Origin of the sequence: Gemmiger sp. An194 (assembly GCF_002160145.1) — a bacterium.
Classification (GTDB): domain Bacteria; phylum Bacillota; class Clostridia; order Oscillospirales; family Ruminococcaceae; genus Allofournierella.
In genome coordinates, this window is the sequence record NZ_NFKA01000004.1 from 1 (window position 1) to 113,486 (window position 113,486).

Genomic DNA, 113,486 nt, shown 5'->3' on the forward strand with positions numbered 1-113,486 from the left:
TTCGGCGACGGTGAGATCTCGGCCCGGGGCGAGATGCAGATCTCTGTCGGGCAGACGATCACCCTGACCATCCCGGATGCGGGCGACATCTACTGGCGGGACATGAAATGCGGCGGCATGGTGATTCTGTATCTGCCCTGAGCCGCGCAACAGGAAGGGAGAAACGAAATGGCATTGAAGTATGAAACCAAAGACCCGATTTTGGGCATCGACGTGAGCAAGTATCAGGGCCGGGTGGACTGGCTCCGGGTGAAGGCGGCGGGCTATGCCTTCGCCTTCGTGCGGCTGGGCTACGCCAACGGTGACGGCAGCATTGTGACCGACCCTTATTTTGAGCAGAACCTGAGCGGCGCGGCAGCTGCCGGGCTGGATGTGGGCGTGTATCTGTACAGCTACATCGACAGCGAGGACCACGCCCGCATCGCCGCCGCCCGGGCGCTGGAGCTGCTGGCGGGCCGGGCGCTGAGCCTGCCTCTGGTGCTGGACTACGAGCACGCGGCCAAGTACGCCGCCTTCAGCCGGGCGAAGAATACCGCCATCTGCAACGCCTTTATGGAGGTGGTGGCCGCGGCGGGCTATCTGCCCATGTTCTACAGCTACACCAGCTTTGTGAACAGCTACATGGACATGGCGGCCCTCGATCCGTACGAGGGGTTGTGGATCGCCAACTACACCGGCAAGATCGGGGTGGACAACGCCGCCGTCTGGCAGCACTCCAGCAGCGGGTCGGTGCCCGGCGTTGCGGGCCGGTGCGATCTGAACCGGATGTACTGTGACCTGCCCCGGATCATCCGGGAATACTACACCCCGGGCAAGGTGGAGTTCCAGCCGCTGACCGGCAAGCAGCTGGAGGTGTTCGATGCCAGCCGCTGCGAATACTTCACCGCGCCGGACATCAACGCGGTGGTGATGAACCCGGACGGAAAAACGGACAAGCTGCCGGAGGGTACTTATCCGGTTCTTACTCTGGCGGATGGTCTGGTGGACGGCTACCCCATGGTGCAGCTTGCGTACAAGGGCGAAACCGTGTACGCCGCCCTTCTGGACGACCGATGCCGCATCATCGACGCGCCGGAGGAAGGCCTGGAGCTGCGCCTGTGCCCGGTGCCCAACGAGGGCGACCGGCACAGCATTGAGAACTACTGCAAGGGGCTGGGCTTTTCAGCGGAGTTTATCTGGTGAGGAGGATGAATATGAATGAATGGAATGTGGTCGGGGTGCTGGTGGTGGTGGCCGGGTTGTTTTTGTCGGTGGGGGCGCCGGTGATCCGGCTGAACAGCACCATTACCAAGCTCTCCACGCTGGTAGAGGGACTGCGGGACCGGCAGGTCCAGCAGGAGCAAAATAATAGCGACAGCCACCGGCGTATCTGGAAACACAACGAAGAACAGGACGCGGTTCTTAACGACCATGAGACCCGCATCACGATTTTGGAAAGGAAGTAATGAGAAGATGAAGAACATCAACTGGAAAGTGCGCTTGACGAATAAGACCTTCTGGCTGAGCCTGATTCCGGCGGTGCTGCTGCTGATTCAGGTGGTGGCGGCGGTGTTCGGTTACGCTCTGGACCTGGGCGAGCTGGGCAACCGGCTGCTGGCGGTAGTGAACGCCCTTTTCGCCGTGCTTGCGATCCTGGGCGTGGTGAACGACCCCACCACCCAGGGTGTGGCTGATAGCAAGCAGGCGCTTACTTATGTGACCCCCAAAGCGAAAGAGTAAGGGAAAGCCCCCGAACCGTCCGGAAATTCCGGATAGTTCGGGGGCCTTTTTGCGTTGTAGGTACACACATAAGGTACACACTTTTATTTTTCTATCTGCATAATTGTTTGCATATTGCAAAGTTTATTCAATTTTAAGCAAGTATTTTCTCTATAAAAGCATATTATTTCGCATAAAAAAATAAGCGCGGTGGTTCGAATCCCTCTCTTTCCGCCAAAGAAGAGAACCGATCGAGCAATTGCTCTTTCGGTTCTTTCTTTTTGCAGTAGAGTAGAGAAGGGATTCGAACCCGAAAGGGTGATTGCCGTGAAGAAAACCTGCCGGCGGCAGGTTTTCAGGCGATCTGCGCGCCGGGGCGATGCCCCAAGCGCGGGAAGCTTTGCGGAGCAAAGATTTCCAAATCCCTCTTTTTCCGCAAAAAAATCCGCAAGCTGAAGGGCTTGCGGATTTTTTCATTTTGCAAAGATCTAAACGGGGAATAAACCCCGAAACAGTATAAAAAATCCCCCGGCTGCAAAACCGGGGGATTTTTAAACGGCAGAGATTACTTCTCAGCGATGGCTTCGATCTCGCACAGGGCGCCCTTGGGCAGGTCCTTTACAGCCACGCAGCTGCGGGCGGGCTTGGAGGTGAAGTACTTGGCGTACACCTCGTTGAAGGCAGCGAAGTCGCTCATGTTAGCCAGGAAGCAGGTGGTCTTCACAACCTTGTCCAGGCTGGAGCCGGCAGCATCCAGAATAGCGCCAACGTTTTTGCAGCTCCACTCAGCCTGAGCGGCGATGCCTTCGGGCATGGTGCCGGTCGCGGGGTCAACGGGCAGCTGGCCGGAGGTGAATACCAGATCACCCACTACGAAGCCCTGAGAGTAGGGACCGATGGCGCCGGGAGCGTTTTTGGTATCGATGATAGTCATGATAGAAGTCCTCCTTGGATCGAATCTTGACGCAGTTCACTGTGTGCGTGTGCACAATAATGAAGCTGCTTAACTACGTCTATAACTATAGCAATTTTGCATGGAAAATGCAATGGGGATTTTCTCTGCTGTTTCAGGCAGCATTGCCCTTCGCCTTTACGGCATTTACCAGCCAATCCTTGCCCTCGACCATACGAGCCACCATCATGGAAGCGATGGTGTCGCCGGAGGCGTTCAGGCAGGTAGCGGCAGGGTCAAACAGGAAGCCCAAAGTAGCAATCAGGGGGAAGGCCTCAGCGGGGAAGCCGAACATGCTTACGATGAGCATTTCACCCACCAGGCCGCCGCCGGGCGCGCCGGACAGAACAAAAGCGGACAAAATAGCAACCACAATGGCCATGGCATAGGTGCTCGCGCCGGTAAAGGGCATATTGAACACGCCGAAGAGGAAGGCGATCTTGGTGATGGAGCTCAGCACCGAGCCGTCCATGTGCATGGTGCAGCCCATGGGCAGAACCAGGTCACTCACATCCTTGGGAACGCCGATTTTATCGCAGGTTTCCTTGTTGACGGGCAGGGTGGCGGCGGAGCTCTGGGTGGCAAAGGCGGTCACAGCGGGGGTGAAGATATACTTCAGCATCCGTTTCACACCCAGTGCACCACCGGCGAACAGTGCATACAAGGGGAAGAAAACAACCACATACAGCAGGCACAGGGGGTAATATACTGCCATGGATCGGCCGTAGTCGCCAATGATTTCAGGACCGTATTCGGCTACCAGATTGGCAAAGTAAGCACCCAGACCAATGGGGGCAATGTTCATAATAAGACCAACGAATTTCATGATGATGTCGTTCAGGTTGGCCAGCAGCTTGCCCACAGGGCTCTCATCACCGCCGCAGGCGGAAACGCAGAAGCCGAACAGAATGGCAAAAATGATCAGCGGCAGCATGTTGCTCTTGCTCAGCAGGCCGGAGAAATCATCCACGGTAAGAGAGCCGACGATCATGTCGCTCACACTCTGCATTTCGCCCATTTCACTGGTGCCTATCTGGATATTGGTTCCGGCAGAGGGGCTGAACAGATTGACCCATACCAGCACGCAGACGCCTGCAATGATGCCGGTGGCAAGAAAGCTGAAAATGGTGCTGCCCAGAATCTTGCCCAGGCGTTTCATATTGGCCATGCTGCCCACAGCGGAAGCGATGGACACAAACACCAGAGGCACAACGATGGTGAACATCAGGTTCAGGAAGATCTGCCCCACGGGCTTGAGGGTCTGCCCAAGGCTGGGGGAGACCACACCGATGATGGAGCCGATAGCAATGCCGCCCAGCAGCAGGATGGGAAGCTTGTACTGCTGCCACAAGGACGATTTCTTGGTGGTAGTGTTAGACATGATGACTCTCCTTTTCCTTTATCGCTCCGTCCGCACGAGACGGTATTCCTGTTTATAATGCTTTCACAGCCTCTTCCAGCTGTTTCATGGCCTGTTCCAGAACCTTGCGGGAGCAGGCGGCGTTCAGACGCATGAATCCGTTCAGGCTGCGCCCGAAGCTCCATCCCTCGTTCAGGCCAAGCCCGGCCTTTTCGATCATGAAACGGCGCAGCTCCTCATTGCTCAAGCCCAGCTCCCGGCAGTCCAGCCAGACCAGATAGGTGGCATCCGGCAGGTTGGGCTTGATTTGGGGAATATGAGCGGCGCAGTAATCCCGGATGAAGTTGAAGTTGCCGTCGATGTATTCCAGCAGCTGATCCAGCCACTCCTCACCCTCGTTGAAGGCGGCTTCCATAGCGGTCAGGCTGAAGGCGTTGTTGCGGTGGATATCCATGTTCATCCAGGCTTTGTCATACAGTTCCTTCATCCGCATATTGGGGAAGACGGTGGTGGAAGCCTGCAGGCCTGCCAGATTGAAGGTTTTGGTACCGGAAATGCAGCTGATTACTTCGCCGGCAACCTGCTCAGACAGGCTGGCGGTGGGGATATGGGTTTTGCCGTGGAACACCAGATCCGAGTGGATCTCGTCCGAAACCATCAGCACACCGTATTTTCGGCACAGGTCAGTCATGCGGGTCAGCTCCTCGCGCGTCCACACGATGCCCAGAGGATTGTGAGGGCTGCACAGCAGGAACATGCTCACCTGGGGCAGCTTGGCTTCAAAGTCCTCCCAGTCCACGGTCCACTTGCCATCCTTTTCCACCAGTTGGTTCTCAACCACAGTGCGGTTCCAGGCTTCGGTCACGTCGTAGAACTCGCCGTAAACCGGGGTCTGGATCAACACCTTGCTGCCTTCCGGAGTGAACAGCTTCACCAGCATGCTCAGCGCGGGCACAACGCCCAGGCTCCAGCTCACCAGGCTGCGGTCGATGGTCCAGCCGTTGCGGCGCTTCTGCCAGTTGCAGATGGCCTCAAAGTAGCTGGCCGGGCGGCTGGTGTAGCCCCAGATGCCCTCCTGTGCCCGGGCAGTCAGCGCATCGATCACCGGCTGGGGGGCTTTGAAGTCCATGTCCGCGATCCACAGAGGAATCACCTTGTCAGTGCCGAACTTCTTAATCCGCTCGTCGTACTTGGCGGCATTGTTTTTGCTGCGGTCCACAACGGTGTCAAAATCGTATTTCATAAAATCGGTTCCTGCCTTTCTGTTTGGGCGCTTGCCCACGTTTCTCTGCCCAGATTATAGCAAAGAGTGTGCCAAAAGCGAAGAGGTGGGTGACGTTACCATCCATTTCGGCGTTTTAACGGTTTTGATTGTTTGCGTTGCAGCAGATTGACGGTAAAATCTGGATGTAGTCAATTGCATGGAAAAAGAAAAACAGGCCGGTCCGCAGAAGAAAGCACGCGGTACCGGCCTGTTCCTTATATATAAGGAAATCGACGATCAAAAACGGTTAACCAATAAATGAAAATGGTTGATTTCGGATGAACTACAGGTTAAATTGGTCATAACTGGTTGTCTGTGGTATGGGCGGTCAACAGCTGAAGTCCCTCTTCGGTCAGGTGACTGCCACCGCGCCCCCGCTCAATGCGCAGATAACCCAGTTGAGCCAGCTCACTCATCAGGCGGCGGACTTGCTGCTGGGAAAGCGGACGGTGTATCTGTCGAGCGGCAGAAAGCAAACTGTCCCGCCCGGCGGAGCGGCCCTGGCGCGCGGCCTGATAAATTAATTGCAGAACCATCCACTGTTCTTCGTTCAGCTGAGGCGGGGAAGAGGACGAGTCCGGTAAAGATGTCAGAGCCGCAGCCGCTACGCTCACCGGCGGGGTGAGTCTGCCGCCAGTGCTTTCTGCAGGCAGATAGTGGAAGGTAGGCGGCAGATCCTCTGGTGTAATGACCTGGCTGCCGGTGTAGCTGAAATATTCCACCACATTGCGCAGCTCCCGGATGTTTCCCCGCCACTGATGGGCCAGAAGCATCTGCTCCAGCTCCGGAGAAAGGGTGAATTCTACGCCACTTTTCTTTCGGAAATACTCGATGAGCAGCAGCAGGTCACCCTCACGCTGGCGCAGAGGTGGGATGAGGGCGGGCAGGGTGTTCAACCGGTAGTACAGGTCCCGACGGAAGCTGCCCTGCTCCACAAGCTCCTCCAGATCCTCATTGGTGGCGGCTACGATGCGCACATCTACCCGAATGATCCGGTTGCCGCCCACCGGCATGATCTCGTGCTCCTGCAGCACCCGCAGCAGCTTGCACTGCAGTGCCGGACTCATACCCTCAACCTCGTCCAGAAACAGGGTGCCCTGATGGGCAAATTCAAACAGACCGGGCTTGCCGCCCCGCCGTGCTCCGGTGAAGGCGCCGTCCTCATAACCGAAAAGTTCGCTTTCGAGCAGGTTTTCTGGCATGGCTGCACAGTTAATGGCCACAAAGGTGCCCTGGGCCCGGGGCGATGCGTTGTGTACCGCATGGGCAAACAGCTCCTTGCCGGTGCCTGTTTCGCCGATCAGCAGAACCGGCAAGGAGGTGGCCGCCATCTTTTTCAGAATCTCGATGGTGCGCCGGATCGCAGGGGACTCGCCGATTACATTTTCAAAGGTGTATTTGGCCCGGTATCCCTTGGGACTCAACTGGCTGCGCAGTTCATTCTGGCGCTGCTCTGCGTCGCTGAAGCGCTGGACTGTGGCAAAAGCGCCCAGGCAGACCCCGCCTCGCAGCACCGGGGCGACGGTTACGGTCAGGTTGGTACCGCCTGCCCGTACTACCTTGGCGGGGATTGCCTCCTTGCTCTTCAAGCATTGCTTGAAGGGGATATAGGGATACACATCACTGGCCCGGCGATGCAGCGCCAGGGCATTGCTTACCAGGGTAATTTGCTCCAGCTTTTTGTTGCAGGCAAATACCTCGCCCTTCTCGTTCACACCTACCAATCCTTCATCCAAAATGTCCATCAGAATATCGAACTGGCTTTCCAGACGGCGGCTGCGGTTGAACAGCCGGTCAAAGCTGTAGGTGTTGGTGGCCACGATCTCCTGATAATGGTGGAACCGGGGCGTTTCCAGCAGATCCTCCAGACCCAGCTTCAAAGCGGCTTCGGTCATGGTGGCGCTGGTGCAGACGCGCTGGCCGATGTCAATAATCTCCTTCGCGCCTTCCGGCACATAACGCTGCTCGCTGGGAGTGATCACATAATCATAAAGCGACATGTCCGGTTCCGGGCAGCCTGGATGATACAGATCAAACTGCAGCTGATTTACGCCCAGCTGGTTCAGCCGGCTCACCGCTTCGCGGCTCATCTTATCGCTCAGGTTTACGAACAGTACCCGGCTTCCGGCGGGAAGCTTCTGCAGGCGGCGCACCACATCCCACAAAAAGGTCAACTCGATCTCGGTGATTTCCGCATCCAGGGGCAGGTACTGCCGCAGATCGCTGCCCGATTCAAAGGCATCGGTGGAGGTCATATACAAATCATAGCGTCGCCTGGGCAGCTGATTCACCGATCCATCCCGCACACTGTAGACCTGAACGGTTACCTGGTCGGCAAACAGGTCCTTTACCTGCTTGCCGTAAAACCGCCCTGCCAGCGGGTCCCAGGAAATTACAGCAATATTTTTCATAAACAATTCTCCTGCAACCAGTTTTGATAACCAATAACCCAATTATAATCTCAGTTTTAACCGTTTTTGTTTCTCTTGTCAAGGAAAAAAAGCCCCATAAAAATATTTCTCGGCGTACTGGTGATGTTGGCACAGTTCTTGCTGCAATGGAGGCAGAAGAAACAATGCCGCGCATTGCGGCAGAGCATAACAGGAAAAAGGAGAGCGAATAACATGCTTACAAAACAGGAAATGCTGGATCTTCTTCATCAGGAAGTGGTGCCCGCTCTGGGCTGCACCGAGCCGGTGTGCGTGGCGCTGGCCGCCGCGGATGCCTATCATGCCATCGGCGGGCAGATCGTATCGGTAAAGATGCAGGTAAACCCCGGTGTATATAAAAACGGTATGTCGGTGGGTATCCCCGGGTTTGACCGGGTCGGCCTGAAATATGCCGCTGCACTGGGCGCCTGTCTGGGCAATCCGGAAAAGGGTCTGCAGCTGTTGGAGGAGATCACCCCCATTGTGAGCAAGGAAGCTACCCGCCTGGTGGAGGAAAAGCAGGTGAGCGTGACCATCGCGGAAGAGGAGACCCAGCTGTATGCCCACGCCGAGATCATCACCACCCGGGGCATCGGTATCAGTACCATCCGTAACACCCATTCCAACATTGTTTACACCAGCGCCAACAATCAGGTGCTGTTTGAAAAGGAATACACCGTAGGCGGTGAGGATGAGCTGCACGAGAAGCTGAAGACCATGACCGTGGCCCAGATTCGTGAGCTGGTGGACAGTGCCGCTGAGGAGGAGCTGGCCTTCATGATGGACGGTGCCAAGATGAACGAGACCCTGGCGGACTACGGCCTGGAAAACCGGCTGGGCATCGGCATTGCCGACACTCTGAAGACCCAGCTGAATGGCGCCATGGGTGACAATCTGTTCAGCAACACTATGGTCCGTGTGGCCTCCAGCGCGGAGGGACGCATGTCCGGCTGCCCTTACGCAGTCATGAGCAGCGCCGGCAGCGGCAACCATGGCATTACCGCCATCATTCCGGTCATGGAGATGGCCAAGCACCTGAACGCCAGCCAGGAAGCGACTGTAAAGGCACTGGCCTTTTCACATATGCTGAACGTTTACATCAAGCTGTTCACCGGCAAGCTCAGCGCCACCTGTGGCTGCGGCGTGTCGGCTGCGGCTGCTTCCGCCGCCGCTATGGTCTGGCTGATGGGCGGCAACGATGCCCAGATGGGCGCTGCCATCATCAACATGAGCGGCAACCTGACCGGTATGATCTGTGACGGCGGTAAGATCGGCTGCGCGCTGAAGCTGGCTACCGCATCCAACGCGGCCCTCATGAGCGCCTATCTGGCCATGGGCGGCGTTGTGGTCAGCGCCAGCGACGGCATTTGCGACACCACCCCGGAAAAGGCCATCCGCAACATGGGCCGTATCAGCAACCCCGGCATGACCGCTACCGACAAAACCATCCTGGACATCATGATGGAAAAGGACCGGAGTTAAATCCTTCTTTTTGATTATTTCTTTTTCCTTTCTCTCTTCTCATAAGAAAAACTGCCGCATCGACCAAAACAGATGCGGCAGTTTTTCGTTTCATCAATAGAGCGTTTTTCAGCGATAGAATCAGCCTTCCTGCTCCAGCAAAGCCAGCAGCTCACCAGCGTTCTCATCCGGCTTGACCTTTTCCTTGGCCCAGCGGATCACGCCCTCCTCGTCGATCAGGTAGGTGGTGCGTACCACGCCCATGCTCACCTTGCCGTAGAGCTTTTTCTCCTTCCACACATCATAAGCCTGAATGGCCTGCAGCTCCGGGTCGGAAAGCAGCACAAAGGGCAGGTCGTATTTCTGGGCGAATTTCAGGTGAGAGGTGGCGCTGTCCTTGCTGACGCCGATTACCACAGTGTTCTTGGCGGAAAAATCCGCATGACGGGCCGCGAAGACGCAGGCCTGACGGGTGCAGCCAGGAGTATTGTCCCGGGGATAGAAATACAGCACCACCTTTTTGCCTTGGAAGTCCGCAAGGCTTACGGTGTTGCCGTCCTTGTCGGTCAGGGTGAAGGCAGGGGCTTGGGTTCCGATTTGCAGCATAAACAATCGCTCCTTTTTTATTTGGAAAATTAAATGGTTAGAATTGGTCAGTTGGACTTCCAATTGGGGTCCTGTACAAAGACCAAATGGTCAGGGGAGGAGTGCTCAAGGGAATAGGCGAAGCCGAACCGGCAGAAGGAACGCAGCTCCTCCGGAGTTTTGCAGTTCTGTTCCGCCGCATGGCGTACCATCGCGCCCCGGGCCATCTTGGCAAAGGTGGCCTTTTCCTTCAGCTTGCCGCCGGTTTCCTGAGCGAAGGTCACCTGCACCCGCCGCACGGAATCGGGCAGCTTGCCCAGCACACATTTGCTGTACTCCTTGGAGGCCAAGTCCACCAGGCAGTCAGTCTCTTCGGCCAGAGTGTCCGCCAGCAGGGTGCCCCAGAATTCATACAGGGTTTTGCAGCGAAAGTCCACCGGTTTTGCCTGCATCTCCAGCCGGTAGGGGGTCACGCCATCCATGGGGCGCAGCAGACCGTATAAACCGGATAAGATCCGCAGATTCTCCTGCACATAGGCAAGTTCCTCCCGGGTGAACACACCGGGGGCCATGTACTGGTACTGAATGCCCTCGTAGGCGAAAAGGGCTGGGGTCAGCGCCCGGCGCAGGTCCATCCTCTGCAGGCGTTCAAAGTTCGGCTCTGCCAGTGCGTCGCTGCAATTCCAAAGAGCCTTACAGGCAGCATAGTCCAGACTTTGCAGATAGTCCTTCAGTTCCTCGGCCTGCTCCAGAAAGCGGGGCAAGTCCTGGGGAGCGAAGGAATCGGTATCCACATTCATGGTTTTTGCGGGAGAGATGATGAACTTCATGGCAGAGCCTCCTTTTCGTTCCTATTGTAGCAGAGGTGCGCAAGGTAAAATGTTGCCGCGGCAAAATCAGAAGCGCAGCCGCATATCATACCAGACCGCGCCCCCGTGCTGGGAGGCGGAAACGCCCTCGTTTTCAAAGCCAAACCGACGGTAAAAATCCAGCAGCTCCTGCTTGCAGGTAAGCACCACGCCCTGACGGCCCTGGGCCTTGGCGTCGGCGATCATCCGGTGCATCAGTGCGCTGGCGTAGCCCTTGCCCTGGGCGGCGGGATGCGTCTCCACGCCAAAAAGCATCTGCCAGGCTCCCTGTTCGTTGTGCAGGCCTGCATCTTTGAACATTTCATCCTGCAAAAGGGGCGAATCGCTCACGCAGCCGTTCACACAGGCCAGAATCAGCCCATCCTCCTCCGCCAGCCAGAAGTGCTCCGGGAATGCAGCCAGCCGCTGAACAAAGGCTGCACGGGTGGCCGCCTCCTCCGGCGGAAAGCACTGCTGCTCCAGGGCATCCAGAGCATCTAGATCGGTGGGGCGGGCGTGTCGAATGGTCATAACAGGTCAATCCTTTCGGTTAATATCGATACCAGTATACTACAAAACGGCGGCCAGGGGCAGGCCCTGCTGCCGCTTTTTCATGGGCTGTGGTATAATATTGGCTGTGAACAAACAAAAATAGGGAGAGTAAACCATGAACATCCAGATTTTCGGAACGAACAAAAGCTTCGATACCAAAAAGGCCCAGCGCTGGTTCAAGGAGCGGGGCATCAAATTCCAGATGATCGACCTGAAGGAAAAGGGAATGAGCCGGGGTGAGTTCGACAACGTGTGCCGTGCGCTGGGCGGCTGGCAAAGCCTGGTGGATGAAAACGCAAAGGACAAGGACACTCTGACTCTGCTGCGTTTTCTCTCCCCGGAGCAGCAGGCGGACAAGCTGTTCGAAAACCAGCAGCTGATCCGCCAGCCCATCGTGCGTAATGGCCGGCAGGCCACCGTGGGCTGCTGCCCGGAGGTCTGGCAGACCTGGGAATGAACCATCAGATGCCCAAAGCTTTTTGGTGTTTCGCACAAGGAAGTGGGGGCTTTCTTGGTGGTTTCGCCGTTCCCTTTTCGGTCCGATTTTTGGTATCATGAAAGAAAAGAGCCCGCGACGGACATAGAACGCACGGGCTTTCGGGAAGAGGGGAAATACTCATGTCCAGAACACCGCATTCCGGTTCGCTGCTGCCCGGGCGGCTGCATGCCACCGGCGAGGTGAACGGTTTTCAGATTCGCCCGGGCCTGTTTTTGTCCAATGGGGCCACGCTGGTGCCGGGCGGCGTCAGTTTTACCATTCATTCCTTCAACGGTACCGACTGCGAGCTGTGCCTGTTTCATCAGGCCGATCAGGAGCCCTTCGCGGTGCTGCCCTTCCCGGAGGAGTGCCGCATGGGCGGAACCTATTCCATGATCGTGTTTGATCTGGACATTCAGGACATCGAATACGCCTACCGGATGGATGGTCCCTGCGACCCTGCCCGGGGACTGATTTTTGACCGGACCAAATTCCTGCTGGACCCCTATGCCCGGGCGGTCACGGTGCAGAGCATCTGGGCGGGCGGCGAGCGGCTGGGCCGCACCTACCATGCCCGGGTGGTGGAGGATACCTTCGACTGGGGGCCGGTCCGCAATCCGCGCATCCCGTTCTCGGACATGATCATCTATGAGATGCACGTGCGCGGCTTCACAAAGCACGCCAGCTCCCAGGTGAAATTCCCTGGTACCTTTGCGGGGCTTGAGGAAAAAATCCCCTATTTGCTGGAGCTGGGGGTGAACGCGGTGGAGCTGATGCCCATTTTCGAGTTCGACGAAAAGGCCGAGGAGCGGGTGGTAAACGGCCAGAAGCTGCGCAACTACTGGGGCTACAACCCCATCTGCTTTTTTGCGCCCAACATGGACTACACCGCCGAGCCGGAGCTGAATCGGGAGAGCATGGAGCTCAAACGACTGATCCGAAGCCTGAACGAAAACGGCATCGAAGTCATACTGGATGTGGTGTTCAACCACACCGCCGAGGGCGACGAGACCGGTCCGTTCTTTTCCTTCAAGGGCCTGGACAACAACATCTACTACATGCTCACGCCGGACGGCCGGTACTACAATTTCTCCGGGGTGGGCAATACCCTGAACTGCAATCACCCCCAGGTGCGTCAGTTCATTCTGGACTGTCTGCGCTACTGGACGGTGGAATACCGGGTGGATGGCTTCCGCTTTGATCTGGCCTCCATTCTGGGCCGGGATGAGACCGGCAGCCCGTTGTCCAAGCCGCCGCTGCTGGAAAGTTTGGCCTTTGACCCGGTGCTCAGCCACGTGAAGCTCATCGCTGAGGCATGGGACGCGGGCGGATTGTATCAGGTGGGCAGCTTTCCCTCCTGGAACCGGTGGAGCGAGTGGAACGGCAAATACCGGGACGACCTGCGTAAATTCTTAAAGGGCGACGCAGGTCTGGCCGAAGCAGCGGTGCAGCGCATTTGCGGCTCGCCGGACCTCTATCCGCCGGACAAGCGCCCCAACGCCACAGTGAACTTCATCACCTGCCATGACGGCTTCACGCTGTATGATCTGTACGCCTACAATGCAAAACACAACGAGGCCAACGGCTGGAACAACACCGACGGCTTTGACGACAACAACAGCTGGAACTGCGGGGAGGAAGGACCCAGCCAAAACCCGGAGGTGAACGCCCTGCGGGACCGGCTGCGCATGAATGCGCTCACGGTGCTGCTGTGCAGCCGGGGCGCAGCAATGTTCCTGGCAGGAGACGAATTCGGCAACAGCCAGAGCGGCAACAACAACGCCTATTGCCAGGACAATGAAATCTCCTGGCTGAACTGGGAACAGCTGGAGCAAAACCGGCCCTTCTTTGACTTTGTGCGGCAGCTGATCGCGCTGCGCAAGGCGCACCCGGTGCTGCGGGCGGCCACTGCACCCAGCCGCTGTGGCTGGAAGGATCTTTCGCTGCACAACAACGGCAAAGCCTGGAATAGCGAATTTCTGTCCGAGACCCGCCAGATCGGCGTGCTGTTTGCAGGGCGGGACGCAGCGGACGAAAACGACGACATCCTGCTGCTGGCGCTGAACATGCACTGGGAGCCTCATCCTCAGCATCTGCCCGCGCCGCCCAAGGGGCTTTGCTGGCAGCTGGTGCTGTACACCGCTGCGGCAGACCCCTTCGCAGCCGGTCCCTTGAACGGCCTTTCGCTGGAAATGGGGCCCCGCAGCGCGGCGGTGTTCCGTCTGGTTCCTACGGGCGGCGGAATTTGATGCCGGCGGGGAAATGGTGTATACTATACCATTGAGGTGAAAATTAAATGGCAACTTATCTGGTTGATACCGAAAACGTGGGTACCGCCTGGCTGGCCGTGGCGGAACAGATGCGCCCCGAGGATAAAATGTGCGTGTTCGCCTTTTCCGGCGACGCAAAGCTGAGCATCAATTTTTCCATGCTGGAGACCTGCATGCGGGCCGCAGGGCAGATCGAGATCGTCTGGTGCGGCGAGAAGGTCCGCACCAAAAACGCAATGGATTTTGCCATCGCGTCCTATGTGGGCCTGTGCGCCGCCGGAGGCGAGGGCGAAATCTGCATCGTCTCCAACGACAGCGACTACGAGGTGCTGTCCGGCTTCTGGGCCCAGCGGGGTGTGACAGTGGAGAAGCTGGCGGTGGGCCAGGGCTATGCTTACGCCAAGGAGATGACCTCCCGTCAGGCCCAGCCGGTGCGTGAGCCGGAGCTGAACCCCCGCAAAAAGCGCATCCGGGTGCTGCTGAACGGCGACAGCGAGGCCGCCGAGCTGGTTTACCGGGTGTGCGAAACGATCCCGGAAAACGCCAAGAAGAAGGGAAAGCGCTTTTTGGAGGCGCTGGAAAAGGAACCCCGCTTTAAAAAGATGGCCGAGAAGAAGAAAAAGAGCATCGTGGAAAAGGCCAACGGTGTCACCGGCATCTACTTCGACCGGCAGGAAAAGCTGCGGGAGCCCTGAGCAGGCCTTCCCGCCCTATACAACAGAAAAGGACCGGCAGTATAATCGCTGTCGGTCCTTTTTCTGTATGGATCAGAATCCCAGGCAGTCCGGGCATTCGGCCCACAGGCGGGGCAGAATGGCGGCCAGATTGGAGAATTCCTTGATGTTATGGGCAAACAGGCCCTGGGGCACAATCTCGGGCAGACGCACGCCCTCCGGCAGAATCTTTTTGTAAACGCCGTCGATCAGCGCGTAGCCGATCCAGAACCGGGAGCAGAACATTACGCCATCCTTGTAGGGGTACCACTTGTGGGTCATGGCGGCGGCGCAGTTGCCCTCGCCGATGGCGCACACCAGCGACTGGCACTGTTCGCTGCCCACCAGAGCCGAATCATAGCCGAAGTCCGCCGGGCTCTTGAAGCACAGCTTCAGAAATTCCGGGCCGGGGCCCACATCCTCCAGGATGTAGTGGTCACGTTCAGGTAGGGCGCTGCCACCGCCCAGATGGGCGGCAGCAGCGCGATGCAGAATGCAAGGGTCAGAGTTTGTGCTTTGTTATGCATGCCGGCCCTCTCCGGTTACTGGCAGTCGGCAATGTACTGAGCAGCACTTTCGCCCGCCATACGGCCGGTGTTCACCGCGAAGCCCATGGAGTTGCCGGGCAGGGTGAAGTTGTAGCTGTCGCCGTAGATGGTGTTGGCATCGGAACCGGCGCTGTACAGGCCCTCGATGGGCATATGGTTCTTATCCAGAACCTCGCAGTACCGGTTGATGCGCACGCCGCCCACGGTGCCGTAGGCGCCCAGGTAGTATTTACCCACCAGGTACTTACCCTTTCCGGTGATGGGGTGCAGGTACTTTTGGGACTTGTGGAACTTGCTGTCCATGCCGCAGCGGCACATGGCGTTGTACTCGTCGATGGTGTTCTGCAGCACGTCCGGGTCAATGCCCAGCTTCTCGGCCAGCTCGGGCACAGTGGAAGCCTCGAAGTAAGCCTCGTAGCCCTGCTCCACAGCCTGTGCGGCCTGACCCTCGAAGGCCAGGAAGGCCTCGGCGGGATGCACGATGTCCACAATGTCAGGACCGTTCTTCTTGTACTCCTTCAAAATGCCCTCATCCATGATGCAGTAGCCGTAGTTGCCGGGCTGCAGGGCCAGGGCATTGCCCGCATAGGTGGTGTTGCCCAGATCACCCTCGTTCATGAAGCGCTCGCCCAGCTGGTTCACCATCAGGTTGGGCTGACGCAGCACGGCGTCCAGAAGGAACCAGTTCAGGTTATCGGGCAGCTGATAGATGGCTTCGATGTTGGCGCCGAACTTCTCTGCGCCCACTTCCCACATCATCTTCAGGCCGTCGCCGGTGATGCCGGGAATGCGGAAGGGGAAGTAGTCCTGGCCGATGTGCAGGCCGAATTCCTTCTCGATCATCTCGGGGTTGTTGCCGAAGCCGCCGGTGGCCACGATCACAGCCTTGCCGCGCACCTCCAGGCCGTTGCCGTCCTTGTCCACAGCTACCGCGCCGCAGACCTTTCCCTTTTCGGTAATCAGAGAGGTGGCAGCGGTCTCCAGCAGGATCTCACAGCCCAGCTCCTTGGCGCGCTGGGTCATGGCCCTTACCATGGCGCTGGCGGCACGGGGACCGATCACGCCGTTTTCCGGCTTGACGATGTGCCAGGTTGCTTCGGATTCCTTGAAGTAGCGGAAGGCGCCGGTGAATTCCACGCCCATCTCCTCCAGCCATTCAATGGTGTCGGCGCTCTTGTGGAAGTAAGCCTGCACCAGATCCTCGTCCACCCGGTAGTGGGTGTATTCCATGTGCATCTGGATGGCCTTGTCCGCGCCCAGGTTGTTGAAGGCTGCCTTCTGGATCTTGGTGTCGATGCCCAGGGGGCCCATGCCCATGTTGGCAGCGCCGCCGGTGGCGCTGGATTTCTCCAGGATTACAGTCTTCATGCCCTGCTCGCCTGCAGCGATGGCAGCGGCCAGACCGGCGGGGCCGCCGGCCACGATGACGATATCGGTTTCGATGGTTTTCATGATATTCACCTCAACATGTTTGGGTTGGTTGACGGGAGCTGCCGGAGTCTCCACCGGGGCGGGCTGGAGCTTGGCGGGGCGGGCGAATACCCGCTTGCGCTTGGCGGCAGGCAGAGGAGCGGCTTCGCTTTCCGCCTGTGCGGCGGGAGTTGCTCCCTTCACGGGAACAGGGGAGGAGGGCAGCTTGGGCAGGCGGCCGCTGGTGCGCTTGATGGCCTGCTGTTCGCAGACGGTCAAGCATTCGCCGCAGCGGCTGCAGTCGAAGCTGTCGATCACGGCTACCAGTCCCTCGCCGCCCTCGATGCACTGCTTGGGGCAGGCGGGCAGGCACTTGTCGCAGCCATTGCACAGCTGCGAGTCTACGTAGAACTGGGTCAGCGCCAGGCAGGCATTGGCGGCGCATTCCTTGCGGCGTACATGAGCCTGGGTTTCGGCGGCAAAAGCATCTATTGCGCTGAGGGCAGGCAGAGCGGCCTCTTCACCCAGTGTGCAGTTGCAGGAAACGGTCATTGCCCGGCCGATCTCCTCTGCCAGATCCAGATCACCGGCCTTTGCGCGGCCCAGCGAAATGCGCTCGAAAATTTCATTCAGCTGATACAGGCCCTCCCGGCAGAAGGTGCACTTGCCGCAGCTCTGGCGGCGCAGGGTGAGCATCTCCTTTTTGGCCAGGTCCACCGGGCAGTCCCGGTCGGTCATGGGACGCAGCACACCGCTGCGGCTGGAAAGGCTGGACAGCGTCATGCCCTCCAGCTGCTGGGCGGAATAGAACCGGTGATCGGCCAGCAGACCCTTGCCGGCGGGAATGATTTCAGTCAACAGGGTATCGGCGGGAAATTCAGCGGGGGTGGCATCACCCACCGCCGCGAGAAGGCCGGGCTGTGCGCCGGTCAGCCGGTCGGCCATGGCGGCCAGCCGCTCCAGATCCAAAAGCAGGTCGGTCTTGTGTAGTGCCTTGTTCACCAGTGCCGCCTGGGTGATTTCCAGCGGCAGATCCACCGTGCCCGCGTTGGCCAGCAGGGTCTGGCGGTCCACCTCACATCGAACCACCAGCTCAGCGCCGGAGGCTCCGGTGAGCAGGGCGGCGATCTTCAAACCGGCCACCACACCGGCGGGATTGGTGTGCAGCAGCATGTTCTTCATGCCTTCGGTGTCCGCATTGTACAGTGCGCCAACCACCCGGCCGGATACCGGGGCCATGGTGCCGAACAGCTCCTCCAGCCGGGCGCGGTCGCAGCCGCGCAGTTGAACCAGAGCGTCGGTGTTGTTCATCAGCAGGCTCATTGCTGTGCCTCCTTTCCGTTCTGATCGTAATCGCTCCAGATGCGGAGCGGGGTAATGGTGAACCGCAGGTCACACTGCAGGCAGCGGCCCGCCTCCTGGCGCACGCTGTCATCGGCCAGACCAAAGCTCACTGCGTCGAAATTGTTCTCGCGCAGCGCCGCCTCACGCACAACCTCGGGCTGGCGGGTCTGATGGCCGAAGCCCTCGATCCGGCCCAGGAAGGCATCGGGCATCTCCACCGCAGCAAGCACCTCGGAGATATCGCCGCTGCCACCCAGCGCCTTGTCGATCTCGCTGGCGGCATCACGGCCGGCGGCAACCGCCTGAATCACGGTGCGGGTGCCGTATACCGCGTCGCCGCAGGCGTAGATGCCGGGCACGCTGGTGCGCAGGCTGCCGGGCTGCACGGCGATGGAATTGCCGCGGCCCAGCTCCAGGCCTGCCTCGGGGCTGATCTGGGTGCGCTGGCCCACCGCGAAGATCACGGTGTCGGCCTCGATCACATGCTCGGAATTTTCTTCCTTTTCAATCACCGCACGGCGGTTTTCATCAAAGGTAAAGGATTTTACATTGCAGAACCGAACGCCGGAAACCCGATCCGGGCCCAGAATGGCCTCGAAGGTGTGGGCGGGATGAATCCGGATGCCCTCCTCCTGGGCCTGTTCGATCTCTTCCTCGTCGGCGGTCATCTTCTCACGGGCTTCCAGGCAGGCCAGGTGAATTTCCTCGGCGCCCAGGCGGCGGGCGGTGCGGGCGCAGTCGAAGGCAACGTTGCCGCCGCCCAGCACGATGACCCGCTTGCCCATGCCGGTCTCCACGCCCATGGAGGCGTCCCGCAGGAAATCGCTGTTCAGCAGTACGCCCGGCAACTCACTGCCCTCCATGGGCAGGCGAACCCCCTGATGGGTGCCCAGCGCCAGCAGTACGGCGTCATATTCCGCGGCCAGTGCCTTGAAATCGCTCACGCGGCAGCCGGTCTCCACCGAAACGCCCACGTCGTTCAAATAGGCAGCTTCCTTCGCCACTACCTCGCGGGGCAGACGATAGGAGGGAATGCCATAGGCCATCTGGCCACCCAGGGTGGGGTAGGCCTCCTTCAGGGTCACGCTATGGTTCTGCTTCGCCAGGTAATAGGCAGCGGTCATACCGGCAGGACCACCGCCCACCACGCAGACCCGCTTGCCGGTGGCGGGCAGATGCTTGCTGTTCTTCTTCCAGAGCTCGCCGCCCGCATGTTCGGCAGCGTAGCGCTTGATGTTCCGGATGGAAACCGGCTCGTTCACCTCACCGCGGCGGCAGTTGCTCTCACAGGGATGAGCGCATACGCGGCCCAGGCACTCGGGGAAGGGCAGCCGCTCGTGCACCACGGCCAGTGCCTCTTCCCAGCGGCCCTCCTTGGCCAGACGCACATAGCGGGGTACATCGATATGAGCCGGGCAGGTGGCCTGACAGGGGATCAGGGTGTCCTTTTTCTCCACAGGGGTGAACTCCACCAGATCCCGGATGGTACCGGTGGGGCAGACCTCGGCGCAGGCACCGCAGAAGCGGCAGTCCGCGTCGGTGAGCAGCTTGTCGTGCAGGGTGCCCACATAGGTCTCCAGCTCATTTTTGTTGTACTGCAGCACACCCACGCCCCGCAGATCACCGCAGGCGCGTACACAGCGGCCGCACAGCACGCAGCGGTTCATATCGTGGATCAGCAACGGGTTTTTGCCGTTCTGGGCAAAGCCCTTGATGCGGGTGCTCATGCGGGTGGCGGAAACGCCCATGTACTGAATTAGGGTCTGCAGCTCGCACCGGCCGTATTTGGGGCAGGTGGAGCAGTCCTCCGGATGAGCGGCCAGCAGCAGCTCCATGGCCAGCTTGCGCAGGTCGTGGATACGGGGGCTGTCGGTAGTGAGCTTCATACCCTCGGTTGCCTTCAGCTTGCAGGAGGGCTGCACGCCCTCCATGCCCTCCATGCCCTCCACCTCAACAATGCACAACCGGCAGGAGACCCGGTCCGGCAGGTCGGGGTGATGGCACAGATGGGGAATATAGATCCCGTTCTGCAGAGCGGCCTCCAGCAGATTCATGCCCTCGGGCACGGTCAGCTGTTTGCCGTCGATCTCGATCGTAACGCTCATGTTCGGCGCTCCTTTCCAGGGCTCAGTCGATGCCCTTGAATTTCTTTTCCACGTACTTCTGCTTGCGCTGCTGTACCAGCTGGATCTTGGCAGGATCAGAGAAGAAGCCACCCTGGGTCTGTGCGATCTCCTCCAGATGTTTGGCTCGTCCGGCTACGGTGGTGCGGTCCTTCAGCAGGCCGTCCTTCTGGATCACAAACTTCCACTTGCCGTCCTCGGTCTGCTCCAGGGTGCCGCCCGCGCCGCACACCTGGCACTCGATGGGATAGTGCAGGCCGTCCCACTGCTTTTCGCCCAGAACCAGGGCGTTGCAGTGGCAGTTGGGGCACCAGCCCATGTCTTCCTCGCCCAGCCACTTGCGCTCCTCAGCGGGAGTGGCGGCAGCCTGCATGATGTGCTCACCCAGCAGGCGGGCGCGGGCCATCAGCTCATCGTCCAGCAGGCACTGGGCGGGAGCGGGAACGCGGGTGGCCAGAACCATGTCCACAACCTTCATGTCGGTGGTGAACATGGTGGCCTGCAGGCCCTCCAGCGCCATGGACTGCCAGGCGCGGGTGGAACCGCCCACCGAGATCAGACCGGCCACACGGTCGCGGTGCTCAATGGCGCCGATGGTCTCCAGGAAGGAGGTTTCGTAGCTCAGGCTGCGGTGAGCAAAGGTCAGGTAGGCGGAAGCGGGCATCAGGTCATAGGTGGGCACCGAAAAGATCACCGCGTCCTGGGCGAGCATCACGTCCATGATCTTCTTCTTGTCGTCCTTGGCGCCCAGGGTGCAGCCTACGTATTTGCCCTGAGACATGGCCTTGGTGCAGGCGGTGCAGCCGGTGCAGTCCAGGATATTGAAATCACGCAGGTTGATCATGGTCACCTCAGCGCCGGCCTCCTCGCAGGCGGTGAGGGCTTCCTTCAGCAGAATTTCGCTGTTGCCGTTTTTGCGGCCGGCGGTGATTCCCATTACTTTGATACTCATTGGTGGTGGTTCTCCTTTCTCTTTCCTCAAACACAGGACGGCAAAAAAACGAAAATATGCTATACTGAATACAGTTGCACAGCATCTTTGCGATTATTTTAACAGCATTTTTTCGCTTGAATACCATTAAAATCTGAGGCTTTGCTGCTTATCCAACAAATGCCTGCCGGATGTTGTTTATCTCGAAAAAAGCCCGAAGAAAGAGGTCGGATCGCTCATGAACAAAACGGATTTGCGCTTGGTCAAAACACTGGCACAGATCGATCAGGCGCTGCTGGAATGCCTGGAGCAAACACCTCTGCAAAAGCTCACGGTGGACCAGCTGTGCCAGCAGGCACTGATCAACCGGTCCACCTTTTACAAGTATTATCAGGATAAATACGACCTGATGGATCAGTATCTGGCCCGCACCCTGCAGGAGTTCCGCCGCCAGATGGATGTGGCCTTTGTGGAGGCCTCGTCCCAGAACATTCACAGTCTGGTGTACCAGAAGAATTTTGAGCGGGCGCTGCAATATCTGCACAAAAACAAGGCCCGCTATACGCTTTTGTGGCGCGGGGCCATCAACCGGCCTGTTCTTACGGAAATGGTACGGGTCATCCACGACAATATTCTGGAAAAGCTGTGCTCCTGCGGGCTTGAGGGTGCACAGGAACGGTATGTGGACCTGTATGCCCAGATGTTCGCCTCCAATACCATGACGCTGGTGCGCTGGTGGTTCCAATATGAGAGTGAGATCAGCATGGAGGAAGTGCAGCAGATCATGGTGAACAACATGAAGGAGGGAATTTTCGGCGCGTTCCGCCAAACGCTGGACAATGCGCAGAAAAAGCCGAAGAAGTAAACAAAAACCAGAGCCGCACTGCGATATTCGCAATGCGGCTCTGGTTTTTTATCTGAGTTATATCTGAGTTAGAAATAAAAATAAGATTGTCAAGCCAGCGGCAGCGTGAGCCGGAACTGGGTGCTGCGCCCGGGCGGGGGCGGCTGCACCAGCTGGATGGTACCTCCGTGTGCACTCACAATCTTGTGGCTGATGGCAAGGCCAAGGCCGGAACCCTGGCGGGTATTGCGCGATTCGTCTCCCACAACAAAGGGATCGAAGATCTGCCCGGCAATTTCCGACGGGATTCCTACGCCATTATCCGCCAGCGTTAACACAGCGTGGCCGTCCTGTCTCTGAAGCTCAAAAAACAGGGCAGTGCCGGCAGGATTGTGTTTTACAGCATTAGACACAATATTTTCCAGTACCCGCAGGAAGGTCGTTTTGTCCAGCATACACCAGATGGATTCATCCGGAATTTCGATTTCCGGTACAAAGCCGCCAAGCTCCAGTTCATTGTACTTGGAGGCAAGATATTCCCGCAGTACCTTGCACAGATCCAGCCGTTTGGTTTGCAGCGTAAACTGAGGATGCTCCAGCTTACTGTATTCATGGAAGGTGTCGATCAGACCGGTAAGCCGGTTGGATTTCTGGTAGATGGTGTCCAGATATTCCGGTACCTTTTCCGGAGGAATTAGCCCGTCGCAGATGGCCTTTGCATAGCCCTGGATTACAGTAATGGGGGTCTTCAGGTCGTGGGAAATATCTGCCAGCAGCTTCTGCCGGTTGTCCTCCAGGGCCTTGCGCTGGCGCTCACTTTCGGCCAGCTGGGCGGAGAGCTGGTTGAAGGCACTGCAGATCTGTTCAAATTCCCGTGGCCCCCGGCAATGAATGGGCTCGGGGTCATTCTGCTGGGCCAGCTCGGTGAAGCCTCGCTCCAGTCGCTTCAGTGGGCCGCACACCTTTCGGCTGAGCCAGAGTGCCATTGCCAGCAGCACCAGAATATACAGGCCCAGAAACAGAAGAAGGGTACGGCTCCAGATCATACTCAAATGAGCATATTCCTCGTTGCGCAGGATCTGCTCGTACAAGATTAACCAGCGGGACTGACCGTCCGCGCTTTGAAATGGATGTTTCCAAATATAGTAACCATAGGGCAGCGTTTGGGTCAGATATCCGTAGGCCTCATCACTTAGGGTGTCAGTGTTCACACCGGGAATAGAACCGTAAAGAATGTTATGTTCCGAATCAAGGACCACAGGTGTCTGATACAATATGCCGGAATAACCATCGCTTGCCACCAGCGTCATCTGGCGACCCTGTTTATCATACCAATGGGTGACTGTGGGGTAAACATACTGTCCTTGCAGCGGAATACAGGCCAATGCTTCCGGAGAAATATCTTTGTGGGCTTTTCCATACAAAACCCGACCAGCATCGTCCACCACTACAATGCTTCCGGTCCGCCCCAGTAAGGTGTGTACCGGGAACTGATCGTATCGCTCCGCCTGCAGCAGCTCGTCATATTCGTTCAGATCCCGCTCGGAAAGGCTGATCACCGTGGTACTGCTTTCCATTAGCGCCCAAAAAAGCAAGGCGATCGCTGCGATTACAAGGAATAAGGTATATACCCCAAAGCATCGCAGCAGGACTGAAAAATAACTGGATTTAGTGCGTTTCCACCGCTTCAATTTTATACCCCAATCCTCTCACAGTTTTGATGAAGCACGGATGCCGCGGGTCATCTTCGACCTTGTCCCGCAGCTTGGAGATGTGCACCATCATTGTGTTTTCGTCGCTTTCAAAATAGGCTCCGCTCACTGCCTCGTAAAGCTGGACCTTGGTGAAGATTCGCCCCGGCGAGCGCATCAGGCAGCAGAGAATTTTGTACTCGGTGGGAGTCAGGGCGATGGGCAGGCCGTTTTTTGTCAGGGTCATGGCGTCCAGGTCCAGCCGCAGCGGTCCCAGCGCAAGTACATTGCTGCCGGAAAGGGCAGGGGAGACAGGATTCAGCTGATAAAACCGTCGCAAATTTGCTTTGACCCGGGCGATGATCTCCAGCGGATTGAAGGGCTTGGTCAGGTAGTCGTCCGCCCCCAGCTCAAGGCCCAGAATCTTGTCGTTATCGGTGTTTTTGGCCGAAAGGATCAGAATCGGCATATTACTGATAGCCCGCAGTTCGCGGGTGAGCTCGTAGCCGTTCATGCGGGGCATCATGATATCCAGCACCGCCATATCGATGGATTCGGTGCGGGCCAACTCCAGAGCGGTAGCACCGTCCGGGGCACAAAGTACCCGATAACCGCTGCTTTCCAGATACAGCTTGACCAGGTTGGTGATGTCCTGATCGTCTTCCGCAATCAAAATGGTGTGCGGCATAAATCTTGACCTCCGTTTAAAAATCGGGCCGGAGCCATTGCTCCGGCCCGTTGTCTTTATTGTACATCAGACAGGCGCCTATGAAAAGAAAAACTTATTCGTAGCGCAGCGCTTCGATGGGGTCCAGCCGAGCTGCACGCTTAGCGGGGTAATAGCCAAAGAACACGCCGATGGCCATGGAGAACAGTACAGCTACCAAAGCGGCAGTGAGCGAGGGTTTGACCGGATAGTGCATCATCATAGCGCCGGCACTGCCAAGTCCCACCCCCAGAATTACACCAATCATTCCTCCGATTAAACAGATAATGATTGCTTCCACGATGAACTGGAACAGGATTACCCGGCTTTTTGCACCCAATGCCATGCGAATGCCAATTTCCCGGGTGCGCTCGGTCACCGAGACCATCATGATGTTCATCACACCGATGCCGCCCACCAGAAGGCTGATGGCCGCAATGGCACTGATACCAAGCTTCACGCTCTGCGTCATCTTATTCATGGATTTTACGATATCATCCAGGCTGGAAACCGAGACACTGAAGTTGGAATTATGGCTGTAGAAGCTATTGAAGAACTCTCGGGTGCGATCCATAAAAATTTGGTTGTTCACATCCTCCCGGGATTGCAAGGTCACGGTTTGATAACCACTGTCTCGCTGCAGCAGCTGAAAACCACTGCCCACCGGGATATAGATGTTAGTATCGAGATTTCGAGTTACGGTCTGGCCTGCCGGTGGTTTGTACTCATAGACTCCTATAATATAAAGGCGAAGGGGAATACCGGAAGCATCGGTTTTAAAGCTTTTTCCCAACGCATTCTCAGGAGTGGTCTTGTTGCCGAAATACTGAGCAACAAACCGGTCACTTACCACGGCAACTGCTCGATGATTGGTACTGTCTGCATCGGTAACAAAGCGACCGGCCAACAATGTAATTTTGTCCAGGGTTTGTTGCCCGGGGGAAACGCCCATCAGCTGCCCGGACGCTTTGTGGCGACCAGAAACGACACTGATGTTGCCAAAGCTCTCGCTTACAGCCAACGCTTGCAGCTGGTCAGAAAATTTCTTCTGATACTCCTGCAGCATGGCGTCACTGATGCGGTCACTGGCAGAAGGCTCCTTATATTCAAATGATTCCAACGCCTTGTCCAGTTCTTCACTGTCTTCCAATGTGTTAAAAGAGCCAAACGCAAAGGGATCATCTTTCTGAACGACAGACAGAGTCACGTTCCGTGCACCGAAACCAGACATTTCTTCAGCCAGCGAACCGGAAAGAGAATCACCCACCGTGATGATAGCAATTACGGCACTAATGCCGATAATGATTCCCAGCATAGTGAGCAAAGCGCGCAGCTTGTTGGCACGTAGACTGGTAAGGGCCAGTCGCACATTTTCAAGGATCGACATGGCTGTTTGCCTCCTTTCTCCGGTCGGAAATAATGTTGCCATCTTTCAGGGTGATCACCCGAGGACACTCTGCGGCAAGTTCCTGACTGTGAGTGATCAGAACGATGGTCTTGCCCTGCTGGCGGTGCAGGGTGTGGAAAATATCCATCACATGACGGCTGGTCTCGGAATCCAGCGCACCGGTGGGCTCGTCTGCCAACAGGATCGCCGGATCATTTACCAGACTGCGAGCAATGGCCACCCGCTGTTTCTGACCGCCGGAAAGCTCATTGGGTTGGTGAAAACGCCGCTGCTCCATGCCTACCATGGCAAGAAGTTCCCGGGCCCGCTGTTCCCGCTGCCGGGCACCAACTCCGGCATACAGCATGGGAAGCTCCACGTTCCGTTGGGCGGTGGTGCGGCCGATCAGATTGAAGTTCTGAAACACAAAGCCGATCTTTTTATTTCGCACCTCACTCATCTCATCCCTACCGGCCCGCTGAACGTCCACACCATCCAGCCGGTAGCTGCCCGCGGTAGGCTGATCCAGCACCCCGATGATGTTCATCAGGGTGGACTTGCCGCTGCCGGATTCACCGACAATGGCAACAAATTCACCGGGATAAACGGTCAGATCGATGCCATGCAGAATCTCCAGCTCATTTTCCTTGCCCACGTTATAGGTTTTTACAATGCCCTGCATCTCGATCAGCGGGGCCTGGAAGGACTGGTTCATTCCGCCACCTCCCCGGTGGAAGTACTTTCGGTACCGGCGCTGGCCGCATCACCCATGGGGATGGAAGTACCATTATCCGGCATCTGGGAGGCATCCGCCAGAATTTCCATACCGTCCTGCAAAGAAGCGCCGTCGACCTCTACCGCGTAGTCGTTTTTCATGCCAGTGGTCACAGTCACAGGGGTGAAGGCCCCCTCACCCTGGCGCACATAAATCACATCCTGGCCATCATCACCGGGAGCCACTGCATCCAGCGGAACAGAATACACGTTGCTCTTGGAAGCAAGAATGATTTCGGCTTTGGCCTTGCTGCCGATGAAGATATTTTCCGGGGTCTGGATGGCGATGTCCGCTGCAAATCCGGCAGAGGAGCCGCTGCTTTCTCCGTCACCGCTTCCGGCAGTGGGGGAAATGCGGGATACCGTGCCCCGGATCTCTCCGCTGGCGGCGTCACTGGTGATGGAAGCGGTCATACCGACCTGTACTTTGTTGATGGCATATTCCGGAATGCTAACCGAAAGAACCAGCTGATCCGTAGACTGAATGGTGGCCACATCACCCTTGCAGATGCTGCCCACATTCACCTTCAGATCGGTGATTTTGCCACTGGTCTCAGCCTTTAAAACCGTGTCTTCCAGACTTTTCTTCAGGTCATCCAGCGCTTTGCTTTCCACGCCTTTTTTCAGCTGCTTGTCTGCCTCCTGCAAAGCGGTGAGAGCCGTATTGATCGTGGTGTCACAGGCATCCAGTGCCTGGTAACGAGCTGCGTCCGCCTGTTTATAGGCGCTTTCTGCAGTATCGCGTTCCGCCGCCGCCGCGTCATAAGCCTGTTTGGCGGTGTTGTAGGCTTGGGTATAGCTGTCGTAGCTATACAGGGTACGGGCACTTTCCAGCGCAGAATTCTTCTCGTTAAGTACTGCATCGGCATTCTGATAGGCAAGGTAGGCATCGCCTTCGGTGGTGCCGCCCGCAGCAATCCAGGCATCGTAGGCTTTCTGACGGGCATCTGCCGCTGCATCTACGGCACTCTGTGCGCTGGATACGGCCTGCTCCATTACCTGATAGTTTGCCTTGGCCGTTTCATAAGCAGGGGTCACAGCACTCAATGCGCTGGCAGCCTTATCACGGGCGGCACGAGCCGCCTCTACCAGTGTATCCTGGTTTTTCTTTTCGTTATCCTTGGCGCGGCGGGCCTCTTCCACCTGAGCAGATGCTTTGTTATACGCGTCCTGCAGGCGCTGCTTCTCTTCGCCCATCTCTTTTTCTTTGTCCTGAATAGCGCGGCGGATATCGGTATCATCCAGAGTACAGATCACATCGCCCTTGTTTACATGGTCACCAACCTTCACATTCAGTGCGGTGACCTTATTGCTCAGGCTGGTGGTTACCGAGGAAACCTTGGCGCTTTGTACGATTCCGGAAACATTCACCGACTCGTTCAGATCCTCTTTTTTCAGAAATACCGTGCGCGCATACGCCAGGTTTTCTTCAGCGGTATTTTTGGAAGAGGCAGACATCCGGCTCTTCAGTGCGACCGCACCGCCAGCCGCAAGAATAGCCACCACCAGAATAGCGGCTGCTGCACGCTTGTGTTTTAAAACAGGGGAAAATATCTTGATCGCCATATCGCTTCGACTCCTTTTTGTGTGGTGTTGTCTACAGCAAAAAGGATAGCGCAGCAATCTTTAGTGTGCCTTTAAAGAAAGCTTAAGATTCATAAAGATTTCGTTTTTGCCGGTCTTCCTGTGTGAATGCAATAAAATTCTGCACCGCTGCACCAATATAGTGCCCCTGAAGAGTCACAGCGCAAATCTCGCTGTAAAGCTCCTTTGCCTGCAGCGGATGCGTCTGTGCGCCAGGCCAAAGATCCCGCGCAGCGGAAAGCGGTGCGCATGCAACCCCAAGCCCCTCCTGTGCCAGCCGAAGAGCTGTGCGGGAGTCCTCGCTGCAGCAAAATACAGCAGGTTCAAACCCAAGCTCAGCGAAATAACGCAGCAACACCGGCTCCCAGCGGCGGTAGAGAATCAGCGGCAGATCACTCAGAACCGTTGGGTCGATCGGACCGCATAGCCCCTCGAAAAAGTGCGCTTGCCCCACAGCGCACATGGGTTCACTGCAGATGGGATGGATCTCCAATCCCTGGCCGGAAAAAGGGCGGCGAACCAGAGCCAGGTCGATACGCTGACTGCGAATCGGCTCTAACAGCTGATAGGAATCCCGCTCGGTCAGTTCCAGCCGTACATGGGGGTATCGAGTATGAAAACGGGCCACCCAATGGGGCAGAAGACTTGTACTCAGGGATGAGACCGACCCAATACGCAGCAGCCCCCGACCACCGGCCTGAAGATCCGCCATCTCTCGCTTCAGATCGGCATACTGCTGCAGAATACCCTGTGCCCGTTCATAAAAAAGCTCTCCGGCCTGTGTCATATGCAGGTGACGGGTATCCCGCTCAAACAACGGGCAGCCCAGCTCATCCTCCAGCTTTTGCAGCTGCAAACTGAGTGGCGGCTGCGACATGTGCAGCTTTTGCGCAGCGGCAGTGATGGTTCCCGACTGGGCAATGGCAACAAAATAAGTGAGCTGACGCAGTTCCATAAAGCACCTCTCTATTTATATGGATAACATATAAAAATCACACAAACAAAATGTTTTCAATATCGTTTGAGATGTGCTATTATGATACCGTAAAAAAGAACAAGGGAGGCTTCTTTTCGATGAGGAACATGAAGATCCTGGGCGATCTGTTTCTGACCTTTATGCAGGTGGGCGGCCTGACCTTTGGCGGCGGTTATGCCATGCTGCCGATCCTGCAGCGTGAGGTGGTGGAAAAACGGAACTGGGCCACCGACGAGGAACTCACTGACTATTTTGCGGTAGGGCAGTGTACTCCTGGCATCATTGCGGTGAATACTGCCACCTTTGTGGGGCAGAAGCAGGCAGGTGTGCTGGGTGGTATTGTAGCGACTCTTGGAATCGTGGCTCCTTCGCTGGTGATCATCTCTATTCTGGCCGGTTTCATCAACACCTTTGCAGAGCTGGCTGTGATCAAAAATGCTTTCGCAGGTATTCGGGTTTGCGTTTGTGTGCTGATTTTCAACGCGGTGTGCAAGCTGTGGAAGAGCTCGGTGAAAAACAAGCTGGCACTGGCGATTTTTGCAGTGGTCACACTGGGCTCGCTGTTTTTTGACCTTTCTCCGGTATTCTTTGTCGTAGTAGCCGCCGTGCTGGGCATTGCGCTGGAACAGTTTGCTCCGGCAGCTCGCAAAGACAAGAAGGAGGGAGAAGTATGATCCTGCTGCTTCGTCTTTATTGGGAGTTTTTCAAGACCGGTCTCTTTGCGGTGGGCGGAGGACTTGCCACGCTGCCGTTCCTTTCCCGGATGGCGGATAAAACGGGCTGGTTCACTCAAAGCCAGCTGATGGATATGGTGGCAGTGTCGGAGTCCACTCCTGGTCCCATCGGCATCAACACGGCCACCTATGTGGGATTTACCACCAGCGGTGTTCCCGGTGCATTGACAGCTACGCTGGGGCTCGTCACACCATCCATTCTGATCATTCTGGTCATTGCCTCTTTCCTGAAAGCATTTCGTTCCAACCGCTATGTGGATGCTGTGTTCCGCTGCCTGCGTCCGGCTTCCACCGGGTTGATTGCAGCGTCCGGCCTTTCGGTGGCAGCCATCACCTTTTATGCGGCTGTTCCGGCGGGAATTCCGGCAGGGATTCAGTGGAAGGCTGTGGCCCTGGCGGCTTTGCTGGTGCTGGCTACAAGAGCGATTCCTCAGACCAAAAAACTTCATCCTGTAGTTTGGATTGTTTTGTCTGCATTGGCGGGGATCGTGTTCTCCTTTGCGGGAGTATAATACGAAATAAAAAAATGCGCAGCTTTTTAGAAAGCTGCGCATTTTTTCTCGGCCCGGATCAGGCCTCAAACTCATAAAAGCGGTCCGGCTGCAGGGTAGTGAAGATCACCTGCACCAGCGTGTACCCCAATTCAAAAGCGGTATCCCGCAGAATCGCGGCCACCTCTTCCCGAACCTCATCGGTCCGGTCAAACCAGGAGACCTCAATGATAGGGAATCCGGCAGTCTGCTGGCCACCCGCATAGAAGGTAGTGGGAACAAGTTCAAAAATCAGCCAGTCCTCCGGGCAGCCAATGGCGGCGGAAAGCTTTTGGCCCAAAGCGGGGGTAACGTTTTTCATCTGCTGGTCAGTGAATCCTTTTACAGTAATCTGCGGCATAACAGATCGCTCCTTTGTGCTTTTTTCCTATTTTATCACACAGTTGCTTCCTTCGTACAGCATGAGGTTCCTTTTGCATGGAAAAAACGCCGCGTTTCCCGGAACACCTGGGGTGACAGCCAGAGTACGGCCAGCAGGTTTGGCAGTACCATCAGCCCGTTAAAGGTATCGCTAATCTGCCAGACCAGATCCAGCCGGGTCACACAGCCAATTACAATACAGCTCAGATACAGCAATTTATAGGGAACAAGTGCACCCGGCCCGAACAGATATTCCACCGCACGCTCGCCGTAATAACTCCAGCCCAGCAGGGTAGAGAAGGCGAACAGCATCAGGCTGACCGCGATCAGTGCCCCGCCGCCCGGGCCGAAAACCGAGCGAAACGCATCAGCAGTAAGTGCAGCTCCGTTGGGCAGAGCAGAAAAAGCATTTGTTCCAAGGGCGGCGGCGTAGCGGGCGGGATCGTATACGCCGGAGCAGAGGATTGCAAGGGCGGTGAGGGTGCACATAAGCAACGTGTCCACCGCCACCTCAAAAACGCCCCACATGCCCTGAACCACCGGCGGGCTTCCGGCGGCAGAGTTGGCCATGACCGAGGAGCCCAGCCCGGCCTCGTTGCTGCTGACCCCACGGGCAACGCCTACCTGCAGGGCCTGCTTCATGCCGTAACCTGCCAGCCCGCCGAGCCCCGCCTGAAGGTTGAAGGCCTGCTGCAGGATGCTGTTCAGAACCATGGGCACCTGACGCCAGTTTGCAAGAATTACACACACCGCCGCCGCGGTGTACCCAATGGCCATGAAGGGAACCAGACGCTCAGTGATCTGTCCCATACGCTGAATGCCGCCCAGCATGGCAAAACCCACTGCGCCCGCAACGGCCAGACCGGTGAGCAGCGGAGGAACACCAAAGGCATCCTGCAGACCGGTGGCAATAGAATTTGCCTGGGCCATATCTCCCATACCCAGAGAGCCTAAAATGCAGAAGAACGAGAACAGCAGAGCCAGCCAGCGACAGCCCAGGCCCTGCTCGATGTAAAACATCGCCCCGCCAATGGGTTCACCCTTGGCATTTTTACCTCGATAAAGCCCGGCCAGCAGATTTTCCGCGTAGCCGGTCATGGTGCCGAAAAAGGCCGAGATCCACATCCAGAACACCGCACCCGGCCCTCCGGCAGCGATGGCCGTGGCCACGCCTGCAATGTTGCCGGTGCCCAGTGTGGCGGCCAGCGCGGTACAGGCAGACTGAAACCCGGTGATGCCGCCTGTTTTCTGTGACTTGCCACGGAACGCGGACCCAAATGTGCTGCGCCACCACAGACGTATATGGCGCAGCTGAAAAAAGCCGGTTCCGAAGCTGAACAAAAACCCGGATAATGCCAGCAAAAACAAGGTGACCGGCCCCCAGGCAAATCGGCTCAGCAGATCGTTGCACCAGCTCAGCCACCCGGAAAAATATCCCATGATAAGATTCCCCATACAGCGCTCCTCTTTTGCGGATTCTGCTAGAATATATGCACAGTTTTGCCCAAAGCAGAACCCAAAACCGGCAAAAAGGCGGCTGGTGGATTGTAGCGGCGGCATTTTGGTGGTATAATAGATAAAATTGTGTTTAAGGATGGTGCAATCGTGGCACGATATGACGCAGTATTATTCGATGTGGATGGAACTTTGATTCATTCCAGCCCGGGCATTCTGGCAACAATGGAATATACGTTCCGGCAGATGGGCATCGACCCGGCCGGTGTTGATCTGACCCGTTATCTTGGCCCGCCACTGCGGCGCAGCTTCGGTGAGCATTTTTCCGATGAGGCCATGGTGGAAAAGATGGTGGACATCTACCGTGCCCGCTATGCAGAGGACGGCTGTCACCGCTGCCAGGTGTTTGAAGGTGTGCGCCCCATGCTGGAGCGGCTGAAGGCTGCCGGTATCCGGCTGTATACCGCCACCTCCAAGCCTACAGTGGTTGTCACGCCGATTCTGGAGGAGCAAGGCCTGGCCGAATACTTCGATTTCATCGGCGGCGCCAGCGAAGATAAAAGCGTGGACACTAAAACTGCTGTGATGCGTCTGGTGCTTGCCCGGCCGGAACTGCAGGGGGCCCGTGTGCTGATGGTGGGCGACCGGAGCGATGATATGAAGGGCGCTGCAGACTGCGGCGTTCCCGTAGCAGCAGTGATGTACGGCTACGGCAGTGAACAGGAGCTTGCTCCCTTCGCGCCGACGCTGATGGCGAAGGATTGCCAGCAGCTGGCCGATTACATATTAAATGACTGATAAAAGACCTTGTAACCAAAAAGGAGGCAGACCCATGGCTAAGAAAAGAAGAAAGTCTTCTAATCTCAGCTTAACCCCCAAGCAGAAGCAGGCAGCCCTTGTGCTGGCCATCTGCGCGTTGGTGCTGATCGTAACAATCGTGGCAGTGGTGATTATCGTAAACACCTCTCACAAAACGAAAGATCCTTCCAGCAGTTCCGGCAGCACTTCCCAGGCGGTGCTGGATTCCGGCTTTGACGCAAGCGCTTACGGCGATACTGTTTTGGGCGAAACCGATGATGCTGGCCAGTCTTACATCGATGAGACCATCTTTGTGGGCGATTCCAACACCTACCGTTACTACCAGAACGGCCTGCTGTCGCTGGATCAGGTGATGGCGGTGGAAGGCCTTGGCATCCAGCAGCTCACTACCGATAAGTCCATCTACTTCAAGAACGACAGTACCGCTTATTCCATTCCCGAAGCTCTGGCGAAGATGAAACCCCGCCGGATCATCGTGATGATGGGTACCAACAATGCGGACGGCAGCATGAGCGCCGACAGCTTCGCCAGCAGCTATGAATCGGCTCTGAACGAGATTGTAACCGCGTATCCCTACTGCGATGTAATCGTAGCCGCAGTTCCTCCCATTCCGGAGGACCACAGCAATTATCCCAACATGAGTCAGGAAACCATCAATGAGTTCAATCTGGCTCTGGTAGAGATGTGCAAAAAGAACGGCTATAAGTTCCTGAACATCTCCGAGCTGCTGATGGGCGAGAACGGCTATGGTCAGGACCGCTACTTCCAGCAGGGTGATATTCATTTGAAGAAGGATGCCCTCAACGGCATCATGGACTATGCCCGCACCCATGCCTGGACCGGCACCGAGGATCGCCGTCCCGATACAAGCAATATTCCCACCCGGGTACGCAACGGCAATACCTCCGGCAACTCCAGCCAGGCAACTGCAACTCCGGACCCGAATGAAACCTTCACCGCTCAGTACAACGTGGACAAAAATGTTGGCGGTACTCTCACCAGTGGGGATATCTCCGGCAAAACCACTTTGAAGTTTGAAGATCTGACCAAGAACGACAGCGTTACCGTAAAGGCGGTCGCCGCCGACGGTTATGAGTTTGTGAAGTGGAGCGACGGCAATACCAGCCCCACCCGAACCGACAAGAACTTCAAGCAGAACGTGAACGTGACCGCCATGTTCAGTGCCAAGCTGAGCATTTCCTTCAAGGAAGGCAGCTCCGCCACCATCAAGGAAGGTGAGAGCTACACCCTTCACATCAATGCGGTTGGCGGTGATGTGACCGACGATAACGTACAGTGGACCCTGAATGGTGAGAAGGTCAAGACCGGCTACAGCTACGGCCAGAGCAGCTGGAAGGCGGGCACCTACGATATTACCGCCTCCATTAATGTGAACGGTAAGCTTTCTTCCGCAAGCTTCAAGCTGGTGGTAGAGGCAGCACCCACACCGGTTCCCACAGAAGCGCCTACTCCGGTACCCACGGCGGCACCTACTCCGGCACCTACGGCGGCACCTACTCCAGCCCCCACAGCGGTTCCCACTCCGGACCCCACCGCTGCGCCGACTGAGGCACCTACTGCCACCCCGACTGATGTTCCGCCTGCTTCTTCCGAAGTCACCGGCTGAACATAAAATAAATACCGGTAAGAGCACCGTTCTTGCCATGGAAAATCAAAGGACCCGCTCTGCCCGGCAGGGCGGGCCTTTTCCTATGAAAATTCAAAACGAAAGGACGCTCTGTTATGAAACTGACTGTATTGGGCTGCGGCCGCTGGGGCACATTCCTGGCCTGCTATCACAGCGCACGCAATGAAGTGATGCTCTGGGGCCGCCCCGGCTCCCGGGCAATGGCACAGCTGAAGGCCGAGCGCAAAAACTCCTATATCGAGCTGCCGGAGCAGCTGCAGCTCACAGAAGACCTGACCGGTGCGCTGGAATTTGCCGAGGCGGTGATCATCTCCATCAGCGCTCAGCAGCTGCGGGATCTGGCCAAAAAGATTCAGGCCCTGCCGGTGGCGGGCAAAACCTTCATTCTCTGCATGAAGGGCATCGAGGTGGAAAGCGGCAAACGCCTGACCCAGGTGTTCCGGGAAGAGGTGACCCAGCCGGTTCGTCTGGCCGTTTGGGTTGGCCCCGGCCATGTGCAGGATTTCTCTGCCGGTATTCCCAACTGTATGGTGGTGGACTCGGATGAACCGGAGACTACCGACTATGTGGTGGAGAATCTGAGCAGCGATTTGATTCGCCTGTACAAAGGGCGGGACCTGATCGGCACCGAGGTGGGTGCCGCGGCCAAAAACGTGATTGGCATCGCCGCCGGCATGCTGGACGGTATCGGCTATTCCAGCCTGAAGGGTGCGCTGATGGCCCGCGGTGCCCGGGAGATCGCCCGGCTGATTCGCGCCATGGGCGGCAATGAGCTGTCGGCCTATGGCCTGTGCCATCTGGGCGACTACGAAGCCACCCTGTTTTCGACCCACAGCCACAACCGCCAGTTTGGCGAAAGCTTTGTGAAGGGCGAGCATTTCGATTGTCTGGCCGAGGGTGCTCCCACGGTCAAAGCATTGGTAAAACTGGGCGAAGAATACGGGGTCGACCTGCCCATCTGCCAGACCATCCATAGCATGCTGTATGAGGGCTGCAGTGCCAAGGACGCGCTGCCCCGCCTGTTCCAGCGCACCGTAAAGGGCGAGTTCGATTATTGAGTTTGCCGCTCCATGCACAGGGCCAGCCTCCGCCGCATACAATGGCGAAAAAGGGGAGGTGCTTTGTAGCATGACCAGTTGTTTTGATATCAGCATCATCGATGCCTGGAACACCGGCGACGAAGACGTGACCAACGGCAGTGTGGATAATTACGACTTCGATTGGGGCGGCAGTACACCGCCCTGTGGTTGCCGCAGAACCTGCTGCACCCAGCCGCCGGTCGATGAGGACACATGTACAGCAGAGGAAGAATATGCCGAAGGCGAAGAGGACTATCCGGTAGTTCAGCTGTAACAGAACGAACCAAAAGGGCAGAGCCTGGCTCTGCCCTTTTGGTGTGTATTGCTTGACGAAGCGGTTAGAATAAGGGATAATAAAAGGAACGATACATCGGCAGCCCGCCAAACAAACGGCAGGGCTCAAGGCCGAACTTTATAAAGGGAGAAAACGACCCATGGCACATTATTATTGTTTGTTATTGGATATGGATGGCACGCTGCTGGATTTTGAAGCAGCGGAGCATAAGGCAATCCAGGAGACGCTGGAGCATTTCGAACTGCCCAGCGATCACGAGACCGAGATGCTCTATGTGGAGATCAACAAGGAGCTCTGGGCGGCGCTGGAAAAGGGCCAGATCAAGCGGGACAAGCTGGTGGTGGAGCGATTTGCACGCCTTTTGAAAAAGCTGGAGCGAAAAGGCTCTGCTGCCGAAATGAGCGCCTATTATCTGGATCGCCTGGGCAGTCATCCGGATCTGATTCCGGGCGCCCTGGAAGCTGTGCGTGAGCTTTCTGAAGTGGCAACCCTGGCCATTGCTTCCAACGGCGTGGCCAAAGTACAGGCCAGCCGCCTGCGGGATTCCGGCCTGGAGTCCTATATGGACGAGGTGTTCGTCTCCGAGAAGATGGGCGTGGAAAAGCCCAATCGCCGTTTCTTTGAGCAGGCCATTCGTGCTTTGGGCATCGAGCATCGGGACCGGGTCCTGGTGGTGGGCGACAGCCTGAGCGCGGACATCAAGGGAGGCCAGAATGCCGGGCTGGCCACCTGCTGGTGCAACTTCCACCAGCAGCCGGAACCGGAAGAGGGCAATAAGCCTACTTATACCATCCATAATTGGCAGGAGCTGTATTCCATTGTAATGGAGGAGGATGAGCTGCAAAATGTCGGACTTAAAAACCGAAAGCATCAGTTTTAAATCCAGCAACGGCAAAGACACCATCGCCGGATACTTCTACACTATGCCGGATATCGCCCCCAAGGCAATCCTGCAAATCAGCCACGGCATGTGCGAGCACATCGAGCGCTACCGGGAATTTGCCGAATTTATGGCACAGCATGGCTTTGTGGTATGCGGCAACGACCACTTGGGTCACGGAAAAACCAGCGGGGAAGAGGGCATTGACGGATATTTTGGCGAGAAGGATGGGCGCTTTTATGTGCTGCGTGACCTGCACACCATGAACCTGCTCGCCCGCAAAAAGTACCCGGATCTTCCGTTGATCCTTCTGGGGCACAGCATGGGCAGTTTCTTCGCCCGATGGTTCGCCGCAGAGTATCCGGACGCAATGGACGCACTGATCATCAGCGGAACCGGAGGACCAAACCCGCTGGTGAATGCAGGAATCGGCATCAGCGGCTGGATTTCTTCCGTAAAGGGATCTTCCTTTACATCAAAGCTGGTGAACAAATTGGCCTTCGGTACCTATCTAAAAAAGGTGCCGAAACCCCGTACCCCCTACGATTGGATCAGTCGGGATGAACAGATCGTGGACCGCTACAGCGCAGACCCTAAATGCACCTTCGTGTTTACGGTAAGCGCCTTTCATGAGCTGTTTTCCACTCTGAAGCAGGTGAGCAACCTGCAATGGGCACAAAAAATTCGCCGGGATCTGCCCATCTGGCTCTTCTCCGGCGACATGGACCCGGTGGGCGATTACGGCAAAGGCGTGAAAAAGGTGGCAGAAATGCTGCGGCAATCCGGTGTAAAGGATGTTCGCCTTACACTGTATCCGGGCGGCCGTCACGAGATGCTGAACGAAACAAATCGCCAACAGGTCTATCAGGATCTGTTGGCCTGGGCAGAAAAGAGCCTGGAACGGAAGGAATAAACAAGAGTAGTTAAGAGTAATAAGGAATCATATGCTCATATCGTTACAAAATTTAGGAAAAAGCTTTGGCGACGCCGTTGTCCTGCACGCCATCAACGCCACAGTGGAAAAGGGTGAGCGCATTGGCATCGTAGGCGAAAACGGTGCCGGTAAAACTACCCTGCTCAAGGTGCTTTGCGGCGAGTACCAGCCCGACGAAGGCGAGTACCAGATCAGCCGCGGGGTAACTCTGGGCTACCTGGAACAGAACAGCAAGCTGGACCCAACCCTGGATGTATATGGTGAGATGCGCAGCGCATTTGCGCCGGTGCTCAGCGCCATGGAACAGATGCAGGTGCTGGAAAACAAGCTGGAAAAGAACCCTGGCGACGAACAGCTGCTTGCAAAGCATGCGGAGCTTTCGGCAGTGATCGACGCGGCGGATGGCTATCATATGGATATCCAGATCAAGAAGGTTCTCAGTGGTATGGCCTTTGGCCCCGAAACCTACACCAAAGGCGTGGCGGTGCTCTCCGGCGGTGAGCACACCCGCCTGCGACTGGCAAAGCTTCTGCTGCAGCGGCCGGATCTTCTGATTCTGGACGAGCCTACCAACCATCTGGACTTTGCCACCATGGAATGGCTGGAGGAATACCTGAAGGCCTATTCCGGTGCAGTGCTGGTGGTCAGCCACGACCGTTACTTCCTGGACTCGGTATGTACCCGGATCTGGGAAGTAGAGGACCATCAGCTCACCAGCTATAAGGGCAATTACTCCGCCTACCTGCCCCAGAAGGAGGCAGCAGTAGCATTGCAGCAGAAGCAGCACGATGCCGATGTGGCCAAGGCGCAAAAGCTGGAGGACTACATTGCCCGGAATCTTGTGCGTGCTTCCACCACAAAGATGGCTCAGAGTCGCCGCAAGCAGCTGGAAAAGATGGAGATCACCGAAAAGCCCCGCAGCGGGCCCCAGCAGCTGAACTTCAATTTTGAATTCGATGTTACTCCCTACAAAGAGCTGCTTACCATCAAGAATCTGAGCGTAAAGATCGGTGAGCGGGTACTGCTGCATCCCTTCGATCTGCAGGTGCTGCGTGGCGAGCGGCTGGTAATCGCTGGTCCCAACGGCGCGGGCAAATCTACCCTGATGCAGGTGCTGGACGGCAAGCGCAAGCCCTCCGGCGGCATGGTACGGCTGGGCGCGGGCGCAAAGGCCAGCGTTTTTGAGCAGCAGCAGATGCGCCGGGGTGGCCGTGTGATCGATGCCATCTGGGATAAATGGCCCCGTTATACCGAGCTGGAGGTGCGCAATCATCTGGCCCGCTTCGGATTCCGGGGCGAAGAGGTGTTCAAAAGCTGCAGCGCCCTGTCCGGCGGCGAGTTGGCCCGGTTGCGCTTTTCCGAGATCGTGCTGGAGCGGCCCAACCTGCTGTTCCTGGACGAGCCCACCAACCATCTGGACATCTACACCCGTGAGAGCCTGACCCAAGCATTGATGGCTTACGAGGGTACATTGCTGCTTATCACCCATGACAGGTATCTGATGAACAGCCTGGAATGCCCCATCCTGTATGTGGAGGATGGAAACGCCACCCTTTATCCCAGCTACGAGCGGATGATGCACCGGGAAGACCCGGCAGCCGCCGCTCCCAGGGAGGAGAAAGAGAAGGCGCCCGCAGGCAAAGCGGCTTATGGCAAAGAGCAGCGCCGCCGCAAAGCGGAGCTGCGTACCCGTATCAAAGCAGTGGAGGACGAGATCGAAACTCTGGGCGCACACATTGTGGAACTGGAAAACGAGATCGCCAGCCCCGAGGTATTGCGCGACCATGTTCTGCTGCGGGATAAATGCGACGAGCTGGAAGACAGCCGCTTTCATCAGCAGGAACTGTTCGACGAGTGGGAAAAGCTGCTGGAAGAACAGGAGCAGTATGAACAGGCCGAGTAAGCCATTCCGCTTCTAGAAAACCATAAGATGAAAAAGGCTCACGGCAGATATGCCGTGAGCCTTTTTACGTTTGTTTTCAAGTCTGGCTATGGATTTCCCGTCCGGGAGGGAAGATCAGGCGGATGCAGGTACCTTTGCCCGGAGCACTTTCCAGTTCGATGCGGGCGTTGTGATAGGCCGCACTGTGCTTTACGATGGAAAGTCCCAAACCGGTGCCGCCAATGGCCTTGGAATGGCTCTTGTCCACACGGTAGAACCGTTCAAATACGCGCTCGTGGTCTTCTGCGGGGATGCCAATGCCATCATCCTTTACCGCAATGGCGGGACCATCCGGTGTGTGCTTTACGCTCACCCATACATGACCGCCTGGCTTGTTGTATTTGATGGCGTTGTCGCACAGGTTGAACAGCATCTCATCCAGCACCGGAAGCACGCCCTCAATCACCACCGGTTCGCCCTCCACCTGCAGCGTTACCTGCTGTTTTGCAGCGGGATTTTCCAGCTGGATGCGGGTGTTCTGCGCCAGCTCCAGAAGATCCACCGGAGCGGCAGTATAGGGAATGGAGTTTTCGTCCAGCTGCGACAGCTTGATGATATCACCCACCAGATGAATCAGCCGCTGGGATTCGTCGTAAATCTTCCCAGCAAAGTGGGGCACATCGTTGGGATCAATCAGGCCGCTTTTCATGATTTCTGCAATGCCGGAGATGGAGGTCAGCGGTGTTTTCAGCTCGTGGGAAACATTAGCACTGAACTCCCGGCGAAGCGTCTCACGTTCCTGCTTTTCGGTCACATCCAGCAGTACGATCACCGTACCGGTAAGCTGGTCCTGCTGGTAGACCGGGTTGGCAAACAGCTGACACATCCGGCCGAACAGAGGAATCAGTGTTTCAGTGTGCTGACCCTCCAGAGCATCCCGAATGGCGCTGTTCAGCTCTTCAATGGGGCTATGGGTCATATCCCGGCCCATCAGAGGTGCTTCTGCATGAAGCAGCTGCCCAGCGCTGGTGTTATGGGAAAGCACCGTACCGGTGCGGTCCAGCACCAGAAAACCCTCTTTCATATTTTCAGTAATGGAGGCGAAGCGCTCCTGCTGTTCGCCCAGCTCCATCAGCTGTGCCTTGATCTGCCGGTTCTGATGGTTTAACCGGCGCAGAAGAGGAGTGAGTTCCTCGTAGTCCTCCGGCACCTGAGGGTGCTCCAGATCAATTTCGTTCAACGGGCGGGTCAGCCGGTGAGATACCTTGTAGGAGATCACTGCCGAAAGCACCGCGCCGAAGGTCAGAATCAAAAGGATGGGCTGAATCAGCAGCAGGAAAATGCCCATGCTGGAATAATGGGTACAGGCAATGCGCAGCACATCACCGCTGGGCAGCAACAATGCCCGATAGAGTGTCTTTTCCTGCAGAGTGGTGGAATAACGCACGCTTTCGCCGCTGCCGGTCGCAAGCGCCTGCTTTACCTCTTCCCGGTCTGCGTGATTTTCCAGCGTGGAAGCGTCCAGGGAACTGTCATACAAAACCGTACCGTCGGCGTCGATCAAGGTGATCCGACTGCTTCCCGGGTCGATGGTGGAAAGGAAATCTTCCCCATATTGGGATACCCCGCGGGAAAGATATCCCAGTTCAGTGGTAAGCTCAGTGGCCAACTGCTGCTCAAAATAGGGCATCAGAATGGCGATCAGGATGATCATGCCCACCAGAAGGGTGGAGAGGGTAACAGTAAGGATGGCGCTGAAAAGCCGTTTTGTCATACGCCATTCTCCCGAATCCGATATCCGGTCCCGCGCACGGTCTCAATATAGCTGCCGCATTCGCCCAGCTTCTGGCGCAGAGTCCGGATATGTACGTCCACTGTGCGGCTTTCCGCCTCGAAGGTGTAGCCCCAGATCTGATTGAGCAGCTTTTCCCGGGTAAAGACGATGCCCGGCTGCTGGATCAGAACACTGAGCAGTTCAAATTCCTTGTGCGTCAGCGAGATTTCTTCTTTGTTCACAAGCACCTGATGGCGGGCAGGGAAGAGCTGAATTTCACCCACTTGATACTCGTCCGGAGCGGTCTGAGGCTTGGCACGGCGCAGCAGAGCGTTCACCCGGGCCACCAGCTCCATCATGCCGAAAGGCTTCGGAATATAGTCGTCGGCACCGCTGTCCAGGCCGGTCACCCGGTCGTACTCACTGCCCTTGGCCGTGAGCATAATCACCGGCAGTTGGCTTGTGGTGGAGTTGGCTCGCAGACGCTTCAGAATATGAATGCCATCCTCTTCCGGCAGCATGATATCCAGCAACAGCAGATCCGGCATCTGTTTTTCCATCTCGGCCCAGAACAGCGAGGGCAGGTCAAAGCCCTTCGCTTCGTAGCCGGAACGATTCAGGGTATAGGTAACCAGCTCTCGGATGCTGTTGTCGTCTTCCAGAATATAAATCATAGGTTTCAAGGCCTCCTCAAAATCGTTGCTCATTTTAAGTATAAAACATCTGAAAGCGCTTTTCACTAGTTCAATGTAAAAACTACGTAAAAACGGAGGGGCGTTTTGCCCCTCCGCTCATAAGATGATACAGCTTTGTCAGTTGGTAATGTTCAGGCAGCTCAGGAAGGTGCTTTCCTTGAAGGACTGGAAGTTGAACAGCAGCAGTACCTCATCGTAGCCTTCCTGCTGGGCAAAGTCCGCCACACTCAGGCCAAAACCACGGGGATCAATTACGCCGATGCGGGCATAATTTGCAGTCAGATAGGGAATGAAACTGTTGGCGTAGCTGTCCTTCACCACCAGAATGCTGCCTTCACCGTCGCCTTCAATGGTGGAGTAGCCGTTGTTGCCATACAGGAACATGGCATACTTGTCGTCTGTCTCCAGCTTGGACTTATCATACATGGTGGCGGTGAAATTTTCGGTCAGCTCAAAGGTGGGAGAAACATTCCATACAGTCATGGCGTTGGGCAGGTCCCGATACGCGATGGTATCCGGTTTGCTCTTCCAGTACAGCGCCTTGGAATAGGTGGTGCCATAGAAGCCGGGCACGGTGGTGTAGTCGCTCTCGCTTACCTCCATGGGGGTAAGACTACGCATCTGACAGAACTGCTGATAGGCAAGATAGGCGCCGTAGCTGGTCCAGTGATGGTCGGTGTCGTAATACAGCTGCACATCGTCCTTGGCCGCGGTAAAAGGCTCCCGCAGATCCAGACTGTTGGCCTCGCCCACGGTGGAGAAGATTGTATCCAAGCGGGCGTTTTCGTCCAGCATGGGGGTGTTGGCAGGCAGCTCCTCAGCGTTGATTACACTGGAGGAAGGAGCCAGCAGGAACGTGACCTGACCGGGGAATTTTTCAATAAACTGCTGCACCAGAGTGGTGTTCTTCTGCAGCAGCTTTTCTTCGGTGGGGGTCAGAGCGAACATCTTGGTAAACAGCGCGTCGTTTTTGCCGATCATCGCGCCGCCAATCTCTTCCTTCTGGAACAGCAGGCTTTCGCACAGGCTCTGAGCCTTCAGCCAGCTGTCGCGCACGATCACCTGATCCTTGGTGTACTCACCGTATTTGGCGGTCCATTCATTTTTCACCAGGCTGGAGAAGCTGAAGTCAGGGAATTGAGCAAGCGGCCGACGCTCCAGCTCGGATTCCGCACGCTTGGGCCAGAGCCCGTCAGCAATCATAAAGCAGAAAATAAACAGGAAAAACAGCACCAGCAGGGGATACTGCTTCAACTCTTTCAATTTTTCTTTCATGCGATCCCCTCCCTTAGAAACGGAAATACAGGAACGGGCTGTTGGTGGATGCCACAATATAGGCGATACACATCAGCAGCAGGGCGAATACTACAACGATCTTGAGTACAGTATGCTTTTTCAGCCAGTCGTAGATGCGCAGGGGCACCGGAGTGCAGCAAATGATCGCCACCACCAGCAGCACGCCGTAGTTGCGCAGGAAATACAGGCAGGAAACACCGCCGGAGGGAATGAACAGCTTCTGCATCAGCAGAGCCAGGCCCACGCCGTCCTCGTTACCCACGAACAGCGCCCAGCCCACAGCCACCAGCAGCAAGGTATAAATGTGAGGCCAGATACGCCCGGTCTGGAGCTTTTTCAAAAGGAAGATTTTCTCGATGGCCAGCAGAATGAAATAATAAATGCCCCAGAAAATAAAGTTCCAGTCCGCACCATGCCAAATGCCGGTCAGGGTCCAGACCACGAACATGTTGAAGATCTGGCGCTTCAGGCCCCGGCGGTTGCCGCCCAGGGGGATGTACACATATTCCCGGAACCAGCCGGACAGCGTCATATGCCAGCGCCGCCAGAAATCGGTGATGCTGCGGGCGATGTAGGGCATGTTAAAGTTCATGGGGAAATCGAAGCCCAGCATCTTGCCCATACCGATGCCCATCAGCGAGTAGCCGGAGAAGTCAAAATACAGCTGCAGGGAATAGGCCAGCAGACCCAGCCAGACCAGCGGGGTGCTCGCATTCGCCAAACCCACACCAGCCGAGGTAAGAACATGCTGATCGTTGTAGGTGCCGATGATATCATACCACAGCTTGCTTACGGTATCCGCAATCAGGACCTTTTTCGCCAGGCCGAATACAAACAGGCAGATGCCCTCTTCGATCTGCTTGAGGCGGTAGCGGTCCTTGTACACGTGAAGCTGCGCGGCCACATCCCGGTATTTCACGATGGGACCGGCAATCAGCTGGGGGAACATAACCACATATGCACCGAAATCAATGATGTTGTGCTCAGCCTGCACATCCCGACGGTATACGTCGATGGAGTAGCTCATGGTCTGGAAGGTATAGAAGCTGATGCCCAGGGGCAGCACGGTGGCTGCTTCCACCATGCCGATGGAAAGCCCGGTAACCGCATTGATGGTGCTGATGATGAAGTTGGTGTATTTGAAAAACACCAGCATGGACAGGCTGCCCACAATGGAAATAATCAGAAAGACCCGGCGCATCTTGTCTGAATGATCGAATCGTTCAATTGCAAGGCCGGAGAAGTAGTTGATGAGGATCAGCACGACCATCACCGGGAAGAAGCGTACCTCGCCCCAGGAATAGAACACCAGGCTGCAAACAAACAGAGCCAGGTTTTTCAGCTTGTAGGGGGCAATGTAGTACAGCGCCAGTGTGATCGGCAGAAAGCGGAATAAAAACAGAATGGTACTGAACAGCAAGCTTGCGACACTCCTTTACAAAAAAGGCCGGTACCGCCGTCTGGTGGTACCGGCCAAAAGCATTGTCTTGGTGGGGGATTATTTCAGTGCTTCATCCAGAGCGGTGTCGATGGCACTGTAATCTGCACCGTTGGTGTTGGCAACCACCATCACAACGTAGTCGCCCTGCTGAACGATACGGGCATCCTTGGCAGCGGCTTCCTTATCGGCAAACTCTGCATACAGGCCGCCGGTGGAGATGCTGGTCTTGTAGGCTTCCATATCGCTCTTGACCGCGTCGCCCTTGCCTTCCACAGCCTTCACGGCAACAATCAGAGCGCTGTCGGCCTGATCGTTGGAAACCTTGCCGGCGTATTCTTCGATGTCATTCTTGTCAAGCATCATGTCCAGAGTAATGAAGTTGTCGTCCACATCGCGGGGATTGGCAACGGGGTTTGCGCTCTCCACGGCGGTAACGATGTCGTTCAGGTTATATGCTTTGCTGCTGCTTTCCTGGCCGCCACAGCCGACCAGCCCAAGAGCGAAAACAGCGGCAGACAGAGCAATCGCGATGAGTTTTTTCATAGATTCTTCTTCCTTTCCTGGAAAGTTATGTAATTGATTTTATACTATATCAAATGGAAATGCAAGCTGTACCGGTAGCATTGACAGAAAATTTACACTTTATTCACCGGAGCCATAAGCGGATGCGCTTGACAGAACCGCCCGGGCATTTTACAATCAAACTGGATTGTTATCGCCTCAAACAGGCACTATATTATAAGGAGAGTTTGAATTCATGCGTTTTTCGCAAAACAAAACAAGACAGATTGCGCTGTCCGGCCTTCTGTTCGCTTTGGCGATGGCGCTTTCCTTTGCGGAATCCGCCATTGCACCCATGCTGGGCCTTATGCCCGGTGTAAAGATCGGTCTGGCCAACATCGTGGTTATGTATGCGCTGTTTTTCATGGGGGCAAAGCAGGCACTGAGCCTGGCGCTGCTGAAGTCCTTCTTTGTCATGCTTACCCGCGGCGTGGTGGCCGGGTTTTTGTCACTGTGCGGGGGATTGCTGTCTCTGCTGGTCATGTGGGTGCTGTTCCGTTTGTTCGGCAAGCACATCACCTATTTTATTCTTTCGGTCTGCGGAGCTCTGGCCCACAACATCGGGCAGCTCATCGGTGCCAGCATTGTGCTCAGCAGCACATTGGCCCTGACCTACGCCCCGGTGCTCATCGTTTCCGGCCTTGCCATGGGGCTTGTGACCAGCTCCAGTCTGTCCGCTTTGCTGCCTGCACTGGGCCGGATGGGCTTTAATATTAAGAAATTGTAATTTTTTCAAAATAATCTGAAAATAGTGCTTGACGAAACTATACTTTGATGCTATACTTTAGCTATAACAAAGAACGGTTCCTATTTACGAGCCGCTTCTGAGTCAATGAGCTGAAATTTAAAATATTGGAGGATGAATACTATGTCCAAGTTTGTTTGCACCGTATGTGGTTACATCGCCGAGGGCGCTGCTCCCGATTTCTGCCCCGTTTGCAAGGCTCCCAAGGATAAGTTCGTTGAGAAGACCGAGAACACCTACGTGACCGAGCACGTGGTTGGCATCGCCAAGGAGGGCGTTCCCGAGGAGATCATCGAGGGCCTGCGCATGAACTTCAACGGTGAGTGCAGCGAGGTTGGCATGTACCTGGCTATGAGCCGCGTTGCTGATCGTGAGGGCTACCCCGAGATCGCTGAGGCCTGGAAGCGCTACGCTTTCGAAGAGGCTGAGCATGCTGCCAAGTTCGCCGAGCTGCTGGGCGAGGTTCTGACCGACAGCACCCAGAAGAACCTGCAGATGCGTGTTGACGCCGAGTGCGGCGCTTGCTCCGGCAAGATGGACCTGGCCAAGAAGGCTAAGGAGCTGGGCCTGGATGCTATCCACGACACCGTTCACGAGATGGCTAAGGACGAGGCTCGTCACGGCCGCGGCATGCAGGGCCTGCTGAACCGTTACTTCAAGTAATTGGTTCCCGGTTACTGACCGAATACACAAAGGAGCGTGCAGCTTGTGCTGTACGCTCCTTTTTCATTCAAACCAATCCCGTTCCGGGCGGCACTGTCTGGGATAGAGCGTCAGTTGCCCCTGCGGGCCGTACATGGCCAGAAATATTTCTTTCGAGCTTTTGTAGCCGCGGGCCGTCAGCTGCTCCTGCAGCCAGGCGGAATTGTGCCCGATGGCTTCCAGGTTATCCATAAGAGGAGAACCGTCCAGAACCAGCGCGCACCAAAGCCCTTCCGGCTGCGGAGAAAGCTGAAGATCCGACGGCGTGGCTGGACGAAATTGTGAGGAGGGAAGGAAGCTGATCTGCCCGTTGGTTTCCAGAACGGCGGATTCCAGCTGGTTCAGGTCAAAATAACCGGCCACTCGGCATTGGCTCAAAAACTCGTTCAGATCCAGTCGGGCACGCAGCAGGTTTTTGGGATAAAGCCTCCCGTTTTGATAAAGCACCACCGGACGTCCATTGAAAAAGCGACGCAGGGCGATGGATTTGCAGGTGAACCAATCAATGCACAGAGCAGCAATTCCGTAAACCACCGTGGCGGTTAGCGGCTGCCACCAGGCCTCCAGATCGGTGGCCAGCTCCGCGGCAATGGACCCGATGGTGATGCTGGTTACGTAATCAAACAGACTCATCTGGCCAATCTGACGCTGCCCCACCAGCTTGCACAGGCCAAACAAGACTACGATGGAAACCAGGCTTGTGATGGCGATTTTTCCAACTTCGCTATAAATCTGCATAATATCCGGCCTTTCTTGCGGCAAGGCGGCCGCGGTATCCTGTTGTAAGGATGAACAAATCCTCCGTGATTTATTCATGAAAAGCAAGGCTTGGCGAATCTGGCTGAATTATGTATAATGGGTCCATCATATCAAAGTGCGCGGCAGCGCGCTGACAGGAGGGCATAGCCGTTGCGGCATGTTTTTATTGTAAATCCCGTTTCCGGCAAAGCGGACGCCAGCGGAGTGCTGGTTCCCAAGATCATTCAGGCGGCAGCCCGGCAAGGAGTGGCGTACGAGATCCTTCTGACTGAGCGGCCTGGTCATGGAGTGGAGCTGGCACGGCAGCAGGCAGAATCAGGGGAGTCTGTTCGTCTGTATGCTTGCGGAGGCGATGGGACTCTAAATGAGGTACTGCGGGGTGCTTACGGTTATAAAAATGCCCTGGTGGCTTGCGTTCCCTGCGGCAGCGGCAACGACTTTGTGCGCAATTTCGGGGGCAGCGCGCCGTTTCTGGATCTGGAAAACCTGATTCAGGGCGAAGCGGTCACCATGGATCTGATCGAGACTGATCAGGGTCTGGCAGCCGCCATCTGCTCTGCCGGTCTGGACGCCCAGGTTGCCTACGGAATCCCGAAGTTCCGACGGATTCCTCTGTGCGGTGGCTCCATGGCTTATAAACTCTCCATATTGCAGGCGGTCAGCGGGCATCTGGGTCACCGGCTGCGGATCTGCGCGGATGACGAAACCATTACCGGCGACTTCTTGATGCTGGCTCTCTGCAACGGCTCCACCTATGGAGGCGGCTTTTGGGCTGCGCCGCAGGCCTGCATGAACGATGGCCTGCTGGACCTGGTTCTGGTGCGAAAGATCGGTCGGCTGCAGATTGCCCGCCTGATCGGCGACTACCAGAAAGGCCTGCACATGCAGGGTGACCAGGTCGCTCCAGCCTACCGCGATATTATACTGGCAAGAAAAGTGCACCGCTTGCAGTTGGACACCCTGGATGGCAATCCCATCGTCGTGACAAGAGACGGGGAATGTGCCCCGTATACCAGCCTGCAGGCCCATGTGCTGCCTGCCGCGGTGCAAATCGTGTTGCCGCGTTCCGTACTGAATGCGGAGCTGCCCGCGCTGCGCAGAGATGCTGCCCATAATTAAATGAAAAAGGCAGTGGGAAGGAATCAGAGGATTTCGGCCCGCTGCCTTTTCTTTGTGCGGAACAAAAAGCAAAACCAATCAGCAAAGCAGATGTCGATATTGCTAACAAAGAAAAGGAAGTGTGCCGAAAAAGCTTGCAGAACGCAGAACAAAGAGATCAAGTAGGTAAAATCATGGTTTGTTCACAAAAATTTTTTTATTTATCCACTTGATTTTTCCGGGAAGAGCGACTAAAATATACATTAGCACTCAGGGAGAATGAGTGCTAAACAAATTTTTGTTATCATTAAATTTATTTTTGAATAGGAGGATATCTTCCATGAAAATCAAGCCTCTTGCAGATCGCGTTGTGATCAAGACCGTTGAAGCCGAAGAAACCACCAAGAGCGGCATCATCCTGGCCGGTTCCGCCAAGGAAAAGCCCCAGGTGGCCGAGGTGCTGGCAGTTGGCCCCGGCGGCATGGTAGACGGCAAGGAAGTGGAGATGATCGTCAAAGTAGGCGATAAGGTCCTCACCAGCAAGTACTCCGGCACCGAGGTGAAGGTGGACGGCGAGGAATGCACCATCGTGCGCCAGAGCGACATCCTGGCCATCGTGGAGGAGTAATTTCCATCATCCGTTTTCAAAACTGACTGATCGAATGCGCGCTGCGCATCCCGCAATAAACTGATCGAATGCGCGCTGCGCATCCCGCAATAAAAGGAGAGATTCATTATGGCAAAACAAATTCTGCATGGCGAGGCTGCCCGCAAGGCCCTTTCCGCTGGTATTGATACCCTGGCCGACACCGTTCGCATCACCATGGGTCCCAAGGGCCGCAACGTGGTGCTGGGCAAGAAGTTCGGCAGCCCCGTGATCACCAATGACGGTGTAACCATCGCCAAGGAGATCGAGCTGAAGGACGTGTTTGAGAACATGGGTGCTCAGCTGGTTCGTGAAGTTGCCACCAAGACCAACGACATCGCTGGCGACGGCACCACCACCGCCACCGTTCTGGCCCAGGCTCTGGTGCACGAGGGCATGAAGAACGTTGCTGCCGGCGCCAACCCCATGGATGTAAAGCGCGGCATGCAGAAGGCTGTGAAGGCTGCTGTTTCCGCTTTTGCTGCCAACAGCCAGAAGGTAAACGGCTCCAAGGACATCGCCCGTGTTGCCACCGTTTCCGCTGATGACGCCACCGTTGGCGAGCTGATCGCCGAGGCTATGGAGAAGGTAACTGCTGATGGCGTGATCACCATCGAAGAGAGCAAGACCGCCGAGACCTACTCCGAGGTCGTGGAAGGCATGCAGTTCGACCGTGGCTACATCACCCCCTACATGGTGACCGACACCGAGAAGATGGAGGCCGTGATCGATGACGCCTACATCCTGATCACCGACAAGAAGATCAGCGTGATCCAGGACCTGCTGCCCCTGCTGGAGCAGATCGTACAGAGCGGCAAAAAGCTGGTCATCATCGCTGAGGATATTGAGGGCGAGGCTCTGTCCACCCTGATCGTGAACCGTCTGCGCGGCACCTTCACCTGCGTGGCCGTTAAGGCTCCTGGCTTCGGCGATCGCCGCAAGGAGATGCTGCAGGATATCGCCATCCTGACCGGCGGCCAGGTCATCAGCGAAGAGCTGGGCTACGACCTGAAGGAGACCACCGTTGACATGCTGGGCCGTGCCCGTCAGGTCAAGGTGACCAAGGAGAACACCACCATCGTGGATGGCGCCGGTGCCAAGGAGCTGATCAAGGAGCGCGTGAACCAGATCCGTGCCCAGATGGAAAGCTCCACCAGCGATTTCGACCGCGAGAAACTGCAGGAGCGTCTGGCCAAGCTGGCCGGCGGTGTTGCCGTGATCCGCGTGGGCGCTGCCACCGAAGTGGAAATGAAGGACAAGAAGCTGCGCATTGAGGACGCTCTGAACGCCACCAAGGCTGCTGTGGAAGAGGGCATCGTGGCCGGCGGCGGCACTGCTGCCATCAACGCCATCCCCGCTGTTCAGAAGGTATGCGACGAGCTGGAAGGCGACGAGCGCACCGGTGCCCGCATCGTTCTGAAGGCCCTGGAAGCTCCTCTGCGCCAGATCGCTCAGAACGCCGGTCTGGAGGGCAGCGTCATCATCGACAAGATCCTGAGCTCCGGCAAGTCCAACTACGGCTTCGACGCTCAGAAGGAACAGTACTGCGACATGATCGAGGCCGGCATCGTTGATCCCACCAAGGTGACTCGTTCCGCTCTGGAGAACGCTGCCAGCGTTGCTTCCATGGTTCTGACCACCGAGAGCCTGGTTGCCGACGAGCCCGAACAGCCCGCTGCTGCTCCCGCTCCCGACATGGGCGGTATGGGCGGCATGTACTAAGCCATACCATAACCCCATAACCCAAACAGCAAAGGCCTGCATGCAATGCGCATGCAGGCCTTTTTGCGTAAAGCAGCTTTCTGCCGAGCGGGCCCGGTTCGGTGTTTTCCGGTGCTCCACGGAATGAACTCCGATTCATCTGCCCAAACTGAAAGCGGAGGTGGAGAGAATGACGCAGAAACGTCTTGCTGCACTGTTTGGTGCAATGCTCTTGGCATTTTCCGTAGTAATGGGCAGGCTATATCTGCTGGCGCAAAACCGGGAGTACGCCCGGACGGCACAGGCGCAAACAGTGACCACGCTCACGCTGGAAAACAGCCGGGGCAACTTATATGACTGCAACGGAACGCCTTTGACCGGGTACGGGCAGCAGTATTATGCATTGTCCATCCCGGGAGAGAGCAGCTACGCGGAACTGTTTCAATACGTCCCCTACAGCGAACAGGCCTATCTCTATGAAAAACGAAATGCACTGGCTCCTTTTCTGGTTCAGGTGGACCGGGATCTTACCGATCAGGGAATCTATACCTATTCCGTACCCAACCGCTATTGCCCGCTGCCTCTAGCGGAGCACCTGATCGGTTATTTAAATGGGGATGGCAGCGGCGTGGCTGGTCTGGAGCAGGCGTTTGACGAGTTGCTCACCAGTGGCCGGTCCGCCCGCGAGGTGCAGTGTGTGACCACAGCACAGGGTTCATTGCTTGCAGGCAGCGAACCCCAACTGCTGGAGCAACAGGAGGAAGGGCAGGGGGTGATGCTTACCCTGGATACCGCCACCCAACGGGTGTGCGAGGCCATTGCTCAAACATCCATGAGTACCGGCTGTATATTGGTCCTGGATGTGGCCACCGCAAAGGTCCGTGCCAGTGTAAGCATGCCGGAATTCGACCCGGAGAACATTCAGGCCAGTCTGCAAAACGAGAACTCGCCGTTTTTGAATCGGGTACTATGCCAATACAATGTGGGGTCTGTGTTCAAGCCGGTCCTGGCTGCCGCTGCACTGGAGCGGGGCATCGGCTGGTACAGCATGGAGTGCGAGGGTGTGATTACCATCAGCGATCACGACTACCACTGTGCCCTGGACCGAGCCCACGGGCTGATGAACATCCGCGGAGCACTGGAAAAAAGCTGCAACTGCTTTTTCATCGATCTGGGTATGCAGCTGGGCGGCAGCCGCGTGGCAGAACTGGCCCGGCAATTCGGCTTCGGGCAGACCATCTATCTGGCGGGCGGGCTGAAAAGCGCCGAGGGAGTGGTGCCGGAGGAGGAAACGCTGGAAGATCTGGGCCAGCTGGCAAACTTCAGCTTCGGCCAGGGCCAGCTGATGGCCGCGCCGGTCCAACTGGCCGCTGCCTACAATGCTCTTGCGGCCGACGGAGTCTACCGCAGCCCCAGCTTTCTGGAAGCGGTGATCGATGAGACCACCGGCGAGATGGTCCGCCAGCTGTATCAGCCGGATACCCGTCAGGTGGTGAGCACATCCACCGCCGAAACACTGTGCGACATGCTGGCCGGAGTGGTGAATGAGGGCATCGGTGCACAGGCTGCCCCGCAAAACGGTACAGCCGCTGGCAAAACCGGAACCGCCCAAACTGCCGTGTTCGATGAAGAGGGCAGGGAAGAGATGAACTATTGGTTTGCGGGTTTTTATCCGGCAGAGGACCCACTGTATACCATCGTGGTACTGCAGGACGGCACGCCGGAACCGGAAACAAGCTCTGCTGCCATTTTTGCCCAGGTATGCGATGGATTGTTCTGGCTGCAAAGCGAGGAGACCCGTGCACAGATCTTTGAACAGCAGGAGCAGCTGAAAGAAGAACAGGCAAAATCCACCGCCGACAGTTGACAAGCGGTACGGCACGCGCTATACTTGTAAAGTAAACGATTATGATAATGGCTGTGATAGGGCCAATGGCGGGCAGATAGCCACAGAGAGGAGATCATTCGGTGCAAGATCTCTGCTTATACTCCCGCCCCATGCCACCCTTGAGCCCCCGGTGATGAATCGGGCGTAACGCGGCGTTAACGCGCGAAAAGCGGTGGTTTCGAAGCATCGAAGCCACAATCTGGGTGGTACCACGGAGAGTTTTTTAGCCTTCGTCCCTGTTTGGGGGCGAGGGCTATTCTTTTTTCTCCGGCGATTGAGCAATTATCTGATCAGACGTTTTGTACACAACACATGTAGAGGAGTTATGAACGATGCAATGGACCGGTTTGAATGAACTGCGTGAAAAGTATCTTTCGTTTTTCGAGAGCAAGGGCCACCTGCGGCTGGACAGCTTCCCCCTGGTACCGAAGAACGACAACAGCCTGCTGCTGATCAACAGCGGCATGGCCCCCATGAAGAAGTGGTTCCTGGGTCAGGAGGAGCCTCCCCGTCATCGGGTGACCACCTGCCAGAAGTGCATCCGTACCCCGGATATCGAGCGCGTGGGCATCACTGCCCGTCACGGCACCTACTTCGAGATGTTGGGCAACTTCAGCTTCCAGGATTACTTCAAGAAGGAAGCCACTGCCTGGGCCTGGGAGTTCCTGACCAAGGTTCTGGAGATCCCCGCCGAACTGCTGTACATCTCGGTTTACGAGGACGACGACGAGGCCTGGGACATCTGGACCAAGGACATCGGCATTGCTGAGGACCACATGGTTCGCTTCGGCAAGGAAGACAACTTCTGGGAGCACGGCTCCGGCCCCTGCGGCCCCTGCAGTGAGATCTACTTTGACCGCGGCCCCGAGCACGGCTGCGGCAAGCCCGACTGCAATGTTGGCTGCGACTGCGACCGCTACATGGAGGTCTGGAACCTGGTGTTCAGCCAGTTCGACTCCGACGGCAAGGGCAACTACACCCGCCTGGAGCGCCCCAACATCGATACCGGCATGGGTCTGGAGCGTCTGGCCTGCGTGATGCAGGGCGTGGGCAACCTGTTCGAGGTTGACACCGTTCGCGCTATCCTGAACCATGTGGAGAAGATCAGCGGCAAGACCTACGGTGAGGATGCCAAGACCGACATCTCCATCCGCGTGATCACCGACCACATCCGCTCCACCACCTTCATGGTGAGCGACGGCATCATGCCCTCCAATGAGGGCCGCGGCTACGTGCTGCGCCGCCTGCTGCGCCGCGCCGCCCGTCACGGCCGGATGCTGGGCATCACCCGCCCCTTCCTGACCGAGCTGGTGGATACTGTTATCCATGAGAACAAGGCCGGCTACCCCGAGCTGGAGGAGCATGCCGACTACATCAAGAAGGTCATCGGTACCGAGGAAGAGCGCTTCTACAAAACCATCGACCAGGGCATGGCGATCCTGAACAACCTGATCGACAACATCACCAAGGCCGCCGTGGCCGGCAAGGAGAAGATCCTCTCCGGTATCGACGCCTTCAAGCTGAACGACACCTTCGGCTTCCCCCTGGATCTGACCCGCGAGATCGCTGCCGAGGCCGGCATCATCGTGGATGAGGAGAACTTCCACTCCGAGATGAAGAAGCAGAAGGAGAAAGCCCGTAAGGACCGTCTGTCCCGCGGCATCTCCGGCTGGGACTCCGACCTGTTCAGCGAGCTGACCGTGCCCGCCACTGTGTTCACCGGCTACGAGAAGCTGGAGGACAAGGGCCAAGTGATGGCTCTGTCTGATGGTGAGGAGCTGGAGGATGCCATCTCCACCGATGAGGGCGCCAAGGAAGGCGTTCTGGTGGTTCTGGATCAGACTCCCTTCTACGCTGAGAGCGGCGGACAGGTGGCCGACACCGGCTCCATCGTGACTGCCGACGGCGCCCGCCTGGAAGTGAAGGACGTGAAGAAGACCGGCAAGGGCTACTTCGTGCACACCTGCACCCTGGTGGAGGGCACCGTGAAGGTGGGTGACAGTGTGACCGCCGCTGTGTCCAAGGGCCGCCGGATGTCCATTGCCCGCAACCACACCAGCGCCCACCTGCTGCAGAAGGCTCTGCGCGAGGTGCTGGGCAGCCACGTGCATCAAGCCGGTTCCTACGAGGACGACGAGCGCGTGCGCTTCGACTTCACCCATTTCAGTGCTGTGACTCCCGAGGAGCTGGCTCTGGTGGAGCATATCGTAAACCAGAAGATCTTCGAGGCTTTGGATGTGAACATCCAGAACCTGCCCATTGCAGAGGCCAAGAAGATGGGTGCCATGGCTCTGTTTGGCGAGAAGTACGGCGACGTGGTCCGTGTTGTAGACGTAAATGGCTGGTCCACCGAGTTCTGCGGCGGTACTCATGTGAAGAATACCGCTCAGCTGGGCTGCTTCAAGATCCTGAGCGAATCCAGCGTAGCTGCCGGCATCCGCCGTATTGAAGGCACCACCGGCTACGGCGTGCTGAACCTGCTGGACGAGCGCACCGAGATGCTGCACAAGGTAGCAGACGCGCTGAAGGTCAATAACATGAAGGATCTGCCCCTGCGCGCTGTGGCTGTGGCCAGCGAAGTGAAGGCTCTGAGCAAGGAGCTGGATGCCGCCAAGGCTGCCGCCGCTGCCAGCAAGATCGACGGCCTGTTTGAGGCTGCCGAGGATGTGAACGGCATCAAGATCCTGACTGCTTACTTCTCCGGCACTGCTCCCGAGGCGCTGCGCAGCATGGCGGAAAAGGTGCGCGACAAGGCTTCCAACACCGTGGCTGCTCTGGTGGGCTCCACCGATGGCAAGATCACTCTGGCTGTTTCCTGCGGCAAGGGCGCTCTGGATGCAGGCCTGAAGGCCGGCGTTCTGGTCAAGCAGATCGCGGTCATTGCCGGCGGCAACGGCGGCGGTAAGCCCGACTTCGCCATGGCTGGTCTGAAGGACGAGAACAAGATCGACGAGGCTCTGAACGCTGTCGCCGGTATTGTGAAGGGCATCCTGGAGGGCTGATCCCATTTGTTTTTCACTGCGAACACCGGGAGAAGGCATCCCGGTGTTCGCAGCCTGTTTTGACGCATTGTTGGATTCTGGAAAGGAGATGTTTCAATGGATTGCTTGTTCTGCAAAATCGCCCAGGGCCAGATCCCCTCGAATAAGCTGTTCGAGGACGACAAGATCCTTGCGTTTTACGACATTGATCCGCAGGCACCGGTTCACTTCCTGGTGATTCCCAAGCAACATGTGGATTCTGCTGCCGCGCTCACCGAGCAGGATGGTGAGCTGCTGGCGCATATCTTTGCCACCATTGCTCGCCTGTGCAAGGAGCTGGGCTGCGATAACGGTTACCGTGTGGTGACCAACGTGGGCGAGGACGGCGGCCAGAGTGTAAAGCATTTGCACTTTCATGTGCTGGCAAAGCGCAGCCTTGCCTGGCCTCCGGGCTGATGCGCGGGCTGTTCTGCGCTGTGTGAGAGAAAAGGAGATATCTGATTATGAGTGAAACCTATACCCTGCATGTGGCAGGCGTGACCCGGGAACTGCCCATCTGCGCCATCAACGAGCATCTTTCCATTGCTGCCTTCATTATGTTCAGCGATGTGGAGCTGACCGTTGCCTGCGCCAAAGCACTGCTTGAGAAGTGCCCGGAGTTTGATGTGATCGTCACTGCCGAGGCAAAAGGCATTCCTCTGGCCTACGAGATGAGCCGCCAGAGCGGAAAGCTGTATATCCCTGCCCGTAAAGGCGAAAAGCTTTACATGCAGAATCCGGTGGTTGTAGAGGATCAATCCATCACCACCAGCGCCCGCCAGAAGCTGGTGATTGACCAGAAGGATCTGGAGGCCATGAACGGCAAGCGGATTCTGATTGTGGACGACGTGATCAGCACCGGCGGCTCCCTGCATGCGCTGGAGACTCTGGTGGAAAAGAGCACCGGTACGGTGGTAGGCCGTGCAGCTGCGCTGGCAGAAGGCGACGCAGCCGACCGCACCGATATCATTTTCCTGGAAAAACTGCCTCTGTTCACCCACTGATCCCCGCACGCGAATGAGACGGGTACTGGCAGCTTGCTGTTTTGTTTGGTTTGCCGCCAAACTCATCGCTGTGTATCTGCCGCCTGTGGCCCTTGGGCTGCTCGCGGCAGTTTTTGTATGCATATTCTGGTGTGCGTTGGCCCTGGGAAAGCGAAACTATAGTTTTCTGTTTCCACTGGTAGGGCTGGCTGCTATTTTCCTTCACTCGCTGATGTACGACATTGTGGTGGCTCCTGCCTTTGATCTTGCAGGGGAGGAAGTGGAGGCGGTTGTGCTGGCCGAGCAGGTGGACCCGGGCTTTCAGGATGGGACAGTGCGCGGGGAGTTCACTGTTCTGGAGCTGAACGGCAAGCAGCTCCCCGGCTGGAAACAGTTTCGGATTTCGACAGTGGCAATGCCGGAATGCGAGCGTGCAGATATCCTTCGCGGGACCTTTTCTGTGGAGCTTCTGGAGAAGGATGAATACTACTACGGCAATCTGGCGGACGGAGTGCTCTTGCAGGCAGTGACCGCAGAGGATGTGACACTGGAGGGGCAAAGCCGGGCGCCGCGCTTTTTCCTGCGGCAGCTGCAGGAAACCCTTGCCAGCAATTGCCGCCGCTATCTTGCGCCGGAGCTGGGCAGCGTGCTCTCCGCCATGGCGGTTGGGGACAAAAACCGCCTGACTGATGAGATCAGCGACGCCTACCGGGCAGCCGGTGTTTCCCATCTACTGGTGGTGTCCGGCCTTCACCTGACACTTTTGTGCAGCGCGTTTCTGGGCAACCGCCCTTGCAGCGGCCGGTTCCGACGCCAGAAGGCACTGGCCGCCATGGTTCTGGTGGTAGGCATGATGGCTCTGGTCGGCTTCACCCCATCGGTGACGCGGGCCGGAATGGGTGCACTGATCTTCTATGCTGGTGCACTGTTTCTCCAACCGGCTGATTCCTTCACCTCGCTGGGAGTGGCTGCGGTGCTGCTCTCGCTGCAAAACTGCTATGCGGTGTGCGATCTGGGGCTGCAGCTTTCCTTTGCCGCCACGCTTGGGGTACTCTGTGCCGCCCGAATCTTTCCGCCCATGCGGCTGAGTGAACTGGAGGAGCATCCCTGGCGCTGCCGGATACGGCGCTGGTGCACTGTGCTGTTGGTTCCGATTCTGGCGGCACTTTTCACGCTGCCGCTTCAGCTGGTGCACGGTCTTTCAGTCAGCGGCGTTTCCGTGCTGACCAATCTGCTGGTGATGCCTCTGGTGGGACCTATTGTCTGTCTGGGCCTGATCTGCGCGGTGACCGGGCTTGTTCCGGCTTTCTATCACATCACCCGGGCGGTGATGCTGCTGGCGGCGCTTCTGGTGAAGCTGCAGAACGCCATTGTGTTTTATACCTCGTCGCTTCCGGCCGCGCAGCTGGTGCTGCCCACGGCCTTCACGGTGTTTGCCGTGCTTGTCTGCGGGGCAGTCCTTTGGTATGCCTGGAAAAAGTGCTGCCTGCGCTGGGCGCTTCCGGTTCTGTGCGTGGGACTTGGGTTGTCCTTTGGGCTTTTCACCCAGCTTGGGCGGGATGTGATCACAATCCGGCTGGTAGGCAGCACATCCAATCCCTGCGCGGTAGTAACAGTACAGCAGCACGCAATGGTGTTGTTCCGGGGCGGAGAAAGCAACCGCCAGCAGGCACAAGCTGCACTGGAGGCACAGGGATTGGAGGAAGCGGAGCTCTGGGTGGACCTGCGCCAGGACCCGGGGAGTCTGAAAACTTCGGGCAGACAGCTTTCCGCAGAGGAGCTGCCGGAAGACGAACAATGGACCGAAGATTTTTATGGGATACGGCTTTCGCTGGTCAACCAGAGCGGTGCCAATCTGGCGCTTATGGAGATCGAGGGCTACCGGGTGGCTATGATCACCGGCCAGCTGGAGGCGGGTACGCCGCTGCAAACGGACCTGCTTCTGGCAGGCTCCTCCGATCCGGGGCTGGTGGAGCCGGTGCAGGTGCTCACCGCCAAGGCCTACGACTGGCACTCCGGCAAAACGGGCGTCCGTTGGCGCTATGCGCCTTTGGGCGGCACCGTGTACATCCGCCCCGGCAGGGCAATCACATTCGAGGGGGTAACCAATGCTGCATTCTGAGCAAAAACAGCAGGCCGCACTGAAAAAGGGCGTGCCGGTTTTTTATTACTATTCTTCCGACCCGTTTCTGGCGCGGGCAGCTGCGGAAAAGACGGCGGCCGCCCTTCTGCAGGAGGATGGGGAGAGCACCCGGCTGGATGGCCCTGCCCCCACGGTGGAGGAGTTGGTCATGGCGGCGGGCACTATATCCTTTTTCGGCACCCGCCGCATCGTGGAGCTGCCCATGCTGCAGCCCTCGGCCTATTCGGAAAAGGATATGGCTGAGTTCTGCGATGTGCTAGCCAGCACTGAAAATGCGGTGTTCGTTATCCACAGTGTATTCAGCGAGGAACGAGGCAAGCTGAAGCTGCCCAAGCAGGCCAAAAAGCTGATCGAGACCTGTGAGGCATTGGGCTATGCCGCCGAGGTGGCCCATCCCGGCGTGCAGGAGCTGCGCCTCATGCTGCGGCAGCGGGCGCAGGGCATGGATACTGCCATGAGCGAAAGCGCGGCGGGTCTTTTGCTGGAGCGCTGCGGGCAGGACCTGTTCCTGCTGGAAAACGAGGTGGACAAGTTGGCCGCTGCCAGCGGCTACACCGAGATCACCCCGGGTCTGATCGTGGAGATGAGCACCCAGAACCTGGAGGCGGATGTCTTCGATATGGTCCGCCTGATCACCGGCAAGAACGCCGCCAAGGCCTGCGAAAAGCTAAACACGCTGCTTCGGCTGCAAAATGACCCCATCGCCATCACTGCCGCCATGATCGGCAGCTATGTGGACCTGTACCGGGTCAAGGCTGGCCTTTCCGTCAAGAAAAGCTACAGTCAGGTGCACAAGGACCTGGGCTACAAGGGCAGCGATTACCGGCTGAAAAAATCCGCCGAAACCGCCGCCCGGTATACCTTACCCCAGCTGGAGAAGTGCCTGGAGATTTTGCTGGAGCTGGATCAGGGGCTGAAGGGCTCCCCGGTGGACAGCGCCGTCTTGCTGCAAACCACACTTTGCCGTCTGGCAGCCGCGGGGGTGAGCCGATGAACGACAAGCTTCGCATTCAGCAGGTGATTGTGGTGGAGGGCCGGTACGATGCGGCCGCGCTCAGCGCGGTGGTGGATGGTCTGATTCTCACCACCGACGGTTTCGCCATCTACAAGGATAAGCAGACCCAGGCCCTTCTCAAAGAGCTGGGCCGCCAGCGAGGCGTGATTCTGCTCACCGACCCGGACGCGGCGGGTTTCCGTATCCGGAACTTTTTGTCCAACCTGATCGGGCAGGAGTATGTACGGCAGGCCTATGTGCCCGCAATCCCGGGCAAGGAATCCCGCAAGGCGGTTCCCGGGAAAGAGGGCCTGCTGGGCGTGGAGGGCCTGCCGCCTGAGGCGCTGAAAAAGGCGCTGCTGGACGCAGGCGCCAGCGAAACCGCCGCCCGCAGCGGCCGGGCCATCACCTATACCGATCTGTACCAGTGGGGGCTTTCTGGCACCGCAGGCAGTCAGGAGCAGCGCTTTGCGTTTCTGCGAAGACTGGGCCTTCCGCCCCGTCTTTCCAAAAAGGCGCTGTGCCAGGTGCTCAATCAGCTGTACACCTATGAGGAGGCCCAGGTGCTGGCCGAGCAGACCGAAGAATAATCAAAAAGGCCCGGGGCCGTGCGAAGAGCGATTTGCTCTGCTCACGACCTCGGGCCTTTTGTTTTATTTCAGCTTGCCCTCCAGCAGCTGCTGGTGCCACCAGGGCTTTTCCGCCTGAAAGCTGCGTCCGCTCACACCCTGCAGCAGCGGATCGGTCAGGGTGGGGAAGGTGAGCTGCCAGGCACACAGGGCCTGGTATTTCAGCTTCAGCTCCCGGTTGGCGGCATTGTTGCCGTATTTGCTGTCGCCCAGAATGGGGCAGCCGATGCTGGCCAGGTGCGCCCGGATCTGATGAGTCCGTCCGGTGATCAGCTCCACCTGCAGCAGGGCAAGACGGCCGCTGACTGCCAGCGTTTTGTAGCGGGTCTCGATCTCCTTGCCGCCGGGCGTGGGGCGTTCACTCACCCGTACCAGGCCCTTGCCCGCGTCCTTGGTCAGATAGCCGCCCAGGGTGGCCTGTTCCGGCCGGGGCCGCCCGAAGGTCACGCAGAGATATTCCTTTCGAATCGCGCGTTCTCGAATCAAACTGGTAAGCAGCTGCTCGGTCTGCGGGTGCTTGGCGATCAGCACCAGACCGCTGGTGCCGGTGTCCAGCCGGTGACACAAAGCAGGGGCAGGGCCTTTGCCCGGCTCCCAGCCGTGCTCCTGATGCAGATACAGCATGGCCCGGTGGATCAGGGTGTCCGGCTCGGTATCATGAATCACCGGCAGACCGGCGGGCTTGTCCACCAAAAGAATGTGCTCGTCCTCATAAACCGGCTTTGCCGCAAAGCGGGCGCGCAGAAACGCAGGACCTTTCGTCTCTGCCGGAGCCAGCTGGTCATCCGACAGGAACAGCCGAATCTCGTCGCCGGTCTGCACCCGGGTGGAGAGAGGCTGCTTTTTTCCGTTCAGCTTGATCTTGTTCTCCCGCAGTGCCTTGTTCAGCTTGCCGAAGGTCAGGGCAGGGAATTGCTCAGTGAGGTATTTGTCCAGCCTTACCGGGGTAAGACTTTTCACGGGAATGATCTTCATGAAAGGACCTCCAAATCCTTGCACAGGCCATTTTCACGGTACAGCCGGTGTGCGTCGTCAATGTCCAGGGTGACCATCAGCCAACCGGCATCCTGGTCGCTTACTTCAAGAATGGGATAAACACCGCCCTCCCCATCGGAAAGAGCAGCTGCGCCCTCCAGCTTTTGGCGGGCAAAGGGAGTATCATAGAAGAGAATCACCTTGTTTGCATCCTCCTGCCGGTCGATACTCTCCAGATTCAGGCTCAGAATACCGCGATCCCAGAAATCATCGGAATAATCCGCCAGGTGAAGCGGGTAAGCCTCGCTGAACTCCTGCGCCAGCGGATGGGAAAATTCCTCCAGGCCGGGGGCAATCACATAAACCAGCGGAGCGCTGCTGCCATCGCCGGTTTGCTGATACAGCACACCACACCAGGCACCTTGCTCCTGTGCAGTCTGTGCCACGGTCAGGAAAGTCTCCTCCTGCCCGGTGAAGAAGATGCTGTCCGCAGGCAGCTCGCCGCTGGTAATGGCCTGCAGAAACTCCTCCCGCCGCTGCTGGGCCTGCGCCTCATCATAGCGAGCGGTGAAAGAGGTGTCGCTGCTGGTCATTCCCGCATCAGCAGTGTAAATTGCCAGGCTCAGACCGCTGGTTTTCAGCGGGTCCAGCGCCACCAGATGCTGATATTTGCCCTCAGTCGCATCCAGCAAGGCGGCAAGGCTGCTGTCCTCCTGGTTCAGCAGATTAAAGCCCGCATCGGAATAAGGGCGGAAGGAGCGAGCCTTCTCCAGCAGTGCCGGGCTCAGGTCCACCAGCTGCACCAGACAGAGAGCACCGATCACAGCGGTCTGTACCCACTGCTTTTGGTACTGCGTCAGTCGGATCAGCCCGACCACACAGCACAGGAAGATCAGGTAATATACCGGCCAGAACAGCCGCCCGCTGGAACGCAGGGTGGTTGCCAGCTGCACCACAAAGCCAGGCAGAGGCAGGCGGGCGAGTATGGCCCCGTTGGCGGTGATTACATTGCTGACCGCGAACACCGTCAGGCAAACCACAACAAACAGCAGGCCAAAACGGTTTTTCAGCCATCCGAACAGTCCATCGCGGCGCCAGCGCAGCATTGCCAACACCACCGCCACGCTGCACAAAAGTATGCCAAGGCCCAGATAATTGAAGCCGTCGTAGTTGCCCAGTGTCTGGTTCTGTGCGGGAAGGAACAGACTCCAGTGGTCCATGCCCCGGCTAACCGGGTTCCAAAGCGCGTTCAGGTTCATGCAGAAATGCCCGTACTGCACGCCACTACCGCCGGATGCAGACCCGCCGCTGAACAGACCGAACAGCCAGCCTATCAGGGCAGTGCAGCCCAGGTTAGCTACCAGAAGCGCGGCCGGTTTCGCGATCTGTTTCTGGAACACCGCATGCTCCACCAGCAGTGCAAAGGTGAGCGCGTAGGTCATGGGGGCAAAGTACGGATGGATTGCCAGCGTCACACAGTTTACAAGAAACAATCCGGGGTAGAAAAAGCGTTTCTCTCTGCGGCCGCGGATGTAATAGTACAGCGCGGCCAGAATCAGAAACTGCGCCGCAAGGGCAGTGTGACGAAAGGCTCGCTCCAGCAAAATGGGACTGAACACAAAAGGGACTGCCCCCAGCAGTACGACGGGCAAACGGCGGGTGAATAACCCCACCAGCAGGCAGGCAAAGCCTCCCTGCAGCACAAAACAAAGCAGCGTGAACAACCCGAAGTACTGGAACGTGGCGGGCAGCAGCGGCTCCAGCAGGCGGAACAGCGCCGCGAACAGAGGAATGGAGTCGGTAAACGCCACGCTCAGGCCAAAGGGCCAGTTGATGAGCTCAGAAAAGCAGAAGGGTACCGACAGCTCTGACTGCCGGTAAAACAGCCAGCCAGCGTAATGCTGCAGGATATCCGCCTCAATGTATCCGCCGCGCAGCCATGCGTCGTTGGTCACATCCAGCGGGGCAAAGCCGTACAGCAAAAAGAAAACCGCCGCTCCCAGCAGGCAGCCCAGAGCAAACAATTTCCGGCGTTCGATTTTTTCAAAAACAGGCATCTGAATCAAAGCCACGTCCTTTCCGTCCGCGCGAAGGTGCGAAGAAGGGCCATGCCTTGCGCGGGTATGGTTGCTTTGTTTATTATAAACGATCGCCTGCTTTCCTACAATTCCCCAGTTTCGGTTTGCAGCCATTGTCGGGGGAAAACGTTGACAAACCGGCATATTTGATGTATTATAATTAGGCTTGCCGCTGTGGCGGAACTGGCAGACGCAAGGGACTTAAAATCCCTCGCCCTAATAAGGCGTACCGGTTCGATCCCGGTCAGCGGCACCAAACCGGAGCAAAGTTCGCTTTGCTCCGGTGTTTTTATGTCCGGCAATCAGGAAAAGTGTGTCTTATTGCCAGTGTGTGTTTTCCCGGATAAAACTCCCGATTTCGGGTTGTGCACTGTCCGGATTTATACTATAATAAGTTCGAAAATCAGGAGTCGTTCCACCCCGCGCCAGGTGCAGAATTGCGCCGGGTGCGCCGCTGGGAAGCTGCAAAAGAGGAGCGTTTGCAATGAAAGAATACCAGAGCATGACCAAACAGGAGCTGCAGGAGGAATACCAGGCAGTTCTGGCACAGTATCAGGAGTATCAGGCCAAGGGGCTGAAGCTGGATATGTCCCGCGGCAAGCCCTGCACCGAACAGCTGGAGCTTTCCAACGGGCTGCTCAGCCAGAATCAATACATCGGAGAAAACGGTGAGGATTCCCGCAACTACGGCCTGCTGCCCGGCATGCCCCAGGCCCGCCGCTTCTTTGCCGAGCTGATGGGCGTGGAGGAGAACGAGGTCATCGTGGGCGGAAACGCCTCGCTCACACTGATGTACTACATGATCGATATGGGCTGGCGTGTCGGCTTTGCGGACAGCGAGCATCCCTGGCGAATGGAAGAGAAGCTGAAATTCTTGTGCCCGGTGCCCGGCTACGACCGGCATTTTGCCATCACCGAATATTTCGGCTTCGAGATGATCCCGGTGCCGATGCATGAGGATGGCCCCGATATGGACCTGGTGGAGCAGCTCGCCGCCGATCCCAGCGTGAAGGGCATCTGGTGCGTGCCGCTGTATTCCAACCCGGACGGCTACATCTACAGCGCTGAGACCGTGCGCCGCCTGGCCAGTATGAAAACCGGCGCGCCGGATTTCAAGATCATCTGGGACGATGCCTACTGTGTACACCACCTGACCGATGAGCTGTGCTCGGTTCCCGGCATCCTGACCGAGTGTAAAAAATACGGCACCCCGAACCGGCCGCTGCTGGTATGCTCCACCAGCAAGGTGACCTTCCCGGGCGCGGGCGTTGCAGCGCTGGCCGCCAGCGAGGCCAACATCCGCCACATTCTCACCCAGATGGCACCCATGGCCATCAGCTTTGACAAGATGAACCAGATGCGTCATGTGAGCTTTTTGAAGAACAAGGCGGGCGTGCTGGAGCATATGAAAAAGCACCGGGCCATTCTGGAGCCCAAATTTGAACTGGTCAAGCAGGCCTTTGCCCAGCAGCTGGCTCCCTGCGGCAGCATCGCCCGCTGGACCGATCCCAAGGGCGGTTATTTCATCAGCCTGTATGTGATGGACGGCTGTGCCAAGCGTGTGGTTCAGCTGTGCAAGGAGGCCGGTGTGGTGCTCACCCCGGCGGGCTCTGCCTATCCGTACGGCAACGACTCCCAGGACCATCACCTGCGCATCGCTCCCTCGTACCCCACGGTGGCCGAGCTGGAGCAGGCAAGCCAGCTGCTCTGCATCAGTGTCCGTCTTGCCTGTCTGGAAAAGCTGCTGCAGGCCTGAAAAAACCGGATTGCAACAGCAGGTGCATCTGTGTTATAATAACGGAATCTTAAACCGCGGCACGGGGACAAGCGTAACCCGGCCGCCATCAAAGGAGGACCCCATATGAAGTGCCCTTACTGCGGCGAACTGGAATCCAAGGTAATTGATTCCCGCCCCACAGAGGACGGCGAAAAGATTCGCCGCCGCCGGGAATGCCTGCGCTGCGGCAAGCGGTTTACCACCTACGAAATCGTGGAAACCGTTCCTTTGATGGTCATTAAAAAGGACCGGTCCCGCCAGGTGTTCGACCGTCAGAAGCTGTTGGGCGGTATGCTGCGCGCCTGCGAAAAGCGTCCGGTCAGCTACGAGATGTTGGAGCGCGCGGTGGACAACATTGAGCAGTCTCTTCTGAACAGCTACGAGCGTGAGGTTACCTCCATCCACATCGGTGAGCTGGCGATGAAAGAGCTGAAGAAAATCGATGAGGTCGCCTATGTGCGGTTTGCCTCGGTCTACCGTCAGTTCTCCGATCTGAACACCTTCATGAACGAGCTGAAGGAGATGCTCAGCAAGCGCTCAGAGCAGACCGAAGAATAACCGGCGAATGCCGTTCAGCTGTGCCTTCAGTCTGCCGGTCTCACAGAAAAGATCCTGCCGGTAGTCCGGGTGCACATAGGCCGTCAGGCTGTAAAGCGAGGTCTCCAACTCACTGAGTTTATCCCGGCGGATGAAAAGTGCCAGAACGGCCTGTTTTTTCTGGTAAGCCTGCGTTATATTGTAAAGCCGCTCTTTTGCGGTCTGGTATGCACCATCGGCGCACAGCCGCTCTACCTGTGTCAGTCCGGTCTCCAGGGAATCCAGAGAGTCGGATACCAGACGCTGGCTGGCCAGTGTGAGCAGCAGCAGCGTCGCCAGAATCACCGCAGCTGCCCGCAGCCGGTTCATAAATGCCCTTTCCACAGCCCCTTGTTCCGCTTTTGCGGAGAGGGGCTGTTTTCTTTTTTGATCAATTGATATTCACCGCTTGTGCGCACCAGGAGCAGCATCACCTGTTCCCGGGTACAGTCCTCCTGTTTTAGAACCTGCGAAAGCCACGGATCATCCTTTTTACACAGCAGCAGCGCACCTTTCAACAGCTGACCGTCGGCAATAACCGGAACAAAAGGTTCTTCCTCTCCGGTCTTGCAGATGCTGATGCTTCCGTTTGTTTCCACCACAGCCCATCGCACCTGAGCCGGGTTGAACACCTCCTTGCCGCGCAGCGCTTCCAGCAGGTCACCGGTTCCGAAGCGCAGCGCCCGCAGGGTATCACAGCAGATCTTTCCGTTGCGAATTACCGTAACAGGGGAGCCAAACAGCAGCCTTGCCACCCTGGGCCAGCAGAAGCACAGCCCGGACAACAGAAGCTCCAGCGCCACAATCAGGAATACAGGCACCAGGCTGGTACTAAGTGGCAGCTCCGGCGATTCGATGGAGATGGAGGCAAGATTGGAGATCAGTATGGTGGAAACAAGCTCGGCAGGCTGCAGCTCTCCCAGCTGCCGTTTTCCCATCAGCCGCATGGCCAGCAGGATGAGCAGATAGACCAGCAGTGTACGCAGCATGAGGATCAGCATATCCGGTCCGCCTCTCTTTCAAAAGTTATGGTTTGCCGCGTCCGCTTTCCGGGTATACTAATGGCCGGAGGTGACGCAGATGCAAACGGAAGAATCGTTGTTGCCGCAGCTGCAGCAAAACATTCAGCTGCTGAAACAAAGATTTGGCAATTCAATCGACCTGTATACAAAGCCGGTGCAGATTCTGGGCATTCCATGCTGCCTGTGCATGTTTGAGGGCCTTTCCACCATTGAGCGATTGTGGGTGGTGGTGCTGGACATGCTCAGCAAAAGCGACTTTTGCCCCCGAAACGGGGAAGAGCTGTTCGATTATCTGCAGACACAAACCGACCTGCCGCTGGAAAACTCTTATGTGGAAACCGTAGATCAGCTGCGTACCCAGCTGACCGCCGGAACCACTGTGATTCTGATTGAGGGCTGTTGCAAGGCTGTGGTGCTTTCCACTCAGAATATGCAATTTCGGTCCATTCAGGAGCCCTCGGGAGAGGGAAATGTGCGCGGCTCCCGGGAGGGCTTCAGCGATCTGCTGCGCATCAACATCAGCCTGCTGCGCCGCCTGATCCGGACCGAAACCCTTACCGTGGAGATGATGATCTGCGGCGAGCGTACCGCCACCGAGGTTGCGCTGATCTATGACCGTGACCTGGCCCCGCCGGAGCTGGTGCGCCGGGTGCGTGACCGGCTCAATCGGGTTCGGATTCCGGTTCTGTTCGATTCCAGCTATCTGGCCCCGTTTTTGCAGCGGGGAGGCTTCAGCTTTTTTCAGCAGGCAGGCTACACCGAACGCCCGGCCACGGCCTGCGCCAAGCTGTGTGAGGGAAAGCTGGTAATTCTGGTGAACGGCAGCCCCTTCGCTATGGTGATCCCGTACTTCTTCAGCGAGCACTTTCAAAGCCTGGATGACTACTCCACCAAGGCCTATTTTGCCAGCTTCATCCGGATCATCAAATACGGCGCATTCTTTCTGGCCGTGCTGCTGCCCGGGGTGTTTGTTTCCATCGCAGAATATACGCCCGAGTTATTTCCGCCCCAGCTGCTCTATAAAATTGCAGCGGCGGAGGCCGCCACCCCGCTTCCGCTGTTTCTGGAAATGATTCTGGTCATCGTTTTGCTGGAAATCGTGCGGGAAGCAGGTCTGCGCCTGCCCAGACCCATCGGTCACAGCGTAAGCCTTGTGGCCGCGATTATTGTGGGCGATGCGGCGGTAAAGGCGGGAATCCTGAGCACCCCCATTGTAATCACAGCGGCGCTCACCACCATCTCCATGTTTGTGATCCCGTCGCTGTATGAACCGGCCACCGTGCTTCGTATCCTGTTCGTATTTGCCGGAGGATTGTTCGGACCGTTTGGCATTCTTGCGCTTTTGTTTATCATGCTCACCAGCATCTGCGGCATGAATTCCTTTGGTCTGCCCTATACAGCGCCTCTCATCCCCTGGACAAACGGCGCCGTGCGTGACGGTGTACTGCGTACCAATTGGAAACAGCTGGCCCGCCGGCCCTTTTCTGTCAATGATCTGCCGGGAGGAGATGCCCATGGCACAGAATAAATCAGCTTCTCCTGCACCCGCCCAGCTGGCCGTTCTTATGGCGGCAGCTTTGCTGGCGGATGTATTTCTGCAGCCCTTCGGGCGCAGAGCATCACTTTTAACCGCACAGCACGGGATTCTGTGCGCCGCCGGGCAGATGGCTGTGTTCGCTCTTCTGCTGGCTTTGCTGCGCAAAGGTGCCGGGCGCGCGCTCGGCAGCAAAATCTTCTGCGTTCTGCTGAGCGCTGTAATGCTGCTGTCCGCCGCATTGGAAATCATCCAGGGTGAGCGGTTTTACAGCCAGTCCATGCACACCGGCCTGCCAGTGGAGATTTTTCTGGTCCTTCTGTTTGTGGCGGTGTTCTACGGCGTCTATTCCGGGCTGGACGCGCTCACCAGAACCGCTTCAGCGGTGCTTGCGCTTACAGCTGTTTCCATGGGGTTGCTTCTGCTGTCCGTTTTGCCGCAGCTTCGGTTTGTCAACCTGCAGTCCGCGGCATTGAACGGCACAGAGCTTGCCCGTGATTTTGCAGGTCAGTTCTACCTGGCCCCGGAATTAATTTTATGGGCGGTTTTGTGGAGGCCGGAGAATTCCAAGAGACCCGACCACCGACCGGTAGCAGTTTTTGTCTGGCTTTTCGCCGCTCAGGCCCTGTTCTGCCTGTTGGGTGAAATGACCCTGGGGCCTGCCTACGAACAGGAGGAACAGCCGCTGTTCACCATTGCCCGTCTGGGCGGCATCTCGGTATTTCGCCGGTTGGATGCGCTGCACGCCTGCGTGTGGCTGCTGCTCTTTTTTGTGAAAACCACGCTGTATTTTTCCGTGTTTACCCAAAGCATCCGGCAGGTATTTCCCGCACTGCGCGGCCACAGCGCCTACTATCTGGCGGTTGCCGGGGTGATCGGTGTCTTTCTGGCCTCCTGGGGGCAGGCAGAGCAAGCCGCATACCTGATCCAGCAGGGGGGATGCCTTGCACTGCTGCTCTGGCTGGGTATCGTTCGAATCACCACAGGGAGGAAACAAGAATGAAGCTATTGAAACTGGCCGCGCCGCTGTTGATCGCGGCAGCTCTGTGCGGCTGTGCTTCCACCGGTCTTGGCGATAAGGTGATCGTGAAGGCTCTGCTGCTGGACTACCACCAGAATGAATACCTTGCCCAGGTCCTGGTTCTGGAGCCGCAGCCCAGTGCAGATGCCGGGGAGGCCGCGGAAACCATCCGATTGATTGAAGGCAGCGGGAGCACCCTCGCTGAAGCAATTCAGGAAGCGGAATCCGCCCGGGCCGAGGAACTGTTTTACGGGCAGAACGAACTGCTGCTGCTCGGGCCCGGGCTGCAGGAGAAGGGAATGCCCGAGTGCTGCCGCTTTCTTTATGACAATTCCGCCGGACGGCCCAATATGGCAGTATGGGGAATCAACCGGCCCGCAAGTGAACAGCCGCTCAATGAAGAAAACGCCGGGGCCGTGCTGGATTCGATCCGCAGGCTGGGGGAACGGGGAGAGTACCGCACCTATCTGTATCAGCTTGCGTCGGCACAGGGCGGCGGTCTTTTGCCGCTGGTGCACTTGTCCGAAGAAATCAATGTGCAGATGGAGGGCCTCGCTCTGTATAAGGACGGTACTCCCGCAGCCCGATTCACCGGCAGTGAAACTGTGCTGGCCGCCCTGCTCAGCGGCCAGACCGGCACCGGGCAGCTCCGGGTGGAAGGGGAAAGCGGCCCGGTCACTCTGACCATTCGCTCTCCCAAGCTGATTTACGAATGCGTGGAGCAGGAAAACTCCCTGCATCTTGCGATCCGGCTTTCCGGTCACGTGGAGCAGATGACCGGAGAAAACCTGCCCGCTTCCCGGGAGCAGCGGCGGGAGCTGCTGAAGCAATTCAACACCCAGCTGGAACAAATGGCGCAGGAGGTAATCCGGCAAAGCTTTACTCCGGGTATTGACCCTTTCTGCTTTCTAAGCCGCTTTCGCAACCGAAACGAGCAGTTGGCGATTCGTCTGGAAGAGACAGAGACCCTTTATCAGCCCGGCAGCGTGGAATTCTCCAGCGCTCTGCAGCTGCTGTAAACATTTCAAAGGCCCCGCGATGAGAATCGTCTCCCGTCGCAGGGCTTTCTTTGTGTTAAGCGCCCTTCATAGCAAAAAAACACTCGTTGAAAACGGGACTGATCTGCAGCATTTGCTGCGATAGTTGCCCTTTTCCGGGCAAACCGGTAAAGCTGACCCCGGAGCATCTGCAGTTCATGCATTCCCTTTGGCTTTTCTTGCAAATCAAATTGATAATCTTTACGCAATCATGTATAATAAAAGCAACTCTGATATTTCATCAAAAAGGAAGGGTGTTCTTTATGCCGGCATTTTCCGTACCTCTGAGCAAAGTAGCGGAACAGCTGAATCTTGAAACAGTCTATGCGCCGAAGGAATTGAACGAGATCCCCATCTACACGGCGGATGTTAACCGTCCGGGTATCGTACTTGCGGGCTATTACCAGTACTTTGATGCCAACCGAATTCAGATTTTCGGCATGGTCGAGATGTCTTATTTGCAGGAGCTGCCCGCAGCTACCCGACGCGCTCATCTGGAGCGTCTGTTCGAGCTCACACCCCCGGCGGTGCTCATCAGCCGCAGCCTGGAACCCCTGCCGGAAATGATCGATTTTGCCCGGATGTACTCTGTTCCCGTACTGTCCTCCGCAGAATCCACCTCCACCCTGATGAGTGCACTGATCAGCCTGCTGAATGTGGAGCTGGCGCCCCGTGTTACCCGCCACGGCGTTTTCATTGAGGTGTACGGCGAAGGCATTCTGATCCTGGGCGACAGCGGCGTGGGCAAGAGCGAAACCGCCGTGGAGCTGGTTAAGCGCGGCCACCGCCTGATCGCCGACGACGCGGTGGAGCTGCGCCGCACCTCCAGCCGCACCATCGTGGGCACCGCACCGGAAAACATCCGCCATTTCATCGAGCTGCGTGGCATCGGTATCGTAAATGTGGCCCGCATCTTTGGTATCGGTTCGGTTAAGGTCAGCGAGAAGGTGGACCTGGTGGTGGATCTGGAGCCCTGGGACAAGACCAAAAACTACAGCCGCACCGGCCTGGAAACCGATTTTTATGATATTCTGGGCGTGCAGATCCCCAAGACTGTGATCCCTGTAATGCCCGGCCGTAACCTGGCGGTAATCCTGGAAACGGCCGCCATCAACAACCGTCAGAAAAAGATGGGCTACAACGCTGCCAAGGAGCTTCTTGCTCGCCTTGGTCTGGACGAAGACATCGGCATCTGACGCAGAAGGGGAGCATATACTTTGTATCAAATCGCAGCAGATCTGCACACCCATACGCTGGTATCCAACCACGCGTTCAACACCATCACCGAAATGGCTGCCAAGGCGGCATCCATGGGGTATAAAGCCATTGCGGTTACCGACCACGGCTGCGCAATGCCGGACTCTCCCCACATCTGGTACTTCAACAATCTTGTTCGCTTGCCGGATGTGCTGGAAGGCATTCCCGTTCTGAAGGGTGTCGAGGCAAATGTGATGGACCTGAACGGAACACTGGATTTTTCGCAGGAGCAGCTGGCGCAGTTCGACTGGGTCATTGCCTCTATTCATGGGGATTGTTTGCCCGGAAAACTTACCGTTGAGCAGGCTACGGAACTATGGCTTAACGTGGCGAAAAAACCGTATGTAGATATGATCGGCCACTCGGAACAGGCCGATCATGTGTATGATTACGAGCGAGTCACCCGGGAATTTGCCGCTTATAACAAAGTGGTGGAACTGAACGGAAACTCCTTTTCTGTACGCCCGCAAGGTGCAGCGAACATGAGAGCTCTTGCTCTTGCTTGCAAAAAAAGCGGTTGTAAGATTGCTTTAAACAGCGACGCACACTCCATTTATCATCTGGAGCGGGGTGTTTCTCATTTGTATACGATCTTGGAGGAAATCAATTTCCCCCAGGAGCTGATCATCAATGGTTCCGGTGAAAATCTTCGCCGCGAACTGGAAATACATAACAAAAAAATCGTAGATCGGATCGGAGAGTTGTTGAGATGAAGAAGTATACCATTGGCGTGGATCTGGGCGGTACTACCATTACTGCAGGTATTGTTGACGAAGACTTCAAGGTGCTGCATAAATGCACCTGCGACACCGATCTGCCTCAGCCTGAGGAGGTCATCGAAGAGAAGATCGCCAACCTGTGCCGTCAGGTGCTGGTAGAAAGCAATTTGACTCTGGATGACCTGCATTGGGTTGGCATCGGCACCCCGGGCAGTGTAAACAGCCGGACGGGTGTAGTAGACTTTAACGCCAATTTCGGTTATTATGATTGGGAGCTGCGCGCACACATGGAGCAGCGTCTGGGCTGCAAGGTCTATATTGAAAACGACGCAAACGCGGCTGCTTACGGTGAGTTTATCGCTGGCGGCGCCCGCGGCGCAAAGTATGCTGTGGTCATTACCCTGGGCACCGGTATCGGCGGCGGCATCATCATCGACGGCAAGATTTTTGCCGGCTTCAACTACGCGGGCGCCGAACTGGGCCACATGGTAATCCAGAAGGATGGTCGCCCCTGCATGTGCGGTCGAAACGGCTGCTGGGAAAAGTACGCTTCCGCCCGCGCTCTGGCCGAGGATACCAAAGCCGCGATGCTGTCCCACCCCAAGAACATGATGTGGGAGCTGGTAAACGGCGATATCACCAAGGTTGGCGCTAAGACTGCTTTTGACGGCATGGCTGCCGGCGACGAGCTGGCCACCCAGCTGATCAACAAGTTTGTGGAGTATGTGGCCTGCGGCCTGACCAACGTGGTCAACATCTTCCAGCCCGAGATTATCTGCATTGGCGGCGGCGTATCCAAGCAGGGCGAGGTTCTGCTGGCCCCTGTGCGCAAGCTGGTCAATTGGGAAGACTATGCCCGGGACGGCAAACGCCGTGTAACCATCAAGCCCGCTGAGCTGTTCAACGATGCCGGCGTTGTGGGCGCTGCCTGGCTGGGCAACCAGGAAAAACTTTAATTTTTAGGAGGCCATATTATGGCGTGCATGGAGCATTTAAAGCAAAAACTGGAGGAAGCAGCGATCCCTTATTCCTGCGGCGAGCCCCTTGCACGCCACACAAGCTTCCAGATCGGCGGTCCTGCCGCCCTGTTCTGCACCCCTCACACCACTCAGCAGCTGATTCAAGCGCTGGCGTTGTGCCGCACCGAGGGTGTGCGAACCTATATTCTGGGCAACGGATCCAATCTTCTGTTCAGTGACAAGGGATTTGACGGTGTGGTTCTCTGCACCCGGTCGCTCCAGCCGGAAATCCGGGTAGAAGGGGAACGCATTATCGCCGGTGCCGGCGTGTCGCTCAAACAGGTTTGCGAAGAGGCTGCCCGTCAGGGACTTACCGGGCTGGAATTCGCTTATGGCATACCGGGCAGCCTGGGCGGCGCTGTGTATATGAATGCAGGTGCCTATGGCGGCGAGACCCGTGATGTGCTGCTGAGCGTGGAGTTTGTGGACGAAGCCGGACAGGTACGGTCCCTGCCCGCGGATCAGCTGGAACTGGGGTATCGTACCAGCGTGTTTGCGCGTACCGGTTGGTGTGTATTGCAGGCTACGCTGCAGCTGGCCAAAGGTAATCGGGAAGAGATTCTTGCCAAGATGGATGACCTGATGAACCGCAGAAAAGAAAAACAGCCGCTGGAATACCCCAGTGCGGGCAGTGCATTCAAGCGACCGGAAGGTGCATTTGCAGGCAGCCTGATCGAACAATGCGGCCTGCGCGGGTACCGTGTAGGTGATGCTGCAATCAGCGAGAAGCATTGCGGTTTCATTGTGAATCTCGGCCATGCCAGCTGTGCGGATGTGCTGGAACTGGCTCGACAAGTAAGCGAGCGGGTACATCAGCAGACCGGCTTTGTGCTGGAAAAAGAGATCCGCGTAGTGGAATAATTATGTGCATGACCGGCTGCTGGTGATCGGCAGCCGGTCATGCAGGTTATATTGGATGAAAAAATCAACAGGAAAAGGAGAGACGCACTATGGAGCTGCTGGTTGTAACCGGCCTTTCCGGAGCGGGAAAGTCCCTTGCGGTAAATGCATTGGAAGATATCGGCTATTTTTGTATCGACAACATTCCGGCCGGGTTGATGCCCCGCCTGCTGGATTTTGCTCTGCAGGGCGAAACAATGCTGGAGAAAGTGGCTGTTGTTGTGGACATCCGCGGCTGCCGCACCAGAAGCGATGTGCAGGAGGCACTGACCAGCATGGACAGCCGCCAGGTTCCTTACCGTGTGCTGTTCCTGGACGCTTCCGATGATGTGCTTGCCCGCCGTTACAAGGAGACCCGGCGTATCCATCCGCTCTGCGTGCAGGAAGGTGTCTCCATGACCGATGCCATTGAACAGGAGCGGAAGATCCTTCAGCCCTTCTTTGAGCGGGCCGATTTCGTGGTGGATACCTCACTGCTTTCAGCTGCCCAGAACAAGGAACGGATCTGCAAGCTGTTTTTGCACCAGAATCAGCAGCCAATGGTATTGACCATTCTTTCCTTTGGCTTCAAATACGGTCTTCCCAAAGAGGCCGATGTGGCATTTGACGTACGTTGCCTGCCCAACCCCTTCTATATCCCGGAACTGAAGGAGAAAACCGGCCTGGACAGGGAGGTTGTGGATTATGTAATGAAATTCGAACAATCGCAGGAGCTGCTCCAGCGTATTCTGGATCTCTTGGATTACTCGCTGCCTCTGTATATCAAAGAAGGCAAAAGCCAGCTGACCATTGCTGTTGGCTGTACCGGCGGCAAGCATCGCTCCATTACCTTCGCGCGTAAGATCGCGGAGCACTGCCAGACCCTGGGCTATGGCCCAATTCTCTATCATCGCGATCAGAAACGCGTACTTTAATGAAAGGGCATCGGAAACCGAATGAGCTTTTCACAGGATGTTAAAACCGAGATCACCCAAAAGAAAATTGCCCGGCCCTGCTGCCTGCTGGCTGCCAGCTATGGCGCGGCCTGCTTCAGCCGCTATTTCGACAGTCGGGGTGTTGTCTTCCAAACAGAGCTGGGCGGCGCTGCTCACTATGTCAAACGCATCTTTCATTTGTGCGGCATCGAAGGCAGTGTAACCAGCAAACAGCGGCCCAGTGGCATGGTTTACGAATTCAAAGTGGACGAGCCGGAGCAGGTCCGGCTGATGCTGGAAAAATTTCACTGTGATCCGGACCAGATCAGCCTGCGCATCGATCCCACTCTGCTGCGCTGCCCTCAATGCAGTGCAGCTTTTCTGGCCGCTGCATTTGTTTGCTGCGGCACCATGACCGATCCCAAAAAGGAGTACAATCTGGAGTTTCTGTCCAACCGACACAATCTGGCACGGGATCTGGAGGGGATTCTGGCGGAGCATGAATTCCGCCCCCACCGCACCCTGCGCAAGGGAGTAAACGTGGTGTACATTAAAGCCAGCGAACAGATCGAGGAACTTCTGGCATTCATGGGTGCAGGCAATGCGGCCATGGAGATCATGAACCACAAGGTAATCAAGGAACTGCGCAACAAGACCAATCGCCTGACCAACTGCGAAACCGCCAACATGGACAAAACTGCAACCGCAAACGTTCAGGTAACGCGGGCCATCGAATATCTCAAGCAGAACCACATGTTCGATGGTCTGAGCCAGCCTTTGCGGGAAGCGGCTGAGCTGCGGCTGGCCTGGCCGGATCTTTCGCTTTCCCAATTGGCAGAAAAGAGCCCTCAGCCCATCAGCAAATCAGGGCTCAGCCACCGGCTGAAAAAGCTGGAACGTCTGGCATCTGAACTGCAGCAAAGGAGAACCAATGGCTGATACCAACAAGCAATTTACTCATCTGCATGTCCACACGGAATACAGTCTTCTGGATGGTGCCTGCCGGATCGATCGGATCTTTGAGCGGGTCAAGGAACTGGGGCAGACCTCCATTGCCATCACCGACCACGGCGTGATGTACGGCTGTGTGGATTTTTACAAGGCTGCAAAAAAGGCAGGCATCAAGCCCATCATCGGCTGCGAGGTCTATGTGGCCAACCGCTCCCGCTTTGATAAGGTCAACCGGATCGACGGTTCCAACCATCTGGTCCTGCTGTGCAAAAATGAGACCGGCTATAAAAATCTGATCAAGCTGGTTTCCGCCGGCTTTATTGAGGGCTTCTATTCCAAGCCCCGTGTGGACAAGGAACTGCTGGAACAGCACCACGAGGGACTGATCTGTCTTTCTGCCTGTCTGGCGGGTGAGGTGCCCCAGGCACTTCTGGCCGGCGATTACGAAAAAGCCCGCCAGGTCGCACTGTATTACAACAATCTGTTCGGGCAGGGAAATTACTACATCGAGATTCAGGATCACGGCATCGAAGAGCAGCAGCAGGTCCTTCCGTTGTTGATTCGTCTTGCCCGTGAAACGGGAATCCCGCTTGTGGCCACCAACGACTCCCACTATTTACGCAGGGAAGACAGCAAGATGCAGAGCATTCTGATCTGCATCCAGACCGGCAAAACCATCCAGGATGACGATAAGCTGGAATTTGAGACCGATGAATTTTATCTGAAAAGCACCGACGAGATGTACGAGCTGTTTGCCATTGCGCCGGATGCCTGCGAAAACACCAACCGTATCGCAGAACAATGCAACTTCGATTTTGAATTCGGTGTGACCAAACTGCCTTATTTTGAAGCGCCGGACGGAATGGACAACCAGGCCTACTTTGAAAAGCTGTGCTACGAGGGTCTTACCCGCCGTTACGGAAATGATCCGGCGCCGGAAATCCGTGAGCGTCTGGATTACGAGATCGACGTAATCCGCCGCATGGGCTACACCAACTACTATCTGATTGTTTTCGATTTCATCAACTACGCAAAAACCCAGGGCATCCCGGTGGGCCCCGGCCGAGGAAGCGGTGCCGGCAGCCTGGCCGCCTATTGCGTGGGCATTACAAACATCGATCCCATCCGCTACAATCTGCTGTTCGAACGATTTTTGAACCCGGAACGGGTGAGCATGCCGGACTTTGACGTGGACTTCTGTTATGAACGCCGGCAGGAGGTGATCGACTATGTGAACAACAAGTACGGTCACGATCATGTGGCCCAGATCATCACCTTCGGAACTATGGCCGCCCGCGCTGCACTGCGTGACGTGGGCCGCGTCATGGACATGCCCTACGCCGCAGTGGACGCGGTGGCCAAACTGGTCCCCATGGAGCTGAAAATGACTCTGCACCGGGCGCTGGAGGTATCGCCGGAGCTGAAAGCCCGCTACGACTCCGACGAGCAGGTGAGGGAACTGGTGGACACCGCCATCAAGATCGAGGGCATGCCCCGCCACGCCTCCACCCATGCGGCAGGTGTGGTAATTACCCGGGAAGCAGCCAACGAGTACGTCCCGCTTGCCTGCAACGACGGCGTTCCCGTGACCCAGTTTACCATGACCACCATCGAGGAGCTGGGCCTTTTAAAAATGGACTTTTTGGGCCTGCGCACCCTTACGGTAATTCGGGATGCGGAGCGGATGATTCAGCGTCGGGTGCCGGAGTTCTCGGTGGAAAAAATGCCTTATGATGATCCGGCCACCTACGAAATGCTGGGCCAGAGCGAAACGGAGGGTGTGTTCCAGCTGGAAAGCACCGGCATGAAGCAGGTGCTTCTGGGTCTTCGCCCCCAGAACCTGGAAGACATCATCGCTCTGATCTCGCTGTATCGCCCGGGTCCCATGGATTCCATCCCCACCTATCTGCGCAACCGCCATGAGCCGGGGAAGATTCACTACAAGGTTCCTCAGCTGGCGCATATTCTGGACGTAACCAACGGCTGCATTGTGTATCAGGAGCAGGTCATGCAGATCTGCCGGGAGCTGGCGGGCTTCTCGCTCGGTCAGGCCGACCTGGTGCGCCGTGCCATGAGCAAGAAAAAGCACGATGTCATGGAACGGGAGCGTCAGAACTTTGTTTACGGCAGCAAGGAACCGGGCTCGGAATGTGTAGGCTGCATTGCCAACGGCATCGATGAAAAGACCTCCAACGAGATCTTTGACGATATGTCCAGCTTTGCCTCCTACGCCTTCAATAAATCCCATGCGGCCTGTTATGCCTATGTGGCGTATCAGACAGCTTACCTGAAATGCCATTATCCCAATGAATTCATGGCCGCCCTGCTCACCAGTGTGCTGGACAACACCGACAAGGTGATCGAGTATTCCGGTGAGTGCCAGCGGCTGGGCATCAAGGTGCTGCCCCCTAACATCAATGTGAGTGACGGCGGCTTCACTGTGGACGGAGCAAACATCCGTTTTGGCCTGAATGCAGTCAAGAATGTGGGCCGGAACCTGATTGCCGCGGTGGTCCGCGAACGTCAGGACCAGCCCTTCCGCTCACTGTACGATTTCTGTCGCCGGATGTATGGCTGTGAAATCAACCGCCGGGCTGTGGAGAGCCTGATCAAGAGCGGCGCATTTGATAGCCTGGGTTCCACCCGCCGGGCCATGCTCCAGTGTATTGAGGGCATTCTGAAAAGCGTAGAGACCGACAGCCGCAAAAATCTGGAAGGTCAGCTTGACCTGTTCAGCCAGAGCGGTGATCAGGAATCGGTAAACGACTACGTGATTCCCGCACTGGAAGAATTCCCCACCGGAGAACTGCTGCAGATGGAAAAAGAGGTGAGCGGTCTGTATCTGAGCGGGCACCCGTTGGACGCTTATCGGGAAATCATCAAAAATATATCCAGCTGCAAGATTAGTGAATTGACAGGGGAAGGCGCCAAAGCTTACGATAATAAAGTGGTCAACATTGTTTGCGCGGTAATTAAAAGCAAATTTATGACGACCCGCTCCAACACCATGATGGCCTTTACCAACGTGGAGGACCTGAGCGGTACCATGGAGATTCTGGTATTCCCGAAGATCCTGCTCAACTGCAGGGACGCGCTGCAGGAAAATGCTGTTGTGGTCATTACCGGCCGCGTTTCGGTAAAGGAAGACGAAGCGGCCAAGCTGGTGGCGGAAACTATTGTTCCCATTGAACAACACCAGGCACGCCGTTCGGAAAATCCGGCAGCGGGTAGCATGGAAGAAAAGAAGACTCAAGCACCCAAGAAGGGATTGTATCTGAAGCTTCCCAGCCAGAACAGCATACAGTTCCGCAAGGTGACGAACCTGCTCAGCGGCATCTTTGATGGCAGTATGCCGGTCTACATGTATTTTGAAGATCGCAAGCAGCTGACACTGGCACCTCGCAGCCTGTGGGCATTGGACCATGAACTGCTTTATCCTGAATTACGCCGAATTTTAGGCGACAGGAATGTTGTTACAAAATAGTTGGTCAATCGGGCAAACTTTTTGGCGACAAATTACGCAGAAGGTTTTGCATTTATGTTGCCAGGGTGTTATAATTATAGCAATGTCAAATTTCGATTTGATTTAGGAGGGGCATTATTATGTATAAGGAAATCAAAACCATCGGTGTATTGACCAGCGGCGGCGACGCACCCGGCATGAACGCTGCGGTTCGTGCGGTTGTTCGTACCGCTCTGAGCAAGGGCATCAAGGTGATCGGTATTCAGCGCGGCTACAACGGCCTGCTGAACGGCGAGGTTCGCGAGATGGACCTGCGCAGCGTGTCCGAAATCATTCATCGCGGCGGTACTGTTCTGTACACCGCCCGTTGCCTCGAGTTCGTGACCGCCGAAGGTCAGAAGAAGGGCGCTGAGAAGTGCAAAGAGCTGGGCATCGACGCGATGGTTGTAATTGGCGGCGATGGTTCCTTCAAGGGTGCTCGCGCTCTGGCCAACCTGGGCATTCCCTGCATCGGTATCCCCGGCACCATCGACAACGACATTGCCTGCAGCGAGTACACCATCGGCTATGACACCGCCATGAACACCGCTGTGGAAATGATCGATAAGCTGCGCGACACCACCCAGAGCCATGACCGCTGCAGTGTGGTTGAGGTTATGGGCCGCAATGCCGGCTATATTGCTCTGAACGTGGGCATCGCTACCGGCGCTCTGGCTATCCTGATCCCCGAGCGTCCCTATGATCTGGAACACGACATTATCTCCCGTATGAACCAGACCCAGAAGACCGGCAAGAAGCACTTCATCGTAATCGTAGCCGAGGGTGTTGGTCATGCGCAGGAGCTGGCCAACGAAATTCAGGCCCGCACCGGCATCGATTCTCGTGCCACTGTTCTGGGTCACGTACAGCGTGGTGGTTCTCCCACTCTGCGTGACCGCGTGACTGCTTCTCAGATGGGCTACCATGCCGTCAATCTGCTGGAGAAGGGCATCTACAACCGTGTGGTTGCCGTTTCTGCCGACAAGATCGTCGACTATGATATCAGCGTTGCTCTGTCCATGCACAAGACCATCGACACCATGATGCTGGATGTAGCCAACACCATCTCCATCTGATTTTTTCTGGCATTTCAAAAGGCATGCTGCGAACTGCAGCATGCCTTTTTTGTTTGAAAAATCCATAACTGCCTCACGATTCTTCTCTTTTACGAATATACTGGTTCAAAGAACGCCAACAATGGAGGAAGGATCCATGCGCCGTACTTCATCATGTACCACCCGGCAACATTCCGCAAAGCGGAGAAAACGAGGTCTCTGGCTGGTAATCGGATTTTCTCTGGTCCTGTTTGCGCTGCAGCGGTTCGATCAATCCATCCGCCCGCTCACCAGGCAGGTAATCCAATACCAGTGTCGAGCGCAGGCAGTGCGTACCATTCAAACCGCCTGTAACTCCATTCTGGAGCAAAACAGCACTCTTTATGACAGCCTTTACACCATCCAGCGGGATAATACCGGCAGGGTACAGAGCGTAGCAATCAATTCTGCACGGATCAATGCTCTCGAGGATGCTCTGGTGGAACAGGTTAATCAGTCGCTGTGCCAGCAACTGCTGCCATTGCGCATTCCTTTGGGCACGTTGACCGGCATTCAGCTGTTCAGCAATCTGGGGCCGGAAATCGCCATACAGGCACAGCCTCTTTCTCTGGTATCCAGTCAGGTAAAAAGTGATTTTTCTCAGGCCGGTGTAAATCAGACTCTGCTGGAGATCACGGTTTGCTTTTCGGTGCAGATTGGCGCACTTTTGGCAGGTGAGGTGATTCCGGTGGATGCTCAGACAGAGGTGCTTGCTGCACAGTTTCTGATTGTTGGCGAAGTGCCGCAGCTTTATGCGCAAACTGGGGGAAGTACCGAAAAAGCCTAGCCGCCGGATGGACTAATGTGTTATAATTAAAAACCAGAACAGGGGAAGAGATTTTCGCTCCTCAGTTGGACTTTCAAGAGGTGATCATTTTGACATTGGAACAGGCCCAGCAGCGCGTTCTCGAGCTGCGCCGGGTAATCGAATATAACAACCGCCTTTACTATGATCGGGACGCTCCCGAGCTGGAGGATTTTGAGTATGACGCACTGAATCGTGAGCTCAAGGAGCTGGAGGCCCAGTTCCCCCAGCTGATCACACCCGATTCTCCCACCCAGCATGTGGGCGGCACTCCCTCGGGAAAATTCGCCAAGGTAACCCACGCGGTGAAGATGGAGAGCCTTCAGGATGCCTTCTCCTATGAGGAGCTTCGAGATTTTGACCGTCGGGTCCGCGGTGAGGGCATAGAACCCCGCTATGTGGTCGAGGTGAAGATTGACGGTCTTTCGGTAAGCCTGGAATATGAGAACGGTGCGTTTGTGCGGGGCTCCACCCGTGGCGACGGTGTAGTGGGCGAGGACGTCACCAAAAATCTGGCCACTATTAAAGACATCCCCAAGAAGCTGCTGAACGCGCCGGAATTTCTGGAGGTACGCGGCGAGGTCTACATGCCCCATGCAGCCTTTGAGCAACTGGTGGAGGAGCAGGAGCTGAACGACAAGCAGCCCTTCAAAAATCCCCGCAACGCGGCCGCCGGTTCTCTTCGCCAGAAGGACAGCAAGATCACCGCAGGCCGTGGTCTTTCCATTTTTGTATTCAACATTCAGCAGATTCGGGGCAAAGAGCTGCACAGCCATCAGGAAAGCCTGGATTACGTGAAGCAGCTGGGCTTTGTGGTATCGCCCCGATACCACAGCTTTGACAACATTGAAGATGCCATCGCTGAGATTGAAGCCATCGGTCAGATGCGCGGCACCCTGCCGTTTGACATCGACGGTGCGGTGATCAAGGTGGATGACTTTGCGCAGCGTGCCATGCTGGGCAGCACCAATAAATTTCCCCGCTGGGCAGTTGCGTTCAAATACCCTCCGGAAGAAAAGGAGACCGAACTGCAGCAGATCGACATTACCGTGGGCCGTACCGGCGTACTTACACCTACCGCAGTATTTGCGCCGGTCCAGCTTGCAGGCACCACAGTTTCCCGTGCCATTCTGCACAACGAGGATTTCATCCGTCAGCTGGATGTGCGCATCGGCGACCGTATTCTGGTGCGTAAAGCGGGAGACATCATTCCCGAAGTGGTGGCGGTAACCCAGCACAAGGATGGCTCCGAGCCCTATCAGATGCCTCAGGTGTGCCCTTCCTGCGGAGCACCCGCCGTGCATCTGGAAGGGGAGGCTGCTCTGCGCTGTGTGAATCCGGAGTGTCCCGCTCAGGCGCTGCGCAACATCATCCACTTTGCCAGCCGGAACGCTATGGACATCGACGGTCTGGGCAAGGCGGTGGCCGCCCAGCTGGTCAGCAAGGGCTATGTACACTCGGCGGCAGATCTTTATGATCTGACCGAGGAGCAGCTGATGACGCTGGAGAAATTCAAGGAGAAGAGCGCCCGCAACCTGCTGAACGCCATTGAAGCCTCCAAAGGCAACAATCTGGACAAGCTGCTGTTTGGTCTGGGCATCCGGAACATCGGTGAAAAGGCCGCAGCCCTGATTGCAGAGCACTTCCGCTCCATGCAGGCTGTGCGGGAGGCCGGGGAAGAGCAGCTCAGCGAGATTGACGGCTTTGGTGCAGTCATGGCCCAGAGCGTGGTCGCCTTCTTTGCCAAGGAGGGCACCGAGGACCTGATTCGTCGTCTGGCTGATGCCGGTGTGAATATGGAGTGGCACGGTGAGGAAAAAACCGACAAGCTGGCCGGTAAAACCATCGTGGTTACCGGTACACTGCCCACTCTTTCCCGCTCAGAGGCAGAAGCGCTGATTACAAAGAACGGCGGCAAAGCCAGCGGTTCCGTCTCGAAAAAGACTGCATATGTGCTGGCTGGCGAAGCAGCTGGCTCCAAGCTCACCAAAGCCCAGCAGCTGGGTGTACCGGTGATTGATGAAGAAACCTTCCTGCAAATGATTCAATAATGCTTGATCCCCTCGGCAACATGCCGGGGGGATTTTTTGTTCTAGCGCAGCCGATGTGCTCATATGCTTGTAGCACAAAGGAGCGTGAAACAAAAATGGACGAGTATTACAGCGCCATCCAACGCCTGCCTGCCCCGGTGCGGGATGCCCTTGCGCAGCTGCCTCCGGCTTTTGCCGCACAGGTACATGAAATCCGGCTGCGCAGTGAGCGCCCCATCGTTTTTTCCACCCCGCATGGTCCGATACTGGCGCCGAATCTTCTGCCCAAATGTGCCGGGGCCCTGCAGCTGAGCGCCCGCGGGCTTCAGGAATGCTTTTATTCGCTGTGTGAAAAATCGGTGCACAGCTATGAAAGCCAGCTTTCCCAGGGCTTTTTTACCATTCCCGGCGGGCACCGGGTCGGTGTGGCCGGGGTCTGCCGCACCACAGAAAACGGACGCAACAGCTTTCAGACCATCACCTCGCTGAACCTGCGGGTGGCGCGAATGCTGTTTGTTCCGCTGCCGCCGCTGCTGCAGAGCAGCCTTGCGGATTCCTTTCACGGGATGATCCTGGCAGGTTCTCCAGGAAGCGGAAAGACCACACTGCTGCGCAGCATCATCAAAGCTGCCAGCGATCAGGGCAAAAAGATCGCTGTTGTGGACGAGCGCCAGGAGCTCTGGCCCTGCGATCCCTGGGGGAATGTGCCCCACATTCCGCTGAACTGCGACGTTTTGTCCAACTGCCCCAAAGCAGGAGGGATCGAAATGGCCGTGCGCTGCCTGGGACCGCAGATTGTCGCCTGTGATGAGCTGGGCTCACACGAGGAATTTCGTCAGGTGGAGCATGGTATACAATCCGGTGTTGGCTTCATCTGCTCGGTTCACGCCGCCAGTATGGACGAGCTGGAGGCACGTCTGGAACGAAGCCGCTCCAAACTTCGTGCCTTCTTTTCCCTCTGCGCGTTTCTGGAAGGGGCGCAAAAGCCCGGCTGCATTCGCGAAGTGGTGGCGCTATGATCTGGGTCATCAAGCTCAGCGGTGCGGTGCTGGTGGGGACTGCCGGCTTCCTGTTCGGCGCAGAGCAGGCCGCCGTTTTGCGCCGGCGCGCCGTCTTCTGGTCAGAGCTAGCCGGTATGCTGACGCAGATTCAAGATGCTGTGCGCTATCGAGCGCTCGCTACGCCTTGTCTCTTGGAAGAGCTGCAGGCGGGGGAGTATCCCCATCTGATGCTGGACAATTGTTTCGCTTTGGAGGCATATCAGTTCCCGACATACATTTCCCCGGGGGATGCAGCGCCATTTTGCCCTCTGTTCGAGCAAATCGGACAGGTAAGTGCGCAGGAGCTGTGCGGCCAGATGCCCTATTACATCGAGCTGGCCCGGCAAAACGGTGACCGCCAGGAAAAGGAATACAAAGCAGCTGCACGACTTTACCCCCAGGCCGGTGTTTGTGCCGGACTGATGGCTGCGCTGCTGCTCTTATGAAGGAAGGGTAGAACAATGGACATTGACCTGGTATTCAAAATTGCCGCCATCGGCATCATTGTTGCGGTTCTGAACCAGCTTCTGATCCGTTCCGGACGGGAGGATCAGGCCATGATGACCACACTGGCGGGGCTGATCGTTGTGCTGTCCATGCTGGTGCAGCAGATCAGCGATCTGTTTGTGAACATAAAATCACTGTTCAATCTATGATGATGGAATATGGAAATTTTTCAAATTGCCGCCTTTGTGCTGGTGGCCGCCGTTCTCATCGGACTTGTTCGCGAGCACCTGCCCTCCTATGGAATCCTGTGTCTTCTGGGTTGTTCCGTGGTGCTGCTGCTCTATCTGCTGCGGCTGGCTGCTCCGTTGATCGAGCAGCTAAATGCTTATGCGGCTTATTGGGAGCAAACCGGTTTTTCCACGGTGATCAAAGCCGCCGGGATCGCGCTGGCCTCCCAGACAACGCAGGATCTCTGCCGGGATGCCGGACTCAGCAGCCTTGCAGGCAAGGTGGAGTTCGCGGGCCGCTGCCTGATTCTGATGTGCGCACTGCCCCTGTTTCAAACCGCAGCCGAGTCACTGGCCGCTTTTCTGCAATGAAGCGTCTCGTGGCCCTTCTGTTTTTGCTGACCATCCTGCCCGGTGCTGCCTTCGCCCAGGAATTGCCGGAGGCTGCGCAGGACATTCTGGACTCTCCGCCGGTTACTGCCGAGGAGTTTCAGAGTTTCTCCGCACCACAGCTTCTGGAAAAGCTATTGGGTACCGCCAAAGAGCAGTTTGAGCAGCCCTTTCGCCTCTTGGCTTCTGTATCCGCCACTGTGCTGATCGCTGCTGCCGCGCTCAGCCTTCTGCCCGGCAGCGACTGGCGCACACCGCTGGAAACCGTCTGTCTGCTGGGCATCAGTACTGCGGCCTTGCAGCCGATGCTGCCGCTGCTGGAGCAGCTGACGGAACGGATACAGGAATGCCAGACCTATCTCATCAGCTTTGTCCCGGTTTTTTCCGGTGTGATGATCAGCTGTGGCCAGCCCACACAAGCGGCTGTTTACAGCGGCATGTTCTTGACCATGGCTGCTTTTTGCGCTCAGATGATCAGTGTGGTGGCGCTTCCTCTTGTGCGTGCCTTTCTGGCGCTGACCGTTGCAGGTGGGCTTTGTGAACTGGGCGGCCTTTCCGACGGCTGCGCAGTCCTTCACCGGATTGTGAAGTGGATTCTCGGTCTTTTGTCCATTCTGTTCGGTGGCGTTCTGGGGCTGCAAAGTGTGCTGGCTCAGAACACCGATACCCTGGCCATGAAAACCGGGCAGTTCCTGCTCAGCAGCGGTGTTCCCGTGATCGGCAGTCTCGCTTCCGATGCCATGGGCAGTGTTCTCAGCGGGCTTCGGGTTTTGAAGGGAACTTTGGGTTTTGCCGCCATCGCGGTTCTGACCGTCACCTTTTTGCCGCTGCTGATCCGCTGCTTTTGCTTTTACCTGGCATATCTTCTGAGCGCCGCGCTGGCAAAGGCATTCGGTCTCAGCCGTGCAGGCCGTGTGTTGGAGGGAATGGGGCAGGCAACCGGGTTGTGCATCTCCTTTCTGGTGTTCTTTTTCATGCTCACGGTTCTTTCCACTGCACTGATGATCCTGCTGGGAGGGGGTGGCTGAAGTGAATGAATGGGCACTCACCCTTTGCATGGCCTGTGTCCTGGCCGGAGTACTGGAACTTCTGATGCCACGCAAAGAATACGAAAAAAGCATAAAAGTGGTTGTGGCGCTGTATATTTTAGTAACGGTCCTGCAGCCTGTACGGGCGGCGTTTTCCGACTGGGATACGCTCTGGCCGTCGGAGCAGACGGATACCGTGGATTTTTCCGGCTATCGCTCCGGGCTTGAGCAGCAGGCCTTGGAGGAACAGCTGGAGCAAGTTCTCGCTGCCCAGGGGATCGAAGGCCAGCTCCGGGTGGAGACCGGCCCGCCTTTGATCGTAACCGCGATTGATTGCACCGAACCGGAGCGGGCCAAAGCAGCACTGCGGCAGGTACTGGGCGAGGGAGAGGAGATTGAGATCAGGGCGGAGGAACCGAGCGATGGGACGTGATTTTTTCAAGGAGCTTTTCAAAGCAAAAAACTGGAATCGAAGTAGCCTTCTTGTTTTTGCCGGTGCGTTGGGATTGTTTCTTCTTCTGGCCGGAAATGCATTTCCGGCCGAAAGCAGCAGCCGCGAAACTGACGAGCCGCAAAGCACTGCAGACGAGGCTGCGTATGTGCAGGAATACGCTTCCAACTTGGAACAAACACTTACCGGAGTCATTGAGAGTATCCAGGGTGCCGGGCACGTAAAGGTAGCTGTAACCCTGGAAGCCGGCCCACAAACGGTCTATGCACTGGACGAAACAGACCGGGGTGAAAACGGAAGCGAAGTCCAGCACATCTTGATGGAGGATTCTTCCGGGCAAAGTGCTCTGGTGGAGATGGTCTGGGAACCGGAGATTCGTGGAATTGCCGTGGTATGCCAGGGCGCGGCCGATGTTCAGGTTCAAGCGCAGATCACCGAAGCGGTTTCGGTGCTTACCGGTGTTTCGAGCAACCGGATCAGCATTGCAAAAATGAATGAATCGGAGGGAACATAATGCAAGCAAAAAAGATCAACCAGAAAATGACGCTTCTCACCCTGGTGGTGGCTCTGGGCGTGGCTGTGTATCTGAACTGGGAGTACGCCAAAAGCACCGATCTGGTGATGGGCGACACCGTTCAGGCCAACGCCACGGCCAGCACTGGCATCATCACGGATGAACTTGCCGTGGAGACCGCTGCCTCCACCCAGGAGACCGCCGACAAAAACTATGGTGAAGCCCAGCTGGTCAGCGTAGGGGACCCCACCGGAAGTGACTTTTTTGAACAGGCCCGTCTTTCCCGTACCAAAACCCGGGATGAGGCCCTGGACACCTTGCAGAAAAGCCTGAAAAACAGCGCGCTCACCCAGGCGGAAAAGGACACGCTCACCCAGGAGCTGACCGCTACCATCGAAAGCATTACCAAGGAGAGCGATCTGGAAAGTCGGATCAAGGCCAAAGGCTTCGTGGACTGTGTGGCCTTCATCGACGGGGATAAGGTCAACATCACGGTCATGACCACCAGCGACGGCCTGACCCAGACCGAAGTGGCACAGATCCGGGACATCGTGCTGAGTGAGTGCGCGGTGAGTGCACAGAATATTACCGTGGTAGAAATAAAATGACCTTGTAGATTATGCAAAAAGATGGTATAATATCTTCAATTCAGATGCCATGAAAATAATTACCTTTGGGAGGACCGGGTATGGAAGTTTCAAATTCCAATGTTGTAAACGGCAGCTTGCAGATCTCCACCGATGTGATCGGTAAGATTGCAAAGCTTGCAGCCACCGAAATCGACGGCGTGGTGGACGTTTGTGCCGGTTCCGCTGGGATGCGCAGCTTTTTGGGCAAGGTAAACCTGCAAAAGCCTGTTTCGGTGGAGCTGCTGGAGAATGTGGCCGAGATCACTGTCAGCCTGACGGTGTGCTACGGCAGTCAGATCCCGGCGGTCTGCGAAAAAGTGCAGGAGAACGTGAAGTCTGCTGTGCAGAATATGACCAGCATCACGGTCGCCCGGGTAAACATTGTGGTGGTTGGCGTCCTGCAGGAGCCGGAACTGCCTGCTGAAGAAGAATAACCAATCGGCCCTCCCGCGGTACGCAGGGGGGCTTTGGCTGTGAGAGGATACTTTATTTTATGGAAAAACTGACACGCAGAACCGCACGTGAGAATGCCTTCCTGGCTGCTTTTGCATCCACCTTCGACAACGCCATGCCGGAGGATGTAATTGCTCTGAACAACGAGCTGGGCGAAAACCGGGTAGACGAGTTCGGCCGCAAGCTGATCGACGACTACTATGAGCACAGCGCTGAGATCAATGACATGATCCGTGATCACCTGAAGGGCTGGACCATTGACCGCATTCCCCGGGTAAGCCTCACCGTGCTGCGTCTGGCTTTGAGCGAGATCCTGTATGGCGAAGAGAAACTGCCCAGTGTTACCATCAATGAGGCAGTGGAACTGACCAAGAAATTCGGCGGAAACGAGGACTACCAGTTCGTGAATGGCCTGCTTGGCTCTGTGGTGCGTGAACTGGGTCTGGCGGATCAGGACTCCGCTTCGGAATAATGCTCACACTGGGCATCGATACCAGCAACTATGCAACCTCTTTGGCCGTGTATGATTCCTGCGCCAAAGAGGTTGTTTGCGATAAAAAGCAATTTTTGCCCGTCAAGCAGGGGCAGCTTGGCCTGCGTCAGAGCGATGCGCTGTTTCACCACACAGCAGCTCTGCCGGAGCTTTTAAACCAGCTCGGCCAGCAGGTGGATCTGCGCCAGATTCAGGCGGTGGGCGTTTCCACCCGCCCGCGGCCGGTGGATGGCTCTTACATGCCCTGCTTCCTTGCAGGCAAAAGCGCGGCCGTGGCGTTTGCTTCGGCTCGCGGCATCCCTCTGATTGAAACGACCCATCAGCAGGGACACATTGCTGCTGCGCTGTTTGCCACTGGCGAGGAGGATTTGTTTCGGCGCTCCAGCCTTGTGTTCCATGTTTCCGGCGGAACCACCGATCTTCTGCTTTGCAACGGCTACGACTCAATTCAATGCATCGGCACCAGCAGTGACCTTTATGCAGGCCAGGCAGTGGATCGGATCGGGGTAAAGCTTGGATTTGACTTCCCGGCCGGTGCCATGGTCAGTGAGCTTGCCGCAAACTGCACCGAGACGGTTCGCCCGAAAGTAAGCGTAAAGGGGACAAGCTGCAGTCTGTCCGGCTTGGAAAATCAATGCAACCAGCTTCTGGCACAGGGCAAAACACCTGAATACGTTTGCCGCTACTGCTTGAACTGTGTAGCCGAAACTGCACTGCGCATGGTAAAGGCATCTCTTGAGGAGTACCCGGGATTGCCGGTGGTTTTTGCCGGAGGAGTAATGAGCAGCCAGATCATTCGGGAATACGTGACCCGCCGACTGTCCAGTGCGCATTTTGTACCCGGCAAGTTTTCCAGCGATAACGCCATTGGCGTGGCGTGTATCGTTGCACGGGAGGCAAACCATGGCTGAGATGATCACCGTTTCCGGGTTGAACCGTTATGTTCGGTCGCTGCTGGACAGCGACCGTTTTTTGTCTGGAATCGCTATCAAAGGTGAGATTGCCAACTTTGTGCATCACTATAAGAGCGGACATTTTTATTTTTCGCTGAGGGATGATGCCGCCAGCGTGAAGGCAGTCATGTTCCGGCAGGACGCCCGGCGGCTTGCCTTTACTCCACAGGAAGGAATGCGGGTGATCGTGCGCTGCCGGGTCAGTCTTTACGAAACCACCGGTGCGTTCCAGATCTACGTACAGGATATGTTTCCGGATGGCATCGGCGCTGCCCAGATGGCCTTTGAGCAGTTGAAGGCCCGCCTGGAACAGGAAGGCCTGTTCCGTCCCGAGGTCAAGCAGCCCATTCCCACCTGCCCTCGCTGCATCGGCGTGGTCACCAGTGAGACCGGCGCGGCTTTGCAGGATATTCGTAATGTGCTCAGCCGGCGCTGGCCGCTGGTGAAGCTGCTGCTTGCTCCTGTTAATGTGCAGGGCGATCAGGCCGCGGCCCAGATCGCCCGTGGTATCCAGGTATTGGACCGTTCCGGAAAAGCCGATGTAATCATTGTGGCCCGTGGCGGCGGCAGCAGGGAAGACCTGTGGGTCTTCAACGATGAAGGCATCGCCCGTGCAGCTTACAGCTGCAAAACTCCTCTGATTTCCGCCGTCGGCCACGAGATCGATTTCACCATACTGGATTTCGTGGCAGATCTCCGGGCCCCCACTCCTTCGGTCGCAGCAGAGCTTGCTACCCCGGACCGGCGAGAAACCATGGCAAAACTCATGAATATTTCGGATAATATTCACAAAAATATTCAGTCGAAGCTTGAAATGTGTTATAATAGGCTTGATCCACTGGCAGAAAAGTGGGAGTCTTTGACTCCTGCCGCACTCTGCGCCGCCCGCGCAGACAGACTGAATGAACAAGTGCAGTCTTTACAGACCGGCATGAAGCGGATCTATCAGGATCGACTTCTGGCTATGCGTCACGCGATGCAGCTTGCTCACTCGCTCAGCCCCTACACAGTTTTGGAGCGCGGCTACGCCATCCCGAAGACTGTAAAGGGAAAGAGCATTACACTTGAACAAGTAGCTCCTGGCGACCGAATTTTGCTGGTTGGCAGCAAAGTGTCGGTTGGCTGCCTTGTGGAACAAGTGCAAAAGATCGAGGTGCCTAAGAATGAGAAAACCGAAGAGCTTTGAAGAGGGCAGCGCATCCCTGCAGGAGGTGCTGGATCAGCTTTCCGACCCGGCAACACCATTGGATAAAGCCATTAAGCTTTACAGCGATGCCGCCAGTCTGATTGCATATTGCAACGAAACCCTGGAGCACGCCAAGCTGGAAATGGAGCGCATCGACCTTTCGCTTTCTTCCAGCATCGGTCATACTGGAGAGGAGGATATTCTTGCATGATGACCTATGAGCAACAGTATGATATGTACCTAAATGAGATCCAGACTGCTCTCCAAAAGGCCTGTGACACATACCTGCCGGAGGAATCCAGAGTTTGCCAGGCTGCACGCTACAGTCTCCTTGCCGGTGGCAAACGAATTCGCGCAGTTCTCACCATGGCTTGCTGCGATATGCTGGGCGGGGATTGGCGAGCTTCTGCGTATTTTGCCGCAGCAGTAGAGATGCTGCACTGCTTCTCCCTAATCCATGACGATCTGCCTTGCATGGATGACGATGACTTCCGCCGGGGCAAGCCCTCCTGCCACAAGGCCTTCGATGAAGCGACTGCTCTGCTTGCAGGAGATGTGCTGCTCACTGAAGCATTTGAGGTGATTGCTGATACCCCGCTGCCGGAACGCGCCCGTGTGGAAGCTGCTCGTTTGCTGGCCATAGGCGGCGGCAGCAGGGGAATGATCTGGGGGCAGGAACTGGATGTGACCTTTGAAGGTCAGCCCTTAAATGAGGAGCTGCTCCGAAAGATCCACAAAAACAAGACCGGTGCACTGATCAATGCCGCAGTACAGATGGGTGTGTCTGCCGCTGGCGGAACCGCCGAGGACGCGGCAAGCCTGGAACGGTACGCATTTGATCTTGGGCTTGTTTTCCAAATCGTAGACGATGTGCTGGATGTAATCTCCACACCGGAAGAGCTGGGCAAACCCATCGGGAGCGATCAGGAAAACGGAAAAGTCACTTTTGCAACGATCTATGCCCCACTGGGTGCACTGGAACTGGCGCAGCGGATCAACGACGAGAGCTGTCAGGCGCTGAGCCAGGCCTATGGTGACCGGGCGCAGTTCCTGATTCGACTGGCCAGTCAGCTGGTCACTCGGCGCAAATGATTGAAATGGAGAGGATTCGATGGACTGGATCAAAGAAATATATTGTTGGAACTACATGCTGTCGGTTTCACTCACAGCCTGGCTGATTGCACAGGTGCTGAAAACGATCATCAATTTCATCTTAATGGGCAAATTCCGGGTAGAGCGTATGTGGGGGTCCGGCGGTATGCCCAGCGCACACTCCGCCACTGTATGTGCGCTGGTGATTGCTGCCGGTCGTTCGCAGGGTACGCATTCGGAAGTTTTTGCCCTTGCAGCAGTTATGGCTGTGATCGTAATGTACGACGCCATGGGGGTACGTCGAGAAACCGGCGAACAGGCCAAGATCCTGAATCAACTGCTGTCTGACTGGCTGGATGAGGAAGCCAAACGCACCCCCATCCTTGGTGATAAAAAGCTGAAGGAAATGGTCGGTCACACTCCTTTTGAGGTGTTTGGTGGCGCGGCCGTAGGCATTGCAACCGGTTTGCTGATCCCAATGATGTGATGGAACCACTGTCTTTTTAGAAGGATTGTATCATGGCATATTCATTATTGGAACAAATCAATAGCCCACAGGATCTGAAGCAGCTTCCTTCCGGGCAACTGACGCCTCTCTGCGAAGAGATTCGAGCGTTTCTGATCGAAAGTGTCTCCAAAACCGGAGGGCATCTTTCTTCCAACTTGGGTACCATTGAACTTACGGTTGCAATGCATCGTGCATTCACCACCCCCACAGATAAAATCGTATTTGATGTGGGACATCAATGTTATACCCACAAACTTTTGACCGGCCGACGGCAGCAATTCGATGTGCTGCGCAAGCTGAACGGCCTTTCCGGTTTCCCTAGCCCCCGAGAGAGCGCCCATGACGCGTTTATTTCCGGGCATGGCAATACTGCTATTTCGGTAGCCATTGGCATGGCTAGGGCAAAAAAGCTGAAAAATGAACCCGGAAAAGTCATCGCTCTGGTTGGTGACGGTGCGTTTACGGGCGGCATGGTTTACGAGGGCATGAACAACATCGATACCCTCAATAACCTGATTGTGATTTTGAACGACAACAAGATGTCGATCTCCAAAAATGTAGGTTCTCTGTCCCGTTATCTCACTGTGCTGCGCACAAACCCGGAATACAATCGGGCCAAAGCCAGTACAGAAACCGTTCTATCAGCGATTCCGTTACTGGGCACCCCGCTGGTTCGAGCGCTGCAGAGTGGCAAAGCATTACTGCGCCGAGGCCTATACCATTCCACCATGTTTGAGGAAATGGGGTTCCAGTATCTTGGTCCTGTGGATGGTCACGATGTGATCAAGCTGACCGAACTGTTTCAGAATCTACACCATCAAACTGCACCGGTTTTTGTACATGCAGTCACTGTAAAGGGGAAAGGCTTTAAACCTGCTGAGGAGAATCCCGGCGAGTTCCATGGCGTCTCTTCCTTTGATCCCTCCCATGCGCTGGACCCGGATGTGGCCCCTGCTGCTTCCTTCTCCACCTGCTTCGGCCAGCATCTGGAAGCGCTGGCCGAGAGACGCACCAACGTGTGCGCAATTACCGCCGCCATGAAGTACGGTACCGGGCTGCAGTATTTCTACCGGCGTTTCCCCGATCGATTCTTTGATGTGGGCATGGCTGAACAGCATGCGGTAACCTTTGCTGCCGGCCTGGCCAGTCAGGGAATGCTGCCGGTGGTAGCCATTTATTCCACCTTTCTGCAGCGCGCCTATGACCAGATGATTCACGACGTATGTCTGATGAATCTGAACGTAGTATTCGCTGTAGATCGGGCCGGTCTTGTTCCTGGAGACGGTGAAACTCATCAGGGTATTTATGACCCCGCCTTCTTCCGTCAGATCGGCATTCCGGTCTACTCGCCTTGTAACTATGCAGAGCTGACCTACTGGCTGGAGTATCTTCTGGACCAGGGGAAGGGCCCTCGTGCTATCCGTTATGCACGCGGCGGCGAGCCGGAAGCGCTTTCTGCACTGGGCTGCAGCAAACAGCCCTATGATGTATATGCAGCCGAAGGCCAGGCCAAGACCGCTCTGGTTACCTATGGTACTCTGACCGCTGAGGTTCTAAAAGCGGCACAGCTGCTCCGGCAACAGGGGACAGCCGTGGATGTGTATAAGCTTGTGCAGATCAATCCTCTCCCCGAAGGGTTGTGCGAGGCATTGACCCGATATGACCACATTCTCTTTGCAGAAGAATGCGTGGCACAAGGCGGAATCGGCGATTCCTTGGGTGCCGCACTTTCAGAATACCGATGGCCAGGTCATCTGACTCTGCGCGGCGTGCACAGTGGTCGTGCAATTCCCCACGCTTCTGTAGCCGAACTTCGAGAGGTTCTTGGGCTGGATGCCGCCAGCCTTGCAAATGCAATAGAAAGGGACTAAGCATTGAAAATTCGATTGGATCAATATCTGTGCCAGAATGGTCTGGTACAAAGCCGGGAACGGGCAAAGGCTCTGATCATGTCCGGCATCGTATTTGTGAACGAGCAAAAGGCCGATAAAGCAGGCGAAATGATCTCTCCGGATGCGAAGGTTGAAGTGCGCGGCCACGACATCGGCTATGTGAGCCGTGGCGGCTTAAAACTGGAAAAAGCCATGCGCGCCTTCCCGCTGACCCCAAACGGAAAGGTCTGCATGGACATCGGTGCATCCACCGGTGGTTTTACCGACTGCATGCTGCAGAACGGCGCCCGTAAGGTATACGCTGTGGATGTGGGCTATGGCCAGCTGGCCTGGAAGCTGCGTACCGACGAGCGTGTCGTCAACATGGAGCGGACCAACATCCGCAACGTTACTCTGGACATGCTGGAGGAACCGGTTGAATTTTTCAGCGTGGATGTCTCGTTTATTTCTTTGAAACATATTTTCCCGGTGGCTCAGGCGGTTACTGCTGACCACGCCACTGGCGTATGTCTGGTCAAGCCTCAGTTCGAAGCTGGCCGGGAAAAGGTGGGCAAAAAAGGTGTCGTGCGCGAACCTGAGACCCATCGGGAAGTAATCCTGCAGGCTGCCGGGTACGCGGCTGCCAACGGTTTTTCCGTGCTGGGACTGGACTATTCTCCGATTAAAGGCCCGGAAGGGAACATCGAATTTCTGCTGTTCGTGGAAAAGGCAACGGATCAGCCTGTCCTTCTGCAGGAAGAATTGGCCGATCAGGTTGTCAGTGCCGCACACGGGGCTTTGGATCTGTAACACCCCAGAAGGTCTGCGAAAGGAACGATCCGCATGACTGTTTTTATTATTCCAAACACGACAAAACCGCGGGCTCGGACTGTAACCGCTCAGGCTGTACGAATTCTGCACAGTGCCGGCGCTGATGTGATCCTGGCCATCGGATCTGATGTGGAAACTCTGCCCGGTGTACGCTACATGCCCAAAGATCAGGCATTCACCGAATGTGATGTGGTGATTACCGTGGGCGGCGATGGTACAATCCTTCACACCGCCAAGGATTGTCTGGAATACAACAAACCGATTCTGGGCATCAATCTGGGTCGAATGGGTTTTTTGGCCACCTGCGAAGTGAACGAGATGCAAGCCAAGCTTACTCGGCTTGCCAAGGGGCAGTTTCAATGCGATAAGCGCATGCTTTTGAACGCTATTGTGGATGATGATGTGTCCCACGCACAAACCGCTTTAAATGATGTGGTTATTTACAAAGGGCATCGGCTTCAGACCATTGATTTTAACATCTACTGCGATGCCATTCTGGTCAATCATTGTTCCGGTGATGGTGTGATTGTTTCTACACCAACCGGGTCTACTGCCTATTCGCTTTCCGCCGGGGGACCGATTTTGGACGCACATATCGAAGGTATCGTGGTCAGCATGATCTGCGCTCACAGTCTGCATCAGCCATCCATGGTTTTTGCAGCTGACCGTTGCATCCGCATTGAAGTGAATGCAAAAGGGCGAAACGAGATTTTCATCAGCACGGATGGGGAAGAGGAACGCTCTCTGCGGGACGGAGGTCATGTGGAAGTGGAGCTTTCCCGCCAAAGTATTCGTCTGGTCACCTTTAGCCTGGCTGATCAGTTTGACGCTATCGACAGAAAATTACGAGGGAGGTAACGCCGGTGAAAGGTGAACGCCATAATAAAATTCTTGAATTGATCCAGCAACATGCAATCGACCGGCAGGAGGATCTGCTGCGCTATTTGAAGGATGCCGGCTTCCAGGTCACGCAGGCCACGGTATCCCGAGATATCCGGGAACTGCATCTGGTTAAAGTTGCAGCAGGCGGCGGACAGTATCGTTATGTATCCGCAGCTGCAGCCAGCAGCCAGCAGGTGCATTCTCCTGGCCGGTTTGAAATGATCTTTCGGGAGTCTGTGCTTAAAATCGACTATGCAGGTCACACCGTTCTGGTCAAATGCTTTTCGGGCATGGCCAACGCTGCCTGTGAGCTGTTTGATTCCATGAAATGGGAGGAAGAGGTTGTTGGCACCCTTTCCGGCGACGATACCTTCCTGATCTTGATGCGCACTGAGGCAGATGCTCAGCACCTGTGCCAGACCCTGAGTCAGTACGTGGCCAAACGCTGAGCAGAACGCAATCACAGGAAGGATTGATCAGGCTCCATGTTAACCTCATTACGAATCGAAAATGTTGCGGTAATTGAAAAAGTTCAGGTACAGTTCACCGCCGGACTGAATGTTCTGACCGGCGAAACCGGTGCCGGTAAATCGATTCTGATCGATTCCATCAGCGCCATTCTGGGCAACCGGATTAGCCGTGATCTGGTGCGTACCGGTGCGCCGAAAGCCTGTATCTGGGCCACCTTTGATCAGTTGCCCAAACAGGTGAAGATGCAGCTGGAGCAGGCCGGTTATGATGCAGGCGAAGAGCTGCTGATCTACCGCGAAATCACTGCGGAAGGGAAAAGCCATTGTCGCATCAATGGTATGCCCGCCACTGTATCGGTCCTTCGGGATATTACCGCCGGGTTGATCAATATCCACGGCCAGCACGATAGCCAGGGGCTGACCGACCCCGCGAAGCATCTGGGAATTCTGGATGCTTTTGCACAGAACCAAAATGAATTCAACGCCTACCGTAAGGTGTATAAAGAGCTTATTGCGGTGAAGCGGCAGGCTGATGCACTGCAGTTGGATGAAGCCGAAAAGCAGCGAAAGATGGAGCTCTTGCGTTTTCAGTTGAATGAGATTGAGGATGCCGCCTTGCAGATTGGTGAAGAAGAGCGCCTTATTTCCCGACGCCAGATTGTTTCCCATGCGCAAACCATCCTGGAGCAGATTGCTTCGGCTCACAGTGCGCTTTCCGGTGGAGATGAATTCTCCGGTGCAGCCGACCTGTTGGGAGGCGCCAACGGTTCGCTGGAGCAGGCCGCTGTTCTGGACGAATCCCTGCAGCCTCTGCAGGAGCGTTTGGCAGACCTTTATTACAGCGCCCGGGAGCTTGCAGTAGATCTGGCTTCCCGGCTGGATGACTATGGCTTTGACCCGGCTGAACTTGACCAGCTGGAGCAGCGTTTGGATACCATCTACCGGCTGAAGAACAAATATGGGGCCGATTCTGTGGAGGAACTTCTGCACATGGCAGAGAAATCCCGCGAGGAACTGGAACACATTGAGCGTGCAGACGAAACTCTGGAACAGCTGAACCAACAGAAGCAGGCTTTGTACAAGGAAGCCAAGCTTCTGGCTGAAAAACTCACCCAGACCCGTCTGAATTCGTTTGCGCGAATGGAACAACAGCTGGTGGAAGCCTGCACCTTCCTGAATATGCCCGGCACTCGTTTTGTATTGCAGCACAGTCGGGGACCTTTGGCCGGGTCCGGTCAGGATTCGGTGGAATTCTACATTTCCACCAACCTGGGCGAAGCGCCAAAGCCGCTGGCAAAAATCGCATCCGGTGGCGAGCTTTCCCGTATTATGCTGGCACTGAAGAGCGCACTGGCAGAAAAGGACGCCATCCCCACTGTTATTTACGATGAGATCGACACCGGTGTTTCGGGTCTTGCCGCCGGACGAATCGGCGAAAAGCTTCGCCAGACCTCCAAGGGCCGGCAGGTGCTGTGCATCACCCATACCGCACAGATCGCCGCACTGGCCACCAGCCATCTGCTGATCCAGAAAAACGTGGAAGGGCAGCGCACCTTTACCCAGATTCACCCGCTGGACCAGGCAGGTCGCGTACAGGAGCTGGCACGCATCATTTCCGGCGACCACATCACCGATCTGAGCCTGGCCAACGCCCGGGAAATGCTGTCGCTCTAACCCTTGACAACGCAAATGCTTTGCGCTATACTGCTAAATATCAAATGCAACGACGGGAAAAAGTAATTGCTCCGTTTGCGGCACAGAGAAGCTCTGGTTGGTGAAAAGGGCAGCGCAGCAAGCAATGAATACCTCCCTGAGCAGCAGGCTGAACGCCCTGTGGCAAGTAGGCTGTGCCGTGTGCGCCCGTTACCGCGCAGGAGTGTACTTTTGCACTCCGCAAGGCCCGTTTTCGCGAGAAGCGGGCGAACAGAGGTGGTACCGCGATTTTTCGCCCTCTGCCAAATTCAATTTTGGCAGAGGGCTTTTTCTATGCCTTTTGCCGCAAAGACACAGGAGGAGAATACACATGACTTTGTACGACGAGCTGGTTGCCCGCGGCCTGGTTGCTCAGGTGACCGACGAGGAAGAGATCAAGGACCTGATCAACAATGGTAAGGCCACCTTCTACATCGGCTTTGACCCCACTGCTGATTCTCTGCATGTGGGTCATTTTATGGCCCTGAACCTGATGCGCCGGATGCAGCGTGCAGGCAATCGCCCCATCGCCCTGATCGGCGGCGGCACCGCCATGGTTGGTGACCCTTCCGGCCGTACCGACATGCGCAGCATGATGACCACCGAGACCATCCAGCACAACTGCGAATGCTTCAAAAAGCAGATGAGCAAGTTCATCGACTTCTCGGACGGCAAGGCGCTGATGCTGAACAACGCCGACTGGCTGATGAAGCTGAACTACATCGAGCTGCTGCGGGAAGTAGGTCCCTGCTTCTCGGTCAATAACATGCTTCGTGCGGAATGCTACAAGCAGCGCATGGAGAAGGGCCTGTCCTTCCTGGAATTCAACTACATGATCATGCAGTCCTACGACTTCTATCACATGTTCCAAGAGCTGGGCTGCAATCTGCAGTGCGGTGGCGACGACCAGTGGTCCAACATGCTGGGCGGTACCGAACTGATCCGCCGCAAGCTGGGCAAGGATGCCTACGCCATGACCATCACTCTGCTGCTCACCTCGGAGGGCAAGAAGATGGGCAAAACCCAGAAGGGCGCTGTATGGCTTGATCCCGAGAAGACCAGCCCCTACGAATTCTATCAGTACTGGCGCAATGTGGATGACGCCGATGTGATCAAGTGCCTGCGCATGCTCACCGATGTTCCCCTGGAAGAGATCGACGCAATGGCTGATTGGGAAGGCAGCCAGCTGAACAAGGCGAAAGAGCTGCTGGCTTTCGAGCTGACCAAGCTGGTTCACAACGAAGAGGAAGCCACCAAGGCACAGGAGACCGCCCGCGGTCTGTTCAGTGGCGCTGCCGACATGGCCAACATGCCCAGCACCACTCTGACCGCCGATCAGCTGCAGGATGACCGCATTGGCATTCTGGACCTGATGATGGCTGCCAAGCTGGTTCCCAGCAAGCGTGAGGCCCGTCAGCTGATCCAGCAGGGCGGCATCCTGCTGGACGGCGAAAAGGTTTCTGATCCCACTCTGCCCGTTACTGCTGAGCAGCTGGAAAACGGCGTTGTGATCAAGAAGGGCAAAAAGACCTACCACAAGGTTCAGCTGTAAGCGCTGCCTCAGACAACGTAACTTTTTATTAAGAAAGGGCCGGAGCAAAATGCTCCGGCCCTTTCTGTCATTCGCAAATTTTTGATTTACTCGGGAAGCACCAGGAATTCCGAGTCTACATTTTCCTGAAGCATGGATGTAATATAGCTGAGCGAAAAGCCCGGGAAATTACCACGCACACCATGTGCGGAGGCAAGCTCATCGGTATAATCCCGGAGCAGATACATCCGGATATTGGCATAATGTGCGTCATAGTGATTGACCGTCGGATAGAACAACGGCTCTCGAATCACCGTGCTGGCCGTGCCGTCCGGCTGGGTGGTTTTTTCTACTGTGAACGTGAGAATCATCCCCACCATTGTATCGGCCGTGGACTGTGCGTTCAAAAAATTCCCCAGGGAATAGGCCACAAAAGCCTGCCGCCCATCCGCTGCTGTAAGCCACTGCGCAGTCTGCACCACATGGGGATGGGTACCGATGATTACATCGGCACCCCAATCGGCCATTTTCTGCGCCAGATCTTTCTGCGCCTGTGTGACCGAGTGGCTGCCCTCCACACCCCAGTGCACGCTGACCACCACCAGATCCGCCTCGCTGCGGGCTTGCTCCAGAAGCTGCTGCATCACATCCAGCTCACTGGTATAGATCACATGGGAAGGTGCATTGGCAGGTGTATTGATTCCATTGGTATGTTCCGTAAATCCCAGGTAAGCGATTCTTACGCCATCCACTGTCTGAATCACCGGTGCAGTGGCATCATCCGTATACAGCCCGGCGGTTGTCACATCCTCCGGCATAGCAGCCCAGAAGTCCGTGGTTGCCTGCAGGCCCTGCGCGCCTTTATCGTAGGTGTGGTTGTTGGACAGGTTGAACACCCGGAACCCCAGGTCATACAGCTGCCGTCCCATGTCTCCGGGCGTGGAGAAGCACGGATAGGTGCTGGGCTCCAGTGTATCGGTCACCAGTGTTTCCTGGTTGATCCAGTTCACATCAAAATCGCTGTAAAAGAACTTTACATTCTCGTAGCAATAGGAAAAATCATAACCGTCCGCTCCATTTGCCTGTGCTCGCCGTTTTGCCTGCTCATAGATACCATTGTGAATCAGATTGTCACCAGTGGCGGAAAAACGAAGCGTCTGTACCTGCGGGCCGGGCGTTGGGGTAGGGGAGGGAAGTGCTTCCTGCTCCAGCGTTGATTGGGCAAATGCAGGCTGTGCCTCCGTGCTGTTTTGGAAAAACCATACCGCACAAATCAGCAGGCAGCATACAGAAAGCACCATCAGAACGGCAGCAATCGTACGTTTCATAATAACCTCACAGCAGAGACCGCATCAAATCCTTCATATCGTAAAGACCATTTTTCTGACTGGTGAGAAAAACCGCCGCATTGATCGCGCCGTTGGCGAAGACCGCACGAGACCCGGCGCTGTGAGAGAGTGTGATGACCTCATCCGGACCGCAGAATAGAATGTCATGGTCACCCACAATGCTGCCGCCGCGAATCGTATGCAGACCCATCTCGTGGGGATCACGCTTCTGGCGCACGGAATGACGGTCATAAACATAGTGATATCGATTACCAGTGGCTTCATTGATCTCGTCTGCCAGAAGCAGGGCAGTTCCGCTGGGAGCATCCACCTTATTATGATGATGCTTTTCGATGATTTCAATGTCATAGTCCATCCCCAGTGCCTGCGCAGCCTTCTGCGCCAGCTCTGCCAGCAGGTTGATCCCCATGGACATGTTGGCGCTCTTGAAAACCGGAGCTTTTTCTGCGGTCTGCTGAATCAGCTCACCGCATTCCCCATCCAGTCCGGTGGTGCATACCACACAGGCGGTACCGGTGCTCTGGCAATAGCGCAGCATGGATTTGGTGGCCTCGGGGGTGGAGAAATCGATGATCACATCTGCCTTCACGTTCAGCTCCTCCAGGCTGGCCGCCACAGGAATCGGGCCGCTCTGTGCGGAAACATCCACACCGCCTACAATTCGGCAGTCATCCCGCTGAGCAATCAGCTCACACAGTACCTTGCCCATCCGTCCATTGATGCCTTGAATGATAATATCCGTCATTTTTCGTACTCCCTTTTGTAAAAATGCCCGGCGGAAGCGCAGGTGCGGCAAACAGCTTACGCCGTTGCTTCTGCGGCCAGCCGCCGGGCAGAAAACTTATAAAGTTGTAGTAGGCTTGATCCGAATCAAAGCAGACCGGTATCCCGCAATGCTTTTTCGATTCGGGCCAGATTTGCTTCGCTGGGCTCAACCAGGGGCAAACGGCAATCACCGGCATCCCAGCCCAGCATATTCATTGCAGCCTTCACGGGGATCGGGTTCACATCGCAGAACAGCGCACTGCACAGCTCACTGAACTCCAGCTGCATGGCCGCACTCTCTTTGATTTTGCCGTCAAACCAGAGCTGACACATCTGGTGCATCTGGGCGGGAGCCACATTGGCGGCCACCGAAATCACACCCTTGCCGCCAACCGAGAGCAGGGGAACCACTTGATCGTCATTGCCGGAATACAGGGGCAGCTCCTCGCCGCACAGCGCGGCGATCCGTACCACCTGGGCAATGTTGCCGCTGGCTTCCTTGAGGCCCCGGATCATGGGATGACGGGAAAGCTCCAGCGCGGTTTCCGGCTGAATGTTCACCCCGGTACGGGATGGTACATTGTAGATGATGGCAGGCAGATCGGTGGAATCCGCAATCGTGAAAAAGCTCTTTACAAGCCCGGCCTGACTGGTCTTGTTGTAGTAAGGGGTAACCAGCAGCAGCGCATCCGCACCCCGTGCAGCGGCTTCCTTGGACATCATCACTGCATGGGCAGTATTGTTGGAGCCGGTCCCGGCAATTACCGGAACCCGACCCTGGGCCGCCTCTACCACGCAGCGGATACATTCCAGATGCTCATCATCCTCCAGGGTTGCGGATTCACCCGTGGTCCCACACACGACCAGCGCGTCCGTGCCGCTTTCCACCTGAAATTCAGCCATCTTTTTCAATTCCGCAAAATTCACGGAGCCATCGGCGCACATCGGGGTAATCATGGCAACCGCACTTCCGGTGAAAATAAGCTCTTTCATCGCTGTCATCTCCTTTGGTTCAAATCAAATTGGTTCAATCAATCCAGATAGCCCTTGGCCGCCAGCAGCTCTGCCAGCAGCACGCCGCCGCCGGCAGCGCCCCGCAGGGTATTGTGGGAAAGGCATACAAACTTGTAATCGTACTGGGTATCTTCGCGCAGACGGCCGATAGATACCGCCATACCGTTTTCCAGGTTCCGGTCCAGCTTGGTCTGCGGGCGGTCGTTTTCCTCAAAATAGTGCAGGAACTGCTTGGGCGCACTGGGCAGCTCCAAACGCTGTGCCTCGCCCTGGAATGCAGCCCACCGCTCCAGAATCTGCTCCTTGGTAGGCTTCTTCTCGAAGCTCATGAACACGGCAGCCATATGGCCGTCGGAAACGGGGATGCGCAGGCACTGGGCAGTGATGGCAGGGGAGGCAGCCTTCACGATGCGGTCACCTTCCACATGGCCCCACAGCTTCAGAGGCTCCTGTTCGCTCTTCTCCTCCTCGCCGCCGATGTAAGGGATGCAGTTATCCACCATCTCCGGCCAGGTCTCAAAGGTCTTGCCCGCACCGGAAATCGCCTGATAGGTGCATACAAGCACGTTCTTCAGCCCGAACTCCTCCCGCAGGGGATGAAGCGCAGGAACATAGCTCTGCAGCGAGCAATTGGACTTCACGGCAATGAAACCACGGGTGGTGCCCAGGCGGCGGCGCTGGGCCTCGATGATCTGAGCGTGATCAGCGTTGATCTCCGGCACGATCATAGGCACATCATCGGTAAACCGGTTGGCACTGTTGTTGGAAATCACCGGGCATTCTGCCTTGGCGTATGCTTCCTCCAGGGCCTTGATCTCATCCTTCTTCATGTCCACAGCGCAGAATACGAAGTCCACCTTCTGGGCAACTTCTTCCACGTGGGAAGCATCCATCACCACAAGCTTTGCAGCATTCTGCGGCATCGGAGTAGGCATGGCCCAGCGGGCACCGACTGCTTCCTCGTAGGTCTTACCCGCAGAACGGGGAGAGGCAGCCACAACGACCAGCTCGAACCAAGGATGATTCTCCAACAAGGAAACAAACCGCTGACCGACCATTCCGGTGGCGCCAACCACACCAACTTGATACTTTTTCATCGCTTACATCATCCTTTCCGTTTCCCTCCCGGCATTTTCATTCTTATGCCGGCCCCCTTTGGGGTTATATCCGAGCAATTGTGCCGGATATAAAAAAAACCGGCTTGAAAACCGGCAACGTATGCAATATAATAAATTAGATTGCATAACACATGCACAGCGTTTCTGTGCTTTGTTCTAACTATAGCATTGCCGGCAGGTAATGTCAATGTAAGGAGAGGCAATATTTCTATGCTGAAAAAAGATTTCTGGTTCGACCTGCCGCAGGAACTGATTGCGCAGGAACCCTGCAGCCCCCGCGATGCCGCCCGGCTGATGTGCCTGGACCGTTCCAACGATCAGATCCAGCACCGTATTTTCCGGGATCTGGTGGATCTCCTGGAGCCTGGCGACCTTCTGGTGGTGAACAATTCCAAGGTGTTGCCCGCCCGTCTGATCGGCCAAAAGGAGCACACCGGCGCAGTGTGTGAGCTGCTTCTGCTGCGGCAGGAAAGCAACGACGTTTGGGAGTGCCTGGCGCGCCCCGGTAAGCGTCTCAAACCCGGCATGCGCATCCTGTTTGGCGACGGCTCCCTGATTGCCACGATTCAGGAGACCAAAGAGGACGGCAACAAGCTGGTTTCCTTCGAGCATAACACCCAGACCCTTTACGAGAAGCTGGACGAGTTCGGCAAGATGCCGCTTCCTCCTTATATTACCAAGCAGCTGGAGGATCAAAGTCAGTACCAGACCGTATACGCCAAGGAACTGGGCAGTGCAGCGGCACCCACCGCAGGTCTGCATTTCACCCCGGAACTGATGCAGAAGCTGAAGGAGAAGGGGATCGGCATCACTGAGGTTACCCTGCATGTGGGCCTTGGTACCTTCCGCCCGGTCAAGGAGGACGAGATTGAGGATCACCTGATGCACTCGGAGTGGTACAGTGTGAGTGAGGAGACCGCTCGACTCATCAATGAGACCAAGGAAGCCGGTCACCGAGTTATTGCCGTCGGCACCACCAGCTGCCGCACTCTGGAATCGGTGGCTGCCAAATACGGCAAAATCCAGGCCTGCAGCGGTGACACCAGCATCTTCCTGTATCCCGGCTGTAAGTTCCTGTGTCTGGATGGCCTGATTACCAATTTCCATCTGCCGGAAAGCACCCTGATCATGCTGGTCAGCGCCTTTTACGGCTACGACAAAACCATGGTAGCCTACAAGACCGCTGTGGAGCAGCGTTACCGCTTTTTCAGCTTTGGCGATGCCATGCTGATTCTTTGATTGTATAACTTATTCAGAAAGGAGCTCGGTTTATGCCCTATCGCTTGCTGAAAACCGAACACAACGCCCGGCGGGGCGAATTCGAAACCGTTCATGGCACCGTTCAAACCCCCGCATTCATGAACGTTGCCACGGCAGCCGCCATCAAAGGCGGTTTGAGCGCGTTCGATCTGAAAGACATCCATTGTCAGGTCATGCTGTGCAATACCTACCATCTGCATCTGCGGCCCGGTGATAAGCTGGTAGCCGAGATGGGCGGTCTGCACAAGTTCACCCGCTGGGATGGTCCGATCCTCACCGACAGCGGCGGATTCCAGGTATTCAGCCTTTCCAAGCTGCGCAAAATCACCGAGGAGGGCGTTACCTTCAACTCCCATCTGGACGGCCATAAGATCTTTATGGGTCCGGAGGAAAGCATGCAGATTCAGGCCAACCTGGGTTCCACCATTGCAATGGCCTTTGATGAATGCGTGGAAAACCCGGCGGAATACCAATACTCCAAGGCCAGCTGTGATCGTACTGTCCGCTGGCTCAAGCGCTGCAAGGCTGAAATGGAGCGCCTGAAGCGGGAAGGCCTGGCAGTCAACCCGGATCAGATGCTGTTTGGCATCAACCAGGGCTGCACCTATGAAGACCTGCGCGTGGAACACATGAAGCAGATTGCCGAGCTGGATCTGGATGGCTATGCCATTGGTGGACTGGCTGTAGGTGAACCCGCCGAGGATATGTATCGCATCATCTCTGCGGTAGAGCCTCATATGCCCAAGGATAAGATTCGCTACCTGATGGGTGTGGGCACTCCCGGCAACATCATCGAAGCGGTTTCCCGCGGTGTTGACCTGTTCGACTGCGTCATGCCCAGCCGCAATGCTCGCCACGGTCATCTGAACACCTGGAGCGGCATCATCAACATCAAGAACCTGAAGTACCAGAAGGACGAAAGCCCCATTGATCCGGAATGCGATTGCCCGGTCTGCCGTAACTTCAGCCGCGCTTATCTGCGCCACCTGTTCAAGTCTGACGAGATGCTGGGCATGCGCCTCGGCGTAATGCACAACCTGTATTTCTACAACCGCCTGATGGAGCGCATCCGTCAGGCTCTGGACGAAGGCAACTTCCAGGAATTCCATGACCGTTATGTGACCCTGCTGGATACCCGCATTTGACCAAATCTTCCCGCCCACAGGCTTGCATATCCGCTCGTTATCCGCTATAATAAACTTATTCGATTGAATTCGAGAGGAGTTTACAAACACATGGCACTGAATCTTTTGAGCACTTCCACCGACGCAATTTCCTTCTATAGCCCGTTCATCATGATCCTGGTCATGGTGCTGTTCATGTGGCTGTTCATCTACCGGCCCCAGAAAAAGCAGCAGCAGAAAGAGACCGAGATGCGCAATTCTCTGGAGATCGGCGATGAGGTTACCACCATCGGCGGTATTGTTGGCCGCGTGGTTGCCATCAAAGAGGACACCTTCGTTCTGGAGACCGGCAGCGACCGCACTAAGATCCGTTTCCGCCGTGCTGCGATCCAGTCCATCGAGAAGCTGAACATGGAAGCTACTCAGACTTCTTCCAAGTAAGCACGCATATAAAAACACCCTCTGCATAGAAATAGTGCAGGGGGTGTTTTTTCTATGCAAAAACGGACATCTGCTGAACACGCAGGCAAACAATTGCTGTTTTCCATCCTTTTTTCTGCAGGAACCGGTGCATTTGTCTGCGCCGGGACGCTTTGTCTTTTGGCCAAAATGATCGTTGCCGCGCAGCCATCCGCCTGGTGGGCCATTCCCATGTCTGCCATTGCTGTTATGGCGGGCTGCTTTGTAAGCGGATACTTTCTGGCCCGGCGGATGGGACAGAACGGTCTTTTTTGCGGGCTGTGCTGTGGGCTTTTTTTCTTTTTGATCTTCCTTCTCGCTGCAATGTTAAACGGCAGCTATGAGTATACCGCTTTTGCTGCCATCAAATGCGTGTGCTACAGCCTTGCAGGTGCTTTGGGCGGATATGTCGGCTTACTTTCCAGCGAGCGCACAAAACGAAAAATGCATGCTGTGCGCTAATAAAAAGAACCAGGGTGATTGCCCTGGTTCTTTTTATTGAATCCACCGCATAAAATAGTCCCAAAGAAATTGTAAAGAGGGACAAGCTTATGTGGACGTATCGAAATGAACAGGCATCCAATTCCGCAGCAATCGCAAATTCATCTGCACACACTTCTGCGAAAGCACCTTTCTCCGAAAAGGCATTCCAAAAAGGCTCTCACATCCCGGTAATGACCATCGAAAAAGCTTCACGTTCTCAACGTGCTATTCGTCCCCAAAAGCGATTCGGAGCGTTTGCGTTTGGGGCCCTGCTGTATCTGACAGGCGTGCTACTGGGCTCTCTCTGGCGCCCTGATCCAGACAGCTGGCTGTCGAACTATGCCCAGCACTATGTGGAGCTTCAAATCACCCGGCATCTGGAGCACCAGCTCACTCCGATCTTCTGTGCACAATTTCTAGCATTGCTTACTCAGCTTATGCTGGCCGCTCTGGCCGGCTTCTGTGCGTTCGGCGTCGCACTGCTGCCCGTACTCATCCTTTTAAAAGGAATTGGGGTAGGCTTTTTCACCGCCTGCCTGTATCTAGAATATGGTCTCGCGCAGGGAGCTGGCATGGAGTTCCTTCTTTTCTTTTTTCCGCAGCTTCTGGGGCTATTTCTGCTACTCAGTCAAAGTGTCGTTGCGTGGCGCCTTTCCCATGAGCTTCTGGCCGTGTGTATACATAACCGGGGTACTCGACCCTTAACGGAAAGCAAACGCGTTTTAAGCAGGCTTTTGCTTTGCTGCTGTGCCGCTTTGTTGCCCTGTATTCTTTCCTGTATATGCTCCGTTCTTTTTGCCGGATTATTCCTGGCCTGACAGCTCATCCTCCAGCTCTTCAAACAGCTCCGGAACCTCCGGCACGTCGGGCTCATCCTCAAGCTCTTCCTGCGGCATAGGCATATCCTTTTTCTGGGTAAATTCCACACGGGAAAGGGGAGTTGAGCTGGCAGCCGTGCGCAGCTTTTCCGTGTTGATGTGCGTGTAGATTTCCGTGGTGGAAACATGCTCGTGGCCCAGAATCTCTTTCAACTCCAGCATATCCACATTACCATGACGGTACATCAGCGTTGCTGCGGTATGCCGTAGTTTATGCGGTGAATAGCCTTTACCGAAAAGCCCGGCCAGCTTCAGGCAGCGCTCCACGATCTGCTCCACACGCCGCGCACCAATGCGTTTTCCGGTTCTGCGGGATACAAAAAGCGCATCTTTATCCTGAAGATTCATCAATTTTGCCCGGGCGGCACAATATCGTTCCAGTGCATGAATGCACGCCTGATTCAGATACACCAGCCGTTCTTTGTTGCCTTTGCCCACGATTCTGATGGTATCCTCCTGAAAATCACTCATGTTGATGCCCACCAGCTCCACCAAACGCATACCGCAATTGAGAAAAAGGGTGATGATGCAGTAATCCCGTTCATAAAAGTCGCTTTGTATATTTTTTAACAATTCCATACTTTCTTCCAGCGACAGATACTTCGGTAACGCGCGCTTGGTTGTGGGTACCGATACATCCTTCGCCGGATCATTGCTCAGCCGGTTGGCCTTAACCGTAAGGAAACGGTAAAGGCTCTTCACGGCGCTGAGCTTGCGCGCCCGGGCTGCTGGTTCGTTGAGCCGCTCATTTTTCAGAAAATACAGGTATTCATAGATGTCGCTGGTAGTAATGGAGCCGATGAAATCCAAATCCAGGCCGGATATATTGATCTCGTCAAAATCCGTATCCGGGGCCAAACCGCGATAACGCATCATGAAACGGAAAAAGGTACGAAGATCAATGTAGTAGCCATTGACTGTGCGCGGCGAGCGATTCAGAATTGCGCCGAGATAATTCAAAAAGTCCCGAACATCCCGCGGAATATCATCATACGGCGCATGACGATTTGGATGAAGCGGATTGATGTAAGTGCTCATAAGATAATCACATCCCAAAGTAAACTGACCATATTATTATAACAGAAACATTTGAATTTGTTTTTCATAAAAACAATGATTTTGCATCCAATTAATGCAACAGTCTGCAAACGGCCAATCTGAGCGTCGACGGCTCAGAACGGACCTAACCACAAGAAGCACCGCTTTTTCGCTCCCCTCTATTTCGCTAAATTTGCATTTAGCGAAATACTATGTGAGCCAAAAATATGGGCCCCTGCCCTGCATCTCTCGCAAGCTCTGGCCCTTCGCTGGCTTTGGCCGCCCCTATCGTCGGCCCCCTCATGGTTTCATAATACAGGCCCGTACAGCCGATTGCAACCGCATCCCAGGAAAGAGCGCGAATTGTCCATGAAATGAGACATTGCTCCATCACGGGCAGATTTTCATTTTTTGACAAACTGCGAAGGCAGCGGGCCGCACGCCTGGAGCCGGGCGGCCCGCGATCGCAGCCGCAAGCGGGCAGCGAACCGAAGGCAAAAGCCCCCACCCCCCGCCCGCCCCGTGGGGGCGGGTGCGCTGCTCTGGGGCCAGCGCTGGCGGCAGCCGGTGGCCCGGCGCGGCGGCAAGCCGATTTGACAAACCGCAGCCGGTGCGGTATAATGATGGTGCTGCGACGGGGCGGCGCAAGCTGCACCAATGGGAAAGACCCGGGGCCGAAAGGCTCCGGGTTTTTTCGTGTCCGTTTCGCGTAATCTCCCGCCAACTCAGCGCAAGACGGGGGGCCCCTTGCCGCTGCGCGGCAAGCCCTTTCCCCCCGGACCCCCTTCCCGCCCTGCGCGGGCGTGGCCGCCCGGCGTCGGCCCTTGCGGGCCGATCGGTAGCCCGGCCCACCATTTGGGCCGGGCATAAATGCTCCGCAGGCCCTGCGGGGCAAAGGTGGGTTGCTCACCGGCGGCCCGGCGCAAGGCCAAGCCGCGCAAAGCGCGGGGGCTGCGTCCGCCTTGCGCAGTGCCGCCAACTCGCCCGTTTATCTTTTGGGCGGTCGGTGCTCGGCCAAAAAAGGCCCCCCGTAGGGTGGTGGGGCCTTTTTTGCCCTCGGCCCAGCCAGCGCCCACCCGGTCCCCCGGGCGGGCACTGGCTGGCGTAGCCGCCCCCCGGCCCTGTGCTACGCACCGAGCCGGTCCGGGGGGCTGCGGGCGGCGGGGGCCCCCGGACCGCCCCACCGCCCTTGCGCTGCGGCGCGGCAATCGTAACCCCGCGCGCTAAGGCGGGTGTTTGGCTGCGCCAAGCCACCCGCCTGTCCCTCGCTTGCGCGCGGGTGGGCCGCATACGGCAACGAATGCCAATAAAGGGGGCAAGCCCCCTTTACCCCATCCAACGCCCCCGCAAGCCCCCGCGCGTGCGCTCTCCCATTGTCCCCGCCCGTCCGGGGTCAAGGGGCGCGCCCTTTACGCAGCAAGGGCCAAGGCTTACGCCCTGGCCCTTGACCCCTGGTTCCATGCTGTCCGATGCTCCCGCGCTCGCACCCGAAGAAAACGCACGCGCGAAAGGAGCCCGGAAAACATGCTCATCCTACCAACCAACCGCCGTCAACTGCTCTGCTACGTGCTGGCCCTGGATGTGGCCCTCAAAGACCCCAACCTGCCCCCGCAGCGCCGCCAGCTGCTCCGCCGGTACTGCCGCGTCCTGGATGCTATGGCCGTCACCGGCGCTTTTTCCGGCCAGCCCCCGCCAGCTTGCGGCGGGTCAGCTCGTCCGCCAGCGCGTACAGCATGGTCACCTCGCGGTGGTCCCCGTCGTGGTTCAGCGCGGCAGCCACCTTGCCCAGGTCCCCGGTGCGCCGAAACTCCTCGACCGCGCCGATTTTCCGGGCGGTGTGCGTAGTGATCTGAGCCCCCGCAGGCACTACCCCGCTGGCCCGGAACAGCCGCGCAGCCCGCACCAGGTCCTTGTAGACCGCGCTCCGGGTCCGGTGCCGCCGCCAGTCCAGCCGCCCCTCGAAGACCCAAACCCGGCCCGCCTGGGCCAGCATCCGCTCGTACAACTCACGCGGCCAATATACCCGCCTGGTTTTGCCGGTCTTCAGTTCGCGCACCGTCATGCGCTGGCCCCGCCGCAGCGGCTCGGTTTTCAGCTCCAGCACATCGCTGATGCGCAGCTTGCTTGCCATGCAGCACTCCAGCGCCAGGCGGTTCGGCGGCATCAATGCCGCGAGTACATGCTCCATGTTGGGCCGGTCAAGCCAGTCCGCACGCCCCATTCAGCCCTCGCTCTCCTTTCCTGCTTTTGGTGACTGGTCCAGTGAAACGCACTGTTTGGCGCTTCATGCTGCGCTGTCCGGGTCCGGTGCCTTTTGACAGCTCGTCAGAAACCCGTGAAAACGCCCCTCGCAAATCGCCAAGGTTTCGCGGGCGACCCGTTCAGACTCGGGGTCTTTTCTCCACTCCGTAAAGTGCACCATGTAAGCCCAAAGGCAGCAATCCCCAAACAGGCGCAGCCCTTCCCCTCGCACCCGGTCTTCCAAATCGTACACCTGGCCCAAAGCCGCAGCAGCATCAAAAATCGGTCGTTCCATCGTCTTCTCCTTCCGGGGGCGTTGGCCCCCAATATCACACAATATCATCAACAAGAACCACCCTCGGGGCCGCCTGGCCCCTCTCCTCGTGGTGTTTCAGCAGCAGCTCCAGCGCGTGCATCCGCAGCGCGGGCGGCGGCAGCTGGTCCTGCCGCTGCCCGTCCTTGCCGTACACCGGCCAAACCACCTCACCGTCCGCAACGGCCAGCAGCCGCTTCTCAATCTCGGTCCACTCTTCCAGTTCCTTAACTTCATCCATTTTCTGGTATCTCCTTCCAGGTCCCAGGGCAGCCCGGCGCAGCCGTCTCCGGCCTGCGCTCGGTCCAGCGCCGCAGCTCCAGCAGCACCTCGCCGAAGGCAGCCCGGTCAAACTCCACCCGCCCGCAAGCCGCCAGCAGCGGCTCCAGCTTTGCACGCTTGCGGCGGCTCAGTTCGCCCAAGCGCTCCGGCTCCCGCCAGAGCGTGCGCAGGATGAAACGGTCCGTCTCGTTCAGCGCCGCCACCTCAAGGCTCAGCTGCTCCTCGCTGCGTACCCGGTAAACCGTGGGCCACTCACCGGCCACCCGGTCCGGGGCGCAGTCCGCCCCGTCCAGGGTCAGCTCCAGGCGCGTGAGCAGCTGCTCCAAGCCGCTCTCCCGGGTCTTGTTGTACAGCTTGTACCGGCCCGGCGCGTTGCGCTGTCCCAGGTACTGGGTCCGGTCCGAAGCGCTCCGGCGCATCTCCTCGTATTGCCGCCCGTCCTTCACAAGCTCGTACTCCTCGCGGCTCCCCGGAAGGTCCACCGCCAGGTCCCAGCGCTTCACCGTCACGCGCTCATGAGGGCCGCTTGCGTCCCACAGCGCGTTGAAGACATACCACAGGGCCTGGCTATGCCCCACCTTGTTGGGGTTCAGCTCCAGCCGTGCCCGGCGCGTGTCCACGCC

At 56.5% G+C, this 113,486-nt stretch carries 109 protein-coding genes, 1 tRNA gene and 1 other annotated feature (1 of these 111 running past the window's edge); of the genes, 71 read left to right on the forward strand and 39 right to left on the reverse strand.

Features of this window, described 5'->3' with window-relative positions:
* The first annotated feature begins 168 nt into the window (after positions 1–168).
* Genes B5F28_RS03240 through B5F28_RS03250 form a run of 3 tightly spaced genes read left to right on the forward strand, consistent with a single transcriptional unit; the run spans position 169 to position 1,719 of the window.
* On the forward strand, positions 169–1,182 hold the full coding sequence (locus tag B5F28_RS03240) for a GH25 family lysozyme (RefSeq protein ID WP_087293348.1): 1,014 nt from the start codon (positions 169–171) through the stop codon (positions 1,180–1,182).
* A gap of 11 nt (positions 1,183–1,193) precedes the next feature.
* Positions 1,194–1,445, forward strand: coding sequence for a hypothetical protein (locus tag B5F28_RS03245; protein ID WP_087293350.1), 252 nt, complete (start codon positions 1,194–1,196; stop codon positions 1,443–1,445).
* A 7-nt stretch (positions 1,446–1,452) separates the two neighbouring features.
* The gene (locus B5F28_RS03250) at positions 1,453–1,719 is read left to right on the forward strand and encodes a phage holin (RefSeq protein ID WP_087293352.1); all 267 of its coding nucleotides are present in this window, start codon (positions 1,453–1,455) and stop codon (positions 1,717–1,719) included.
* Positions 1,720–2,263: 544 nt separating this feature from the next.
* Here B5F28_RS03250 and B5F28_RS03255 read toward each other — a convergent pair.
* The 4 genes from B5F28_RS03255 to B5F28_RS03270 all read right to left on the reverse strand — a co-directional run bounded on the left by B5F28_RS03255 (position 2,264) and on the right by B5F28_RS03270 (position 7,685).
* Positions 2,264–2,632 carry a RidA family protein gene (locus B5F28_RS03255; RefSeq protein ID WP_087293354.1) on the reverse strand — a complete coding sequence of 123 codons (369 nt, stop codon included), beginning with the start codon at positions 2,630–2,632 and terminating at the stop codon, positions 2,264–2,266.
* Between the two features lie 133 nt (positions 2,633–2,765).
* Positions 2,766–4,031, reverse strand: coding sequence for a dicarboxylate/amino acid:cation symporter (locus B5F28_RS03260; RefSeq protein ID WP_087293356.1), 1,266 nt, complete (start codon positions 4,029–4,031; stop codon positions 2,766–2,768).
* A 52-nt stretch (positions 4,032–4,083) separates the two neighbouring features.
* Entirely contained in the window at positions 4,084–5,253 is a 1,170-nt protein-coding gene (locus B5F28_RS03265; protein ID WP_087293358.1) for a MalY/PatB family protein, read from the reverse strand.
* 320 nt (positions 5,254–5,573) lie between these two features.
* Positions 5,574–7,685 (reverse strand): sigma-54 interaction domain-containing protein, encoded by a 2,112-nt coding sequence (locus B5F28_RS03270; RefSeq protein WP_087293360.1) that lies wholly within the window; start codon positions 7,683–7,685, stop codon positions 5,574–5,576.
* Between the two features lie 213 nt (positions 7,686–7,898).
* On the opposite strand from B5F28_RS03270, the gene B5F28_RS03275 reads away from it, so the two are divergent.
* Positions 7,899–9,185, forward strand: a complete 1,287-nt coding sequence (locus B5F28_RS03275; protein ID WP_087293362.1) for an L-cysteine desulfidase family protein — start codon at positions 7,899–7,901, stop codon at positions 9,183–9,185.
* 120 nt (positions 9,186–9,305) lie between these two features.
* On the opposite strand, the gene B5F28_RS03280 is transcribed toward B5F28_RS03275, so the two are convergent.
* From B5F28_RS03280 to B5F28_RS03290, 3 genes are all read right to left on the reverse strand, one after another.
* The gene (locus tag B5F28_RS03280; protein ID WP_087293364.1) at positions 9,306–9,770 is read right to left on the reverse strand and encodes a peroxiredoxin; all 465 of its coding nucleotides are present in this window, start codon (positions 9,768–9,770) and stop codon (positions 9,306–9,308) included.
* 47 nt (positions 9,771–9,817) lie between these two features.
* Positions 9,818–10,579 carry a peroxide stress protein YaaA gene (gene yaaA / locus B5F28_RS03285; RefSeq protein WP_087293366.1) on the reverse strand — a complete coding sequence of 254 codons (762 nt, stop codon included), beginning with the start codon at positions 10,577–10,579 and terminating at the stop codon, positions 9,818–9,820.
* 66 nt (positions 10,580–10,645) lie between these two features.
* Entirely contained in the window at positions 10,646–11,128 is a 483-nt protein-coding gene (locus B5F28_RS03290) for a GNAT family N-acetyltransferase (protein ID WP_087293368.1), read from the reverse strand.
* Positions 11,129–11,264: 136 nt separating this feature from the next.
* Between B5F28_RS03290 and B5F28_RS03295 the strand changes: the two genes are divergently transcribed.
* From B5F28_RS03295 to B5F28_RS03305, 3 genes are all read left to right on the forward strand, one after another.
* A complete protein-coding gene (locus B5F28_RS03295; RefSeq protein ID WP_087293370.1) occupies positions 11,265–11,606 on the forward strand; it encodes an arsenate reductase family protein in 342 nt (113 codons plus the stop codon).
* A 161-nt stretch (positions 11,607–11,767) separates the two neighbouring features.
* The gene (gene glgX / locus B5F28_RS03300) at positions 11,768–13,876 is read left to right on the forward strand and encodes a glycogen debranching protein GlgX (protein ID WP_087293372.1); all 2,109 of its coding nucleotides are present in this window, start codon (positions 11,768–11,770) and stop codon (positions 13,874–13,876) included.
* A gap of 47 nt (positions 13,877–13,923) precedes the next feature.
* Positions 13,924–14,592 (forward strand): PIN domain-containing protein, encoded by a 669-nt coding sequence (locus B5F28_RS03305; RefSeq protein ID WP_087293374.1) that lies wholly within the window; start codon positions 13,924–13,926, stop codon positions 14,590–14,592.
* Between the two features lie 72 nt (positions 14,593–14,664).
* Here the strand turns inward: B5F28_RS03305 and B5F28_RS03310 are convergent, their stop codons facing one another.
* From B5F28_RS03310 to B5F28_RS03325, 5 genes are read right to left on the reverse strand one after another with little or no spacing between them, the layout of a single operon-like run.
* Positions 14,665–15,027: a DAPG hydrolase family protein gene (locus tag B5F28_RS03310; protein WP_247643391.1), complete on the reverse strand. Its 363-nt coding sequence runs from the start codon at positions 15,025–15,027 to the stop codon at positions 14,665–14,667.
* Positions 15,003–15,137, reverse strand: a complete 135-nt coding sequence (locus tag B5F28_RS15255; protein WP_275532604.1) for a hypothetical protein — start codon at positions 15,135–15,137, stop codon at positions 15,003–15,005. Before B5F28_RS15255 ends, B5F28_RS03310 begins: the two co-directional genes overlap by 25 nt.
* Positions 15,138–15,152: 15 nt before the next feature.
* Positions 15,153–17,891, reverse strand: a complete 2,739-nt coding sequence (locus B5F28_RS15345) for an FAD-dependent oxidoreductase (protein WP_087293376.1) — start codon at positions 17,889–17,891, stop codon at positions 15,153–15,155.
* On the reverse strand, positions 17,888–20,017 hold the full coding sequence (locus B5F28_RS03320) for an FAD-dependent oxidoreductase (RefSeq protein ID WP_087293378.1): 2,130 nt from the start codon (positions 20,015–20,017) through the stop codon (positions 17,888–17,890). The genes B5F28_RS15345 and B5F28_RS03320 overlap by 4 nt, the downstream gene beginning before the upstream one ends.
* A 22-nt stretch (positions 20,018–20,039) precedes the next feature.
* Positions 20,040–20,987 carry a flavodoxin family protein gene (locus B5F28_RS03325; protein ID WP_087293381.1) on the reverse strand — a complete coding sequence of 316 codons (948 nt, stop codon included), beginning with the start codon at positions 20,985–20,987 and terminating at the stop codon, positions 20,040–20,042.
* Positions 20,988–21,204: 217 nt separating this feature from the next.
* Between B5F28_RS03325 and B5F28_RS03330 the strand changes: the two genes are divergently transcribed.
* Positions 21,205–21,831: a TetR/AcrR family transcriptional regulator gene (locus B5F28_RS03330; RefSeq protein WP_087293384.1), complete on the forward strand. Its 627-nt coding sequence runs from the start codon at positions 21,205–21,207 to the stop codon at positions 21,829–21,831.
* Positions 21,832–21,920: 89 nt separating this feature from the next.
* On the opposite strand, the gene B5F28_RS03335 is transcribed toward B5F28_RS03330, so the two are convergent.
* From B5F28_RS03335 to B5F28_RS03360, 6 genes are all read right to left on the reverse strand, one after another.
* Positions 21,921–23,387 carry a HAMP domain-containing sensor histidine kinase gene (locus B5F28_RS03335; RefSeq protein WP_087293386.1) on the reverse strand — a complete coding sequence of 489 codons (1,467 nt, stop codon included), beginning with the start codon at positions 23,385–23,387 and terminating at the stop codon, positions 21,921–21,923.
* 91 nt (positions 23,388–23,478) lie between these two features.
* Complete coding sequence (locus B5F28_RS03340) at positions 23,479–24,189, reverse strand: response regulator transcription factor (protein WP_087293388.1); 711 nt, start codon at positions 24,187–24,189, stop codon at positions 23,479–23,481.
* A gap of 94 nt (positions 24,190–24,283) precedes the next feature.
* Positions 24,284–25,594 carry an ABC transporter permease gene (locus B5F28_RS03345; RefSeq protein ID WP_158097503.1) on the reverse strand — a complete coding sequence of 437 codons (1,311 nt, stop codon included), beginning with the start codon at positions 25,592–25,594 and terminating at the stop codon, positions 24,284–24,286.
* The gene (locus B5F28_RS03350) at positions 25,581–26,309 is read right to left on the reverse strand and encodes an ABC transporter ATP-binding protein (protein ID WP_087293392.1); all 729 of its coding nucleotides are present in this window, start codon (positions 26,307–26,309) and stop codon (positions 25,581–25,583) included. The genes B5F28_RS03345 and B5F28_RS03350 overlap by 14 nt, the downstream gene beginning before the upstream one ends.
* Positions 26,306–27,934 (reverse strand): efflux RND transporter periplasmic adaptor subunit, encoded by a 1,629-nt coding sequence (locus B5F28_RS03355; RefSeq protein WP_087293394.1) that lies wholly within the window; start codon positions 27,932–27,934, stop codon positions 26,306–26,308. The genes B5F28_RS03350 and B5F28_RS03355 overlap by 4 nt, the downstream gene beginning before the upstream one ends.
* Before the next feature lie 82 nt (positions 27,935–28,016).
* Entirely contained in the window at positions 28,017–28,907 is an 891-nt protein-coding gene (locus tag B5F28_RS03360; protein ID WP_087293396.1) for a LysR family transcriptional regulator, read from the reverse strand.
* Positions 28,908–29,035: 128 nt separating this feature from the next.
* On the opposite strand from B5F28_RS03360, the gene B5F28_RS03365 reads away from it, so the two are divergent.
* Together B5F28_RS03365 and B5F28_RS03370 are read left to right on the forward strand one after the other, a co-directional pair.
* Positions 29,036–29,602 (forward strand): chromate transporter, encoded by a 567-nt coding sequence (locus B5F28_RS03365; protein ID WP_087293676.1) that lies wholly within the window; start codon positions 29,036–29,038, stop codon positions 29,600–29,602.
* On the forward strand, positions 29,599–30,174 hold the full coding sequence (locus B5F28_RS03370; protein ID WP_206423045.1) for a chromate transporter: 576 nt from the start codon (positions 29,599–29,601) through the stop codon (positions 30,172–30,174). The genes B5F28_RS03365 and B5F28_RS03370 overlap by 4 nt, the downstream gene beginning before the upstream one ends.
* A 58-nt stretch (positions 30,175–30,232) precedes the next feature.
* Here the strand turns inward: B5F28_RS03370 and B5F28_RS03375 are convergent, their stop codons facing one another.
* Positions 30,233–30,553: a DUF1904 family protein gene (locus B5F28_RS03375; RefSeq protein ID WP_087293398.1), complete on the reverse strand. Its 321-nt coding sequence runs from the start codon at positions 30,551–30,553 to the stop codon at positions 30,233–30,235.
* Between the two features lie 35 nt (positions 30,554–30,588).
* A complete protein-coding gene (locus B5F28_RS03380) occupies positions 30,589–32,028 on the reverse strand; it encodes an alanine/glycine:cation symporter family protein (protein WP_247643392.1) in 1,440 nt (479 codons plus the stop codon).
* 150 nt (positions 32,029–32,178) lie between these two features.
* Here B5F28_RS03380 and B5F28_RS03385 point away from each other — a divergent pair, with 150 nt between their 5' ends.
* From B5F28_RS03385 to B5F28_RS03415, 7 genes are all read left to right on the forward strand, one after another.
* Entirely contained in the window at positions 32,179–32,826 is a 648-nt protein-coding gene (locus B5F28_RS03385; protein WP_247643393.1) for an HAD-IA family hydrolase, read from the forward strand.
* Between the two features lie 34 nt (positions 32,827–32,860).
* The gene (locus tag B5F28_RS03390) at positions 32,861–34,474 is read left to right on the forward strand and encodes an SGNH/GDSL hydrolase family protein (protein ID WP_158097504.1); all 1,614 of its coding nucleotides are present in this window, start codon (positions 32,861–32,863) and stop codon (positions 34,472–34,474) included.
* Positions 34,475–34,590: 116 nt separating this feature from the next.
* Positions 34,591–35,553, forward strand: a complete 963-nt coding sequence (locus tag B5F28_RS03395) for an NAD(P)H-dependent glycerol-3-phosphate dehydrogenase (RefSeq protein WP_087293405.1) — start codon at positions 34,591–34,593, stop codon at positions 35,551–35,553.
* A gap of 70 nt (positions 35,554–35,623) precedes the next feature.
* Positions 35,624–35,848 carry a hypothetical protein gene (locus B5F28_RS03400; protein ID WP_087293407.1) on the forward strand — a complete coding sequence of 75 codons (225 nt, stop codon included), beginning with the start codon at positions 35,624–35,626 and terminating at the stop codon, positions 35,846–35,848.
* A gap of 160 nt (positions 35,849–36,008) precedes the next feature.
* Positions 36,009–36,749, forward strand: a complete 741-nt coding sequence (locus tag B5F28_RS03405) for a YjjG family noncanonical pyrimidine nucleotidase (protein ID WP_087293409.1) — start codon at positions 36,009–36,011, stop codon at positions 36,747–36,749.
* Positions 36,715–37,662 carry an alpha/beta hydrolase gene (locus B5F28_RS03410; protein WP_158097505.1) on the forward strand — a complete coding sequence of 316 codons (948 nt, stop codon included), beginning with the start codon at positions 36,715–36,717 and terminating at the stop codon, positions 37,660–37,662. Before B5F28_RS03405 ends, B5F28_RS03410 begins: the two co-directional genes overlap by 35 nt.
* Positions 37,663–37,693: 31 nt before the next feature.
* A complete protein-coding gene (locus B5F28_RS03415) occupies positions 37,694–39,586 on the forward strand; it encodes an ABC-F family ATP-binding cassette domain-containing protein (protein WP_087293413.1) in 1,893 nt (630 codons plus the stop codon).
* Positions 39,587–39,662: 76 nt separating this feature from the next.
* On the opposite strand, the gene B5F28_RS03420 is transcribed toward B5F28_RS03415, so the two are convergent.
* From B5F28_RS03420 to B5F28_RS03440, 5 genes are all read right to left on the reverse strand, one after another.
* Positions 39,663–41,339, reverse strand: a complete 1,677-nt coding sequence (locus tag B5F28_RS03420; protein ID WP_087293415.1) for an ATP-binding protein — start codon at positions 41,337–41,339, stop codon at positions 39,663–39,665.
* Positions 41,336–42,013, reverse strand: coding sequence for a winged helix-turn-helix domain-containing protein (locus B5F28_RS03425; protein WP_087293417.1), 678 nt, complete (start codon positions 42,011–42,013; stop codon positions 41,336–41,338). The genes B5F28_RS03420 and B5F28_RS03425 overlap by 4 nt, the downstream gene beginning before the upstream one ends.
* Before the next feature lie 138 nt (positions 42,014–42,151).
* On the reverse strand, positions 42,152–43,309 hold the full coding sequence (locus tag B5F28_RS03430) for a DHHW family protein (protein WP_087293419.1): 1,158 nt from the start codon (positions 43,307–43,309) through the stop codon (positions 42,152–42,154).
* A gap of 13 nt (positions 43,310–43,322) precedes the next feature.
* The gene (locus B5F28_RS03435; RefSeq protein ID WP_087293421.1) at positions 43,323–44,750 is read right to left on the reverse strand and encodes an MBOAT family O-acyltransferase; all 1,428 of its coding nucleotides are present in this window, start codon (positions 44,748–44,750) and stop codon (positions 43,323–43,325) included.
* Between the two features lie 78 nt (positions 44,751–44,828).
* Positions 44,829–45,314 carry a DUF4358 domain-containing protein gene (locus tag B5F28_RS03440; protein ID WP_087293423.1) on the reverse strand — a complete coding sequence of 162 codons (486 nt, stop codon included), beginning with the start codon at positions 45,312–45,314 and terminating at the stop codon, positions 44,829–44,831.
* 214 nt (positions 45,315–45,528) lie between these two features.
* Between B5F28_RS03440 and B5F28_RS03445 the strand changes: the two genes are divergently transcribed.
* Together B5F28_RS03445 and B5F28_RS03450 are read left to right on the forward strand one after the other, a co-directional pair.
* On the forward strand, positions 45,529–46,059 hold the full coding sequence (locus tag B5F28_RS03445; RefSeq protein WP_087293425.1) for a Gx transporter family protein: 531 nt from the start codon (positions 45,529–45,531) through the stop codon (positions 46,057–46,059).
* A gap of 141 nt (positions 46,060–46,200) precedes the next feature.
* Positions 46,201–46,740 carry an NADH peroxidase gene (locus B5F28_RS03450; protein WP_058963037.1) on the forward strand — a complete coding sequence of 180 codons (540 nt, stop codon included), beginning with the start codon at positions 46,201–46,203 and terminating at the stop codon, positions 46,738–46,740.
* Between the two features lie 63 nt (positions 46,741–46,803).
* On the opposite strand, the gene B5F28_RS03455 is transcribed toward B5F28_RS03450, so the two are convergent.
* Positions 46,804–47,517: a DUF421 domain-containing protein gene (locus B5F28_RS03455; protein WP_087293427.1), complete on the reverse strand. Its 714-nt coding sequence runs from the start codon at positions 47,515–47,517 to the stop codon at positions 46,804–46,806.
* 171 nt (positions 47,518–47,688) lie between these two features.
* Here B5F28_RS03455 and B5F28_RS03460 point away from each other — a divergent pair, with 171 nt between their 5' ends.
* The 10 genes from B5F28_RS03460 (at position 47,689) to B5F28_RS03505 (ending at position 60,601) form a co-directional block, all read left to right on the forward strand.
* Entirely contained in the window at positions 47,689–48,657 is a 969-nt protein-coding gene (locus B5F28_RS03460; RefSeq protein WP_087293429.1) for a diacylglycerol/lipid kinase family protein, read from the forward strand.
* Between the two features lie 319 nt (positions 48,658–48,976).
* Positions 48,977–49,264: a co-chaperone GroES gene (locus B5F28_RS03465; protein ID WP_058963032.1), complete on the forward strand. Its 288-nt coding sequence runs from the start codon at positions 48,977–48,979 to the stop codon at positions 49,262–49,264.
* A 108-nt stretch (positions 49,265–49,372) separates the two neighbouring features.
* Positions 49,373–51,004, forward strand: a complete 1,632-nt coding sequence (gene groL / locus B5F28_RS03470) for a chaperonin GroEL (protein WP_087293431.1) — start codon at positions 49,373–49,375, stop codon at positions 51,002–51,004.
* Positions 51,005–51,173: 169 nt separating this feature from the next.
* Positions 51,174–52,850 carry a peptidoglycan D,D-transpeptidase FtsI family protein gene (locus B5F28_RS03475; protein WP_087293433.1) on the forward strand — a complete coding sequence of 559 codons (1,677 nt, stop codon included), beginning with the start codon at positions 51,174–51,176 and terminating at the stop codon, positions 52,848–52,850.
* Positions 52,851–53,203: 353 nt separating this feature from the next.
* Positions 53,204–55,873, forward strand: a complete 2,670-nt coding sequence (alaS, locus tag B5F28_RS03480) for an alanine--tRNA ligase (protein WP_087293435.1) — start codon at positions 53,204–53,206, stop codon at positions 55,871–55,873.
* A gap of 96 nt (positions 55,874–55,969) precedes the next feature.
* Positions 55,970–56,308, forward strand: coding sequence for a histidine triad nucleotide-binding protein (locus tag B5F28_RS03485; protein ID WP_087293437.1), 339 nt, complete (start codon positions 55,970–55,972; stop codon positions 56,306–56,308).
* A gap of 47 nt (positions 56,309–56,355) precedes the next feature.
* The gene (locus B5F28_RS03490; protein ID WP_087293439.1) at positions 56,356–56,895 is read left to right on the forward strand and encodes a phosphoribosyltransferase family protein; all 540 of its coding nucleotides are present in this window, start codon (positions 56,356–56,358) and stop codon (positions 56,893–56,895) included.
* Positions 56,896–57,154: 259 nt separating this feature from the next.
* Entirely contained in the window at positions 57,155–58,996 is a 1,842-nt protein-coding gene (locus B5F28_RS03495; protein ID WP_158097506.1) for a ComEC/Rec2 family competence protein, read from the forward strand.
* Entirely contained in the window at positions 58,983–60,011 is a 1,029-nt protein-coding gene (holA, locus tag B5F28_RS03500) for a DNA polymerase III subunit delta (RefSeq protein ID WP_087293443.1), read from the forward strand. The genes B5F28_RS03495 and holA overlap by 14 nt, the downstream gene beginning before the upstream one ends.
* Positions 60,008–60,601: a ribonuclease M5 gene (locus B5F28_RS03505; protein WP_087293446.1), complete on the forward strand. Its 594-nt coding sequence runs from the start codon at positions 60,008–60,010 to the stop codon at positions 60,599–60,601. The genes holA and B5F28_RS03505 overlap by 4 nt, the downstream gene beginning before the upstream one ends.
* A gap of 63 nt (positions 60,602–60,664) precedes the next feature.
* Here B5F28_RS03505 and B5F28_RS03510 read toward each other — a convergent pair whose 3' ends face one another.
* Both B5F28_RS03510 and B5F28_RS03515 read right to left on the reverse strand, forming a co-directional pair.
* Positions 60,665–61,615, reverse strand: coding sequence for an RluA family pseudouridine synthase (locus B5F28_RS03510; protein WP_087293448.1), 951 nt, complete (start codon positions 61,613–61,615; stop codon positions 60,665–60,667).
* Complete coding sequence (locus B5F28_RS03515; RefSeq protein WP_143424676.1) at positions 61,612–63,672, reverse strand: DUF6311 domain-containing protein; 2,061 nt, start codon at positions 63,670–63,672, stop codon at positions 61,612–61,614. The genes B5F28_RS03510 and B5F28_RS03515 overlap by 4 nt, the downstream gene beginning before the upstream one ends.
* A 189-nt stretch (positions 63,673–63,861) precedes the next feature.
* Between B5F28_RS03515 and B5F28_RS03520 the strand changes: the two genes are divergently transcribed.
* The 3 genes from B5F28_RS03520 (at position 63,862) to nrdR (ending at position 66,028) form a co-directional block, all read left to right on the forward strand.
* Positions 63,862–63,949 (forward strand) — tRNA-Leu (locus tag B5F28_RS03520).
* Between the two features lie 228 nt (positions 63,950–64,177).
* Positions 64,178–65,449, forward strand: coding sequence for an aspartate aminotransferase type Ic (locus tag B5F28_RS03525; RefSeq protein WP_087293452.1), 1,272 nt, complete (start codon positions 64,178–64,180; stop codon positions 65,447–65,449).
* Between the two features lie 105 nt (positions 65,450–65,554).
* Positions 65,555–66,028, forward strand: coding sequence for a transcriptional regulator NrdR (gene nrdR / locus B5F28_RS03530; protein ID WP_087293454.1), 474 nt, complete (start codon positions 65,555–65,557; stop codon positions 66,026–66,028).
* Here the strand turns inward: nrdR and B5F28_RS03535 are convergent.
* Positions 66,008–66,376, reverse strand: a complete 369-nt coding sequence (locus B5F28_RS03535; protein WP_087293456.1) for a DUF4363 family protein — start codon at positions 66,374–66,376, stop codon at positions 66,008–66,010. The two genes, nrdR and B5F28_RS03535, sit on opposite strands and share 21 nt — an antisense overlap.
* Complete coding sequence (locus B5F28_RS03540) at positions 66,373–67,047, reverse strand: DUF421 domain-containing protein (protein WP_087293458.1); 675 nt, start codon at positions 67,045–67,047, stop codon at positions 66,373–66,375. Before B5F28_RS03540 ends, B5F28_RS03535 begins: the two co-directional genes overlap by 4 nt.
* A 79-nt stretch (positions 67,048–67,126) precedes the next feature.
* On the opposite strand from B5F28_RS03540, the gene B5F28_RS03545 reads away from it, so the two are divergent.
* The 34 genes from B5F28_RS03545 to tyrS all read left to right on the forward strand — a co-directional run bounded on the left by B5F28_RS03545 (position 67,127) and on the right by tyrS (position 100,560).
* Positions 67,127–68,596, forward strand: coding sequence for a spore germination protein (locus B5F28_RS03545; RefSeq protein WP_087293460.1), 1,470 nt, complete (start codon positions 67,127–67,129; stop codon positions 68,594–68,596).
* On the forward strand, positions 68,583–69,605 hold the full coding sequence (locus B5F28_RS03550) for a GerAB/ArcD/ProY family transporter (RefSeq protein WP_158097507.1): 1,023 nt from the start codon (positions 68,583–68,585) through the stop codon (positions 69,603–69,605). The genes B5F28_RS03545 and B5F28_RS03550 overlap by 14 nt, the downstream gene beginning before the upstream one ends.
* On the forward strand, positions 69,602–70,642 hold the full coding sequence (locus tag B5F28_RS03555; RefSeq protein ID WP_158097508.1) for a Ger(x)C family spore germination protein: 1,041 nt from the start codon (positions 69,602–69,604) through the stop codon (positions 70,640–70,642). Before B5F28_RS03550 ends, B5F28_RS03555 begins: the two co-directional genes overlap by 4 nt.
* Positions 70,643–70,923: 281 nt before the next feature.
* Positions 70,924–71,856 carry an HPr(Ser) kinase/phosphatase gene (gene hprK, locus B5F28_RS03560; protein ID WP_087181507.1) on the forward strand — a complete coding sequence of 311 codons (933 nt, stop codon included), beginning with the start codon at positions 70,924–70,926 and terminating at the stop codon, positions 71,854–71,856.
* 21 nt (positions 71,857–71,877) lie between these two features.
* Complete coding sequence (locus B5F28_RS03565) at positions 71,878–72,630, forward strand: phosphatase (protein WP_087293466.1); 753 nt, start codon at positions 71,878–71,880, stop codon at positions 72,628–72,630.
* Complete coding sequence (locus tag B5F28_RS03570) at positions 72,627–73,592, forward strand: ROK family protein (RefSeq protein WP_087293469.1); 966 nt, start codon at positions 72,627–72,629, stop codon at positions 73,590–73,592. The genes B5F28_RS03565 and B5F28_RS03570 overlap by 4 nt, the downstream gene beginning before the upstream one ends.
* Positions 73,593–73,610: 18 nt before the next feature.
* Positions 73,611–74,516 carry a UDP-N-acetylmuramate dehydrogenase gene (murB, locus tag B5F28_RS03575; RefSeq protein ID WP_343212733.1) on the forward strand — a complete coding sequence of 302 codons (906 nt, stop codon included), beginning with the start codon at positions 73,611–73,613 and terminating at the stop codon, positions 74,514–74,516.
* A gap of 89 nt (positions 74,517–74,605) precedes the next feature.
* Positions 74,606–75,469 carry an RNase adapter RapZ gene (gene rapZ, locus B5F28_RS03580; protein WP_087293471.1) on the forward strand — a complete coding sequence of 288 codons (864 nt, stop codon included), beginning with the start codon at positions 74,606–74,608 and terminating at the stop codon, positions 75,467–75,469.
* 21 nt (positions 75,470–75,490) lie between these two features.
* The gene (gene whiA, locus B5F28_RS03585) at positions 75,491–76,408 is read left to right on the forward strand and encodes a DNA-binding protein WhiA (RefSeq protein WP_087293473.1); all 918 of its coding nucleotides are present in this window, start codon (positions 75,491–75,493) and stop codon (positions 76,406–76,408) included.
* Positions 76,401–79,904 carry a DNA polymerase III subunit alpha gene (locus B5F28_RS03590; RefSeq protein WP_087293475.1) on the forward strand — a complete coding sequence of 1,168 codons (3,504 nt, stop codon included), beginning with the start codon at positions 76,401–76,403 and terminating at the stop codon, positions 79,902–79,904. Before whiA ends, B5F28_RS03590 begins: the two co-directional genes overlap by 8 nt.
* Positions 79,905–80,023: 119 nt before the next feature.
* Positions 80,024–80,998: a 6-phosphofructokinase gene (gene pfkA / locus B5F28_RS03595; RefSeq protein WP_087293477.1), complete on the forward strand. Its 975-nt coding sequence runs from the start codon at positions 80,024–80,026 to the stop codon at positions 80,996–80,998.
* Between the two features lie 136 nt (positions 80,999–81,134).
* On the forward strand, positions 81,135–81,803 hold the full coding sequence (locus B5F28_RS03600; protein WP_158097509.1) for a sporulation protein YunB: 669 nt from the start codon (positions 81,135–81,137) through the stop codon (positions 81,801–81,803).
* 89 nt (positions 81,804–81,892) lie between these two features.
* Positions 81,893–83,872 carry an NAD-dependent DNA ligase LigA gene (gene ligA / locus B5F28_RS03605; RefSeq protein WP_164474881.1) on the forward strand — a complete coding sequence of 660 codons (1,980 nt, stop codon included), beginning with the start codon at positions 81,893–81,895 and terminating at the stop codon, positions 83,870–83,872.
* Positions 83,873–83,967: 95 nt separating this feature from the next.
* A complete protein-coding gene (locus B5F28_RS03610) occupies positions 83,968–84,870 on the forward strand; it encodes a GTP-binding protein (RefSeq protein WP_087293481.1) in 903 nt (300 codons plus the stop codon).
* Positions 84,867–85,337 (forward strand): hypothetical protein, encoded by a 471-nt coding sequence (locus B5F28_RS03615; RefSeq protein WP_087293483.1) that lies wholly within the window; start codon positions 84,867–84,869, stop codon positions 85,335–85,337. The genes B5F28_RS03610 and B5F28_RS03615 overlap by 4 nt, the downstream gene beginning before the upstream one ends.
* 15 nt (positions 85,338–85,352) lie before the next feature.
* Complete coding sequence (spoIIIAC, locus tag B5F28_RS03620) at positions 85,353–85,547, forward strand: stage III sporulation protein AC (RefSeq protein ID WP_058962995.1); 195 nt, start codon at positions 85,353–85,355, stop codon at positions 85,545–85,547.
* A 9-nt stretch (positions 85,548–85,556) separates the two neighbouring features.
* The gene (locus tag B5F28_RS03625) at positions 85,557–85,937 is read left to right on the forward strand and encodes a SpoIIIAC/SpoIIIAD family protein (protein ID WP_087293485.1); all 381 of its coding nucleotides are present in this window, start codon (positions 85,557–85,559) and stop codon (positions 85,935–85,937) included.
* Positions 85,934–86,983 carry a stage III sporulation protein AE gene (locus tag B5F28_RS03630; protein WP_087293487.1) on the forward strand — a complete coding sequence of 350 codons (1,050 nt, stop codon included), beginning with the start codon at positions 85,934–85,936 and terminating at the stop codon, positions 86,981–86,983. The genes B5F28_RS03625 and B5F28_RS03630 overlap by 4 nt, the downstream gene beginning before the upstream one ends.
* A 1-nt stretch (position 86,984) precedes the next feature.
* Positions 86,985–87,416: a stage III sporulation protein AF gene (locus tag B5F28_RS03635; RefSeq protein WP_087293489.1), complete on the forward strand. Its 432-nt coding sequence runs from the start codon at positions 86,985–86,987 to the stop codon at positions 87,414–87,416.
* A complete protein-coding gene (locus B5F28_RS03640; RefSeq protein WP_087293491.1) occupies positions 87,406–87,948 on the forward strand; it encodes a hypothetical protein in 543 nt (180 codons plus the stop codon). Before B5F28_RS03635 ends, B5F28_RS03640 begins: the two co-directional genes overlap by 11 nt.
* A complete protein-coding gene (locus tag B5F28_RS03645) occupies positions 87,948–88,556 on the forward strand; it encodes a SpoIIIAH-like family protein (protein WP_087293493.1) in 609 nt (202 codons plus the stop codon). Before B5F28_RS03640 ends, B5F28_RS03645 begins: the two co-directional genes overlap by 1 nt.
* A gap of 80 nt (positions 88,557–88,636) precedes the next feature.
* Positions 88,637–89,011 (forward strand): Asp23/Gls24 family envelope stress response protein, encoded by a 375-nt coding sequence (locus B5F28_RS03650; protein WP_087293495.1) that lies wholly within the window; start codon positions 88,637–88,639, stop codon positions 89,009–89,011.
* A 59-nt stretch (positions 89,012–89,070) separates the two neighbouring features.
* On the forward strand, positions 89,071–89,502 hold the full coding sequence (gene nusB / locus B5F28_RS03655; protein ID WP_087181492.1) for a transcription antitermination factor NusB: 432 nt from the start codon (positions 89,071–89,073) through the stop codon (positions 89,500–89,502).
* Complete coding sequence (locus B5F28_RS03660; RefSeq protein ID WP_087293498.1) at positions 89,502–90,434, forward strand: tRNA (adenosine(37)-N6)-threonylcarbamoyltransferase complex transferase subunit TsaD; 933 nt, start codon at positions 89,502–89,504, stop codon at positions 90,432–90,434. The genes nusB and B5F28_RS03660 overlap by 1 nt, the downstream gene beginning before the upstream one ends.
* Positions 90,427–91,662 carry an exodeoxyribonuclease VII large subunit gene (xseA, locus tag B5F28_RS03665; protein ID WP_087293500.1) on the forward strand — a complete coding sequence of 412 codons (1,236 nt, stop codon included), beginning with the start codon at positions 90,427–90,429 and terminating at the stop codon, positions 91,660–91,662. Before B5F28_RS03660 ends, xseA begins: the two co-directional genes overlap by 8 nt.
* Positions 91,640–91,873: an exodeoxyribonuclease VII small subunit gene (gene xseB / locus B5F28_RS03670; RefSeq protein WP_087293502.1), complete on the forward strand. Its 234-nt coding sequence runs from the start codon at positions 91,640–91,642 to the stop codon at positions 91,871–91,873. The genes xseA and xseB overlap by 23 nt, the downstream gene beginning before the upstream one ends.
* Positions 91,874–91,896: 23 nt before the next feature.
* Complete coding sequence (locus tag B5F28_RS03675) at positions 91,897–92,754, forward strand: polyprenyl synthetase family protein (RefSeq protein WP_275532605.1); 858 nt, start codon at positions 91,897–91,899, stop codon at positions 92,752–92,754.
* 19 nt (positions 92,755–92,773) lie between these two features.
* Positions 92,774–93,241, forward strand: coding sequence for a divergent PAP2 family protein (locus B5F28_RS03680; RefSeq protein ID WP_087293504.1), 468 nt, complete (start codon positions 92,774–92,776; stop codon positions 93,239–93,241).
* Between the two features lie 32 nt (positions 93,242–93,273).
* Complete coding sequence (gene dxs / locus B5F28_RS03685; RefSeq protein WP_087293506.1) at positions 93,274–95,133, forward strand: 1-deoxy-D-xylulose-5-phosphate synthase; 1,860 nt, start codon at positions 93,274–93,276, stop codon at positions 95,131–95,133.
* Positions 95,134–95,136: 3 nt separating this feature from the next.
* Positions 95,137–95,943 (forward strand): TlyA family RNA methyltransferase, encoded by an 807-nt coding sequence (locus B5F28_RS03690; protein ID WP_087293508.1) that lies wholly within the window; start codon positions 95,137–95,139, stop codon positions 95,941–95,943.
* Between the two features lie 33 nt (positions 95,944–95,976).
* Complete coding sequence (locus tag B5F28_RS03695) at positions 95,977–96,822, forward strand: NAD(+)/NADH kinase (protein WP_087293510.1); 846 nt, start codon at positions 95,977–95,979, stop codon at positions 96,820–96,822.
* Positions 96,823–96,827: 5 nt separating this feature from the next.
* Positions 96,828–97,295, forward strand: a complete 468-nt coding sequence (locus tag B5F28_RS03700; RefSeq protein ID WP_087293512.1) for an arginine repressor — start codon at positions 96,828–96,830, stop codon at positions 97,293–97,295.
* A gap of 36 nt (positions 97,296–97,331) precedes the next feature.
* Entirely contained in the window at positions 97,332–98,990 is a 1,659-nt protein-coding gene (gene recN, locus B5F28_RS03705) for a DNA repair protein RecN (RefSeq protein WP_087293515.1), read from the forward strand.
* 40 nt (positions 98,991–99,030) lie between these two features.
* Positions 99,031–99,272 (forward strand) — a binding site (T-box leader).
* Between the two features lie 67 nt (positions 99,273–99,339).
* Positions 99,340–100,560, forward strand: coding sequence for a tyrosine--tRNA ligase (tyrS, locus tag B5F28_RS03710; protein WP_087293516.1), 1,221 nt, complete (start codon positions 99,340–99,342; stop codon positions 100,558–100,560).
* An 86-nt stretch (positions 100,561–100,646) separates the two neighbouring features.
* Here the strand turns inward: tyrS and B5F28_RS03715 are convergent, their stop codons facing one another.
* From B5F28_RS03715 to asd, 4 genes are all read right to left on the reverse strand, one after another.
* On the reverse strand, positions 100,647–101,867 hold the full coding sequence (locus B5F28_RS03715) for a CapA family protein (RefSeq protein ID WP_164474882.1): 1,221 nt from the start codon (positions 101,865–101,867) through the stop codon (positions 100,647–100,649).
* A gap of 7 nt (positions 101,868–101,874) precedes the next feature.
* Positions 101,875–102,633: a 4-hydroxy-tetrahydrodipicolinate reductase gene (gene dapB, locus B5F28_RS03720; protein WP_087293518.1), complete on the reverse strand. Its 759-nt coding sequence runs from the start codon at positions 102,631–102,633 to the stop codon at positions 101,875–101,877.
* 125 nt (positions 102,634–102,758) lie between these two features.
* A complete protein-coding gene (gene dapA, locus B5F28_RS03725; RefSeq protein ID WP_087293520.1) occupies positions 102,759–103,646 on the reverse strand; it encodes a 4-hydroxy-tetrahydrodipicolinate synthase in 888 nt (295 codons plus the stop codon).
* A gap of 38 nt (positions 103,647–103,684) precedes the next feature.
* Positions 103,685–104,764, reverse strand: coding sequence for an aspartate-semialdehyde dehydrogenase (gene asd, locus B5F28_RS03730; protein WP_087293522.1), 1,080 nt, complete (start codon positions 104,762–104,764; stop codon positions 103,685–103,687).
* A gap of 231 nt (positions 104,765–104,995) precedes the next feature.
* Here asd and queA point away from each other — a divergent pair, with 231 nt between their 5' ends.
* The 5 genes from queA to B5F28_RS03755 all read left to right on the forward strand — a co-directional run bounded on the left by queA (position 104,996) and on the right by B5F28_RS03755 (position 108,929).
* Positions 104,996–106,024, forward strand: coding sequence for a tRNA preQ1(34) S-adenosylmethionine ribosyltransferase-isomerase QueA (gene queA, locus B5F28_RS03735; RefSeq protein ID WP_087293524.1), 1,029 nt, complete (start codon positions 104,996–104,998; stop codon positions 106,022–106,024).
* A gap of 32 nt (positions 106,025–106,056) precedes the next feature.
* Positions 106,057–107,190: a tRNA guanosine(34) transglycosylase Tgt gene (gene tgt, locus B5F28_RS03740; RefSeq protein ID WP_087293526.1), complete on the forward strand. Its 1,134-nt coding sequence runs from the start codon at positions 106,057–106,059 to the stop codon at positions 107,188–107,190.
* Positions 107,191–107,280: 90 nt separating this feature from the next.
* On the forward strand, positions 107,281–107,610 hold the full coding sequence (yajC, locus tag B5F28_RS03745; protein WP_206406354.1) for a preprotein translocase subunit YajC: 330 nt from the start codon (positions 107,281–107,283) through the stop codon (positions 107,608–107,610).
* 54 nt (positions 107,611–107,664) lie between these two features.
* Entirely contained in the window at positions 107,665–108,090 is a 426-nt protein-coding gene (locus B5F28_RS03750) for a TIGR04086 family membrane protein (RefSeq protein WP_087293528.1), read from the forward strand.
* 89 nt (positions 108,091–108,179) lie between these two features.
* Positions 108,180–108,929 carry a hypothetical protein gene (locus B5F28_RS03755; protein WP_087293530.1) on the forward strand — a complete coding sequence of 250 codons (750 nt, stop codon included), beginning with the start codon at positions 108,180–108,182 and terminating at the stop codon, positions 108,927–108,929.
* Here the strand turns inward: B5F28_RS03755 and B5F28_RS03760 are convergent.
* The 5 genes from B5F28_RS03760 to B5F28_RS03780 form a co-directional block, all read right to left on the reverse strand.
* Positions 108,915–110,027: a tyrosine recombinase XerC gene (locus B5F28_RS03760; protein ID WP_087293532.1), complete on the reverse strand. Its 1,113-nt coding sequence runs from the start codon at positions 110,025–110,027 to the stop codon at positions 108,915–108,917. The two genes, B5F28_RS03755 and B5F28_RS03760, sit on opposite strands and share 15 nt — an antisense overlap.
* A 1,663-nt stretch (positions 110,028–111,690) precedes the next feature.
* On the reverse strand, positions 111,691–112,248 hold the full coding sequence (locus B5F28_RS03765; protein ID WP_087293534.1) for a tyrosine-type recombinase/integrase: 558 nt from the start codon (positions 112,246–112,248) through the stop codon (positions 111,691–111,693).
* A gap of 63 nt (positions 112,249–112,311) precedes the next feature.
* A complete protein-coding gene (locus B5F28_RS03770) occupies positions 112,312–112,563 on the reverse strand; it encodes a hypothetical protein (protein WP_087293536.1) in 252 nt (83 codons plus the stop codon).
* 34 nt (positions 112,564–112,597) lie between these two features.
* Entirely contained in the window at positions 112,598–112,822 is a 225-nt protein-coding gene (locus B5F28_RS03775; RefSeq protein WP_087293538.1) for a hypothetical protein, read from the reverse strand.
* Positions 112,815–113,486: the 3' portion of a hypothetical protein gene (locus B5F28_RS03780; protein WP_087293540.1), read on the reverse strand. It continues 282 nt past the right edge of the window; the window shows 672 of its 954 coding nt (coding positions 283–954); the start codon falls outside the window, past its right edge — the gene reads right to left on this strand; its stop codon occupies positions 112,815–112,817. Before B5F28_RS03780 ends, B5F28_RS03775 begins: the two co-directional genes overlap by 8 nt.

What these genes read in the sequence shown, in the direction of transcription:
- B5F28_RS03240 (WP_087293348.1), top strand. Translation starts at nt 169, where the DNA reads ATGGCATTGAAGTATGAAACCAAAGACCCGATTTTGGGCATCGACGTG.
- B5F28_RS03345 (WP_158097503.1), bottom strand. Translation starts at nt 25,594, where the DNA reads ATGTCGATCCTTGAAAATGTGCGACTGGCCCTTACCAGTCTACGTGCC.
- tyrS (WP_087293516.1), top strand. Translation starts at nt 99,340, where the DNA reads ATGACTTTGTACGACGAGCTGGTTGCCCGCGGCCTGGTTGCTCAGGTG.
- B5F28_RS03445 (WP_087293425.1), top strand. Translation starts at nt 45,529, where the DNA reads ATGCGTTTTTCGCAAAACAAAACAAGACAGATTGCGCTGTCCGGCCTT.
- B5F28_RS03540 (WP_087293458.1), bottom strand. Translation starts at nt 67,047, where the DNA reads ATGCTGATCCTCATGCTGCGTACACTGCTGGTCTATCTGCTCATCCTG.
- B5F28_RS03360 (WP_087293396.1), bottom strand. Translation starts at nt 28,907, where the DNA reads ATGGAACTGCGTCAGCTCACTTATTTTGTTGCCATTGCCCAGTCGGGA.
- B5F28_RS03275 (WP_087293362.1), top strand. Translation starts at nt 7,899, where the DNA reads ATGCTTACAAAACAGGAAATGCTGGATCTTCTTCATCAGGAAGTGGTG.
- B5F28_RS03590 (WP_087293475.1), top strand. Translation starts at nt 76,401, where the DNA reads ATGGCTGATACCAACAAGCAATTTACTCATCTGCATGTCCACACGGAA.
- B5F28_RS15345 (WP_087293376.1), bottom strand. Translation starts at nt 17,891, where the DNA reads ATGAGCCTGCTGATGAACAACACCGACGCTCTGGTTCAACTGCGCGGC.
- alaS (WP_087293435.1), top strand. Translation starts at nt 53,204, where the DNA reads ATGCAATGGACCGGTTTGAATGAACTGCGTGAAAAGTATCTTTCGTTT.
- B5F28_RS03770 (WP_087293536.1), bottom strand. Translation starts at nt 112,563, where the DNA reads ATGGAACGACCGATTTTTGATGCTGCTGCGGCTTTGGGCCAGGTGTAC.
- dxs (WP_087293506.1), top strand. Translation starts at nt 93,274, where the DNA reads ATGGCATATTCATTATTGGAACAAATCAATAGCCCACAGGATCTGAAG.
- B5F28_RS03255 (WP_087293354.1), bottom strand. Translation starts at nt 2,632, where the DNA reads ATGACTATCATCGATACCAAAAACGCTCCCGGCGCCATCGGTCCCTAC.
- B5F28_RS03535 (WP_087293456.1), bottom strand. Translation starts at nt 66,376, where the DNA reads ATGAACCGGCTGCGGGCAGCTGCGGTGATTCTGGCGACGCTGCTGCTG.
- B5F28_RS03245 (WP_087293350.1), top strand. Translation starts at nt 1,194, where the DNA reads ATGAATGAATGGAATGTGGTCGGGGTGCTGGTGGTGGTGGCCGGGTTG.
- B5F28_RS03370 (WP_206423045.1), top strand. Translation starts at nt 29,599, where the DNA reads ATGATCCTGCTGCTTCGTCTTTATTGGGAGTTTTTCAAGACCGGTCTC.
- B5F28_RS03340 (WP_087293388.1), bottom strand. Translation starts at nt 24,189, where the DNA reads ATGCCGCACACCATTTTGATTGCGGAAGACGATCAGGACATCACCAAC.
- B5F28_RS03250 (WP_087293352.1), top strand. Translation starts at nt 1,453, where the DNA reads ATGAAGAACATCAACTGGAAAGTGCGCTTGACGAATAAGACCTTCTGG.
- B5F28_RS03350 (WP_087293392.1), bottom strand. Translation starts at nt 26,309, where the DNA reads ATGAACCAGTCCTTCCAGGCCCCGCTGATCGAGATGCAGGGCATTGTA.
- B5F28_RS03660 (WP_087293498.1), top strand. Translation starts at nt 89,502, where the DNA reads ATGCTCACACTGGGCATCGATACCAGCAACTATGCAACCTCTTTGGCC.
- queA (WP_087293524.1), top strand. Translation starts at nt 104,996, where the DNA reads ATGCTGAAAAAAGATTTCTGGTTCGACCTGCCGCAGGAACTGATTGCG.
- xseA (WP_087293500.1), top strand. Translation starts at nt 90,427, where the DNA reads ATGGCTGAGATGATCACCGTTTCCGGGTTGAACCGTTATGTTCGGTCG.
- B5F28_RS15255 (WP_275532604.1), bottom strand. Translation starts at nt 15,137, where the DNA reads ATGCATAACAAAGCACAAACTCTGACCCTTGCATTCTGCATCGCGCTG.
- B5F28_RS03600 (WP_158097509.1), top strand. Translation starts at nt 81,135, where the DNA reads ATGCGCCGTACTTCATCATGTACCACCCGGCAACATTCCGCAAAGCGG.
- B5F28_RS03280 (WP_087293364.1), bottom strand. Translation starts at nt 9,770, where the DNA reads ATGCTGCAAATCGGAACCCAAGCCCCTGCCTTCACCCTGACCGACAAG.
- B5F28_RS03640 (WP_087293491.1), top strand. Translation starts at nt 87,406, where the DNA reads ATGGGACGTGATTTTTTCAAGGAGCTTTTCAAAGCAAAAAACTGGAAT.
- B5F28_RS03760 (WP_087293532.1), bottom strand. Translation starts at nt 110,027, where the DNA reads ATGAGCACTTACATCAATCCGCTTCATCCAAATCGTCATGCGCCGTAT.
- groL (WP_087293431.1), top strand. Translation starts at nt 49,373, where the DNA reads ATGGCAAAACAAATTCTGCATGGCGAGGCTGCCCGCAAGGCCCTTTCC.
- dapB (WP_087293518.1), bottom strand. Translation starts at nt 102,633, where the DNA reads ATGACGGATATTATCATTCAAGGCATCAATGGACGGATGGGCAAGGTA.
- B5F28_RS03675 (WP_275532605.1), top strand. Translation starts at nt 91,897, where the DNA reads ATGTACCTAAATGAGATCCAGACTGCTCTCCAAAAGGCCTGTGACACA.
- B5F28_RS03545 (WP_087293460.1), top strand. Translation starts at nt 67,127, where the DNA reads ATGCAAACGGAAGAATCGTTGTTGCCGCAGCTGCAGCAAAACATTCAG.
- B5F28_RS03420 (WP_087293415.1), bottom strand. Translation starts at nt 41,339, where the DNA reads ATGACAAAACGGCTTTTCAGCGCCATCCTTACTGTTACCCTCTCCACC.
- murB (WP_343212733.1), top strand. Translation starts at nt 73,611, where the DNA reads ATGGCGTGCATGGAGCATTTAAAGCAAAAACTGGAGGAAGCAGCGATC.
- B5F28_RS03680 (WP_087293504.1), top strand. Translation starts at nt 92,774, where the DNA reads ATGGACTGGATCAAAGAAATATATTGTTGGAACTACATGCTGTCGGTT.
- yajC (WP_206406354.1), top strand. Translation starts at nt 107,281, where the DNA reads ATGGCACTGAATCTTTTGAGCACTTCCACCGACGCAATTTCCTTCTAT.
- B5F28_RS03295 (WP_087293370.1), top strand. Translation starts at nt 11,265, where the DNA reads ATGAACATCCAGATTTTCGGAACGAACAAAAGCTTCGATACCAAAAAG.
- B5F28_RS03610 (WP_087293481.1), top strand. Translation starts at nt 83,968, where the DNA reads ATGGACGAGTATTACAGCGCCATCCAACGCCTGCCTGCCCCGGTGCGG.
- B5F28_RS03375 (WP_087293398.1), bottom strand. Translation starts at nt 30,553, where the DNA reads ATGCCGCAGATTACTGTAAAAGGATTCACTGACCAGCAGATGAAAAAC.
- B5F28_RS03405 (WP_087293409.1), top strand. Translation starts at nt 36,009, where the DNA reads ATGGCACATTATTATTGTTTGTTATTGGATATGGATGGCACGCTGCTG.
- B5F28_RS03625 (WP_087293485.1), top strand. Translation starts at nt 85,557, where the DNA reads ATGGAAATTTTTCAAATTGCCGCCTTTGTGCTGGTGGCCGCCGTTCTC.
- B5F28_RS03765 (WP_087293534.1), bottom strand. Translation starts at nt 112,248, where the DNA reads ATGGGGCGTGCGGACTGGCTTGACCGGCCCAACATGGAGCATGTACTC.
- B5F28_RS03450 (WP_058963037.1), top strand. Translation starts at nt 46,201, where the DNA reads ATGTCCAAGTTTGTTTGCACCGTATGTGGTTACATCGCCGAGGGCGCT.
- B5F28_RS03290 (WP_087293368.1), bottom strand. Translation starts at nt 11,128, where the DNA reads ATGACCATTCGACACGCCCGCCCCACCGATCTAGATGCTCTGGATGCC.
- spoIIIAC (WP_058962995.1), top strand. Translation starts at nt 85,353, where the DNA reads ATGGACATTGACCTGGTATTCAAAATTGCCGCCATCGGCATCATTGTT.
- B5F28_RS03260 (WP_087293356.1), bottom strand. Translation starts at nt 4,031, where the DNA reads ATGTCTAACACTACCACCAAGAAATCGTCCTTGTGGCAGCAGTACAAG.
- B5F28_RS03455 (WP_087293427.1), bottom strand. Translation starts at nt 47,517, where the DNA reads ATGCAGATTTATAGCGAAGTTGGAAAAATCGCCATCACAAGCCTGGTT.
- B5F28_RS03335 (WP_087293386.1), bottom strand. Translation starts at nt 23,387, where the DNA reads ATGGAAAGCAGTACCACGGTGATCAGCCTTTCCGAGCGGGATCTGAAC.
- B5F28_RS03485 (WP_087293437.1), top strand. Translation starts at nt 55,970, where the DNA reads ATGGATTGCTTGTTCTGCAAAATCGCCCAGGGCCAGATCCCCTCGAAT.
- B5F28_RS03320 (WP_087293378.1), bottom strand. Translation starts at nt 20,017, where the DNA reads ATGAGCGTTACGATCGAGATCGACGGCAAACAGCTGACCGTGCCCGAG.
- nusB (WP_087181492.1), top strand. Translation starts at nt 89,071, where the DNA reads ATGGAAAAACTGACACGCAGAACCGCACGTGAGAATGCCTTCCTGGCT.
- B5F28_RS03305 (WP_087293374.1), top strand. Translation starts at nt 13,924, where the DNA reads ATGGCAACTTATCTGGTTGATACCGAAAACGTGGGTACCGCCTGGCTG.
- glgX (WP_087293372.1), top strand. Translation starts at nt 11,768, where the DNA reads ATGTCCAGAACACCGCATTCCGGTTCGCTGCTGCCCGGGCGGCTGCAT.
- B5F28_RS03570 (WP_087293469.1), top strand. Translation starts at nt 72,627, where the DNA reads ATGAAGAAGTATACCATTGGCGTGGATCTGGGCGGTACTACCATTACT.
- B5F28_RS03645 (WP_087293493.1), top strand. Translation starts at nt 87,948, where the DNA reads ATGCAAGCAAAAAAGATCAACCAGAAAATGACGCTTCTCACCCTGGTG.
- hprK (WP_087181507.1), top strand. Translation starts at nt 70,924, where the DNA reads ATGCCGGCATTTTCCGTACCTCTGAGCAAAGTAGCGGAACAGCTGAAT.
- holA (WP_087293443.1), top strand. Translation starts at nt 58,983, where the DNA reads ATGCTGCATTCTGAGCAAAAACAGCAGGCCGCACTGAAAAAGGGCGTG.
- B5F28_RS03630 (WP_087293487.1), top strand. Translation starts at nt 85,934, where the DNA reads ATGAAGCGTCTCGTGGCCCTTCTGTTTTTGCTGACCATCCTGCCCGGT.
- asd (WP_087293522.1), bottom strand. Translation starts at nt 104,764, where the DNA reads ATGAAAAAGTATCAAGTTGGTGTGGTTGGCGCCACCGGAATGGTCGGT.
- whiA (WP_087293473.1), top strand. Translation starts at nt 75,491, where the DNA reads ATGAGCTTTTCACAGGATGTTAAAACCGAGATCACCCAAAAGAAAATT.
- nrdR (WP_087293454.1), top strand. Translation starts at nt 65,555, where the DNA reads ATGAAGTGCCCTTACTGCGGCGAACTGGAATCCAAGGTAATTGATTCC.
- B5F28_RS03355 (WP_087293394.1), bottom strand. Translation starts at nt 27,934, where the DNA reads ATGGCGATCAAGATATTTTCCCCTGTTTTAAAACACAAGCGTGCAGCA.
- B5F28_RS03390 (WP_158097504.1), top strand. Translation starts at nt 32,861, where the DNA reads ATGGCTAAGAAAAGAAGAAAGTCTTCTAATCTCAGCTTAACCCCCAAG.
- B5F28_RS03515 (WP_143424676.1), bottom strand. Translation starts at nt 63,672, where the DNA reads ATGCCTGTTTTTGAAAAAATCGAACGCCGGAAATTGTTTGCTCTGGGC.
- B5F28_RS03505 (WP_087293446.1), top strand. Translation starts at nt 60,008, where the DNA reads ATGAACGACAAGCTTCGCATTCAGCAGGTGATTGTGGTGGAGGGCCGG.
- rapZ (WP_087293471.1), top strand. Translation starts at nt 74,606, where the DNA reads ATGGAGCTGCTGGTTGTAACCGGCCTTTCCGGAGCGGGAAAGTCCCTT.
- B5F28_RS03425 (WP_087293417.1), bottom strand. Translation starts at nt 42,013, where the DNA reads ATGATTTATATTCTGGAAGACGACAACAGCATCCGAGAGCTGGTTACC.
- B5F28_RS03650 (WP_087293495.1), top strand. Translation starts at nt 88,637, where the DNA reads ATGGAAGTTTCAAATTCCAATGTTGTAAACGGCAGCTTGCAGATCTCC.
- dapA (WP_087293520.1), bottom strand. Translation starts at nt 103,646, where the DNA reads ATGAAAGAGCTTATTTTCACCGGAAGTGCGGTTGCCATGATTACCCCG.
- pfkA (WP_087293477.1), top strand. Translation starts at nt 80,024, where the DNA reads ATGTATAAGGAAATCAAAACCATCGGTGTATTGACCAGCGGCGGCGAC.
- B5F28_RS03365 (WP_087293676.1), top strand. Translation starts at nt 29,036, where the DNA reads ATGAAGATCCTGGGCGATCTGTTTCTGACCTTTATGCAGGTGGGCGGC.
- B5F28_RS03490 (WP_087293439.1), top strand. Translation starts at nt 56,356, where the DNA reads ATGAGTGAAACCTATACCCTGCATGTGGCAGGCGTGACCCGGGAACTG.
- B5F28_RS03550 (WP_158097507.1), top strand. Translation starts at nt 68,583, where the DNA reads ATGGCACAGAATAAATCAGCTTCTCCTGCACCCGCCCAGCTGGCCGTT.
- recN (WP_087293515.1), top strand. Translation starts at nt 97,332, where the DNA reads ATGTTAACCTCATTACGAATCGAAAATGTTGCGGTAATTGAAAAAGTT.
- B5F28_RS03270 (WP_087293360.1), bottom strand. Translation starts at nt 7,685, where the DNA reads ATGAAAAATATTGCTGTAATTTCCTGGGACCCGCTGGCAGGGCGGTTT.
- B5F28_RS03510 (WP_087293448.1), bottom strand. Translation starts at nt 61,615, where the DNA reads ATGAAGATCATTCCCGTGAAAAGTCTTACCCCGGTAAGGCTGGACAAA.
- B5F28_RS03395 (WP_087293405.1), top strand. Translation starts at nt 34,591, where the DNA reads ATGAAACTGACTGTATTGGGCTGCGGCCGCTGGGGCACATTCCTGGCC.
- B5F28_RS03775 (WP_087293538.1), bottom strand. Translation starts at nt 112,822, where the DNA reads ATGGATGAAGTTAAGGAACTGGAAGAGTGGACCGAGATTGAGAAGCGG.
- xseB (WP_087293502.1), top strand. Translation starts at nt 91,640, where the DNA reads ATGAGAAAACCGAAGAGCTTTGAAGAGGGCAGCGCATCCCTGCAGGAG.
- B5F28_RS03615 (WP_087293483.1), top strand. Translation starts at nt 84,867, where the DNA reads ATGATCTGGGTCATCAAGCTCAGCGGTGCGGTGCTGGTGGGGACTGCC.
- B5F28_RS03465 (WP_058963032.1), top strand. Translation starts at nt 48,977, where the DNA reads ATGAAAATCAAGCCTCTTGCAGATCGCGTTGTGATCAAGACCGTTGAA.
- B5F28_RS03325 (WP_087293381.1), bottom strand. Translation starts at nt 20,987, where the DNA reads ATGAGTATCAAAGTAATGGGAATCACCGCCGGCCGCAAAAACGGCAAC.
- B5F28_RS03380 (WP_247643392.1), bottom strand. Translation starts at nt 32,028, where the DNA reads ATGGGGAATCTTATCATGGGATATTTTTCCGGGTGGCTGAGCTGGTGC.
- B5F28_RS03430 (WP_087293419.1), bottom strand. Translation starts at nt 43,309, where the DNA reads ATGAAAGAAAAATTGAAAGAGTTGAAGCAGTATCCCCTGCTGGTGCTG.
- B5F28_RS03555 (WP_158097508.1), top strand. Translation starts at nt 69,602, where the DNA reads ATGAAGCTATTGAAACTGGCCGCGCCGCTGTTGATCGCGGCAGCTCTG.
- B5F28_RS03475 (WP_087293433.1), top strand. Translation starts at nt 51,174, where the DNA reads ATGACGCAGAAACGTCTTGCTGCACTGTTTGGTGCAATGCTCTTGGCA.
- B5F28_RS03695 (WP_087293510.1), top strand. Translation starts at nt 95,977, where the DNA reads ATGACTGTTTTTATTATTCCAAACACGACAAAACCGCGGGCTCGGACT.
- B5F28_RS03410 (WP_158097505.1), top strand. Translation starts at nt 36,715, where the DNA reads ATGTCGGACTTAAAAACCGAAAGCATCAGTTTTAAATCCAGCAACGGC.
- B5F28_RS03715 (WP_164474882.1), bottom strand. Translation starts at nt 101,867, where the DNA reads ATGAAACGTACGATTGCTGCCGTTCTGATGGTGCTTTCTGTATGCTGC.
- B5F28_RS03755 (WP_087293530.1), top strand. Translation starts at nt 108,180, where the DNA reads ATGTGGACGTATCGAAATGAACAGGCATCCAATTCCGCAGCAATCGCA.
- B5F28_RS03415 (WP_087293413.1), top strand. Translation starts at nt 37,694, where the DNA reads ATGCTCATATCGTTACAAAATTTAGGAAAAAGCTTTGGCGACGCCGTT.
- B5F28_RS03440 (WP_087293423.1), bottom strand. Translation starts at nt 45,314, where the DNA reads ATGAAAAAACTCATCGCGATTGCTCTGTCTGCCGCTGTTTTCGCTCTT.
- B5F28_RS03330 (WP_087293384.1), top strand. Translation starts at nt 21,205, where the DNA reads ATGAACAAAACGGATTTGCGCTTGGTCAAAACACTGGCACAGATCGAT.
- yaaA (WP_087293366.1), bottom strand. Translation starts at nt 10,579, where the DNA reads ATGAAGTTCATCATCTCTCCCGCAAAAACCATGAATGTGGATACCGAT.
- B5F28_RS03750 (WP_087293528.1), top strand. Translation starts at nt 107,665, where the DNA reads ATGCAAAAACGGACATCTGCTGAACACGCAGGCAAACAATTGCTGTTT.
- tgt (WP_087293526.1), top strand. Translation starts at nt 106,057, where the DNA reads ATGCCCTATCGCTTGCTGAAAACCGAACACAACGCCCGGCGGGGCGAA.
- B5F28_RS03265 (WP_087293358.1), bottom strand. Translation starts at nt 5,253, where the DNA reads ATGAAATACGATTTTGACACCGTTGTGGACCGCAGCAAAAACAATGCC.
- B5F28_RS03525 (WP_087293452.1), top strand. Translation starts at nt 64,178, where the DNA reads ATGAAAGAATACCAGAGCATGACCAAACAGGAGCTGCAGGAGGAATAC.
- B5F28_RS03400 (WP_087293407.1), top strand. Translation starts at nt 35,624, where the DNA reads ATGACCAGTTGTTTTGATATCAGCATCATCGATGCCTGGAACACCGGC.